Annotated in this window: 101 protein-coding genes, 6 tRNA genes, 2 pseudogenes and 1 riboswitch (1 of these 110 only partly in view); of the genes and pseudogenes, 60 read left to right on the top strand and 49 right to left on the bottom strand. The window is 71.2% G+C overall.

Going from position 1 to position 113,538, the window contains the following annotated elements; genetic code table 11:
• Positions 1-129 precede the first annotated feature (129 nt).
• From AB0J69_RS25205 to AB0J69_RS25215, 3 genes are read left to right on the top strand one after another with little or no spacing between them, the layout of a single operon-like run.
• Positions 130-1,794 (top strand): ABC transporter ATP-binding protein, encoded by a 1,665-nt coding sequence (locus AB0J69_RS25205; RefSeq protein WP_364121726.1) that lies wholly within the window; start codon positions 130-132, stop codon positions 1,792-1,794.
• On the top strand, positions 1,791-3,485 hold the full coding sequence (locus AB0J69_RS25210) for an ABC transporter ATP-binding protein (protein WP_364121729.1): 1,695 nt from the start codon (positions 1,791-1,793) through the stop codon (positions 3,483-3,485). The genes AB0J69_RS25205 and AB0J69_RS25210 overlap by 4 nt, the downstream gene beginning before the upstream one ends.
• Complete coding sequence (locus AB0J69_RS25215; protein ID WP_364121732.1) at positions 3,482-5,473, top strand: prolyl oligopeptidase family serine peptidase; 1,992 nt, start codon at positions 3,482-3,484, stop codon at positions 5,471-5,473. Before AB0J69_RS25210 ends, AB0J69_RS25215 begins: the two co-directional genes overlap by 4 nt.
• On the opposite strand, the gene AB0J69_RS25220 is transcribed toward AB0J69_RS25215, so the two are convergent.
• The gene (locus AB0J69_RS25220; RefSeq protein ID WP_364122083.1) at positions 5,459-6,064 is read right to left on the bottom strand and encodes a response regulator transcription factor; all 606 of its coding nucleotides are present in this window, start codon (positions 6,062-6,064) and stop codon (positions 5,459-5,461) included. The genes AB0J69_RS25215 and AB0J69_RS25220 overlap by 15 nt on opposite strands.
• A 169-nt stretch (positions 6,065-6,233) precedes the next feature.
• Between AB0J69_RS25220 and AB0J69_RS25225 the strand changes: the two genes are divergently transcribed.
• Positions 6,234-6,722 (top strand): carboxymuconolactone decarboxylase family protein, encoded by a 489-nt coding sequence (locus AB0J69_RS25225; RefSeq protein ID WP_364121734.1) that lies wholly within the window; start codon positions 6,234-6,236, stop codon positions 6,720-6,722.
• Here AB0J69_RS25225 and AB0J69_RS25230 read toward each other — a convergent pair.
• Both AB0J69_RS25230 and AB0J69_RS25235 read right to left on the bottom strand, forming a co-directional pair.
• Positions 6,691-7,737: a zinc-dependent alcohol dehydrogenase family protein gene (locus AB0J69_RS25230; protein WP_364121737.1), complete on the bottom strand. Its 1,047-nt coding sequence runs from the start codon at positions 7,735-7,737 to the stop codon at positions 6,691-6,693. The genes AB0J69_RS25225 and AB0J69_RS25230 overlap by 32 nt on opposite strands.
• 1 nt (position 7,738) lies before the next feature.
• Positions 7,739-8,569, bottom strand: a complete 831-nt coding sequence (locus AB0J69_RS25235; protein WP_364121740.1) for a helix-turn-helix transcriptional regulator — start codon at positions 8,567-8,569, stop codon at positions 7,739-7,741.
• 101 nt (positions 8,570-8,670) lie between these two features.
• Here AB0J69_RS25235 and AB0J69_RS25240 point away from each other — a divergent pair, with 101 nt between their 5' ends.
• The 3 genes from AB0J69_RS25240 (at position 8,671) to AB0J69_RS25250 (ending at position 11,906) form a co-directional block, all read left to right on the top strand.
• The gene (locus tag AB0J69_RS25240) at positions 8,671-9,381 is read left to right on the top strand and encodes an SDR family oxidoreductase (RefSeq protein WP_364121743.1); all 711 of its coding nucleotides are present in this window, start codon (positions 8,671-8,673) and stop codon (positions 9,379-9,381) included.
• Between the two features lie 35 nt (positions 9,382-9,416).
• The gene (locus AB0J69_RS25245; protein ID WP_364121745.1) at positions 9,417-10,814 is read left to right on the top strand and encodes a glutamate--cysteine ligase; all 1,398 of its coding nucleotides are present in this window, start codon (positions 9,417-9,419) and stop codon (positions 10,812-10,814) included.
• Between the two features lie 63 nt (positions 10,815-10,877).
• Entirely contained in the window at positions 10,878-11,906 is a 1,029-nt protein-coding gene (locus AB0J69_RS25250; RefSeq protein ID WP_364121748.1) for a hypothetical protein, read from the top strand.
• On the opposite strand, the gene AB0J69_RS25255 is transcribed toward AB0J69_RS25250, so the two are convergent.
• A complete protein-coding gene (locus AB0J69_RS25255) occupies positions 11,896-12,594 on the bottom strand; it encodes a PaaX family transcriptional regulator C-terminal domain-containing protein (protein ID WP_364121751.1) in 699 nt (232 codons plus the stop codon). The genes AB0J69_RS25250 and AB0J69_RS25255 overlap by 11 nt on opposite strands.
• Positions 12,595-12,645: 51 nt before the next feature.
• Here AB0J69_RS25255 and AB0J69_RS25260 point away from each other — a divergent pair, with 51 nt between their 5' ends.
• On the top strand, positions 12,646-14,313 hold the full coding sequence (locus AB0J69_RS25260; RefSeq protein ID WP_364121754.1) for an acyl-CoA dehydrogenase family protein: 1,668 nt from the start codon (positions 12,646-12,648) through the stop codon (positions 14,311-14,313).
• Positions 14,314-14,331: 18 nt separating this feature from the next.
• Here the strand turns inward: AB0J69_RS25260 and AB0J69_RS25265 are convergent, their stop codons facing one another.
• On the bottom strand, positions 14,332-16,671 hold the full coding sequence (locus AB0J69_RS25265) for a DUF4132 domain-containing protein (protein ID WP_364121757.1): 2,340 nt from the start codon (positions 16,669-16,671) through the stop codon (positions 14,332-14,334).
• A gap of 153 nt (positions 16,672-16,824) precedes the next feature.
• Here AB0J69_RS25265 and AB0J69_RS25270 point away from each other — a divergent pair, with 153 nt between their 5' ends.
• Together AB0J69_RS25270 and ligD are read left to right on the top strand one after the other, a co-directional pair.
• A complete protein-coding gene (locus tag AB0J69_RS25270; RefSeq protein ID WP_364121760.1) occupies positions 16,825-17,574 on the top strand; it encodes a crotonase/enoyl-CoA hydratase family protein in 750 nt (249 codons plus the stop codon).
• Between the two features lie 88 nt (positions 17,575-17,662).
• The gene (gene ligD, locus AB0J69_RS25275; protein WP_364121763.1) at positions 17,663-18,859 is read left to right on the top strand and encodes a non-homologous end-joining DNA ligase; all 1,197 of its coding nucleotides are present in this window, start codon (positions 17,663-17,665) and stop codon (positions 18,857-18,859) included.
• A 4-nt stretch (positions 18,860-18,863) separates the two neighbouring features.
• On the opposite strand, the gene AB0J69_RS25280 is transcribed toward ligD, so the two are convergent.
• Entirely contained in the window at positions 18,864-20,285 is a 1,422-nt protein-coding gene (locus AB0J69_RS25280; protein WP_364121765.1) for an FAD-binding oxidoreductase, read from the bottom strand.
• Positions 20,286-20,353: 68 nt separating this feature from the next.
• Positions 20,354-21,247 carry an NAD(P)H-binding protein gene (locus tag AB0J69_RS25285; RefSeq protein ID WP_364121768.1) on the bottom strand — a complete coding sequence of 298 codons (894 nt, stop codon included), beginning with the start codon at positions 21,245-21,247 and terminating at the stop codon, positions 20,354-20,356.
• 88 nt (positions 21,248-21,335) lie between these two features.
• Here AB0J69_RS25285 and AB0J69_RS25290 point away from each other — a divergent pair, with 88 nt between their 5' ends.
• A complete protein-coding gene (locus AB0J69_RS25290; RefSeq protein ID WP_364121770.1) occupies positions 21,336-23,102 on the top strand; it encodes a thiamine pyrophosphate-dependent enzyme in 1,767 nt (588 codons plus the stop codon).
• Here AB0J69_RS25290 and AB0J69_RS25295 read toward each other — a convergent pair whose 3' ends face one another.
• The gene (locus AB0J69_RS25295) at positions 23,103-23,852 is read right to left on the bottom strand and encodes an IclR family transcriptional regulator (protein ID WP_364121773.1); all 750 of its coding nucleotides are present in this window, start codon (positions 23,850-23,852) and stop codon (positions 23,103-23,105) included.
• Positions 23,853-23,931: 79 nt separating this feature from the next.
• Here AB0J69_RS25295 and AB0J69_RS25300 point away from each other — a divergent pair, with 79 nt between their 5' ends.
• Both AB0J69_RS25300 and AB0J69_RS25305 read left to right on the top strand, forming a co-directional pair.
• Positions 23,932-25,086, top strand: coding sequence for a 4-hydroxybenzoate 3-monooxygenase (locus AB0J69_RS25300; protein WP_364121776.1), 1,155 nt, complete (start codon positions 23,932-23,934; stop codon positions 25,084-25,086).
• Positions 25,087-25,126: 40 nt separating this feature from the next.
• Complete coding sequence (locus AB0J69_RS25305) at positions 25,127-25,438, top strand: DUF6401 family natural product biosynthesis protein (RefSeq protein ID WP_364121778.1); 312 nt, start codon at positions 25,127-25,129, stop codon at positions 25,436-25,438.
• A gap of 136 nt (positions 25,439-25,574) precedes the next feature.
• On the opposite strand, the gene AB0J69_RS25310 is transcribed toward AB0J69_RS25305, so the two are convergent.
• The 3 genes from AB0J69_RS25310 to AB0J69_RS25320 form a co-directional block, all read right to left on the bottom strand.
• Positions 25,575-26,360 carry a hypothetical protein gene (locus tag AB0J69_RS25310; RefSeq protein ID WP_364121781.1) on the bottom strand — a complete coding sequence of 262 codons (786 nt, stop codon included), beginning with the start codon at positions 26,358-26,360 and terminating at the stop codon, positions 25,575-25,577.
• Between the two features lie 120 nt (positions 26,361-26,480).
• The gene (locus AB0J69_RS25315) at positions 26,481-28,478 is read right to left on the bottom strand and encodes an AAA family ATPase (protein WP_364121784.1); all 1,998 of its coding nucleotides are present in this window, start codon (positions 28,476-28,478) and stop codon (positions 26,481-26,483) included.
• Between the two features lie 93 nt (positions 28,479-28,571).
• Positions 28,572-29,339 (bottom strand): aldolase/citrate lyase family protein, encoded by a 768-nt coding sequence (locus AB0J69_RS25320; RefSeq protein WP_364121787.1) that lies wholly within the window; start codon positions 29,337-29,339, stop codon positions 28,572-28,574.
• Positions 29,340-29,635: 296 nt separating this feature from the next.
• On the opposite strand from AB0J69_RS25320, the gene AB0J69_RS25325 reads away from it, so the two are divergent.
• The 5 genes from AB0J69_RS25325 to AB0J69_RS25345 all read left to right on the top strand — a co-directional run bounded on the left by AB0J69_RS25325 (position 29,636) and on the right by AB0J69_RS25345 (position 33,911).
• Positions 29,636-30,823 carry a four-carbon acid sugar kinase family protein gene (locus tag AB0J69_RS25325; RefSeq protein ID WP_364121790.1) on the top strand — a complete coding sequence of 396 codons (1,188 nt, stop codon included), beginning with the start codon at positions 29,636-29,638 and terminating at the stop codon, positions 30,821-30,823.
• The gene (pdxA, locus tag AB0J69_RS25330; RefSeq protein ID WP_364121793.1) at positions 30,820-31,842 is read left to right on the top strand and encodes a 4-hydroxythreonine-4-phosphate dehydrogenase PdxA; all 1,023 of its coding nucleotides are present in this window, start codon (positions 30,820-30,822) and stop codon (positions 31,840-31,842) included. Before AB0J69_RS25325 ends, pdxA begins: the two co-directional genes overlap by 4 nt.
• A gap of 20 nt (positions 31,843-31,862) precedes the next feature.
• Entirely contained in the window at positions 31,863-32,633 is a 771-nt protein-coding gene (locus tag AB0J69_RS25335) for a DeoR/GlpR family DNA-binding transcription regulator (RefSeq protein WP_364121796.1), read from the top strand.
• Positions 32,634-32,927: 294 nt separating this feature from the next.
• Complete coding sequence (locus tag AB0J69_RS25340; RefSeq protein ID WP_364121799.1) at positions 32,928-33,578, top strand: GNAT family protein; 651 nt, start codon at positions 32,928-32,930, stop codon at positions 33,576-33,578.
• 42 nt (positions 33,579-33,620) lie between these two features.
• The gene (locus tag AB0J69_RS25345) at positions 33,621-33,911 is read left to right on the top strand and encodes a hypothetical protein (RefSeq protein ID WP_364121802.1); all 291 of its coding nucleotides are present in this window, start codon (positions 33,621-33,623) and stop codon (positions 33,909-33,911) included.
• 256 nt (positions 33,912-34,167) lie between these two features.
• Here AB0J69_RS25345 and AB0J69_RS25350 read toward each other — a convergent pair whose 3' ends face one another.
• The 13 genes from AB0J69_RS25350 to AB0J69_RS25410 form a co-directional block, all read right to left on the bottom strand.
• Positions 34,168-34,320, bottom strand: coding sequence for a hypothetical protein (locus tag AB0J69_RS25350; protein ID WP_364121804.1), 153 nt, complete (start codon positions 34,318-34,320; stop codon positions 34,168-34,170).
• A 238-nt stretch (positions 34,321-34,558) separates the two neighbouring features.
• Complete coding sequence (locus tag AB0J69_RS25355; protein ID WP_364121807.1) at positions 34,559-34,846, bottom strand: hypothetical protein; 288 nt, start codon at positions 34,844-34,846, stop codon at positions 34,559-34,561.
• Positions 34,843-34,998, bottom strand: a complete 156-nt coding sequence (locus tag AB0J69_RS25360; protein WP_364121809.1) for a hypothetical protein — start codon at positions 34,996-34,998, stop codon at positions 34,843-34,845. Before AB0J69_RS25360 ends, AB0J69_RS25355 begins: the two co-directional genes overlap by 4 nt.
• Positions 34,999-35,033: 35 nt before the next feature.
• The gene (locus tag AB0J69_RS25365) at positions 35,034-35,249 is read right to left on the bottom strand and encodes a hypothetical protein (RefSeq protein WP_364121812.1); all 216 of its coding nucleotides are present in this window, start codon (positions 35,247-35,249) and stop codon (positions 35,034-35,036) included.
• 59 nt (positions 35,250-35,308) lie between these two features.
• Complete coding sequence (locus tag AB0J69_RS25370; RefSeq protein ID WP_364121815.1) at positions 35,309-36,157, bottom strand: helix-turn-helix transcriptional regulator; 849 nt, start codon at positions 36,155-36,157, stop codon at positions 35,309-35,311.
• A gap of 9 nt (positions 36,158-36,166) precedes the next feature.
• The gene (locus AB0J69_RS25375) at positions 36,167-36,613 is read right to left on the bottom strand and encodes a DUF6879 family protein (RefSeq protein ID WP_364121818.1); all 447 of its coding nucleotides are present in this window, start codon (positions 36,611-36,613) and stop codon (positions 36,167-36,169) included.
• A 40-nt stretch (positions 36,614-36,653) separates the two neighbouring features.
• Positions 36,654-36,908 (bottom strand): hypothetical protein, encoded by a 255-nt coding sequence (locus AB0J69_RS25380; RefSeq protein WP_364121820.1) that lies wholly within the window; start codon positions 36,906-36,908, stop codon positions 36,654-36,656.
• A 232-nt stretch (positions 36,909-37,140) separates the two neighbouring features.
• A tRNA-Val gene (locus AB0J69_RS25385) sits at positions 37,141-37,215 on the bottom strand.
• A 19-nt stretch (positions 37,216-37,234) separates the two neighbouring features.
• Positions 37,235-37,306, bottom strand: a tRNA-Gly gene (locus tag AB0J69_RS25390).
• Positions 37,307-37,356: 50 nt separating this feature from the next.
• Positions 37,357-37,427 (bottom strand) — tRNA-Cys (locus tag AB0J69_RS25395).
• 15 nt (positions 37,428-37,442) lie between these two features.
• Positions 37,443-37,514 (bottom strand) — tRNA-Gly (locus AB0J69_RS25400).
• Between the two features lie 90 nt (positions 37,515-37,604).
• A complete protein-coding gene (locus AB0J69_RS25405; RefSeq protein ID WP_364121823.1) occupies positions 37,605-39,881 on the bottom strand; it encodes a peptidoglycan recognition family protein in 2,277 nt (758 codons plus the stop codon).
• 64 nt (positions 39,882-39,945) lie between these two features.
• Complete coding sequence (locus AB0J69_RS25410; protein ID WP_364121826.1) at positions 39,946-40,554, bottom strand: TetR/AcrR family transcriptional regulator; 609 nt, start codon at positions 40,552-40,554, stop codon at positions 39,946-39,948.
• Positions 40,555-40,610: 56 nt separating this feature from the next.
• Here AB0J69_RS25410 and AB0J69_RS25415 point away from each other — a divergent pair, with 56 nt between their 5' ends.
• The 12 genes from AB0J69_RS25415 (at position 40,611) to AB0J69_RS25470 (ending at position 51,757) form a co-directional block, all read left to right on the top strand.
• A complete protein-coding gene (locus AB0J69_RS25415; RefSeq protein ID WP_364121829.1) occupies positions 40,611-41,417 on the top strand; it encodes an ABC transporter ATP-binding protein in 807 nt (268 codons plus the stop codon).
• The gene (locus tag AB0J69_RS25420; RefSeq protein WP_364121832.1) at positions 41,407-42,192 is read left to right on the top strand and encodes an ABC transporter permease; all 786 of its coding nucleotides are present in this window, start codon (positions 41,407-41,409) and stop codon (positions 42,190-42,192) included. The genes AB0J69_RS25415 and AB0J69_RS25420 overlap by 11 nt, the downstream gene beginning before the upstream one ends.
• A gap of 69 nt (positions 42,193-42,261) precedes the next feature.
• Positions 42,262-42,537, top strand: coding sequence for a hypothetical protein (locus AB0J69_RS25425; RefSeq protein WP_364121835.1), 276 nt, complete (start codon positions 42,262-42,264; stop codon positions 42,535-42,537).
• Between the two features lie 12 nt (positions 42,538-42,549).
• Complete coding sequence (gene glmS / locus AB0J69_RS25430; RefSeq protein ID WP_364121838.1) at positions 42,550-44,370, top strand: glutamine--fructose-6-phosphate transaminase (isomerizing); 1,821 nt, start codon at positions 42,550-42,552, stop codon at positions 44,368-44,370.
• Between the two features lie 60 nt (positions 44,371-44,430).
• Positions 44,431-45,192: an SAM-dependent methyltransferase gene (locus AB0J69_RS25435; RefSeq protein WP_364121840.1), complete on the top strand. Its 762-nt coding sequence runs from the start codon at positions 44,431-44,433 to the stop codon at positions 45,190-45,192.
• Between the two features lie 97 nt (positions 45,193-45,289).
• Positions 45,290-46,255, top strand: coding sequence for a tripartite tricarboxylate transporter substrate-binding protein (locus tag AB0J69_RS25440; protein ID WP_364121843.1), 966 nt, complete (start codon positions 45,290-45,292; stop codon positions 46,253-46,255).
• A gap of 4 nt (positions 46,256-46,259) precedes the next feature.
• A riboswitch (cobalamin riboswitch) is annotated at positions 46,260-46,457 on the top strand.
• 121 nt (positions 46,458-46,578) lie between these two features.
• Complete coding sequence (locus tag AB0J69_RS25445; protein ID WP_364121846.1) at positions 46,579-48,750, top strand: ribonucleoside-diphosphate reductase subunit alpha; 2,172 nt, start codon at positions 46,579-46,581, stop codon at positions 48,748-48,750.
• Positions 48,751-48,762: 12 nt separating this feature from the next.
• Positions 48,763-49,758: a ribonucleotide-diphosphate reductase subunit beta gene (locus tag AB0J69_RS25450; RefSeq protein WP_364121848.1), complete on the top strand. Its 996-nt coding sequence runs from the start codon at positions 48,763-48,765 to the stop codon at positions 49,756-49,758.
• 18 nt (positions 49,759-49,776) lie between these two features.
• Positions 49,777-50,850, top strand: a complete 1,074-nt coding sequence (locus AB0J69_RS25455; RefSeq protein ID WP_364121851.1) for a mechanosensitive ion channel domain-containing protein — start codon at positions 49,777-49,779, stop codon at positions 50,848-50,850.
• Between the two features lie 231 nt (positions 50,851-51,081).
• Positions 51,082-51,157: transfer RNA gene (locus AB0J69_RS25460), tRNA-Pro, on the top strand.
• Positions 51,158-51,272: 115 nt separating this feature from the next.
• A tRNA-Leu gene (locus AB0J69_RS25465) sits at positions 51,273-51,346 on the top strand.
• Between the two features lie 360 nt (positions 51,347-51,706).
• Positions 51,707-51,757: a hypothetical protein gene (locus AB0J69_RS25470; RefSeq protein ID WP_364122085.1), complete on the top strand. Its 51-nt coding sequence runs from the start codon at positions 51,707-51,709 to the stop codon at positions 51,755-51,757.
• A gap of 605 nt (positions 51,758-52,362) precedes the next feature.
• On the opposite strand, the gene AB0J69_RS25475 is transcribed toward AB0J69_RS25470, so the two are convergent.
• The 4 genes from AB0J69_RS25475 to AB0J69_RS25490 all read right to left on the bottom strand — a co-directional run bounded on the left by AB0J69_RS25475 (position 52,363) and on the right by AB0J69_RS25490 (position 56,520).
• A complete protein-coding gene (locus AB0J69_RS25475) occupies positions 52,363-53,580 on the bottom strand; it encodes a cation:proton antiporter (RefSeq protein ID WP_364121854.1) in 1,218 nt (405 codons plus the stop codon).
• Between the two features lie 189 nt (positions 53,581-53,769).
• Positions 53,770-54,237, bottom strand: coding sequence for a DUF417 family protein (locus tag AB0J69_RS25480; protein ID WP_364121857.1), 468 nt, complete (start codon positions 54,235-54,237; stop codon positions 53,770-53,772).
• A gap of 565 nt (positions 54,238-54,802) precedes the next feature.
• Positions 54,803-56,260, bottom strand: a complete 1,458-nt coding sequence (locus AB0J69_RS25485; RefSeq protein ID WP_364121859.1) for an FAD-binding oxidoreductase — start codon at positions 56,258-56,260, stop codon at positions 54,803-54,805.
• A 119-nt stretch (positions 56,261-56,379) separates the two neighbouring features.
• Complete coding sequence (locus AB0J69_RS25490; RefSeq protein WP_364121862.1) at positions 56,380-56,520, bottom strand: peptide deformylase; 141 nt, start codon at positions 56,518-56,520, stop codon at positions 56,380-56,382.
• Positions 56,521-56,836: 316 nt separating this feature from the next.
• Here AB0J69_RS25490 and AB0J69_RS25495 point away from each other — a divergent pair, with 316 nt between their 5' ends.
• The 7 genes and pseudogenes from AB0J69_RS25495 (at position 56,837) to AB0J69_RS25525 (ending at position 61,960) form a co-directional block, all read left to right on the top strand.
• Entirely contained in the window at positions 56,837-57,004 is a 168-nt protein-coding gene (locus AB0J69_RS25495; RefSeq protein WP_364121865.1) for a hypothetical protein, read from the top strand.
• Between the two features lie 278 nt (positions 57,005-57,282).
• A complete protein-coding gene (locus AB0J69_RS25500) occupies positions 57,283-58,488 on the top strand; it encodes a cytochrome P450 (protein WP_364121868.1) in 1,206 nt (401 codons plus the stop codon).
• A 104-nt stretch (positions 58,489-58,592) separates the two neighbouring features.
• Complete coding sequence (locus AB0J69_RS25505; RefSeq protein WP_364121871.1) at positions 58,593-59,027, top strand: cupin domain-containing protein; 435 nt, start codon at positions 58,593-58,595, stop codon at positions 59,025-59,027.
• 33 nt (positions 59,028-59,060) lie between these two features.
• Positions 59,061-59,471, top strand: a pseudogene (locus tag AB0J69_RS25510) (hypothetical protein); the annotation flags it as partial.
• 155 nt (positions 59,472-59,626) lie between these two features.
• Positions 59,627-60,337 (top strand): alpha/beta hydrolase, encoded by a 711-nt coding sequence (locus tag AB0J69_RS25515; RefSeq protein ID WP_364121874.1) that lies wholly within the window; start codon positions 59,627-59,629, stop codon positions 60,335-60,337.
• 55 nt (positions 60,338-60,392) lie between these two features.
• Positions 60,393-61,595, top strand: coding sequence for a cytochrome P450 (locus AB0J69_RS25520; RefSeq protein ID WP_364121877.1), 1,203 nt, complete (start codon positions 60,393-60,395; stop codon positions 61,593-61,595).
• A gap of 47 nt (positions 61,596-61,642) precedes the next feature.
• On the top strand, positions 61,643-61,960 hold the full coding sequence (locus tag AB0J69_RS25525; RefSeq protein ID WP_364121879.1) for a hypothetical protein: 318 nt from the start codon (positions 61,643-61,645) through the stop codon (positions 61,958-61,960).
• Here AB0J69_RS25525 and AB0J69_RS25530 read toward each other — a convergent pair.
• Genes AB0J69_RS25530 through AB0J69_RS25540 form a run of 3 tightly spaced genes read right to left on the bottom strand, consistent with a single transcriptional unit; the run spans position 61,947 to position 66,142 of the window.
• Positions 61,947-63,020: a saccharopine dehydrogenase NADP-binding domain-containing protein gene (locus AB0J69_RS25530; protein ID WP_364121882.1), complete on the bottom strand. Its 1,074-nt coding sequence runs from the start codon at positions 63,018-63,020 to the stop codon at positions 61,947-61,949. The genes AB0J69_RS25525 and AB0J69_RS25530 overlap by 14 nt on opposite strands.
• Positions 63,017-64,963, bottom strand: coding sequence for a phosphopantetheine-binding protein (locus AB0J69_RS25535; protein WP_364121885.1), 1,947 nt, complete (start codon positions 64,961-64,963; stop codon positions 63,017-63,019). Before AB0J69_RS25535 ends, AB0J69_RS25530 begins: the two co-directional genes overlap by 4 nt.
• Positions 64,964-65,023: 60 nt before the next feature.
• Positions 65,024-66,142 (bottom strand): class I SAM-dependent methyltransferase, encoded by a 1,119-nt coding sequence (locus AB0J69_RS25540; protein ID WP_364121888.1) that lies wholly within the window; start codon positions 66,140-66,142, stop codon positions 65,024-65,026.
• A gap of 113 nt (positions 66,143-66,255) precedes the next feature.
• Between AB0J69_RS25540 and AB0J69_RS25545 the strand changes: the two genes are divergently transcribed.
• The 7 genes from AB0J69_RS25545 (at position 66,256) to AB0J69_RS25575 (ending at position 83,968) form a co-directional block, all read left to right on the top strand.
• Positions 66,256-70,155 carry an amino acid adenylation domain-containing protein gene (locus AB0J69_RS25545; protein WP_364121891.1) on the top strand — a complete coding sequence of 1,300 codons (3,900 nt, stop codon included), beginning with the start codon at positions 66,256-66,258 and terminating at the stop codon, positions 70,153-70,155.
• Complete coding sequence (locus AB0J69_RS25550; protein ID WP_364121894.1) at positions 70,152-76,655, top strand: SDR family NAD(P)-dependent oxidoreductase; 6,504 nt, start codon at positions 70,152-70,154, stop codon at positions 76,653-76,655. Before AB0J69_RS25545 ends, AB0J69_RS25550 begins: the two co-directional genes overlap by 4 nt.
• 11 nt (positions 76,656-76,666) lie before the next feature.
• Complete coding sequence (locus AB0J69_RS25555; RefSeq protein ID WP_364121897.1) at positions 76,667-78,220, top strand: ABC transporter substrate-binding protein; 1,554 nt, start codon at positions 76,667-76,669, stop codon at positions 78,218-78,220.
• Between the two features lie 52 nt (positions 78,221-78,272).
• Positions 78,273-79,163 (top strand): ABC transporter permease, encoded by an 891-nt coding sequence (locus AB0J69_RS25560; protein ID WP_364121900.1) that lies wholly within the window; start codon positions 78,273-78,275, stop codon positions 79,161-79,163.
• A gap of 113 nt (positions 79,164-79,276) precedes the next feature.
• Positions 79,277-80,053 (top strand): ABC transporter permease subunit, encoded by a 777-nt coding sequence (locus tag AB0J69_RS25565; RefSeq protein WP_364121903.1) that lies wholly within the window; start codon positions 79,277-79,279, stop codon positions 80,051-80,053.
• Positions 80,050-81,495, top strand: coding sequence for an ATP-binding cassette domain-containing protein (locus AB0J69_RS25570; protein ID WP_364121905.1), 1,446 nt, complete (start codon positions 80,050-80,052; stop codon positions 81,493-81,495). Before AB0J69_RS25565 ends, AB0J69_RS25570 begins: the two co-directional genes overlap by 4 nt.
• The gene (locus tag AB0J69_RS25575) at positions 81,482-83,968 is read left to right on the top strand and encodes a class I SAM-dependent methyltransferase (RefSeq protein ID WP_364121908.1); all 2,487 of its coding nucleotides are present in this window, start codon (positions 81,482-81,484) and stop codon (positions 83,966-83,968) included. The genes AB0J69_RS25570 and AB0J69_RS25575 overlap by 14 nt, the downstream gene beginning before the upstream one ends.
• Positions 83,969-84,016: 48 nt before the next feature.
• On the opposite strand, the gene AB0J69_RS25580 is transcribed toward AB0J69_RS25575, so the two are convergent.
• A complete protein-coding gene (locus AB0J69_RS25580; protein ID WP_364121911.1) occupies positions 84,017-84,940 on the bottom strand; it encodes an NAD(P)/FAD-dependent oxidoreductase in 924 nt (307 codons plus the stop codon).
• Positions 84,940-85,230 (bottom strand): hypothetical protein, encoded by a 291-nt coding sequence (locus AB0J69_RS25585; protein ID WP_364121914.1) that lies wholly within the window; start codon positions 85,228-85,230, stop codon positions 84,940-84,942. Before AB0J69_RS25585 ends, AB0J69_RS25580 begins: the two co-directional genes overlap by 1 nt.
• A 274-nt stretch (positions 85,231-85,504) precedes the next feature.
• Between AB0J69_RS25585 and AB0J69_RS25590 the strand changes: the two genes are divergently transcribed.
• From AB0J69_RS25590 to chrA, 4 genes are read left to right on the top strand one after another with little or no spacing between them, the layout of a single operon-like run.
• The gene (locus tag AB0J69_RS25590; protein ID WP_364121916.1) at positions 85,505-85,990 is read left to right on the top strand and encodes a Chromate resistance protein ChrB; all 486 of its coding nucleotides are present in this window, start codon (positions 85,505-85,507) and stop codon (positions 85,988-85,990) included.
• Positions 85,987-86,418, top strand: a complete 432-nt coding sequence (locus AB0J69_RS25595) for a chromate resistance protein ChrB domain-containing protein (protein ID WP_364121919.1) — start codon at positions 85,987-85,989, stop codon at positions 86,416-86,418. The genes AB0J69_RS25590 and AB0J69_RS25595 overlap by 4 nt, the downstream gene beginning before the upstream one ends.
• The gene (locus tag AB0J69_RS25600) at positions 86,415-87,599 is read left to right on the top strand and encodes an MFS transporter (protein WP_364121922.1); all 1,185 of its coding nucleotides are present in this window, start codon (positions 86,415-86,417) and stop codon (positions 87,597-87,599) included. Before AB0J69_RS25595 ends, AB0J69_RS25600 begins: the two co-directional genes overlap by 4 nt.
• A 10-nt stretch (positions 87,600-87,609) precedes the next feature.
• Entirely contained in the window at positions 87,610-88,962 is a 1,353-nt protein-coding gene (gene chrA, locus AB0J69_RS25605; protein ID WP_364121925.1) for a chromate efflux transporter, read from the top strand.
• Between the two features lie 220 nt (positions 88,963-89,182).
• Here chrA and AB0J69_RS25610 read toward each other — a convergent pair whose 3' ends face one another.
• Genes AB0J69_RS25610 through AB0J69_RS25625 form a run of 4 tightly spaced genes read right to left on the bottom strand, consistent with a single transcriptional unit; the run spans position 89,183 to position 92,777 of the window.
• On the bottom strand, positions 89,183-90,397 hold the full coding sequence (locus tag AB0J69_RS25610) for a hypothetical protein (RefSeq protein ID WP_364121928.1): 1,215 nt from the start codon (positions 90,395-90,397) through the stop codon (positions 89,183-89,185).
• 11 nt (positions 90,398-90,408) lie between these two features.
• Entirely contained in the window at positions 90,409-90,765 is a 357-nt protein-coding gene (locus AB0J69_RS25615) for a hypothetical protein (protein ID WP_364121931.1), read from the bottom strand.
• A 60-nt stretch (positions 90,766-90,825) separates the two neighbouring features.
• Entirely contained in the window at positions 90,826-91,506 is a 681-nt protein-coding gene (locus AB0J69_RS25620; RefSeq protein WP_364121934.1) for a response regulator transcription factor, read from the bottom strand.
• Positions 91,503-92,777, bottom strand: a complete 1,275-nt coding sequence (locus AB0J69_RS25625; RefSeq protein ID WP_364121937.1) for a histidine kinase — start codon at positions 92,775-92,777, stop codon at positions 91,503-91,505. The genes AB0J69_RS25620 and AB0J69_RS25625 overlap by 4 nt, the downstream gene beginning before the upstream one ends.
• Positions 92,778-93,151: 374 nt before the next feature.
• Here AB0J69_RS25625 and AB0J69_RS25630 point away from each other — a divergent pair.
• The 4 genes and pseudogenes from AB0J69_RS25630 to AB0J69_RS25645 form a co-directional block, all read left to right on the top strand.
• Positions 93,152-93,304, top strand: a pseudogene (locus AB0J69_RS25630) (IS5/IS1182 family transposase); the annotation flags it as partial.
• Positions 93,305-93,342: 38 nt separating this feature from the next.
• Complete coding sequence (locus AB0J69_RS25635; protein WP_364122088.1) at positions 93,343-93,765, top strand: sporulation protein; 423 nt, start codon at positions 93,343-93,345, stop codon at positions 93,763-93,765.
• 41 nt (positions 93,766-93,806) lie between these two features.
• Positions 93,807-95,735, top strand: coding sequence for an amino acid transporter (locus AB0J69_RS25640; protein ID WP_364121940.1), 1,929 nt, complete (start codon positions 93,807-93,809; stop codon positions 95,733-95,735).
• A 14-nt stretch (positions 95,736-95,749) separates the two neighbouring features.
• Complete coding sequence (locus AB0J69_RS25645; RefSeq protein WP_364121943.1) at positions 95,750-96,106, top strand: hypothetical protein; 357 nt, start codon at positions 95,750-95,752, stop codon at positions 96,104-96,106.
• Positions 96,107-96,232: 126 nt separating this feature from the next.
• Here the strand turns inward: AB0J69_RS25645 and AB0J69_RS25650 are convergent, their stop codons facing one another.
• On the bottom strand, positions 96,233-96,643 hold the full coding sequence (locus AB0J69_RS25650) for an STAS domain-containing protein (protein ID WP_364121946.1): 411 nt from the start codon (positions 96,641-96,643) through the stop codon (positions 96,233-96,235).
• A gap of 470 nt (positions 96,644-97,113) precedes the next feature.
• Here AB0J69_RS25650 and AB0J69_RS25655 point away from each other — a divergent pair, with 470 nt between their 5' ends.
• Both AB0J69_RS25655 and AB0J69_RS25660 read left to right on the top strand, forming a co-directional pair.
• The gene (locus AB0J69_RS25655; RefSeq protein ID WP_364121949.1) at positions 97,114-97,566 is read left to right on the top strand and encodes an ATP-binding protein; all 453 of its coding nucleotides are present in this window, start codon (positions 97,114-97,116) and stop codon (positions 97,564-97,566) included.
• A 291-nt stretch (positions 97,567-97,857) separates the two neighbouring features.
• A complete protein-coding gene (locus AB0J69_RS25660) occupies positions 97,858-98,052 on the top strand; it encodes an STAS domain-containing protein (protein WP_364122091.1) in 195 nt (64 codons plus the stop codon).
• A 153-nt stretch (positions 98,053-98,205) separates the two neighbouring features.
• Here AB0J69_RS25660 and AB0J69_RS25665 read toward each other — a convergent pair whose 3' ends face one another.
• Both AB0J69_RS25665 and AB0J69_RS25670 read right to left on the bottom strand, forming a co-directional pair.
• Complete coding sequence (locus AB0J69_RS25665) at positions 98,206-98,430, bottom strand: hypothetical protein (RefSeq protein WP_364121953.1); 225 nt, start codon at positions 98,428-98,430, stop codon at positions 98,206-98,208.
• 191 nt (positions 98,431-98,621) lie between these two features.
• Positions 98,622-99,215: a helix-turn-helix domain-containing protein gene (locus tag AB0J69_RS25670; protein WP_364121956.1), complete on the bottom strand. Its 594-nt coding sequence runs from the start codon at positions 99,213-99,215 to the stop codon at positions 98,622-98,624.
• A gap of 111 nt (positions 99,216-99,326) precedes the next feature.
• On the opposite strand from AB0J69_RS25670, the gene AB0J69_RS25675 reads away from it, so the two are divergent.
• Positions 99,327-99,974 (top strand): hypothetical protein, encoded by a 648-nt coding sequence (locus AB0J69_RS25675; protein ID WP_364121959.1) that lies wholly within the window; start codon positions 99,327-99,329, stop codon positions 99,972-99,974.
• 137 nt (positions 99,975-100,111) lie between these two features.
• Positions 100,112-100,960 carry a CPBP family intramembrane glutamic endopeptidase gene (locus tag AB0J69_RS25680; RefSeq protein WP_364121962.1) on the top strand — a complete coding sequence of 283 codons (849 nt, stop codon included), beginning with the start codon at positions 100,112-100,114 and terminating at the stop codon, positions 100,958-100,960.
• 559 nt (positions 100,961-101,519) lie between these two features.
• On the opposite strand, the gene AB0J69_RS25685 is transcribed toward AB0J69_RS25680, so the two are convergent.
• A complete protein-coding gene (locus tag AB0J69_RS25685) occupies positions 101,520-102,674 on the bottom strand; it encodes an ROK family protein (protein WP_364121965.1) in 1,155 nt (384 codons plus the stop codon).
• Positions 102,675-102,677: 3 nt separating this feature from the next.
• Here AB0J69_RS25685 and AB0J69_RS25690 point away from each other — a divergent pair, with 3 nt between their 5' ends.
• The gene (locus tag AB0J69_RS25690; protein WP_364121968.1) at positions 102,678-103,139 is read left to right on the top strand and encodes a family 20 glycosylhydrolase; all 462 of its coding nucleotides are present in this window, start codon (positions 102,678-102,680) and stop codon (positions 103,137-103,139) included.
• A 165-nt stretch (positions 103,140-103,304) separates the two neighbouring features.
• Here the strand turns inward: AB0J69_RS25690 and AB0J69_RS25695 are convergent, their stop codons facing one another.
• A complete protein-coding gene (locus tag AB0J69_RS25695) occupies positions 103,305-104,339 on the bottom strand; it encodes a BtrH N-terminal domain-containing protein (protein WP_364121970.1) in 1,035 nt (344 codons plus the stop codon).
• Between the two features lie 411 nt (positions 104,340-104,750).
• Here AB0J69_RS25695 and AB0J69_RS25700 point away from each other — a divergent pair, with 411 nt between their 5' ends.
• From AB0J69_RS25700 to AB0J69_RS25710, 3 genes are all read left to right on the top strand, one after another.
• Entirely contained in the window at positions 104,751-105,614 is an 864-nt protein-coding gene (locus tag AB0J69_RS25700) for an LLM class F420-dependent oxidoreductase (protein WP_364121972.1), read from the top strand.
• Positions 105,615-105,727: 113 nt separating this feature from the next.
• On the top strand, positions 105,728-107,053 hold the full coding sequence (locus AB0J69_RS25705) for a hypothetical protein (protein ID WP_364121975.1): 1,326 nt from the start codon (positions 105,728-105,730) through the stop codon (positions 107,051-107,053).
• Between the two features lie 110 nt (positions 107,054-107,163).
• Entirely contained in the window at positions 107,164-107,595 is a 432-nt protein-coding gene (locus AB0J69_RS25710) for a nitroreductase family deazaflavin-dependent oxidoreductase (protein WP_364121978.1), read from the top strand.
• Between the two features lie 45 nt (positions 107,596-107,640).
• On the opposite strand, the gene AB0J69_RS25715 is transcribed toward AB0J69_RS25710, so the two are convergent.
• The 7 genes in view from AB0J69_RS25715 to AB0J69_RS25745 are tightly spaced (at most 28 nt apart) and all read right to left on the bottom strand, a layout consistent with a single transcriptional unit that may run on beyond the window.
• Positions 107,641-107,916 (bottom strand): YciI family protein, encoded by a 276-nt coding sequence (locus AB0J69_RS25715; RefSeq protein WP_364121981.1) that lies wholly within the window; start codon positions 107,914-107,916, stop codon positions 107,641-107,643.
• Positions 107,917-107,944: 28 nt separating this feature from the next.
• Positions 107,945-108,859 carry an amidohydrolase family protein gene (locus AB0J69_RS25720; RefSeq protein WP_364121984.1) on the bottom strand — a complete coding sequence of 305 codons (915 nt, stop codon included), beginning with the start codon at positions 108,857-108,859 and terminating at the stop codon, positions 107,945-107,947.
• A 5-nt stretch (positions 108,860-108,864) separates the two neighbouring features.
• The gene (locus AB0J69_RS25725) at positions 108,865-109,980 is read right to left on the bottom strand and encodes a VWA domain-containing protein (RefSeq protein WP_364121986.1); all 1,116 of its coding nucleotides are present in this window, start codon (positions 109,978-109,980) and stop codon (positions 108,865-108,867) included.
• The gene (locus AB0J69_RS25730) at positions 109,973-110,830 is read right to left on the bottom strand and encodes a MoxR family ATPase (protein WP_364121989.1); all 858 of its coding nucleotides are present in this window, start codon (positions 110,828-110,830) and stop codon (positions 109,973-109,975) included. The genes AB0J69_RS25725 and AB0J69_RS25730 overlap by 8 nt, the downstream gene beginning before the upstream one ends.
• Positions 110,820-111,836 carry a molybdopterin cofactor-binding domain-containing protein gene (locus AB0J69_RS25735; protein WP_364121991.1) on the bottom strand — a complete coding sequence of 339 codons (1,017 nt, stop codon included), beginning with the start codon at positions 111,834-111,836 and terminating at the stop codon, positions 110,820-110,822. The genes AB0J69_RS25730 and AB0J69_RS25735 overlap by 11 nt, the downstream gene beginning before the upstream one ends.
• 3 nt (positions 111,837-111,839) lie before the next feature.
• Positions 111,840-113,219, bottom strand: a complete 1,380-nt coding sequence (locus AB0J69_RS25740) for a molybdopterin cofactor-binding domain-containing protein (RefSeq protein ID WP_364121994.1) — start codon at positions 113,217-113,219, stop codon at positions 111,840-111,842.
• Positions 113,219-113,538, bottom strand: the 3' portion of a protein-coding gene (locus AB0J69_RS25745) for a (2Fe-2S)-binding protein (protein ID WP_364121997.1). Its footprint extends 202 nt past the window's final position; only the last 320 of its 522 coding nucleotides appear in the window; its start codon lies off the right edge, out of view — the gene reads right to left on this strand; its stop codon occupies positions 113,219-113,221. The genes AB0J69_RS25740 and AB0J69_RS25745 overlap by 1 nt, the downstream gene beginning before the upstream one ends.

Consider the following 113,538-nt stretch of genomic DNA (forward strand, 5'->3'; position numbering starts at 1 on the left):
TCTTCCTCTCCCCCCTCCCTAGCTCCACCTACAACTTTGTGTAGATCGAGACCTTGTTCTTTTTATTCCTGGTCCCCGCGACCACGGGGCGGCCGGGGCACCACCCCCAGCTATGGAGGAGGGCGCGGCGTGCGGGCAGGTGACCGGCTCGTGATCGGCGCGGTACGGCGCGGGGGCCCCTGGCCCGCCGTGCTGGCCGTCACGGCGATCATGGGGGCGGCCGGCGAGCTGGCCATCCCCTACCTCATCGGCCGCACCGTCGACGCCCTCGTCGCCCGCCAGCCGGGCGGCACCCCCTGGCTCGCCCTCTGCGCCTGCGCGGTGGCCGCCGTCATGCTCTGCGAGAGCCTCGGCGTCTGGGCGCGCGGCGCCAGCGGCGCCCATGCCGCCGCCACGCTCCGCTCCGGCCTGCTGCGGCACGTGCTCGGCACCGGGCCCGCGGCCACCCACCGCTTCCCCGAAGGCGAGCTCGTCACCCGAGCCGGCCTGAACGCCGAGGAGGTCGGCCGCGCGCCGGAGACGGTGACCAGCGCGCTCGCGCTGCTCGTGCCCACGGCGGGCGCGCTGGTCGCCCTCACCCTCATCGCCCCCGTCCTGACGCTGACGCTCGGGGCGGGCATCGTCGTCATCGTCCTGGTCCTGCGCGCCTTCCTGCGCACGACGACCGCCATCGCGGGCGGCTACCAGGAGGTGCAGGGCGAGATCGCCGCCCGCCTCGTGGACGCCATGGACGGCGCGCGCACGATCGCCGCCGCCGGCACCGCCGCGCAGGAGGCGGGACGCGTGCTGGCGCCGCTGCCGGGGCTGCGCGCGCACGGGATGGAGCTGTGGCGGGCCAACGCCTCGGCCGCCGTGCGCTCGGGGCTGGTCGTGCCGCTGCTGGAGGTCGCCGTGCTGGCCGTGGGCGGTTTCATGCTCGCCGCCGGGGACCTCACGATCGGCGAGCTGTACGCGGCCGCCCGCTACGCCGTGCTCGGGGCGGCGCTCAGCACGGCGCTCGGCCACGTCAGCGGCCTGGCCAGGGCGCGTGCCGCCGCCGAGCGCGTGTCCGCGGTCCTCGACCTGACGCCGGTCGCGCACGGCACGCGCGCGCTCCCGCCCGGACCCGGGACGGTCGAGTTCCGGGACGTCGCCGCGAACGGCCTGACCGTCGGCGACCTCACGCTCCCCGGCGGCTCGGTGACCGCCGTGGTGGGGCGGTCGGGGGCGGGCAAGTCGCTCCTTGCCGCCCTGGCGGGCCGGCTGACCGACCCCGAGCGCGGGACCGTCCTGCTCGACGGGGTCCCGCTGGAGGAACTCACGGGCGTGGAGCTGAGACGGGCCATCGGGTACGCCTTCGAACGCCCGGTACTGGTCGGCGAGACGATCGGCGACGCCATCACCCCGGACCCCGCGCCCGGCCGGGTGGCCGAGGCGGCCGGGGCCGCGTGCGCGGACGCGTTCGTGCGCCGGCTGCCCCTCGGCTACGCCACCCCGCTCAGGGACGCGCCCATGTCCGGCGGCGAGCGGCAGCGGATCGGCCTGGCCAGGGCCTTCGCCCAGGGGGAGCGGCTGCTGGTGCTCGACGACGCCACCTCCAGCCTCGACACCGTGACCGAGCGCCAGGTCGGCCGGGCACTCACCACCGACCACCACGGCCGCACCCGCCTGATCGCGGCCCACCGGCTCGCCACCGCCGCCCGTGCCGACCAGGTCGTCTGGCTGGAGGGCGGGACCGTACGCGCGTGCGGGCCGCACCACGTGCTGTGGCAGGACCCGGCCTACCGGGCGGTCTTCCAGGGGGACGCGACATGAACGCGCCGGAGGGCGGACGGGCGATGTTCTGGCGGGCGTTGCGGCGGGAGCCGGGGCAGCTCGTCAGGCTGGGGCTCTGGTCGGTGGTGGAGGCGGCGCCCGCGTTCCTCATCGGGCACGCCGTCGCCCGCGCCATCGAGGACGGGTTCGCCCCGGCCGAGCCGCTGGTCGGGCTCGGCTGGCTGGCGGCGCTCGGCCTCACGTGGCTGGCCGGGGCGGTGGCCGCGCGGCAGGTCGTGCTGGCCGTCGCGGCGGTCGCGGAGCCGTTCAGGGACGACCTCCTCGCGCACGTCGTCGAAGGGGCCCTGCGCCAGGAGCCGGGCGCAGGCCGGGACAGCGCCGCCGTGGCCAGGGCCGGGTTGCAGGTCGAGCTGGCCAGGGACGCGTTCGCGGCCGTGGTGACCACCGTGCGCGGGTTCGTGTTCACGCTGGTCAGCGTCGTGCTGGGGCTGCTGACGCTGGCCCCGGAGACGATCGTGCTGGTGCTGCCGCCGTTCCTGGCCGGGCTCGGGCTGTTCCTGGCGTCGCTGCCCGCGCTGGGCCGGCGGCAGCGCGCTTTCCTCGTGGCCGACGAGCACCTCGCCGAGGCGATGACCGACATGGCGGGCGGGCTGCGCGACATCCAGGCGTGCGGCCTGCGGGAGCGGGTGGCCGGGCGGCTGGACCGGAGGGTCGCGGCGCAGGCCGCCGCCGCCCGCGCGCTCGCCGGGGTGACCGCCGTCCGCACCGCCGCGCTCGCCGTCGGCGGCTGGCTGCCCGTCGTCCTCGTGCTGGCCGGCACGCCCTGGCTGCTCGACAGCGGGCTCGGCCCCGGCGTGATCGTCGGCACCCTCGCGTACGTCACCCAGTCCCTGGCCCCGGCGCTCGGCGGCCTCGTGCAGGGGCTCGGCGTCAGCGGCGTCAGGCTCGCCGCCTCGCTCGGCCGCATCCTGGCCATGGCCCCGCCCGCCCCACCGGCCGGTCCGCGCATCCGGCCCCTCAGGTCGGACGTGCGGTTCGACGCCGTCACCTTCGCCTACGGCCCCCGCTCGGCCCCCATCGTCGAGGGCCTGGACCTCACCGTCCCCGAGGGCGACCACCTGGCGGTCGTGGGGCCCAGCGGCGCGGGCAAGTCCACGCTCGCCGCCCTGGTCAGCGGCCTGCTGCCGCCCGGCGAGGGGGAGGTGCTGGTCGGGGGCGTGCCCGCCGGCCGGCTCGACCCGGCCGCCCGCGTGCTGATCCCCCAGGAGGCGTACGTGTTCCGCGGCACGCTGCTGGAGAACCTCGCCTATTACGCCCGCGACGCCGGGCAGGCCCGGGTCGAGGCGGCCGTCGAAGCGGTCGGGGCCACCGGGCTGGTGGCCGGGCTGGGCGGGTACGCGGCGGTGGTCGAGCCCCGCGTCCTGTCGGCCGGGCAGCGGCAGCTCGTCGCCCTCGTCCGCGCCTACCTCGCCCCCGCCCCCCTCGCCATCCTGGACGAGGCCACCTGCCACCTCGACCCCGCCGCCGAGGCCAGGGCCGAGGACGCGTTCGCCAGGCGGGGCGGCACGCTCATCGTGGTCGCCCACCGCCTCACCTCCGCCCTGCGCGCCCGCCGCGTCCTGCTCATGGACGGCCCCCAGATCACCCTCGGCACCCACGACGAGCTGGTCAGGCGATCTCCCCTGTACGCCGACCTGGCCGGCCACTGGCACCCGGAGCCCGTGTCATGAAATTTCCAGACAGCTATCCGCCCGCCGAACGCCTCCCCATCACCGACCACCGCCACGGCCACCCGATCGACGACCCGTACCGCTGGCTGGAGGACCCCGCCGACCCCCGCACGCGCGCCTGGCTGGCGGCGCAGGACCGGCTGTGGCACGACAGCGCCGCCAGGCTGGCCCATCGGGAGCGGTTCCTGGCCCGGCTGACCGAGCTGGGGGAGACGGGCCTGGTGACCACGCCGGTGTGGCGCGGCCGCAGGCGCTTCCACCTGCGCCAGTCCACCTCCCAGGAGCACCCGGTGCTCTGCTGCGACGACCGCGTCGTGCTGGACCCCATGGAGCTGGACCCCACGGGGCTGACGACGCTGGACGACTGGCAGCCCGACCTGGAGGGCCGGCGCCTGGCGTACCAGATCTCGCGGAGCGGGGACGAGCGGGCGGACCTGTACGTGCGGGAGGTCGGCTCGGGGGCCGTCGTCGACGGGCCCATCGGCGGCTGCCGCTACGCGGCGGTCGCGTGGCTGCCGGGCGGCGATGCGTTCTACTACGTGCGCTTCCGCCAGGGCGTGCTGCTGCACCGGGTGGGCGTGCCGGGGGACGACATCCCGGTCTTCACCAGGGGTCCGGTCTCGTACGGCGTGCAGATCAGCCCCGACGGCCGGTGGCTGACGATCTCCGCGGGCACCGCGTCGGGCGGCTCGCTCTGGCTGGCCGACCTGTCCAAGGGGGACCCGGCGGTCCCGAGGCTCCGCCCCGTACAGGACGGGTCGCATGCCCGGACGGCCGGGGCGGTGGCCTGCGACGGCCGCCTGTACCTCCTCACGGATCGCGACGCGCCCCGGCGCCGGCTCTGCGTCGCCGATCCCGGGGAACCCGGCGTGTGGCACGAGCTCGTCCCGGAGGACCGGGAGGCGGTGCTGGGCGCGTTCACGGTGCTCGACGGGGACCGGCTGCTCGTGTCGAGGACACGGCACGCGGTGGGCGAGATCGCCGTGCACCACTCCCGTACCGGTGAGCGGCTGGGCACCGTCCCGCTGCCCGGCAGCGGCACGGTCGCCTCGCTCACCTCGCGTCCCGATGGCGGTCACGAGGCGTGGTTCGCCTACACAGACGCGGTCACCCCCGCCGAGATCTGGCGCTACGACGCCCGCACCGAGGCCGCCACGCTCTGGGCCGCCGCGCCCGGCCGCGTCACGCTGCCCGCCGTGAGCAGCCACCACATCGAGTACGCCTCCGCCGACGGCACCCCCGTCCGCATGGTCGTCGTGGCCCGCCCCTCGGACGGCGGCCCGCGCCCGACGATCCTCAGCGGGTACGGCGGCTTCGGCATCCCCCTCATGCCCGGCTACGCGGCCGACTCCCTCGCCTGGGTCGAGGCGGGCGGCGTGCTGGCCATCGCGAACCTGCGCGGCGGCGGCGAGGAGGGGGAGGCGTGGCACCGGGACGGCATGCTGGAGCGCAAGCAGAACGTGTTCGACGACTTCGTGGCCGCCGCCGAGAAGCTGATCGCCGACGGCTGGACGACGCCGGACCGGCTCGGCATCTGGGGCGAGTCGAACGGCGGCCTGCTCGTCGGCGCCGCCGTCACCCAGCGGCCCGACCTGTTCGCCGCCGCGGTGTGCTCGGCGGGGCTGCTCGACATGGCCCGCTTCCACCTCAGCGGCCTGGGCCCGTCCTGGACCGGCGAGTACGGCGACCCCGAGGATCCCGAGCACCTCGGCTGGCTGCTCGGCTACTCGCCCTATCACCACGTCGGCAAGGGCACGGACTACCCGGCGACGCTGTTCACCGTGTCGGCGGCCGACACGCGCGTGGACCCGATGCACGCCCGCAAGATGTGCGCCGCCCTGCAGTGGGCGACGGGCGGGGACCGGCCGGTCCTGCTCAGGTACGAGCCGGACGTGGGCCACGGCGCGCGGGCGGTCAGCAGGTCCGTCGGGCGGGCCGCCGACGTGCTGGCCTTCCTGGCGGCCCACACGGGCTCAGATCCAGCCTGACTCCCTGGCGATGCGGACGGCGTCGATCCGGCTGCGCGCCCCCAGCTTGGCCGCGGTCCTGGACAGGTAGTTCCGCACCGTGCCCTCAGCCAGGTAGAGCGAGGCCGCGATCTCCCCGATCGACGCCCCGTCCGCCGCGGCGCCGATCACGTCCAGCTCGCGCGGCGTCAGCGGCGCATCGGCCGGTCGCATGGCCGCGATCGCCAGCTCCGAGTCGATGACCCGCTCGCCGTCGGCGACCCTGCGGATGCCGTCCGCCAGCCGGCCGGGCGGCGCGTCCTTGGCCATGAACCCGCGTACGTGCACGTCGAGCGCCCGTTTGAGCAGCCCGGGCGTGCCGACGCCGGTCAGGATGAGCACCCCGCACCCGGGTAACTCCTTGTGCAGCTCGCCGGCGGCGGCGAGCCCGTCCTTGCCGGGGAGGGCGATGTCGATCACCGCCACGTCGGGACGGCAGGCGCTGGCCGCGGCGAGGATGCGGTCTCCCCGCTCCACCTCGGCCACGACCTCGATGTCGTCCTCATAGGCCAGCAGCGCCACGAGCGCCCCTCGTACCAGGTGCATGTCCTCTGCGAGCAACGTTCGAATCACCATGCGTCCTTGCGGTCGACCAGGCTTGCAACGTCTGCGGGCCCCCTTATCCTGCCGTATTGACCTAATTGTGAAAAGCTCTTCCAGGCGTGCGTAAATGATGTGCAGAATTCGGCCGATGTCGATGTGCCCTATCAAGCGCCCGGTTTTCTGAGGGATGCTGACGACCATGAACCCCCGCGTGCGGCCACTTCCTCCCGAAGAGTGGGACGACTTCACGAAGGCCAATCCGTACAACGTGTTCGCCACCCTCGCCCGCCATCCCGATCTGTACCGGGCATGGCTGCGCTTCGGTGGCGCGCTGCTGAACGGCACGCTGCCCGCCCGGGACCGGGAGCTGGCCATCCTGCGCACCGCATATCACAGCGACAGCGCCTACGAGTGGGCCCAGCACGCCCGCATCGCCCGCGAGGCGGGGCTCACCGGCCAGGAGATCGAGTCGGTGCGCCACCCGGACGCCCTCTGGTCGGTCGAGGACCAGCTCGTGCTCCAGGTGGCCGACGACCTCCACTACGCCGGCGACCTCACCGACGCGACGTGGGCGGCACTGTGCGACCGCTACGACGAGGTGGGCAGGATCGAGCTGGTCATGCTGGTGGCCCACTACGGCATGCTGGCGCTGGTGCTCAGAACGCTCCGGGTGCAGATCGAGGAGTGATCATCGTGACGCCCGGCACCGAGCCGATCGAGGCCAGCGCCTTGCCCGTGTCCGCGAGCCCGATCGTGCGGGTGACGAGCTGGTCGGGGTGCAGGATCCCGGCCCTGATCATCTCCAGCATCGGCGGGTAGGCGTGCGCGGCCATGCCGTGGCTGCCCAGCAGCCGCAGCTCGTGGCCGATCACCCGGTCCATCGGCACCGGCGTCGGACCGCCGGGCAGCAGCCCCACCTGGACGTGCCGGCCCCGGCGGCGCAGGCTCTCGATGGCGGCGGCGCACGTCTGCGGGCTGCCCAGCGCGTCGATCGACACGTGCGCGCCGCCCCTGGTCAGCTCCCTGACCTGGGCCGCCGCGTCGCCCGCGGACCCGTTGACGAAGTGTGTGGCCCCGGCCCGCTCGGCCAGGTGCAGGGCGTCGGTGCTGATGTCCACTGCCACGACCCGCGCCCCGGCCGCCGTCGCGATCATCACGGCGGACAGGCCCACGCCGCCGCACCCGTGCACGGCCACCCATTCCCCCGGGCGCACCTGGGCCACCTGGGCCACGGCGCGGAAGGCGGTGGCGAAGCGGCAGCCGAGACCGGCCGCGGTGGCGTAGGCCATGTCCTCGGGGACGGCGACCAGGTTGACGTCGGCGTGGTCGATGGCGACGTACTCGGCGAACGAGCCCCAGTGGGTGAAGCCCGGTTGCGTCTGCCGCTCGCAGACCTGCTGCTCGCCGGTGGCGCAGGACGGGCAGGTGCCGCAGGCGCAGATGAACGGGACGGTCACGCGCGCCCCGGGCGCCCAGCCCCGCACGTCGGGGCCGACCGCCTCCACCACGCCCGCCAGCTCGTGGCCCGGAACGTGGGGCAGGACCTTGATGTCGGGATCGTGCCCTTGCCAGCCGTGCCAGTCGGACCGGCACAATCCCGTCGCCTCGACTCTGATCACCGCTCCGTGCGGGGCGGGAGATGGGTCTGGCAGCTCGCGGACGTCGAGCTCGCCACCGAAGATGTCAAAGGCAACCGCTTTCATCTCATGAGCTTAGGGTCAACTGCCGCAGCTCGCGCAAGGCCTGGTGCGAGGGTGAGCCCGGTTCGGTGGTGTAGAGCACAAGGCGCAGGTCATCGCGGTCGGGCACCGGCATGACCTGGCAGATCGTGTCGATCGGGCCGACCACCGGGTGATTGATCCGCTTGCGCTGCTCCCTGCGCACCTCGACCTCGTGCCTGGCCCACAGCTCGGCGAACTGGGGGCTGAGCGCGAGCATCTCCGTCACCAGCGCCTGGAGGGCGCGGTCCTCGGGATAGCGGCCGGCGGCGATCCGCAGGTCGGCCACGGAGGCGCGGGCGAAGCGGCCCTTCTCGTCGTCGTCGAAGAAGTCGGCGATGTCGGGCGACATGAAGACCCAGCGGATGACGTTGCGCCGCTCGGGCGGCAGGGTGTCCAGGTCGCCCATGATGGCGGTGGCCATGGGGTTCCAGGCGCGCAGGTCGTAGCGGGCGTCCAGGACGTACGCCGGCACCTCCTCCAGGTACGCGATCAGGTGCAGCAGGCTGCCGGGCACGTCCTCCCTGATCCGCGGCGGGTCCAGCGGCTGGCCCGCGAGCTGGAACAGGTGCGTGCGCTCGTCCTGGCTCAGCATGAGGGCCCTGGCCAGCGCGTTCAGCACCTGCCGCGACGGGTGCGGGCCGCGCCCCTGCTCCAGCCGGATGTAGTAGTCGATCGACATGCCCGCGAGCTGTGCGACCTCCTGCCTGCGCAGGCCGGGCGTGCGGCGGCTCCCGCCGCCCGGCAGGCCCATGTCCGCCGGGGTGACCCGGGCGCGCCTGGCACGGAGGAATGTGGCGAGTTCGTCGCGGTTCATGCCTCCATCCTCGGCGACGGAGGCATCGCGTGGGTGGTACTACCGATCCCAGCCTCTCCAGGTCTCTCCCGAACCGCGCTGACCTCGGCGAACGTGGAGGCATGACGAAGATCGCGCTCATCACGGGCGCCAACAAGGGAATCGGCTACGAGATCGCGCGGCTGCTGGCCGAGCAGGGTGTCACCGCGATCGTCGGGGCGCGCGACGAGGAGCGCGGACGGGCCGCCGCCGAGCGGCTCGGGCAGCCGTACGTGCGGATCGACGTGACCGACGAGGCCAGCGTGGCCGCCGCCGCGAAGTGGATCGACGGCGCGTACGGCCGGCTCGACATCCTGGTCAACAACGCCGGGATCACCGGCGGCTTCGCGCCCCTGCAGCCCAGCGACACCACGGCCGCGCTGGTCAGGCAGGTCTACGAGACCAACGTGTTCGGCGTCGTCACCGTGACCAACGCCATGCTGCCGCTGCTGCGCGAGTCGGAGGCCGGCCGGATCGTGAACATGTCCAGCGAGCTCGGCTCGCTGGCCATGGCGAGCGACCCCGAGAGCCCGTTCGGGGCGTTCAACCACCTGCCGTACAACTCCTCCAAGACCGCGCTCAACATGATCACCGTCTGCTACGCCAACGAGCTGGCGGGCACCCCGATCAAGGTGAACGCGGCCAACCCCGGCTACTGCGCCACCGACCTCAACGAGCGCACCGGGTTCCGCACGGCCGAGCAGGGTGCGGCCATCGCCGTACGGCTGGCGACCCTCGGCGCCGACGGCCCCACCGGGGCCTATCTGGAGGATGCCGGCAGTATCCGCTGGTGAGGTGTCAATGCTGGCAAATCGGACAGAGGGTGGTGATGGGAAGAGATCTGGATAAAGAGCGATTTACCGAGGCGGAGTACGTCCGCTTCGGGGAACGCATCCAGGAGCAGCTCGCCGTGCTGCGCGGGCTGCTCGATACCCCCGGCTTCGGCCAGGGCCCGGCCACGATCGGGGCCGAGCTGGAGTTGTTCCTGATCGACGAGGAGGGGCGGCCGCTGCCGCACAACAGCCAGGTGCAGGAGGCGCTGGACGACCCCCGCGTGGTGCTGGAGCTGGGGCGCTACAACATCGAGGTGAACCTGACCCCCATACCCCTGGAGGGCACGCCCTTCGAGGTGATGAGCGGCGAGGTGCAGGAGACGATCACCAAGGTGGACGGGGCGGTCGAGGGCGGGGGCGCGCTGCCCATCGGCATCCTGCCCACGCTCGACACCGAGGACTTCACGCTGGGCGCGATGAGCGACCAGAACCGTTACCGGGCCATGAGCAGGGGGATCAGGCGGCTGCGGCTGGAGCCGTTCCTGGTCAAGATCGACGATCTGGAGCTCTCGGTGGAGGACGTGATCCTCGAGAGCGCCAACACCTCCTGGCAGGTGCACATCCGCACGCCGCCGGAGCGCTTCGCCCGGCTGTTCAACGCCGCCCAGCTCGCCATCGGGCCGGTGCTGGCGGCGTGCGGCAACTCGCCGTTCTTCCTGGGGCGGGAGCTGTGGGAGGAGACGCGCATCGCGCTGATGGAGGAGGCCGCCGACGACCGGGACGTGCAGCGGCGCGAGCGGCGGGACGGCCGGGTGACGTTCGGCTCGGACTGGGTGCGGGAGGGGGCGTACGAGCTGTTCGAGCGGTACGTACGCGACTACGACCCCGTGGTGCCCGATCTGACGGAGGGGGCGGAGCCGCACGAGGTGCCGGAGCTGCGCCTGCACCAGGGCACGATCTGGCAGTGGAACCGCCCCGTCTACGACCCGGTGGACGGCGGCCACCTGCGGATCGAGATGCGCGCGCTGCCCGCGGGGCCCTCGTGCGCGGACATGGCGGCGAACACCGCCTTCCTGCTCGGGCTCACGTTGTCGCAGGCCGAGCGGGACCTGACCGGCTACCGGTTCGCCACGGCGTTCCAGAACTTCTACCACGCGGCCATGCACGGGCTGGACGCCAAGCTCTCCTGGCCCGGCAGCGAGGGCGAGTTCGAGGCCGCCGAGCTGGTGCTCACCCTGCTGCCCGAGGCGCGTAAAGGGCTGCTCGGCGCGGGGGTGGCGCCCCACGACGCCGACCGCGCGCTGGGCGTGATCGCGCAGCGGACGCGGACGCGGCGCACCGGCTCGGTGTGGCAGCGGGAGGCGCTGGCGCGCTTCGGCGGGGACCGGCGCCGGCTCGTGCGGCGCTACCGCGAACTGGCGTTGTCGGGGTTGCCCGTGCATTTGTGGAAGTGATCGCCAACCTTGGCCGTCCCCGATCCGTCAAACTGGTCAAGAGACGGAAAAGGTGAGGGAGATATGGCGGCTTCGGGAATGGTTCCCACCGATAAAGCCCCTTATGCCCTGGTTCGGGCGACGGGTGGCCTGGCGGAGGGGGCGGCCAAGCTGGCGGGCGAGGTCGGCAGCACCGCCGTCGAAGCGGTGCTGGCGGGGGCCAACAGAGTCGCCAGGAGCAAGGGCGCCGCCGGGGCGATGGGCTCGATGCGCCCCAGACCGGCCGAGTGGTACGCCTTCGACGACAAAGACCAGGACACCGCCGACTGGTACCCCCAGGGCCTCACCGGCAGCGACGACTCGGGCAACATCGGCGTGCCGGCGTTCATCGTGAGCTGGTACTTCAAGCCGGAGGCCGGCGAGCGGGGGATCAGGGTGTCGTTCCTGAGCCCCACGTCGCTGAAATACCAGCACGCGCTGCTCGTGGTGGCCGCGCCGGACGGGTCGTACGCGCCGATCGACATCCACGCCGGCGGCATCGCCTGCTACGGCGACCTGCTCTACGTCGCCGACACCAAGCGCGGCCTGCGCGTCTTCGACCTGAACAACCTGCTCGACCTGCGCACCGCCCAGAACGACCTGGGCGAGGCCAAGCGGATCGGGCGCCACGGCGGCAAGCTGCACGCCTTCGGCTACCGCTACGTCATCCCGCAGACCGACTTCTGGAAGGTGGCCAAGGCCGGGCCGCACTTCTCGTTCGTGTCGATCGACCGCAGCGGCGACACGCCGCGGCTGATCACGGGCGAATACCAGGACAAGAAGACCGACGGCTGGGTCGGGCGCTGGGACCTGGACCTGGCCGGGGGCGAGCCCGTCGACGCGTTCGTCATGGGCCACGCCAAGATCCAGGGGGCGACCTCGCACGGTGGCACGTGGTATCTGAGCCAGTCCGCCGGCGCCGCCGCCAACGGCAGGCTGTTGGTCTACCAGGGCGGCGAGCCGGTGACCCGGCCGTTCCCGATCGGGCCGGAGGACCTGACCGTGCAGGGCGGCAAGCTGTGGAGCGTCACCGAGTTCAGGGGCAAGCGGGCGGTCTTCGGCGTCAGCCTCTGAGGTGCCGCTGCAGGACCTCGCGGTAGCGGCGGTCGAAGTCGTCGTAGCGGGCGCGCAACCGCGCGCCCGGCCACCCGGCCGGTAGCAGCTCCTCGGGCAGCAGCGGGTCGGCCAGCAGGTGGCGCAGCACCGCGGCCGAGACGAGGAAGCCCTCGGCCAGCCCCTCGGCCCGGTCGAGGGCCCGCTCCAGCGCGCCGGCCTCCGCGGCCCAGCCGTCCAGGTCCCACAGCAGGGGAGTGGGGTCGCGTCGCGGGCGGCCGTCGATCAGCGTGCACTGCGCGGTGACGATCTCGGGCAACGTGCGCACCAGGTTGGCCGGGCGCAGCCAGGTGCCCTCGCGCAGCTCGGCCAGGCGCAGCGCGCTCATCGTGTGCCGGAACGCGGCCCGGTCGGCGGGCGCGCGCCGCTCGGCGGTGACCACGGCCACCTCCCACGTGCCGTCCCACGGCCTCGTGTGCGGGTCGCGGCTCTCGTCCTGCCTGGCCTGGCGCTCGACGAGCCGCTCCGACAGCGTGTACTGGCCGTCCGCCGGCAGCAGGTCGCCGGCCGCCACCATGCGCGACAGCGCCACCCTGACCGTGCCCTCCGCGATCCCGAACAGCGCCCCGATGCGCACCAGGTGGCGGGCCGACAGGCGGGGCGGGTGGCTGCCGAGCAGCGCGCTCAGGACCGCCGATCGGGCGCTCAAGGTACTGTTACGCTCTTCCATCGCGTGTCGAGTATATGTAACACTCGCGGTATGGGCCGGTATCTCATCGAAGCTTTCGACCGCGGCGACCGCAGCGACCGCTACGCCACCGAGCGCTACCAGGGCGCGGCCGGGCGGAACTGGTGGCGCTGCGACCCCACGCTGCGCCTGCTCATGCGGCGGCACCTGGGGGAGGAGGGCTTCGCCTGGGCGGAGCCGTACCTGGACAGGCTGGGCGAGCTGACGGGCGGCCTCGTCGCCGAGTGCGCCGAGGAGACCGACCGCAACCCGCCGCGGCTGGAGAAGTACGACAAGTGGGGCAGGGACGTCAGCCAGGTCGTCATGCCGCCGTCGTTCCACACCGCCCGGCGGGCGCTGCTGGACAACAACTTCACCTCCCCGTCGTTCGCCGAGCAGGCCCGCGCGCACGGGGCGGACCCGTCCGCGCTGGCCGCGGCGTGGACGTACCTGCTCGATCAGGCCGACATCGGGATGGGCTGCGCGCTCGGCACGGGCGGGGACATGGTGGTCTCGCTCGCCGAGAAGCACGCGCCGCCGGACGTGCTCGAACGGGTGCGGGAGATCTTCGCCGACGGCTACTACTCGGGCGAGGCCGCTCAGATGTTCACCGAGCGGACCGGCGGCTCCGACCTGGCGGCGCTGGAGACCCAGGCCGAGCCCGACGGGGAGTCGTGGCGGGTGTCCGGGTTCAAGTGGTTCGCCTCCAACGCCAACGGGTCCGCCTTCGTGGTGCTGGCCAGGCTGCCGGACGGCGCCGTGGCCCCGTTCCTGGTGCTGTGGGAGCGGCGCGACGGCAGCCGCAACGGGGTGCGCATCCGGCGGCTCAAGGACAAGCTCGGCACCAGGTCGGTCGCGTCGGCGGAGGTCGAGTTCACCGAGGCGGAGGCGTTCCTGCTGGCGGGCGCGGGCTCCGGCTCGGGGCTCGGGACGATGATGAAGCTCACCAACGCCTCCCGGCTCGGCGTGGCGATGATGGGCGTCGGCGTGGCCAGGCGCGCGCTGGTGGAGTCGATCTGCTATGCCAGGGCGCGCGAGGCGTTCGGCCGGCCGCTCATCGAGCAGCCGCTGATGCGCCGCAAGCTGAGCGAGCTGATCGTGGAGGTCGAGGCCGCGCAGGCGATGGTGTTCGACGGGCTCGCCGGGCCCCGGCTGCGCCTCGCGCCCGCCCTGATCAAGCTGCGCGCCGCCCGGCTCGGCGTGACCGCGGCGAGCGACGCGATCGAGGTGCACGGCGGCAACGGCTACATCGAGCAGTGGCCGGTGGCCCGGCTGCTGCGCGACGCCCAGGTCAACCCGATCTGGGAGGGCGGCGACAACATCCTCTGCCTCGACGTGCGGCGGGCCATGCTCAAGGAGCAGGCCCACCTGCCCTTCCTCGACCGCCTGCGTGCCCTGGCCACCTCCGACCTGGTGCGGGCGCGGGTCGACGACCTGGCCAAGGCGATCGAGGCATGGTCCGCGCTGGAGCGCTCGGTGGCCGAGGAGCGGCTCTACCCGCTGGCGCAGTTCATGGCCGACGTGTACGCCGCCGCGCTGCTGGAGGACCAGGCCGCCTGGGGGCTCGACGACGGGCGCAAGGCCCTCGTGGCCCGCCTGTACGCCGAGGCGCACCTCGTGGACCACGGCCCGCTGCGCGGCATCGACCGTACGGCGGAGGTGCCGTTCGACGAGCTGCTGGAGGGCGCCGTCAGCTTCTAGAGAGTGTCCATCCGAGCATCACCGCGCAGCTCCGCCGATCTGCCGGGTGATCGACGGCTCGCTGATCTCCGTGTCGGCGGCCAGCAGGAACGCCTTCGACAGGACGATCGACAACATGCCGCCGTTCTCCTCGAACGGCAGGAAGACCTGGTCGCCGGCGCCGCCGGGGACGATGCACAGATAGGCGTCGTTGGGCTCCATGAGAATGTTGCCCGAGCCCAGGTGGATCTTGTACGTGCGCAGGTCGCCCCGGACCACGAGGAAACGGTCGGTGAGCGCGCACCGGCCGGCGATGGACAGGCGGGGCAGCAGCCTGGTCAGGGCGTCGCGGCGGACCCGGGCGTTCTCGGTCAGGTCGCCGAAGCCGTACGACGCCCAGTATTCGCCCTGGCCCTCCGGGTCCAGGCCGGTGGAGGTGACGCCGACGGCCAGGTCGGCGTCACGCAGCGCCTCCGACAGCACCAGCGGCGGCACCTCGGCCAGCGGCACGCGGCGCCCCTCGGCGGTGACGTGCAGGTCGCCGCTGACGCAGATGGACACGGTGCCGAAGTCGTCGCGCTCGCCGGACTCCTCGTCGAGGTGGAAGTCCCAGTGCGCGGCCAGGCCGCCGGGCAGCTCCTTCGTGGCCGCGGCCGCGTCGGAGCCGTATTCCCACCCCCAGTGGCCCAGTGACATGCCGGTCCAGCCGCGGCCGGTCAGCAGGGCCTTGGCCTGGCCGTAGCGGAGCAGGTGGCCGGTGAAGCGGCGGGAGTGGTCGCGCGTCTCCTCCTCGGCCGGGGTGAGCAGGTAGACCTCCCTGAACGCCTGCTTGAACGGCTGGCGCAGGCCGATCTCCACCAGGTGGTCCCGCCACGCGCGGACCTCCTCCATGGCGTGCGAGATGGGATGCCAGAGGCGGACGGCGGCGCCGGGATCGGGCCGGTGGCGGCGACAGTCCGGGCCGGCCAGCTCCCACACGTCGCCGGCCGGGACCGGAAGCCCGGCCGGGCCCTCGACGACCTCCCAGATCAGGTTGCGGGCGAAGGAGCCGGTGACCGGGTGGCCGAGGTAGTGCTCGCACACCTCCTCCCAGCGCCAGACCCGCTCGGTGGCCAGCGCGCGCTCGATGCGGAAACGCTCGGCGGGCAGCGCCTTCTTCAGCTCCTTGGCGGTGGCCCTGAGCTCGGCCAGCAGCTCCTTGTGCGACTCGCGGACGGCCTTCGGGATGGTCTTGCGGGAGCCGTAGGTGACGGTGCCGTCCAGGGACAGGCGCAGCCCCTGCTCGGTGCGGGTGCCGTCGGGACCGAGGCCGAACGTGGGCACCGTACGCTCCAGCACCTGCTCGGTCGAGAGGCCCGCCTGCGCCGCGACCGCCTCCAGCGTGCGGTTCACCCCGACGAGGACGGTCTTCTTGCGCGCCTTCGCCTGCACCCGGGCCAGCTGCGCGACCACCTCCAGGCCGCCGCGCCGAGCCAGCACCCCGATCGCCGCGTTGGCCAGCATCTCGCTGCGCGCGTTGGCGCCCGAGCCCCCGATCCCCGTGCCCGCCGTCACGGCCACGTCGCCGAGCAGCGCGGTCACCCACGGCTCGTCGATGAGCTCGCAGGTCCACACCATGCCGCGCAGCGGCACGGCCGTGCGCTCGCGCAGGAAGACGGTCTCGGGCCACTCCTCGTCCCGGTATCGGTGACGGTAGGTCGTCTCACGGTGCTCGGCCAGCCGGCGGAGCACGTCCGCGACCACCCCGGCCGCCTGCTCGTCCAGCAGGGCCGCGCACCGCTTGAGCCACTTGCCGCTGGGCTTGGACGCCGTGGCGGTGGCCCAGTGCCGCAGCAGCGGCAGCCGTGCCGGCCCGGCGAGCCGGTCGGCGAGCTCGCCGGAGGCCAGCAGGGCGGCGAACTCGTCGTCCTCCCACATGACGTTGCGCACGTTCATGGCCGGATCGTCGGAGTCGGGCTCGGTCAGCAACTCCGTGAGCGGCTCGCGCAGCACCCTCCACGCCTGCGGGCGGTATTGGCGGAAGCCGTCGGGCACCCAGTAGAGCGCGGCCCGCCGGTCGTGGTAGGGCAGCGCGGCGGTGGCGGCCAGCGGCACCAGGTAGACGTCGGGGTCGTCATAGTGGCCCTGGAGGGTCACGTCGTAGGTCATGCGCCACAGCCCGCCGACCCCGTTCCTGGACCAGGCGGGCGCGTTGTCCAGCACCTGCCGGAGCATCCGGCGGCGCCGCTCGTCCGCCGGGGCCATGCAGAACCTCTCGTGCGCCCATAAACCGAACACCTCGTCGTGCTCGTCGCTCATGGGCTTGCCGGCCTCGTAGGCCGCGTCGAGCCGGGCGAACTCCCGCCGGTCCGCGTTGCTGAAGTAACCCCAAGCGTCCACCGGAACACCATCCTGGTCCGTGAGATCTGAGACGACGGCGCAATCTATAGCAGGAGTGAACGACAAGACCGGCTGCTGGCCGCGGCCCGACCGGGAGCGTACGCTCGGCACGTCCCCGAGGAGAAACCCGCACTTCCCCCCGAGGAGGGTCGCATGACCGTACGCGTGGAGCGCCAGGGTCCCGTCACCACCGTGGTGATCAGCAGGCCGGAGGCGCGCAACGCCGTAGATCGCAAGACAGCCGACGCGCTGGCGGACGCGTTCCGCGACTTCGACGACTCCGACGCCGACGTGGCGGTGCTGTGGGGCGAGGGTGGCACGTTCTGCGCCGGCGCCGACCTCAAGGCGCTCGACAACCACGTCGGCGAGGAGGGCGACGGCCCGATGGGGCCCACCCGGCTGCGCCTGGGCAAGCCGGTCATCGCCGCCGTGGCCGGGCACGCCGTCGCGGGCGGGCTGGAGCTGGCCCTCTGGTGCGATCTGCGGGTGGCCGAGGAGGACGCGGTGTTCGGGGTGTTCTGCCGGCGGTGGGGGGTGCCGCTGATCGACGGCGGCACCGTACGGCTGCCGCGGCTCATCGGCTCGTCCCGGGCGATGGACCTGATCCTCACGGGGCGGCCCGTCGCGGGGCCGGAGGCGCACGAGATGGGGCTGGCCAACCGGCTCGTCCCCACCGGGACCGCCCGGCAGCGCGCCGAGGAGCTGGCCCGGGAGATCGCGCGGTTCCCGCAGGCGTGCCTGCGCGGCGACCGGCTGTCGGTGCTGGAGCAGGACGGGCTGGGGGAGGAGGAGGCGATGCGGAACGAGCTGCGGCACGGCCTGGTCTCCCTGCCGGACGCCTCCGAGGGCGCCGCCCGCTTCGCCGCGGGCGCCGGCCGCCACGGCACCTTCGGCGACCGCTAACCGCACCCGGCCGCGGCCCGCGGGGTCCGGTCGCGCGGGGCCGTTCCGCCTCCCGGAGGTTGTCGGTCGGCGCGCGTATCGTGACCTTATGCCTGACATCGAGGTCGCCGGGCGCGAGGTCCGCATCACCAGCCCCGACAAGGTGATCTTCCCGCAGTCCGGTCACACCAAGCTCGACCTGATCCGGTTCTACCAGAGCGTGGGGGAGGCGGCGCTGCGCGGCGTGCACGGGCGGCCGATGGTGCTCAAGCGGTTCGTGCACGGCATCGAGCAGGAGGCGTTCTTCCAGAAGCGCGCCCCGGCCAAGCGGCCCGACTGGATCGAGGTGGCCGAGCTGAAATACCGCTCGGGGCTCAGCGCCGAAGAGGTGGTGTGCACCGACCTGGCGCAGCTGCTGTGGGTGGTCAACCTGGGCTGCGTCGACCTCAACCCCCACCCGGTGCGCTCCGACGACCTGGCCAGGCCCGACGAGTTGCGCATCGACCTCGACCCGGTGCCGGGCGTGGAGTGGGCCGACGTGCTGCGCACCGCGCAGGTGGCGCGGGAGGTGCTGGCCGACCACGGGCTCGTCGCGTGGCCCAAGACGTCCGGGTCGCGCGGTTTCCATGTCTACGCCCGGATCGAGCGGCGCTGGCCGTTCGCGAAGGTGCGCAAGGCGGCCGAGACGGTGGCGCGCGAGGTCGAGCGGCGCGCGCCCGACCTGGCCACCAGCCGCTGGTGGAAGGAGGAGCGGCACGGCGTGTTCGTGGACTTCAACCAGAATGCCTATGACCGCACGGTGGCCTCGGCCTACTCCGTGCGCGCGGTGCAGGACGCCCGCGTGTCCACCCCGCTCACCTGGGACGAGGTGCCCGGCTGCCGGCCCGAGACGTTCACCGTCGACACCGTGCCGAAGCGGCTGGCCGAGCTCGGCGACCCGTGGGAGGACATGGACCTGCACCCGGGCTCGCTCGACGGGCTGCTGGAGCTGGCCGAGGAGCTCGGGCCCGCGCCCAAGCCGCCCAAGGGCAGCGGGCGCAGGCAGCAGACGATGCCGGTGATCGAGATCGCCAGGGCCGAGCACAAGGACGAGGCGATGGCGGGGTTCGAGCGCTGGAAGGCCCGCCACCCCGATGCCGCGGCCCGCCTGGAGCCCGCCGACGTGCTGGTCGACGGCATGCGGGGGCGCAGCAGCGTGTGGTATCGCATCCGGGTCAACCTGCAGCACGTCCCGGAGGCGGAGCGGCCCCCGCAGGAGCCGCTCGAGGTCGACTACGACCCGTGGCGCGGCGCGGGCCCCGGCTAGGGGGTCAGCGGCCCGAGATCAGGTTCCCCAGGCGGGCATAGGCCGAGGTGGCGGTGCCGCGCTCGTTCTCGTGCCGGTCGGCGGCCCTGAACAGCGCGTAGATGAGCTGCACCCCGGCCCACCGCAGCGGCTCCGGCTCCCACTGCCGCACCTGTCGGCCCACCCACGGCAGCCTCGTCAGCGGGGTCTCCCGGCGCAGCACCAGGTCGCGCAGCGTGCGGCCGGCCAGGTTCGTGGTGGTGACGCCGCTGCCGACATAGCCGCCCGCCCAGCCCAGGCCGCCGGCGTGGTCCAGGTGCACGGTCGAGCACCAGTCGCGCGGCACCCCCAGCACCCCGCACCAGGCGTGCTCGACGCGGACGTCGGCCGCGGCGGGGAACAGCTTGACCAGCATCCGCCACAGCAGCTCGACCGTCTGCGGCTGGGTGACCCCCCGGCGGTCGGTACGCGACCCGAACCGGTAGGGCACCCCCCGCCCGCCGATCGCGATCCGGTCGTCGGCCGTCCGCTGCGCGTAGACATAGGCGTGCGCCTCGTCCTCCAGCAGCTCGTTGCCCTGCCAGCCGATGTGCTGCCACACCTCGGAGGGCAGCGGCTCAGTGATGATCATGGAGCTGTTCATCGGCAGCCACTGCCGGTGCTGCCCGGCCAGGCTCGCGGTGAAGCCCTCGGTGGCGCGGATGACGTAGTCGGCCGAGACGACGCCCCGCGTGGTCACCGCCGACGCCTTCCCGCCGTCCTGCCGGGGCCGGATCTCGGTCACGGTGGTGTCCTCGAAGATGTCCACGCCCATCCGGGCCACCACCCCGGCCAGCCCGACGGCCAGCTTGGCGGGCTGGATGCGGGCGCAGTGCGGCGAGTACGACGCCTCCAGCGCCCCCGCCACCTGCACCCGCTCGCGCTGCTCGTCGCGCTCCAGCAGCCGCACGTCGTCCGCGCCGTATCCCCAGGCCCGCAGGTCGGCCACGCCGGCGCGCAGCCGCCGCCGCTGGGCCGGGTTGGTGGCGACGTGGATCAGCCCGCCCTTGTGCAGGTCGGCGTCGATGCCCTCGGCGCGGGCCACCTCGATGACCTCGTCGACCGACCGGAACATCGCGTGCTGCAGATCGATCATGGCCTGCCGCCCGCGCGCCTTCGCGTGCCGCTTGCGCGAGCCGGCGAACTCGGCCGACAGCCACCCGCCGTTGCGCCCCGACGCGCCGAACCCGGCGAACTCCCGCTCCAGGATCGCGACCCGCAGGCCGGGGTCGGCCTGCTTCAGGTAGTAAGCGGTCCACAGGCCGGTGTAGCCGCCGCCGACGATGGCGACGTCGTAGTCACGCGGCCCGGGCAGCGCCGGCCGCCGCGCGGGCAGGCCGATCTGCCGGTACCAGAAGGAGACGCCGCCGTTGGCGAAGTCCTTGGTCAGCGGGATGCCTCTGTTCACCGAACACATTGTCTAGTAACAGGTCAGGACCAACAAGTCGGCGAAGTGTAATGAAACGGGATGCCGGGCTAGCTTCGTGTCGGGCGTTCGTAGCCCTCGTCGCCCCCGTATACGCGCAGGTCAGGATCCTGTTCGGGCTGCGTGGCCGGGCTCGTGGGCGAGGCGGTGTGCTCGGAGGCGAAGTCGTCCGACAGGATCGGCGGCGGCGGGAGGAGATAGTCGTGCCAGCTGATCTCTCCCTTGGGCACGGCGTCCGTGGTCAGGTCGCCCGCGCGCTGGGCCGCGTACAGGCGGCCGGGATAGCGTACGGACAGGCAGGGGCGGCGCAGCCCGGAGGCGCGCAGCCAGGTCCTGACCAGCTCGCCGGTGTCGATCACCTCGGGCCCGCCGAACTCGATCTCCCGCCCGGCCGGGCCCGCGCTCAGCAGCGCGGCGGCCCGCGTGGCGACCTCGCCCGTGTGCACCGGCTGCCAGGGCAGCGAGCGGTCCACGGGCAGCACGGGCAGCGCCGCGAAGTCGCGCAAGCGGCGGTGCAGCCACTGGTGGAACGGGGTGGCGCGGAGGATCGTCCAGTCCAGGCCACTCTCGGTGACCAGGCGCTCGGCCTCCAGCTTGTCCTTGAGGTAGCCGTGGACGGCGCGGTCGGCGCCGACCATCGAGGTCAACAGCACGTGCCGAACCCCGGCCGCGCGGGCGAGGATGAGCAGCGTACGGGTGCCGGGCACGTCCACGGCGCCGCGCCCCCGCCGGCCGCTGGTGGCCAGGTGGGCGATCGCGTCCACGCCGTCCACGGCCTCCTTGACGCCGGCGCCCGAGATGAGGTCGCCCCACATCCACTCGACGTTCCCGCGGTCCTCCCGCTTGGTACGGCTCAATGCCCGCACCTCGTGGCCCGCCTTGAGCAGGGCGGGCACCAGTGCCCCGCCCAGCGTGCCGGTGGCTCCCGTGACCAGAATGCGCATGTGGGGTCCCCTACCCCTCAATTTCGAGAAATGTCAATGAATCTCATCCCGGCGTCTGCGGGCGGCCGAGCGGGGTAGGGCCGCTCACATGGCTCGAATCGCATCCGAATCCCTGATCGAACGGCTCGCGGCATGGGGCGTCGACACCGTCTTCGGCCTGCCGGGCGACGGCATCAACGGCATCATGGAGGGCCTGCGGCGGCACCGTGACCGGGTTCGCTTCGTCCTCGTCCACCACGAGGAGGCCGCGGCCTTCATGGCCACCGGCTACGCCAAGGCCACCGGACGGATCGGCGTGTGCCTGGCCACCTCGGGTCCCGGCGGCATCCACCTGCTCAACGGCCTGTACGACGCCAAGCTCGACCACGTGCCCGTGCTGGCCATCACCGGCATGCAGGAGACGTCCGTGCTGGGCACCGGCTACCAGCAGGAGGTGCACCTGGACAAGCTGTTCGCCGACGTGGCCGAGTACAACATGATGATCACCAACCCGGCCCAGCTCCCCTCGCTGGTGGACCTGGCGATCAGGACGGCCTACGCGCGGCGCGGGGTCTCCCACCTCACGCTGCCCAACGACGTCCAGGTGGCCGAGGCGGGGGCGGACCCGTACAAGCACGTGGCCCCAGCGCGCGCGCCCCAGACCGCGCCCGTCTACCTCCAGCCGCCCGGCATCCCGCGGCAGGAGGACGTCGAATGGGCGGCCGAGGTGCTCAACCGGGCCGAACGTCCCGCCATGCTGGTCGGGCAGGGGGCGCTGCACGCCAGGCAGGAGGTGCTGGCCGTGGCCGAGGCGCTCGGGGCGCCCGTGGTCAAGACGCTGCCGGGCAAGGCCGTGGTCCCCGACGACTCCCCGTACACGACGGGCGGGCTCGGGCTGCTCGGCACCCGGCCGAGCGAGGAGCTGATGGACGAGGCCGACGTGCTGTTCATGGTCGGCACGAACTTCCCGTACTCCAAGTTCCTGCCGGAGGTGCGCGACACGCGGGTGGTGCAGTTCGAGGCGGATCCGACCAGGGCGGGGGCGCGGATCGCGACCGACGTACCGGTGGTGTGCGACGCGAAGGAGGGGCTGCAGGCGCTGCTGCCGCTGCTGTCTCCCCGGGACGGGAACGCCCATCTGGCGAAATATCAGAAGATGATGGCGAAGTGGCGCGCCGACATGGAGGCGCTGGAGAACCCCGACAGGCACCCCATCGCCCCGCAGTACGTCATGTCCATCATCGACGAGCTCGCGACCGACGACGCCATCATGACCTGCGACAGCGGCACCATCGCCACCTGGGCCGCCCGGCACTGGACGATCCGCGGCGGGCGCGAGTTCTACCTGTCGGGCACGCTGGCCACGATGGCGCCGGGCCTGCCGTACGCGATCGCCATGCAGCACGCCTTCCCCGGCCGCCAGGTCATCGCGTACGTCGGCGACGGCGGCTTCTCGATGCTGATGGCCGAGTTCCTCACCGCGGTGCAGCACCGGCTGCCGATCAAGGTGGTCATCAACAACAACAACTCCCTCGGCCAGATCCTGTGGGAGCAGATGGTGCTCGGTTACCCGGAGCACGGCGTGCGCTACGCCTCGCCCGAGGCCGACTTCTCGGCCTGGGCCAGGTCGTGCGGCGGGTTCGGGGCCAAGGTCACCAAGTCGGAGGACGTGGCCCACGCGATCGGGCAGGCGCTGTCGCACGACGGGCCCGCGCTGGTGGACGTGGACGTCAACCCGAACGAGCCGCCCATGCCCGGCAAGGTCTCCTACGACCAGGCCAAGAGCTTCGCGCAGGCGTTCCTCAAGGGGCAGCCGCACAAGGCGGCCATCGCCACCACGCTGTTCAAGGACCGCATCCAGAAGATGGGCGACTGATCACGCGGCGCAGGCCCGGGCGATGCCGGCGGCCGCCGCGCGCAGCGGCTCCACCAGCCGGGGCAGCTCGCGGGCGCGCCGGGAGGACAGCACGATGCCCAGCGCCGCCACGGGCCGCCCGTCCACCAGGATCGGCGCCGCCGCCGAGCATGAGCCCGGCGTCATCTCCTCATACGTCAGCGCGTGCCCCTGCGCCCGCACCAAGGCCAGCTCCCTGGCCAGCCGGCCCGGCTCGATGATCGTGTGCGGGGTCGGGCGTTCGAGCTTGCGCGCCAGGTAGGACTTGACGAACCAGTCCGGCTCGTACGCCAGCAGCGCCTTGCCCACGCCCGTCGGATGCATCGGCAGCCGGGCCCCGATCCTGGACACGATGGGCACCGCCCGCCGGCCGTACACCTTGTCCACGTACAGCACCTCGAGCCCGTCCCGGACCGCCAGGTGCACGTTCTCGCCCGTGGAGCCGAACAGCTCCTGCAGCCACGGGTGCGCCAGCTCCTGCAGCCGGTTGGGCGCCAGCTGGCCCAGCTCCCACAGCCGCAGCCCCACCCGCAGCCGACCGTCGGGGGCGCGGCTCAGCGCCTGCCACTCCTCCAGCTCGCCGACCAGCCGGTGCGCCGTGCTCAGCGGCACCCCGCTGCGCCGGGCCAGCTCGGTCAGCGTGAGCTGCGGGTGCGCCGCGTCGAACGCGCTCAGGAGGGCCAGCACCTTGGACGTCACCGAGCGCCCGGGCTCGCGGGATCCACCTGACATGGGCCAATCCTGCATCAATCTTCCGTCCAGTGGAAGCCGCCCCTCGGCGGAATCCCGGTCGAGGCTGGATGCTTCGCTCATGCGAACTCAAGTCGGGATCATCGGGGCGGGCCCCGCTGGTCTGCTCCTGTCCCACCTGCTCCACCTGCGCGGCATCTCCTCCGTGGTGCTGGAGAAGCGCAGCAGGGAGTACGTCGAGCGCCGGGTGCGGGCCGGGGTGCTGGAGCAGGGCACGGTGGACACGCTGGTCGAGGCCGGCGTCGGCGAGCGGATGTCGCGCGAGGGGCTGCCGCACCACGGCATCGAGCTCAGGTACGGGGGAGCGGGCCACCGCATCCCGTTCGAGAAGCTGGTGCCGGGCCGGGCCATCACCGTGTACGGGCAGCAGGAGGTGGTCAAGGACCTGATCGCGGCCCGGCTCGCGGCGGGCGGGGACGTGCGCTTCGAGGTCGAGGACGTGGCGGTGCACTCGCTGGAGTCCGAGCCGTACGTGACGTTCGGCGGCGAGCGGCTCGACTGCGACGTGATCGCCGGCTGCGACGGCTTCCACGGCGTGTCCCGGCCGTCCGTCCCCGAGGGGGTCCTGAGCGTCTTCGAGCGGGAATATCCCTTCGCCTGGCTCGGCATCCTGGCTCGGGTGGCGCCGTCCTCGGAGGAGCTGATCTACGCCAGGACCGAGCGCGGCTTCGCCCTGCACAGCATGCGCTCGCCCACCGTCAGCCGCTTCTACCTGCAAGTTCCCGCCGACGCCCGGCTGGAGGACTGGCCGGACGAGCGCATCTGGGCGGAGCTGAAGGAGCGGCTGGAGACCGTGCCCGGCTTCGAGCTGGCCACCGGCGAGATCACGGAGCGGGGCATCACGCCGATGCGGGCGTTCGTGACCGAGCCGATGCAGTACGGCCATCTCTACCTGGCCGGGGACGCCGCCCACATCGTGCCGCCCACCGGCGCCAAGGGCCTCAACCTGGCCGTGGCCGACGTGCGCGTGCTCACCGAGGCGCTGGCCGCGTACTTCCGGGACGGCTCGGCCGAGCTGCTCGACGGCTACTCGGAGGCGTGCCTGAAGCGGGTGTGGCGGGCGCAGCACTTCTCGTGGTGGATGACGACGCTGCTGCACACGTTCGAGGAGGACGACCCGTACGCGCGGCGGCTGCAGCTGTCGTACCTGGACTACGTGACCTCGTCCGAGGCGGCGGCCACGACGCTGGCGGAGAACTACGTGGGCCTGCCGTGAAAAGGGCCGCTGACCTTGGGAGATGCTTTAGAGTTAGTTGGTGGTTTTCGAGGAGGGTTGGGCGGTTTCGCCCCTGCGCTGGTTGATGAACGCCCTGGGCGACGCCCAGCTCGCCCGGATGGGCGCCGACCCGGGACTGGTCGCGGCGGTCGACCAGCACGCGGCTGTGCTGCGTGACGCGATCCCGATGGACCGGGAGACGCTGGGCGACTACCTGCTGGGCTTCCTGGACGAGCTCCGGCACCGGGGCTGGGTCTTCAGCGGCGAGCCGGACGCGCCGTCGCTGCGGCTGACGGCGGTGTGCTGGCTGACCCGCGAGCTGGGCCTCCTGGAAGACGGCCACCCGGCCTGACCCGTCCGAGACCCGGCGTCCCGCTCATCCGGCCTGCCCGCCCGGCCTTGACCCCCGCCCGCCGTCCGGCCTGATGCGGAACGCCGGGTGCCCCGGGCCGGGCCCGGGGCACCCGGAGGCGCGGTTTTCGGCGGGGTCAGCCGGGAGGCAGGTCGGAGCGGTGCGCTCCACCCTGGGTCGTCCGGATCGGCGCCGTCTCCTCCGTCATCGAGCGGGCGTCCTCACGCCCCCTCTGGTACGCCTCCGCATGCGCCCTGGCCTGCGGGGCCTCCTGCTCGATCCGGCCCAGCCAGCGCTCCCAGCGCTGCTGCATCGGCCGGATGAGCCCGCCACCGAAGCCGATCGCGGCGATCGCCCCGATGGTGGCGAGCACCGTGATCAGCACCGGCGTGGTGACGGTCGTGGCCACGCCGATCTGGTTGAGCGCGGCGATGATGCCCAGCGCCCAGATGAACACCGCCGCCGCGGTCGCCAGCCAGCGGCCGTACGACAGCCCGCCGAGCATCCCGGCCACGATGTCCTTGACACCCTTGGCCACGGCACCGGCCACCACGATGATCACGATGGCCACGAGGGCCTTGGGCAGCCAGGCCACCACGCCGGCCAGCAACGCCGAGACCGGGTTGGGCCCGAAGACGTTGAAGGCTATCTGCAGGGTGATCAGCAGAATCGCGTAGAAGACGATCTTGGCGATCAGGCTGCTGGCGTCGTACTTGCTGCGTTCCAGCCAGTGCCGCACGCCGCTGCGCTCCACCGCCCGGTCGAAGCCGACGCGTTCGAGCACCTTGTCGACGATCTTCTCCAGCACCTTGGCCACGATCCACCCGATGACGAGAATCACCAGGAAGCCGACCAGCTTCGGAACGAACGTCGCGATATTCCGCCAGGCGTCAGAAATGCCTTGGCCTATGTCGATGTCCACGGTTTCCTCCTCCGAGGAGCCAATGCATCGGCGCTACCCGGAGTGAAACGGGATATACACGCAGCGCCACCAAAAGTTCGCAGATGGCTACATATCCCCTGCATGATGTGGGTGATCGACTCACCCCGCCGTGCGCCGGGCGGGGACATCGGGCGGTGGCTGGGGCGGGCTCAGCGGGCGGTGCGACCGGTGCTGGTAGGCCAGGCGGGTGGGGGCCGGGGTGGTGGCGTAGAGGACCTCGCGGACGAGGGCGTTCGCGAACTCGTACGCGCTGCCGCGCACCACCAGCAGCCCCCGTCCGAGCGCCCGCTCGCAGTGGCCCGCCACCTCGTGCGGCGGCAGCCCGAGCAGCTCGCCGAGCAGCACGGGATCGAACGCCCCGCCCAGCACGCTGGCCGCCCGCAACACCCGCCGCACCGGCTCGCGCAGCCCGCGCAGGCGGCCCAGCACGATCGCCCGCACCGCCGACGGCACCTCCTCACCCGGCGGCGATCCGTCCAGCAGGGCGGTCACGAGCTGCGGCTCCCCCCGGGTCCGCCGGAACACCTCCTCCGCCAGCCGCGCGTCCCCCGCCAGCTCCCGCACCGCCTCGAGCGGCAGCGGCCCCGGCCGCACCACCTCCGCCACCCCGGCCAGGGCGTCGACGGCCCCGTCCTCGCCGGTGAGCGCCGTGGCGACGACCAGCAGCCGGACCCCCGACAAGCGCCTGGCCAGGTAGTGCACGAGCTCCACTGTGGCCGACCCGGCGGCGTGCAGGTCCTCCAGCACCAGGAGCACCGGCTCGCGGGCGGCCAGCGCGCGCAGGAACGCCGACACCGCCTCGTACGCGTACCTGCGCTCCAGGGCCCGCCCCCGCACCAGCGACTCCAGGGCCGTGGCCCAGCCGCCCACCAGATCCTTCAGCACGTTCCCCGCCAGGTGGACGATGCGCGGGCGCAGCGCGTCAACGACGGGCTGCAGGAACAACGCCCGCTCGATCTCGTGGCAGCGGGCCCGCAGCACGATCCCGCCCGCCGCCCCCGCCATCCGCTCCGCCTCGACGGCCAGCCGCGACTTCCCGACGCCCGCCTCCCCGGCGATCAGCAGCACCCCGGTGCACCCCGACACCGCCCGCGACCACGCCCCCGAGATCCGCGCCAGCTCCTCGTCCCGCCCGGCGAGCACCGGCCCCGGCCCGGCCACCCGTAGGGGCGCTTCCCACGGGCCGGCCCGGCCACGCGCCACCTCCGGATGGGGAATGATCTCGGCCGTCGCCTCCGTCCGGGGGACGGGCCCCGTGGCCGACTGCCGGCGCAGGGGAACCGCCCCCGTGACCGGGGCCAGGCTCGGGGCGGTCCCGGCCGGCGGCTCCTCGCGCAGGATGGCCAGGTGCACGGCCCGGGTCTCGGCCGCCGGGTCCGTGCCCAGCTCCGTCGCCAGCCGGTGCCGCAGCCGCTCGTACGCCAGCAGCGCCTTCGCCGGCTCGCCCGCCGCCACATGCGCCCGCATCAGCAGCCGGTACGCCACCTCGTCGAACGGATCCGCCCGCACCGCCGCCTCGGCCACCCGCCGAACCTTCGCGAACATGGCACCGTTCACCCCGGCCCCATGCAGTCCGGCGCCGGCGGCCGCGTGCCGGGCCCGCCGTACGAGCCCCGCCGCCTCCTCCCTGATCGCCGCCACCCACCGCGCGTCCGGCTCGCAGGCCAGCACCACGCCGTCGTGCAGCAGCTCCAGCGCCCGCCCGGCCGCGGAGCCCGCCAGCACCGGCTCCCCGGCGGCCAGGCACCCCTCGGCCTCGCCGACGAGCCCGGCCGCCAGGTCCAGATCGACCCGCACGCCGGGCGGCCGGCCCAGCCGGTACCCGGTGCGACCGCCGGTCACGATGTCGCTCCCCAGCGCCCCGCGCAACCGGCTGACCAGCGTCGCGACGTTCTGTACCGGCCGCTTCGGCCCGCCCCCGGGCCACAGCTCCTCCGCGACGCGATCCGCGGCCAGCGTCCCGTTCCGCTCGGCCGCGAGCAGTTTCAACAGCCTCCTCGCCTTGCCGCCCACCGCTCCCCGCGGGTACGGCACCCCGTTGCGCTCGACCGAGAAGCACCCGGCCAGCCTGATCAACACCCCGTTCTCGTCGGTCATCTCTCCCCCGGCGTCACGCCCCCTCGACTGGTTGGCGTGACACCGCGTTCCACCGCCGTTCCATGGCCGTGGAACGGCGGTGGCAGGGGAAGATCAGGACTCGCCTCGCGCCGCCTTCAGATGTGCCGCGGCGGCCTGCTCCAGATGGACGAGGTCGGAGGCCACGGTGGCGAACGTGAACCCTTCGGCCAGCCGCCGGGCGGCCTGCTCACCGGTGGCGTTGTGGATGCCGGCCGCGATGCTCGCGTTCGCGGCGGCCGTACGGATCCTCTCCAGCGCCGCCTCGAAGACGCCGGCCACCTCGGGGTCGTTCGGGAACCGGCCGCCCACGGCCAGGCACAGGTCGGAGGGGCCGACGTACACGCCGTCCAGCCCGGGGACGGCGCAGATCTCCTCGATGGCGGCCAGGCCGCCGGGCGTCTCGATCATGGCCAGGACCAGCACGCTCTCGTCCGCCTCCGCCGGGGTGGGGCCGATGCGCAGCATGGAGCGCATGGGCCCGTACGAGCGGCGGCCCCCGGCGGGGTAGCGGGCCGCGGAGACGGCACGGGCGGCGTCCTCGGGCGAGTCGACCAGCGGCACGATCACGCCGCCCGCGCCGAAGTCCAGTGCCCGGCCGATGACCGCCGGGTCGCCGGACGCCACGCGTACGATGCCGACCGAGCGGCCGCCGGCGTCGACGGCGATGAGGTTGCTCAGCAGCCCCGCGTCGCCGATCAGCCCGTGCTGGCCGTCGATGGCGACGTAGTCGTACCCCAGCCGGGCCAGCCGCTCGGTGGCGACGGGGGCGTCCAGCATCACCCAGTAGCCGAGGCACCGTTCCCGGGCGCGGATCTTCCTGGCGAGCTCTGCTGCGGTCATGGGCTGTCGATCTCCTCTGCGGTGGTGTACGTGCGTGGCTCAACGGTTGTCCGCCGGCATCGGGCCGCGCAACGTCGCGCCCACGACGTCACAGGCGGCGCCCCGGCCTCCAGCGCGATTCCGGCCGGATGGCCTGGGACACGCCGCGCCTTGCGCGCGGCTCCTCGTCGGTCGGCTGCGCGGGCGCCTCCGGCGGCCAGGACCGCACCTGCCGCCACTGTGGCATGATCTGCGCGTTTCGTGCAATGCTTGTCGCGTGATTCACGCATCGCGATAGCCGGGACGGAGGTGCGGACGTGGCCGAGGGATCCGTGTTCGCCCTGGCCGACGACCTGTCCGGGGCGGCCGAGACGGCGGCGCTGCTCATGCCCTCCGGCGGTGCCGCGCGAATCGCGCTGTCCGGTCCGCCGTACCCGGTGGGACCGCCCGTGCTGGTGGCCGACCTCGACAGCCGGCACCATCCAAGGGCCGGTGACCTGGTACGGGAGGCGCTCCGGCACGCCGCCGGCCGCCGCGTCTTCGTCAAGATCGACTCGCTGCTGCGCGGGAACGTCGCCGCCACCGCCGCCGCCTGCCTGGACGCCCCCGCCGTGCTCGTGCCCGCCCTGCCCGCCGCCGGCCGCACGGTCGTGGGCGGCGTCCCGTACGTACACGGCGTTCCCCTGCGCGAAACGCGCGCCTGGCACGCCGAACGCCGCCCCGCCCCAGCCTCCGTCGCCGAGGCCCTCGGCGCGACCCCGTCGACCCTCGTGCCCCTCGCCACCGTCCGCGCCGGCCACGCCGCCTTGACCAGAGCACTCGGCAAGGCGGCCGGCCGGGTGGCGGTATGCGACGCGCAAACCGACGACGACCTGGACGCGATCGTGGCCGCCGCGCTGGAGGCCGGCCCGGGGACCCGCCTGATCGGCGCCGGCGGCCTCGCGGCAGCCCTCGGCCGCACCTCGCCCATCGGCACGCCCGCACCCCTCGACCCGCCGCCGTCCTCCCGCCGCCCGCCCGGCGGCATGCCCCTGCTCGTCGTCGTGGGCACCGCCGACCCCGGTGCCGCCACCCAGGCGAGACTCCTCACCGAGCACGGCGCCGCCACCCCCGTGCCCCTCTCCACCAGCGACCTGAGCACCCCGCGAGCCGCGGCCCGACGCGTACGAGCCGCACTCGCCACCGCCCCCACCGTCCTCACCGTGACGGTGACGGGACCGCCCCCGCCCGCCCTCACGTCCTCCCTCGGCCGCATCGTCGCGGACGCCCTCGCCGGCCGGCCCGCGAACCTCGTCCTGACCGGCGGCGAGACCGCGAGGAGGGTCCTGGACGCGCTCACCGTCCAGGAGTTGCGCCCGATGGCCCAGATCCACCACGGCGCTGTCCTCAGCCACACCGCCCAAGGCCACACGGTGGTCACCAGGCCCGGCAGCTTCGGCGATCGCGACAGCCTTCTCCGCATAGTCACCCACCTGTCCGACCCAGAACCCGAAAGGCTGACATGAGCACACCTCTCATCGCCCTCACCATGGGGGACGCCGTCGGCGTGGGACCCGAGGTCGTCGTGGGTGCCCTGCTGGCCCCCGCGACAACAGAGCTCTGCCGCCCGGTCGTCATCGGCGACGCCGGCCGCCTGCGGAAGGCCGCCGCCGTCCTGGGCGTCCGGGCCGAGGTGGCGACCGTGGAGGGCGTCGCCGAGGCCGGGTTCGAGCCCGGCCGGATCAACGTCATCGACCCCGGCGTGCTCCCCGACGACCTGCCGTGGGGCCGGGTGTCGGCGGTCGCGGGGAACGCGGCGTACGAGTACGTACGCCTGGCGAGCGAGCTGGCGATGTCCGGTCAGGTCGAGGCGATCTGCACCGCGCCGCTGAACAAGGAGGCCCTGCACGCCGCCGGCCACCTCTACCCCGGCCACACCGAGCTCCTGGCCCACCTCACCGGCACGGAGGAGGTGTCGATGATGCTCTCGACCCCCAAGGTCAAGGTCATCCACGTCACCACCCACGTCGGCCTCATCGACGCCGTCGCCCGCATCGAACCCGGCCTGGTCGAACGTACGATCCGCAGGGGAGAGGCGGCCATGCGCGGCTCCGGCCTCGACCGCCCCAAGATCGGCGTCTGCGGCATCAACCCGCACGCGGGCGAGAACGGCCTCTTCGGGTACGGCGAGGAGGAGGAGAAGATCGTCCCTGCGGTCGAGCGCCTGCGCGCCGAGGGCATGGACGTCCACGGCCCGCTCCCGGCCGACACGGCGTTCTTCCTGGCCGGCCGCGGCGACTACGACCTCATCGTCGCCATGTACCACGACCAGGGCCACGGCCCCGTCAAGATCCTGGGCCTGGAGGCGGGCGTGAACATCACCGTCGGACTGCCCGTGATCAGGACCTCGGTGGACCACGGGACCGCGTTCGACATCGCCGGGAAGGGCGTCGCGGACGCGGGTAGCATGATCGAGGCCCTCCGCCAGGCGGCCGAGCTGTCATCCGCGCAGGGCCTGCGACGGGAGGGCGTGCAGGAGCTGTGACGGGAGAGGACCGGACACCCATGGGCCGCGCAGCGCAGATTCGCCGTGACGAGATCGTCCGCCTGGCCACCAGCACCGGCCTGGCCAGCGTCGAGGAGCTGTCGGACCAGCTCGGCGTGACGCCCTCCACCATCCGCCGCGACCTCGCGCACCTGAAGGCGGCCGGCCTGCTGGCCCGCACGTACGGCGGCGCGATGGCCGTGGTCACCCACCCGGAGGCGTCGCTGCGGCAGCGCATCGGGGAGGCGTTCGAGGCCAAGCGCGCCATCGCCGCGTGGGCCGCCGCCCAGATCCGCCCCGGCGAGACGGTCCTGCTGGACTCCGGCTCCACCACGGGCGCGCTGGCCCACGAGCTGCGCCACGCGTCGGATCTGACGGTGGCGACCACGGGCCTGAACGCGCTGCAGGAGCTGGTGGGCGCGACGGGCGTGCACGTCGAGTGCCTGGGGGGCACCCTGCGCCACGTGAGCCACGGCTTCGTGGGCCCGCTGGCCGAGGCGGCGCTGAGCCGGATGACGTTCGACCGCGTGTTCCTGGGCGCCGACGGGGTCACGGCGGAGGACGGCATCTGCGAGGCGAGCCTGCAGCAGACCAGGTTCAAGGAGCTGATGATGGACCGCTCCCGCCACGTCTACCTGCTCGTCCACGCCGCCAAGCTGGGCCGCCGCCCGTTCCACGCCTGGGCCCGCATGCCCGGCACCTGGACCCTGGTCACGGACGCGTCCGCCACCGACGACGACCTCGAACCCTTCACCGCTAAAGGCGTCACGACCATAGTCGCGGCCTCCTAGCCGGCGGCCCCGTCACGCCCCGCTCCGGCGGGACGCTGGGCGATCATGACGGCTCGACGGCTCGACGGTCCGACGGCCGGCCGCCACAGACCAGACCACCCCTCATCCGGGTCATCACCACGCGCCCAGATCGCGGGCACCGACCAAAGACCGCCGCCCCAGCACGGCGAGCTCCAGGTCCGGCGACCCCGGCCATGGCACCAACGGGTTTCATGATCTCGCGACGCACCCCGACCGGCACCTGCCAGCCGAATCGCGTTGACCCCCGCCTCCGGAATCGGCAAGGATGCGCCGGTGACCTTCGAACTCGACGGGCCCGTGCTGGAGGGCACGCTCGTGCGCCTGGAGCCGCTGGACCACCGCCACGCGGCCGACCTGGCCCGGGCGGCCGAGGAGGATCGCGGCTCGTACACGTTCACCTGGGTGCCGACGGCGGCCGAGGTCGGAGCGTACGTCGACGCCCAGCTGGCCCGCGCCGCCACGGGCAGGCTCGCTCCGTACGCGCAGGTGGCGACGTCGACGGGCCGGGCGGTCGGGGCGACGGCCTACTGGGATCCGCGCCTGTGGCCGGACGGGGAACGACTGTGCGCGGTCGAGGTCGGGTTCACCTGGCTGGCGGGCCCGGCGCAGGGCACCGGCCTGAACACGGAGGCGAAATACCTGCTCTTCCGGCACGCCTTCGAGCAGTGGGACGTCGCGCGGGTCGACCTGAAGACGGACGCGCGCAACACCCGCTCCCGCGCCGCGATCGAGGCGGTGGGCGCCCGCTTCGAGGGCGTCCTGCGGAGCTGGTCACAGTCGTGGGCGCCGGGTGAGAACGGCCGCCTCCGCGATTCGGCGGTGTTCTCGGTGATCGCGGAGGAGTGGCCGGAATGCCGGTCACACCTGGAGAAGCGGCTCGCCCGGATCCTCGAACGCCGGGGCATCGGCCCGGCGCAGCGGTGACCGTGGCCTGCCCGTGACCGGCCTCCGGCATGATCACCTCCCATGAAGAAGACGATCACCGCAACCTTGCTGACCTGCGGCGCCCTCCTGGCAACCGCCCCAGCTCATGCCGCCCCCGCGCAGGCCGCCCCGAAGGACCCGGTCCGCGCCCTGAAGAGCAAGCTGACCACCGGCCACGGCGTGCGCTTCACCGAGACCACCACCATCTCCGGCAGCGGCAAGGCCAAGATCCAGGACCGCAAGGGCACCTTCCAGTTCAACGCCAAGGGCATCGCCGCCTCCGACATCGTGGCCGGCTCGCCCGGCACCGGACGCGGCGGGGCGTGTGAGTAAGGGTAGGCGTCTTGCCGTTCTAGTGGTCGTTCTCCTCCTCGGTCGCCTCGGTGGCGTCGGCCTCGGTCTCCTCCGGAGACGTCAGGATTTCGGGCATGGGCACTCTCCTTCCTTCTGCTGGGGAAGTTGGTGGAGCCCTGGCCGCACCGCCGCTTCTCGACGTGACGGCCAGGAACCCCGGCCCCGGTGGGGAAGCCTCCGGAGCCTCTACACCCCGGCTGAGGGAGAACCAGCGGGACATCTCAGCGGGGGCTGTCTAGGGGCGTTCCGCGCCCTTCCACGGGCGCCAGCCGTCGCGCCAGTCGTCGATGAACGACTGCACGATGAGTGCGGCCAGGAACACCAGAGGGCACATGGCCAGCAAGACGCCGGTCCGTTGAAGAATCTGTACGGTCATCTCGGCTCCCACGGCTCTGCACCTTCCGTTACGGCCGGCTGCACTCCACGTAGTTGCATCGGCAGCTCTCGCGCCAGCGACACTGAACTAACTAAGAGACAGAAACCCCCGGCCAGAGGGCGGGCCATCGCGCGGGATACGCGATCCATCAGGCAGGAAACACGGCAGGGTTCGTTTGCCTGTCTGGCCGGGGGCTCTGGCACCCCGGCTGCGGGGGTGGCGATCAGACCGTCTCCGCAGCCGGGGGCGTCTATGACGCCCGGCTGAACTGCCCTGTGTAGGGCGTTTGCAGCGCGTCTATCCATTCCTTGCGCAGCACTTCCGCCCACGCCTTCGCATCCGCTGGTTCCCGGAACTCTCGGGAAGACTGGGGCATGCCCTTCTGATCGGGCAGGCGGGGGTCAAGACGCCAGTAGCCGCCCTGGTTGTGCATGGAGAATGCCTTGATGCTGCCCAGCATCCCGTACTCGGTCTTGTCAACGGATCGGACCACCCACACGATCGGGGGAAGTGCCGCAACCACCTTCTGGGCGCTCACGCGGCCACCCCCGCGTTGTCCGCGACCAGGATGGCCACTCGGTTGGGCATCGTCGCCGGAACGACCTCGATCCGCTTCGGCCCCGGCCGGTTGTTGGGGCCAACCGTGGGCAGCTCGACGAGATAGCTACCCGAGCGTTCCCCGATGGTCACGACAGCGAGCGTCCATCCCGCGTCCGCGAAGATGGTCAGTTCCGGGGATGCCATAGGCGCTCGCCGGTCGCGTAGAGCGTGACTGTGCACCGAGTAGAAGCTTGCCGCTTGATCAGTTGCGCGTGGACGCCTGTGGCCGTCAGATGCGACAGAACGAGGTCAAGACGTTCGTTCTGCTCCATCGCCTTCAATTCGGTGATGGGTCGACAGAGCAGAACGCCACCTGATCCTGTTGGTTGGGTGATCGCCATGGGTTGACCGTAGAAGTCGGCCTCTTGGAGGCTCAACGAACTTGTACGAACTTGCGCCATCAACCAAGGGACGCGAGTGCGGCCGTGATCAAGGCGCGGGCCTTGTTGCCGTACACCGCGTGGGACGCCAGTTCCGTGAAGCCCTTGATGTACAACGCGATCTCTCTTGGCTGAGTGACTGTCACCCCCGCTGAGAGGAGTTCCACGAAGACGCGCTTGTCGTCATAGATGGAGAAGGTCTCCATGGTCCAAAGGGTGCGACGCACATCGGACGGAATGATCCCGAGGGAAATGGAGGGAAGAGACATGCCCTCTAGGAGCTGGCCGAGTTGCCCGGCCATGACGTCATCGTCCGCGATCCGATCATGTAGGACGGACTCTTCCATGACGATCGCGAAGCGGTGGTCACCCTCGTAGAGCAGTTTGCTACGAGCAGCGCGGGCCGCGATGGCCTCGTCGATGTCGCGTGGAGCTTCATGGAAGTCGGCGAAGGCCGACAGAACGGCGCGCATGTAGCCGGGCGTTTGCAGAGGCCAAGGCATGAACTGGGAGCAGTAGAAGCGGAACAGCCGAGTTTGTTCGTACAGGGAGACTCGCGTTTCTTGCAGCCGCTTCATGCCACTGCGCTGCAGGCGTCGCCACTCCATGTACATGCCGTCGGCGTCGCGACTTGCCGCGATCAGGTCGGGGATCTCTTCCTCGGCGCCGCAGATCTGGCACCAGGTCCGTATGTCGTCGTCAGACGGCAGAGTACGACCGTTGATGAGGCGGGAGCATTTGGACTCGTCCCAACCGGCTGCTTGAGCCAGCGCTCTGGCCTTGATGCCGGAGTCCCGGAGTATCTCTCGTAGACGCTTCCCGATGGCCAGGCGGGCTTCGTGGGCGCTGGATGAAGGTGATGTGGACACGCGCAGAAATCAGGCCGGCTTGTAGTCCACATGGTCGATGCCGCGTCCCCAGACGGCCTCGAAGGCAGAGGAGCACAGATTGACCACGGCTGGATCGTCCCAGTCCTCATGCCCAGTAGCCTCACCCTCTCCTGAGTGCAGGCCGAAGCGCACAAGTCGTTCGTCGAAGAGCCAGAAGTCATTGCCCGGCAAGGCCAAGTCGGATGTCCTGGCTCGGGGAAGCCAGCGGACGAACTCGCCGCCTGCCAAGTTGGCGTACGGCGTAGCGGCGTGTTCGTAGCGGATGTAGTCGCTGACGGGCTCAGAGATGATGCGGGCGCGACGTACAACAACGCCTCGGCCGACCGTTTCTTTGATCAGGTTGACCCATGGTGCGTCGAAGTCGGTCCGGTCGAAGGGAACCTTCTCCCTCCAAGCGCGATAGCCGGGGCTTGAGTAGCCGTAGCTGTCGCGCATCTCTAGATGCACCGCTGAGCGCGTACAGCGCCTAAGCAGCTCATTCAACGTCGGGGTCGCGTTCACCACACGCCTCCAGGAGGTAGCCACGCATGTGCGCTGGAAGCCTAACGATCATTTCGCCCGGGGCGAGAGGGCTGCGTGCTACAACCTGCGCCACCTCGGCCGGGTCTGTGACCGTGATCCCCTGGATCACGAAGCTTCCGTCTTCGTCGTCGACCCAGACCGAGGGGCAGCCGCCGTGCTCGCTGGTGCCGTCGATGCCGATGAACCGTAGCGCCATGATGGCCTCCACTGCTCCGAATGTGCGCAGACTTGCACACAGGCGAGCTTGAAGGGTGGCTGAGGGGTCGTCAAGAGGGACTGCGGGATTGCCGTCATCACGGGGTCAGCACAAGGTCAGCACGGGTACTCACAACAAGCGTGATCAACCCGGAACAACAAGAAGCCCCAGACTCCCGACATAGGCCGTGAGCTGGGGCTATGACTCCTGTTTGACCAGGTCAGACCTGGTCTGCTATGGAGACTGGTGGACGATACTGGGATTGAACCAGTGACCTCTTCCGTGTCAGGGAAGCGCTCTCCCGCTGAGCTAATCGTCCGTATTGAGTTGGGACTCAGAGCGGAAGACGGGATTCGAACCCGCGACCCTCACCTTGGCAAGGTGATGCTCTACCACTGAGCCACTTCCGCATGGTGTTGCACTTACTTTAGCGGATCCCGGGGGCTCCGCAGATCTGCCGAGGTGGAGACGGGATTTGAACCCGTGTAGACGGCTTTGCAGGCCGCTGCCTCGCCTCTCGGCCACTCCACCAGGAGTCTTGCTCCGAGCGGAAGACGGGATTCGAACCCGCGACCCTCACCTTGGCAAGGTGATGCTCTACCACTGAGCCACTTCCGCGTGAAGCCCTGGGCGTGCGCCCGGGCCACGGGAAAACCATATCGTCTTCGCGGAGTGCCCGTGCGCACCGAGCGGGCGGGCGGGCCAAATTCAGTCGATCAGCCGTACGTCCTTCGCCATCACGAACATCACCCGGTGGCCGAGCTGGATCTGGTGGTAGCGGGTCCGGCCGGTGGTGGTGACGTGCTTGGACGGGCTGAAGGCGTTGGCGGCGTAGTAGGAGCCGGTGATCGTGTCACCCACCGTGTACGTCTGCCCGGGCGCGATCTTGTACTTGAGCGGGGTCAGCGGCTGGAACCCCCCGTTCCGGTAGGCGGACTTCTCCGGGTACGCGCGCCCGTATACCTTCACCTGACCCGACAGCGGCGTCACCATCGGGCCCTTGGCCGGAACGGCGGTCGGGTTCGAGGCGGGGTTGTGGAACCAGGCCTTCTGCCCGAGGTACCAGATCGCCGTCCAGTCCCCCTGCCTGCCCGCGACGGCATAGCGCTGGCCGGTCGAGGCGCGGGCGCTGTGGTCGTACACGCTGTACGTGCTCGGCTTGCCCGGGTGCTTGCCCAGGTCGGTGACCAGGGGAGCGCTCTCGCTGGGCGACTTGTGCAGCCAGACGGTCGCGGCCCCGTGCGCGGGGCAGGGCTGGGCGGGCTTGGTGGACACGCAACCGGTGAAGCGCGGGCGGTTGGTGGCGTACGCCGGGCGGATGATGATGGAATCTCCCTCCTTGGCGGCCTTGAACGGCTTGTTCATGAGCTCGAAGTAGTGGGCCCAGTCCCAGTACGGCCCCGGGTCCTCGTGCATGCCGGCCACCGTCTGCGGGGTCGTGCCCGGCACGTTGTCGTGGCCCAGGATGTGGGCCCGGTTGAGCGGGATGTCGTGCTTGGTGGCCAGGTACTTCACCAGCCTGGCCGACGACCGGTACATCGCCTCCGTGTACCAGGCGCCCCCCTTGGCCAGGTAGCCCTCGTGCTCGATGCCGATCGAACGGGTGTTGACATCCCAGTTGCCCGCGTGCCAGGCGATGTCGTTCGTCGGCACGTGCTGGGCGACATGTCCGTCGCGCGAGCGGATCGTGTAGTGCCAGCTCACGTACTTCGGGTTCCGGATCATGGAGGGGATGCCCTCGTAGGTGCCCTCGGTGTCGTGGATGACGATGTAGTCGATCGAGCGGGTGCGGGACAGGTGGTCGTGGTTGCCGTAGTCGCGGTCCTTCTTCTTGCCGAAGCGTTTGTAGGCGGCGGGCATCCATTCGCAGGTGAGGGAGGAGGGGCACTCCGCCCGGCCCTGCGCCTTGGGGCCCGTGCTCCACGCCAGTTCCGGTTCTTGTGCGGTGCTGATGTCGGCGGAGTCCCAGGTGGGCTCACCGATGGTCTCGCCGGGGGTCTCGCCGGTGGTCTCGTCCGGGGTCTCGATCTGCGGCGGCTGTTGCTGTTGCGGCCTCTGGCCGGCGGTTTCGGGGGCCGGGTCGGTGTCGGTCTGCTCGTTCGGGGCGGCCTGGGCGGTGGACCCGGTCTGCTCGGCGGCGCCGGGCGCCAGGTCCGGTACGGGGTCCAGCCGCACCAGGTGACCGTCGTCGGTACGCCGCTGCGCACCTTGCCGCATCACCGAGAACACCTCGTCCGCGAACGCCTTGGCGGCCACTGGGTCCTCCGTTCCCGCGTACCGCGCGACGGCCCCGTGCCAGTCGGCCGGGTCGGAGCTCGGCCGGTCCTGGTAGGAGGCGAGCAGGGCGGCGCCGGCGCGGATGTTCGCAGACGCGTCGTCCCGCAGCCGGGCGGGCTCCACGCCGATCAGGCGGCCCGCCTCCGGGAGCGTCGTACGGGGCTGGGCGGCCGACGTGCGCAGGGCCGAGCGGGAAAGGGCCTCGGCGAGCGTGCGGCCCATCGGGCGGCGATCGTCCCCGCGCGGGTCCCCGATGAGGCCGCTGTGGGGGTCGCCGTGGGAGTCACGGGAGCCGCCGCCCGCGGCGCCGCCGTGCAGGGTGTCCAGCGAACCGGCGTGCGCGGGGCCGGCGGCGTGGCCGTGGCCGCGGGCGTCGGCGGGGAACGCGTCCACCAGGTGCATCGGGCCGTAGCCGCCCGCCGTGCTCGGCCGCCCGCCGTTCGCGTCCCACCGGGACTCCAGGTACGCCACACCGAGCAGCACGCTCTCCGGCACCCCGTACTCGCGCGCGGCCGCGGCGAAGTCGGCCTGCCGCCCCGAAGCCTGCCGCCCCGAAGCCTGCTGCCCCGAAGCCTCCCGCCCCGACGCCTGCCCGGTGCCGAGACCCTGCGATGCGGTGAGCGGCGGTCCGGTGGAAGCGGCGGACAGGACGTCGGCGGGTGCGGTGAGGACGCCGGCGGCCAGGACGGCGGCGAGCCAGAGCTGCATGAACATCTCCCCAGGAACGTCACGATACGACTACTCACCGTAACCATTCCCAGAAAGGGATGTGTCAGACGGGTCGGATGATACGCATGAGATCAGCCAGATCCGCGGCGAACTCGGCATCCCAGTCATCGGGAGTCAGGTGCCCGGCCAGCCGCCGATGCGCCGGAGCGTCGCCCCCGCGCCGCGCCCGCGTCTCGTTCGAGGCCCCGGAGAACCGCCCGTTCACCTCCGAGACCGCGAAGCCCAGCACGAACGTGCTCACCAGCCGCTCGATCCGCGGAACGTCGGCATCCGGCACCCCCGCGTCGAGGAGCGCCTGGTAGATCAGGTCCACCACGCGCACCCCGTCCGGCGTCACCGAGGCGCGGAACAGCAGCAGCGGGAAGACCGAAGGGTGCTCCCGGGCCACCCGCCGGGTCGCCCACGCGATCGCGCCCAGCCGCTCCTCCCACGTCCGCCCGGGGTCCGAGGGGGCCAGCTCGGTGAGCAGGCGCCCCACCAGGCCGTCGAGCAGCTCATCCTTGTTCCGGAAATATCCGTACAGGGCCATCGGCGTCACCCCGACCCGCTCCGCCACGGCCCGCATGGACAGGGCGTCGAGCCCGCGCTCGTCGGCGATCGCGAGCGCCGCGTCGAGGATTTCCGGCTGCCGGGAGGTCTTGAGCTTTCGCACGACCGCAGTCTACAGTGTAGAGCAGTCTACATCGTAGACTAGGGAGGTCGATCATCATGCTGATCGCGAGCGGGCTGGTCAAGCGGTACGGTGCCGTCACCGCGCTGGACGGCTTCGACCTGCGGGTGGAGCCAGGGGAGATCGCGGGGCTGGTCGGGCACAACGGGGCGGGCAAGACCACGTTCTTCGAGATCGCCGGGGGGCTGACGGCGCCGGATGCCGGTCACGTGCACGTCAAGGGCGATGTGGGGGTGGCGCCGCAGCAGCTCGCGCTCTACCCCACGATCACCGTACGGGAGACGTTACGGCTCTTCGGCGGCCTCGCCGGGCTGCGCGGACCGCCCCTGGCGGCGGCCGTCGGGGGCACGGCCGAGGAGCTTGCGCTCACCGATGTCCTCGACCGGAGGGTGAGCGTGTTGTCCGGCGGTCAGCAGCGCCGCGTCCAGGCCGCCACCGCCCTCCTGCCCGGCCCCGACGTGCTGCTCCTCGACGAGCCCACCGCGGGCGCCGACCCCGGGACGCGCGCCGCGCTGCTCGCGGCGGTGCGGCGCCGGGCCGACGGCGGCGCGACTGTCGTCTACTGCACCCACTACCTGCCGGAGCTGACCGAGCTGGCGGCCACGATCGCGGTGGCCAGGAACGGCCGGGTGATCGCCAGGGGCACCGGCGCCGAGCTGCTCAAGGACCTGCCGGGCGAGGTCAGGGTCACCGTGGAGGGCGGCGAGGAGATCACCGTGGCCACCACCGACCCGACCGCCACCCTGGCCGCCCTCCTGCGCGACCTCGACCGCCCGGTACGCGGCATCGACATCCGCCAGCCGTCCCTCGACGACCTCTACCGGGAGCTGTCCCATGCGTCGTGAACCGAGCCGGGAAATCGAGGGCGCGCGCGGCGTCGCCGTGCGGGCGTCGCTGCGGCGCGTCGCCGTGCTGGCCCGGCACAACGCGCTGCTGCGCAGGCGGGACCCCGCCCACTTCGTCAGCTACCTGGTCATGCCGATGGTGCTCATGCTGATCTTCAAGGGCATGCTCGGCGAGGCCACCCAGGCGGTCACGGGCCTGCTGGTGATGTTCTCGGTGCTGTCCATGGCCGACGTCGCCAACGCCTCGCTCACCGAACGCTCCTGGCACACCTGGGAGCGCCTGCGGTCGACCAGGGCCGCGGTTCCCGAGATCCTGATCGGCAAGGCCCTGCCCGTCTTCGCCGTGCTCGTCGTCCAGCAGGCCGCGCTGCTGGTCTACGGCGTGCTCGCGGTCGGCATGCGCCCGGCCGGGCCGCTGTGGCCGCTCGCCCTGGCCGTGGTGGTCTGGTGCTTCGTCCTGCTCTGCGCGGGCACGGCGGTCGCCGGCGTCGTACGCAGCCAGGGCGAGCTGAGCACCCTGTGCAACATCGCGGCCCTGTCGGTCAGCGCGCTGGGCGGGGCGCTGGTGCCGTTCGCGCTGATGCCGTCCTGGGCGCAGGCCGTCGCGCCGATCTCGCCCGGCTACTGGGCCACGATCATGTTGCAGGCCGCCGTGCGGGGCGACGTCGCCGGTACGGCCGGGCCCGCGGCGGTGCTCGCCGGGCTCGGAACGGCCGCCGGAGCCTTCGCCTGCTGGCGGTTCGCCAGGGGTTGGGGCCGTTCGAGCGCGCTATAGAGTTAATTCCTGCCCGATATCGGGCAGGATGTTGGCGTGTCTCGTTCCAGAGTCGTAGTGTCCTCGTCTGTGTCCACGGCACGGCATCCGTACGAAGATCTCATCACCCACCTCACGAGGACGAGCCCGCTCGACCCCGGCGAGGCCGCCCGCGTGGTCGCCGACGTGCTGTCGTACTTCTCCGAGTCCGTCGAGGAGTTCGTCCGGCGCCGTCACGGCGAGCTGAAGACGCGCGGATATACCAACGACGAGATCTTCCCCCGGATCGCCGGCGAATTACGGGGCCGCCGGGTGGCGGCGCCGGAGCTGTCCCTGCGGCAGCTACGCAGGATTGTCTACGGATAAGAGGAGACCTCGATGTGCGGAATCGTGGCCTACGTCGGCCCCAAGGACGCGGCGCCCATCTTGCTGGAGGGCCTGCAGCGGCTTGAATACCGGGGCTACGACTCGGCCGGGGTCGTGGTGTCCAACAAGGGGCTGAAGGTTCGCAAGGTCAAGGGGCGGGTGGCCGACCTGGCCAAGGTCGTGCCCGTGCGGTTCAAGGGCAACCTCGGCATCGGGCACACCAGGTGGGCCACGCACGGCGTGCCGAGCGACGTCAACGCCCACCCCCACCTGTCCGCCGACGAGCGCATCGCGGTCGTGCACAACGGCATCATCGAGAACGCCGGCGAGCTGCGCGCCAAGCTCGAGGCCGACGGCGTGGTGTTCGCCTCCGAGACCGACACCGAGGTGCTCGCGCACCTGATCGCCCACGCGGCCGACGAGAACGACTCGCTGGAGGAGGCCGTCAGGAAGACGCTCAAGAGCGTCGTCGGCACGTACGGCATCGCCGTGATCGACGCCGAGCGGCCCGGCGAGGTGGTCGTGGCGCGCAACGGCAGCCCGATCGTGCTGGGCATCGGCGAGAAGGAGATGTTCGCCGCCTCCGACGTCTCCGCGCTGGTCCGCTACACGCGCCAGGTCGTGCACCTGGAGGACGGCGAGCTGGCCGTGCTCAAGGCCGACGGCTTCCACACCTTCGCCAGCGACGCCCGCGAGACGGCCAAGGAGCCGCTGACCGTCGACTGGGACGCCGGCCACTACGACACCGGCGGCTACGAGCACTACCTGCTCAAGGAGATCTCCGAGCAGCCCGAGACGATGACCCGCACCATGAGCGGCCGCCTGGACGAGCGCTTCCACGTGGCCCACCTCGGCGGGCTCAACATGGACGCCCGCGAGACGCGGGGCTTCCGGCGGGTGAAGATCATCGGCTGCGGGTCGGCGTACTACTCGGGCCAGATCGGGGCGCAGCTCATCGAGGAGCTGGCGCGCATCCCGTCCGACGCCGAGCCGGCCAGCGAGTTCCGCTACCGCAACCCCGTCGTCGATCCCGACACGCTCTACGTCGCGATCAGCCAGTCGGGGGAGACCTACGACACCCTCGCTGCCGTGCAGGAGCTCAAGCGCAAGGGCGGCCGGGTCATCGGCATCGTCAACGCCGTGGGCAGCGCCATCGCCCGCGAGGTCGACGGCGGCATCTACCTGCACGCCGGCCCCGAGGTCTCGGTCGCCTCGACCAAGGCGTTCACCTCGACCTCGGTGGCGTTCGCGCTGCTGGCGCTGCACCTGGGGCGGGTGCGCGACCTGTCGCCGGCCGACGGGCGGCGCATCGTGGAGGGCCTGCGCCGGCTGCCCGGGCAGATCGAGCAGATCCTCGCGCAGGGCGACAAGATCGCCGAGCTGGCCGACAAGTACGCCAAGCACGCGAGCATGATGTTCGTCGGCCGGGTGCGCGGCTACCCGGTGGCCCGCGAGGGCGCGCAGAAGCTCAAGGAGATCTCGTACGTCCACGCCGAGGCCTACCCTGCCAGCGAGCTCAAGCACGGCCCGCTCGCGCTGATCGGCCCCGACATGCCGACGGTCGCCATCGTCCCCGACGACGAGCTGCTCGACAAGAACCTCACCACGCTCGGCGAGATCCGCGCCCGCGGCGGTCAGGTGCTCATGGTGGGCCACCGCCAGCCGGACGCCAAGCTGGCCGACGACGTGATCGTGATCCCCAAGAACGAGATCGAGCTCGACCCCATCCTGCTCACGATTCCCCTCCAGCTCCTGGCGTACTACGCGGCGGTCGCGCTGGGCCGCGACGTGGACAAGCCACGCAACCTCGCCAAGAGCGTAACGGTTGAGTAACTGAGTCCAATTCAGCGCAAACTATCGTTATCTGGCTTGCGACGACATAAATTCGATACTGTGCGGAAGTTCGACCAACAGAGGCCCAATCCCGCACGCATGTACGACTACATGCTCGGTGGGAAGGACAACTTCGCGGTCGACCGTCTGGCCCTTGACCAGCTCGCCGAGCTGATCCCGGAGGCGGTCGCGCTGGCCCGCGCGAACCGGGCCTTCCTCCAGCGCGCCGTGCGCTACGTGGCGCGTGCCGGGATCCGCCAGTTCCTCGACCTCGGCAGCGGGCTGCCCACCCAGGGCAGCGCGCACGAGGTGGCCCCGGAGGCCCGGGTCGTCTACGTCGACCACGACCCCGTCGTCGCCGCCCACGCCACGGCCCTGCTCCGGCACGCACCGGGCAGGGCCCGTTTCGTCCAGGCCGACCTGCTGGATCCCGCGGAAGTGCTGGCCGGGGCCGGTGAGTTCCTGGACCTCGACCAGCCGATCGCCGTGCTGCTGGTGTCGATCCTGCACTTCCTGCCGGACTCCGCCCACCCCCAGCAGGCGGTGGGCGTGCTCCGCGAGCGGATGGCGCCGGGCGGCTATCTGGTGATCTCGCACGCCACGACCATGGCGCACCTGGAGGACGAGGAGCGCGGCGGCTCCTCCGCCCGGGACGGGACCGACCGGACCCCGGCCCGGATCCGCGCGTTCTTCGGCGGGTTCCCGCTGGAGCCGCCGGGGCTCGTGCAGGCCACCGACTGGCGTCCGGACCGGCCCAAGCTGGTGGGCGACTGGTCGTTGCCGTCGTCACTCATGGCCGGGGTCGGCAAGAAAACCCAATAAGTTTAAAAATCACGAAAAAGCGCGAAGAAAAGCGATTTGTTGTGTTCGTCGCGACCCGGGTGTATAGCGGCGTGTAATGGGTTATTAACCTAGAGTAATGGGGGATTCCGGGGAGAAGCAGATGCGCCGGCGGCGGTTCCTGGTCTGGGGGCTGGGAGTCACGGCCTGCGCCGCCGGGTGCGGTACGGAGCGCACCGGCGGGGGCGTGCCGCGTACCGGCTTCTCGATCAATCCGAGCGGACCGCGCTGGGCCCCCGTGGGGCGGGCGTTCGCCGGGGCGGCCCGGACCGCCGGGTTCGAGTCGGGCGCCGGCACGCCGATCACGGTGACCGGCCTGCCCGCGCTGGCCGCGGCCGAGCTGAACAACGGCCAGAGCCTGCTCGACACCGGCACCCCACTGGCCAGGCTCAGCGGTGAGGTCGAGGTCGTGGTCGTGCCCGACGCCTCGCCGGTCAAGGACTTCGACGACTTCGGTGCCCGGCTGGTCGCCTCGCCCGGCCGGACGCCGCTGGTGGGCGGGCCGCAGGGCGAGCCCGACCACCTGCTGTTCGGCCTGATCGCCAAGGCCCTCGGCGCGGACACCAGGCAGGTCGAGTACACCGGCTACCCCAGCGGCGGCGAGGCGGCCACCGCGCTGCTGGCCGGCAAGGGGGCCGCCGCCGCGGGCCCGCTGACCGGCTGGCGCGCCGGCATCGGCCGCGGCCGGGTCAGGGCGCTGGCGGTGTCCTCGGCCACCCGCGTGCCCGACCTCGACGTGCCGACACTGCTGGAGTGCGGCGTGCGGGTGGACTTCACGGACTGGGTGGCCGCCTTCGGATCCGAGGACATGGCCGACGAGAGCCGCGAGGCCGCCCTGCGCATGTGCGAAGCGGTGATCGGCTCGACCGGCTGGGAGGCGGCCTGCCGGGCCGCCGGCTGGTTGTCGATCCCCCTCGTCGGCGACGACTTCGCCCGCTGGGTCGGCACCGAGATCGCCCGCACCCGCGCGGTCCTGCGGGACCTCGGACTGCTCGACACCACCAAAGCCACAACATGCTGGGGTAGTTGCGGGAACGGCCACTAGATGTAGGATCCTGGTCGTCGCTGGTTCGCCTCTCCGGAGGCGGAGCAAAAGGGAACCCGGTGAGATTCCGGGGCTGCCCCGCAGCGGTGAGCGGGAACGACCGCCGTCATTGTGCACTGGAGAGATCCGGGAAGCGACGGTCAGTAGGAGCCATGGAGCGCGCCCGCGAGCCCGAAGACCTGCCAGCGTCGTGCCGGGCCGTGTGTCCCGGCATGAAGTGTTCAGGGCCTCGAGGGCGGGCCGGAGCGCGACGCGGCCGGTGATCCGGTTCGCCGTGCTCTCGCGTGCCCTCACGGGGATGAGCTCGCGAGGAGAGAGAGCACGTGACTCAGATCGTTGAGGTTGACCGCCGCCTGGCCATCGAGGAGGCCGCCGCCCGGGTGATCACCGACCCGGCCAACTCGCGGGTCGCCGCCCGGCTGCTGGCCGAGGAGATCGCCGACGAGGCGGCCGCGCACGGGGTACGGACGTTCTCGGAGTCCATCGCCGCCACCCACGCGGCCGGGCTCGTGCAGGACGGCCTGGCGGAGTTCGTCGCCGCGCACGCCGCCGAGCTGGACGCGCTGGTCTCCGCCGAGGCGGACGACCGGTTCGAGTATTTCGGGCTGCGCACGGTGTACGACCGCTACCTGCTGCGCCACCCCGAGACGCGGGGGGTGCTGGAGCGGCCGCAGCACTTCTTCCTGCGCGTGGCCTGCGGGTTGTCGGAGTCGGTGGCCGAGGCGGCGGAGCTGTACGCGCTCATGTCCACGCTGTCGTACCTGCCCAGCTCGCCCACCCTGTTCAACTCCGGCTCGCGCCGTCCGCAGCTGTCGTCCTGCTTCCTGCTCGACTCGCCGCGCGACGAGCTGGAGGGCATCTACGACAGGTACGGGCAGGTGGCCCGGCTGTCCAAGTACGCCGGGGGCATCGGCATCTCCTGGACCCGGGTGCGCTCGCGCGGCTCCCTGATCAGGGGCACGAACGGCCACTCCAACGGCATCGTGCCCTGGCTGCGCACGCTGGACTCCTCGGTGGCGGCGGTCAACCAGGGCGGCCGGCGCAAGGGGGCGGCCTGCGTCTACCTGGAGACCTGGCACGCCGACATCGAGGAGTTCCTGGAGCTGCGCGACAACACCGGCGAGGACGCCCGCCGCACCCACAACCTGAACCTGGCCAACTGGGTCCCCGACGAGTTCATGCGCCGGGTCGAGGCGGACGGGACGTGGTCGCTGTTCGACCCGAAGGAGGTGTCCGACCTCACGGACCTGTACGGGGAGGCGTTCACGGCCGCGTACCGCGCGTACGAGGAGGCCGGGCGGTACGTCCGGCAGATCCCCGCCAGGACCCTGTACGGCCGGATGATGCGCACCCTCGCCCAGACCGGCAACGGCTGGATGACGTTCAAGGACGCCGCCAACCGCACCTCCAACCAGACCGCCCGCCCCGAGAACGTCATCCACCTGTCGAACCTCTGCACCGAGATCCTCGAGGTCACCAGCGACGCCGAGACGGCCGTCTGCAATCTCGGCTCGGTCAACCTGGCCGCCCACCTGACCGGGGACGGCGCCGGGAAGGACATGGACTGGGAGCGGCTGCGCCGCACCGTGCGCACCGCCGTACGCTTCCTCGACCGCACCATCGACCTGGGCTTCTACCCGACATCCGAGGCCGAGGCGGCCAACAAGCGGTGGCGGCCCATCGGGCTGGGCGTGATGGGGCTGGCCGACGTGTTCTTCACGCTGCGGCTGCCGTTCGACTCGCCGCGGGCGCTGGAGCTGTCCACCAGGATCGCCGAGGAGATCGCGCTGGCCGCGTACGACACCTCGGCCGACCTGGCGGCCGAGCGCGGGAGGCACCCGTCGTACGCCGACACGCGGGCCGCCGGGGGAGTGCTGCACCCCGACCACTACGGCGTGGCCGGCTCGCCGCGCTGGAACGCGCTCCGCGAGAAGATCGCGGAGACCGGCCTGCGGAACTCGCTCATGGTCGCCATCGCCCCGACCGCGACGATCGCCTCCATCGCCGGCTGCTACGAGTGCATCGAGCCGCAGGTGTCCAACGTGTTCAAGCGGGAGACCCTGTCGGGCGAGTTCCTTCAGGTCAACCGGTATCTGGTAGCCGATCTGCAGGCGCGCGGGCTGTGGACCCAGCAGGTGCGCGACGACCTCAAGCGCGCCGACGGCTCGGTGCAGACCGTGCCCGGCGTGCCCGACGACCTCAAGGTTCTCTACCGCACGGCGTGGGAGCTGCCGCAGAAGGCGCTGATCGACCTGGCCGCCGCGCGCCAGCCGTACATCGACCAGTCGCAGTCGCTCAACCTCTTCATGGCCAGCCCGACCATCGGCAAGCTCTCGTCGATGTACGCCTACGCCTGGAAGCAGGGCCTGAAGACGACGTACTACCTGCGCTCGCGCCCCGCCACCCGCATCGCCCAGACGACGGTCGCGGCCCCTTCCGCCGAGGCGATCGCCTGCTCCCTCGAGAACCCCGAAACCTGCGAAGCCTGCCAGTAAGGAGACCTTTTCGTGCTGCTCGACCCCGGTATGGACCTCACCCTGCGGCCCATGCGCTACCCCGACTTCTACGAGCGCTACCGCGCGGCCATCCGCAACACGTGGACCGTCGAGGAGGTGGACCTGCACAACGACCTCGCCGACCTGGCCAGGATGACCCCGCAGGAGCGGCACCTGATCAACCGGCTGGTCGCGTTCTTCGCCACCGGCGACTCGATCGTGGCCAACAACCTCGTGCTCAACCTCTACCAGCACGTCAACGCCCCCGAGGCGCGCCTGTACCTGAGCAGGCAGCTCTTCGAGGAGGCCGTGCACGTGCAGTTCTACCTGACGCTCCTCGACACCTACCTGCCCGACCCGGACGAGCGGGTGAAGGCGTTCGCCGCGATCGAGCACATCCCGTCGATCCGCGACAAGGCGGAGTTCTGCTTCAGGTGGATCGACTCGATCGAAGGGCTACGGCGGCTGGAGACGGCCGCGGAGCGCCGCCAGTTCCTGCTGAACCTCATCTGCTTCGCCGCCTGCATCGAGGGTCTGTTCTTCTACGGCGCGTTCGCGTACGTCTACTGGTTCCGCTCCCGCGGTCTCCTCGGCGGCCTGGCCACCGGGACGAACTGGGTGTTCCGCGACGAGTCCATGCACATGGAGTTCGCGTTCAGCGTGGTGGACACGGTGCGGGCCGAGGAGCCGTCGCTGTTCGACGACGAGCTGGGCAAGCAGGTCACCCTCATGATCGAGGAGGCCGTCGCGGCGGAGCTGGCGTTCGCCGCGGACCTGTGCGGGGAGGGCATGCCCGGCATGGGGGTGGACCAGATGCGCCAGTACCTGGAGTACGTCGCCGACCAGCGGCTGGCCCGGCTCGGCCTGCCCGGCCGGTACGGCTCGGTGAACCCCTTCGCGTTCATGGAGTTGCAGGACGTGCAGGAGTTGGCCAACTTCTTCGAACGGCGTGTTTCTGCTTACCAAGTGGCGGTTGAGGGCAATGTGAGCTTTGACGAGACGTTCTAACACATAGGGGGCATGAGCGTGCAGTCTCCAGCGGACTGGCCGATCCTCGTAATCGCCGTGGTCGGCTCGATCCTCCTGGTGGAAGTGGCCCGGCGAGTGCTGAGCAGGATGGGGCGCAAATTCGCGCTCGCCCGGCACCTGGTGGAGCACTGCACGTGGCCGGCGTTCTCGGTGGCCGCCGTGGTGGCGTTCAACGTGGTGTTCGGGCCGGGGATGTTCGGCGACACGCCGTCCGAGCGGGCCGTGGCGGGGTCGGTGGAGCGGGTGCTCGGCCTCGTCACGATCGCCGCGGTCACCTGGCTGATCGTGCAGGCCACGTACGCGTTCACGGACATCGTCCTCGACCGGCTGGTGCTGGTCGAGGGGGAGCGCAACCGTCGGGCGCGGCGGATCATGACGCAGATCGCGCTCGTCCGCCGCATCGCCGCCGCGGTCATCGTCGTCATCGCGGTCGGCGCGATGCTCTTCTCCTTCCCGCAGGTGCGGGCGCTCGGGGCCGGGCTGCTCGCCTCGGCCGGCATCGCGGGCGCGGTCGTCGGCATCGCCGCCCAGCCGACCATCGGCAACGTGCTGGCCGGGCTGCAACTCGCCTTCAGCGACGCGCTGCGGCTGGACGACGTGGTCGTGGTCGAGGAGGAGTGGGGGCGGATCGAGGAGCTGACGCTCACGTACGTGGTGGTGCGGCTGTGGGACGAGCGCCGGCTCGTGCTGCCGGTGTCGTACTTCACCCAGACCCCGTTCGAGAACTGGACCCGCCACGGCAGCCGCGTGCTCGCCGTCGTGTACCTGCGGGTGGACTGGGCGGTGCCGGTCCCGAAACTGCGCGACGCCCTGTACGAGTTCCTCCAGGGCAACCCGCTGTGGGACCAGAAGGACTGGACGCTGCAGGTCACCGACGTGCTGCCGAACGGCCTGGTGGAGCTGCGGGGCCTGATGAGCGCCGCGGACTCGCCGTCCTCGTGGGACCTCAAGTGCGACGTACGCGAGTTCCTGGTCAACTACGTCCGCGACAACTACCCGGACGCCCTGCCCCGCTTCCGCGTCGAGACCCCGGAGACCCGGGTGGGCGTGAGCTGGACCAAGGACCGCTGAGCCGGCCGGAATTAAATATGTGGCACGCGCCCGATCATCGGTTTACCGTGGACATTGTTCAGCAACACCCCGCAACCGACAGGAAGGGCGGCGAAGTGCGCTACCTGAGCCTCCCCCGGCCGCTCCCGGCCCTGCCCGAGCTGCGGCGACGGTTTACCGGATAATCCAACCGCGGATTACCGGAAAAGCCGTCTCGAAGAAATTCGAGGCGGCTTGTTTCATTCGAGGAAACCGAGTGTGGGGCAGTTTGGTCAGCCCGCCTGCCTTGGGAGCAGGAGCACCGCAGGTTCGAATCCTGCCACTCGGACACGGCCCTGAAAGGAAAGGGCCGCGGGCCACGGCCTGGCCGGTGGGAATGGCGCCCCCCGGCCGGACCCCGCCCTCGCCCCGGGCCGGCCCACGCCAGCCAAGCCCGGGGCCCAGCCGCTCTGGCCCAACTGGCAGAGGCGCCGTCTTCAGGAGGCGGAGGTTCAGGGTTCGAATCCCTGGAGCGGCACACAGAAGACCCTGAACTCTCGCGAGCGCCCTCTGCGAAGGGCCCGGAAGAAGGAACACGCCGAGACGGCTCCTGATCAGGATGTCCTGCCGATGTAGACAAGTACCGGAGCCGACAGGCGAAGGTCGAGGCTGTGAGGCCACCCCCGCGGCGTCAGGCGAGGTCAGCAGCTCCGGCAGGCGGGCGATGACCTTGATAGACGGTCCAGCCGAGGAAGTGGGCGTTGCAGAAGCGCGGCAGCGATCTGCCGAGCCCCCGGCGGCGGGAACCGGGGAGCAGATCGCGGAAGTGACGTCGTCCCATCGGTGGATTCGGTAGACGACCACGGCGGCTGTGCTGGTGTTGGCCGAGATCGCTGCTGTGGTGTCGTTCCGGCATATGCGTGAGCTGGCCAGCGCATGGGGAGGATGAGCCGGCTGCGGCTCTCATTTCCGTTGGCGGTGGATGGCACGATCGTGTCGGCGTCGATGGCGTTGCTGCGGGCCACCAGCTGCCGCCCGCAGGCGAACAGTGCGCCCAGGCCTAAAGCCCAGCGGGTGCGGTCTGTAGGCCGGACCCTGTAATAGCCGATCTCCGCCCACGCGGGCAGCACCGCGAGAACGGTCAGTGCCCCTCGCCCTTCTTGAGTGCGTCGCGGGTGGGCATTCGCACACAGAACGCACGGCGTTGATCCGGGACCTGCGGATCTTCATCAGCTCGACCGGGAGCGGGGCGAGAGCTGCCACCGCGACGCTCTCCCCCCACCGACGACAACGCGATGAGGGCCCTGTGAGTGGTCGGTGCTGCTCGTCGATGTTGACGCGTCGCCGCTCAGCCAAACCGTCGGGCCAGGTCCGCGAGACGGTCGCGGACCTGGTTCGACGGCGAAGATCGCCCGGCCGTTTCGGGGCCGGTTCGGTGGTGACGAGTGTGCCGCCGGGCGTACCAGCGCGGCCGAGCGGTCCAGGATGTCGCCGCCGCGCACGTCGGTCTGGCCGGCGTTTTTCCGGGGATCGGCCTGCAGGTCGAGGAAAGCGTCAACGCCCTCCGCCGGGCGAGCTCATCGGGCGCCGCCCGGTCTGGACGGTGGAACGGCCCAGCAGGCGCAACGCCAGCAAGGGGAACACGACCACCGACAGGAGGCCCGCCGCCACCAGCGCGGCGGCGTTCTCCGGACGGATGGCGTCCAGCTTCAGGCCGATCGTCGCCGCGGCCACGATCACCGGCAGCGATGTGGCCTGCAGGAGCCCGCTGGCCATGACCTCCGCGCGCGACAGACCGGCAGAGCGGTAGGCCAGCGCGGGAAGTCCGCGAACCAGGAGCAGCGCGGCCAGGAACATCGGCACCCGCAACACCGTCTCGGCGTCGGAGAACAGGGCGCCGAGATCGAACTGGATACCGCTTGTCACGAAGAACACCGGGACGAGAAATCCGTAGCCCAGACCTTCGAGTTTGAGATGAAACTGCGGGTGGGTCTGTTCCGCGTCGGGGTCGATCAACCGGAGCACGGCTCCCGCGATGAAGGCACCGAGGATTGCCTCGAACCCGAGATGCAAGGCCATCGCGGACAGTCCGACCACGAGGAGCATCGTCAAGCGGACCCGGACCTGCGCACTTGTGTCCGCCAGCATCTCCACGGCCCGGGACAGCCACATCGAGCGCCCCGCCCGCATCGACGCCAGCACGATGAGCATCGCCAGTCCGGCAAGGCTGAGGAGCAGCAGCAGCTTGGCGCCCGGGCCCGACGAATGCTCGGAGAAGAACAGCGACAGCAGCACCACAGCGCTGATCTCACCGGCCGAGGCGCCGCCGATGGTCAGCTGGCCGACCGGCCGGTCGATCGCGCCGACGTCCTTCAAGATGGGCACCAGCAAGCCGAGTGACGTGGCCACCAAAGCAGTGCCGACCAGCAGTGGACTCTCGGCCAGCCCCGCTACGCGCAGCAACAGGCCGACGATGGCGGCCAGCGCGAGCGTCCCGACGAGGCCGAGGCCGACCAGTCGCGCCCGCGGCCCGCGCAGTTGCCGGATGTCGATCTCAAGTCCGGCCAGGAACAGGAGGAAGCCCAAGCCGATGATCGACAATGATTGGACGGCGGCGTCCACCGTCACCACGTTCAACACCGCCGGGCCGAGGACGACACCTGCCACGATCTCGAGGACGGCACCGGGTACGGGCAAGCGCGGCACCATGGCGAGGAGGAACGGGACGCCGGCGGCCACCGCCAGGACGATCAGCAGGTTGTCGTACGACATCAGATACTCCGGTGGTCACTCGGCGGGCCGCACACGCCGACCGGTGCCGCACCCTTCATGGCATCGTGGCCTGCCTCAGTGTTCGGCAGACCTCATCCGGCGCCCACTCCTGTGGGGCATGGGAACGTCACGTGGACGGCGCGTGCCCAGCGTGCCGCCCGGCGGGGCTGAGCCCGGAGGCCTCGGGCACTATCGGCGCTGGGCGGCTTGCAAGGACTCGGCGAGTGTTACCAGGGAGGCCCCCAGAAGCACGCTGTCTTTGACCAGGAACTGTCCCACCATGGAGAGCTTCGGAGCCCCATGATTTTCCTGCCAGACCCCCGGCGTCGTGGCCAGGAAGCTGAGGGTGCCGGCGAACATGCCGACCGCTCCGAGGCTGCCGAGCACCGAGGCCCTGGGGTTGAGCGGCTGCACCGCGATCAACGAGCCCATCGCAATCTCGGTCACGCCGATGAGTCTCGCCAGCTGCTTTTCGCCCAGCTTGTCGACGAGCAGCGAGAACAGCGGACTGGATGCGACCAGCGGGCGGATGTTTTCGACCTCGTAGTCTTCGAACTTGAGCCGCCCGATCCAGACAAGGTTGAGTGCCAATGCTGAGCGGATCACTGAACGTCCCACGGTGTGAATGTTCTTGGCGGAGATGAATTGCATCCTCATGCTGTTATCCCTTCAGCCGGCGTCCCGTGGGCCACTTGGGAGCCCGGTACTTGTCTGGCTGGTCTCCTGCGTGAGCACACGCTCTTGCCCCTTGGACCCTTGAGACGGACGGGGCGATCGCGAGGCCTCTCAGCTTCCGCCCTAAGGGCTCGCTGCTCGGATTCGCCGCGACCCAACCGAAGCGCTTACCTCGGCGTGGGCTCCCGGTTGGGCAAAGTGGAGTTGCTTGAGTATGGTGCCCAGGCACCTCGTCGCCTACCGAGGGCGAAGTCAAGCCTTGGTGATGGTCTGTTCAGGCACCGGCCGAGCCGCCCGAGGACCGAACCCGGACGAAGTGTGCGCGGGTCGGTCGCCGGACGGCAGGGACGGCAGTTGGCCGGCGGGGTCGTACATGCTGGGAACGGGTCCAGCGAGCATCTTCAGTACGCGGGACACGAATACCCGCGCGCCACTGTGTCGCGGTGTGGCCTCCGATCTTCACCCCGGCCTTCGCCCAGGCGTATTCGGCCAGCCCCGAACAGTCGAACGCCGGCAGAGGTGGAAGCACTCCGCGCAAGAGGCTCGGTCAGACTTCGGGACGGATGTTGTGGTTGAGCCGGAACAGATTGAACGGATCAACGCGCTGCTTCAGCGAGGCCAATCGGCGGTAGACCTCTGGCGTGTAGCCCCGCTCCGTCGTGTCGGCGTCGGACATGAAACTGAGAAGCGTGTAGCCGGTGCACCATGGCCGTAGCCGTTCGATTGCCATTGTCTGGGCGGCGTCGATCGCGTCGGCGTCGATCGCCCCTCCGATGTTGGCGATGAAGAGCGTGAACGCGGCGTCCCTGTACGAGATCGCGTTCGGCACGCCAGGCTGACGGGCGAATGCTCCGCCCAGATGCCGGATCTCCAGCAGGTCCGGAGGAGCCGTCGTTTCTTCGGCGACCGCAACCAGCGCGTCGACGGTCTCCGGGGTGAGTTCGCGCAGGAGCCCGGCGCGCTCGAGGACGGCGGTCGGATCTACCGGGTCGGAGTGGATGGAGGCGCAGTCGGCGTACGGCATCTCCCGCACCGTGTCCATGAGCGGTGCCGTGACGGTGCGCAGCGGCTCGACCAATGCGGCGGCGTTCTCCGAGGGTTCTGTGCAAGAGATACGGATGCTGACCACCTGCCTGCCGCGTAGCGGCTCCGGCAGGATCGGAGCGTCCGGCATCCGCACCAGCGCGGCGGAGGACGACATGCTGTCCGGGACGGTCTGCACCCATTCACGGTAGGCGTCGAGCACGGCAGTGGCGCTCCTGGCCGGGAAGAAGATGGAGCCTCCGTACAGGGTGGTGACCGGGAAGAGTTCGATCTCGACAGCGGTGACGATACCGAAGTTGCCCTTCCCGCCACGCAGGCCGAAGAACAACTCAGCGTCGCTGACCGCGGTGACGGTGCGTAGCCTGCCGTCGGCAGTGACCACCTCGATGCTGTTGACGTGGTCGGCGGCGTATCCGTAGGCCCTGCCGAGCATGGGGCTGTGCCCGCCGGCCAGCACGAAGCCGACGACTCCCACGCTGGGGCTGGCCCCGTTCAACGGCGCGAGCCCGAACTTGGTCATCTCGGCCACGGCCTCGCCCCAGCGCACTCCAGCCTCGATCCGGGCCGTCCGTGCCTCGGCGTCGACCGTGATGTCGCGCATGGCCCGGGTGCTGACCAGCACCGCGTCCGGCCCGATCGGCACCGGCTGCATCGCGTGCCCGGTGGCCATGGCGGCGATCGGCGCGCCCTTGGCCGCTGCCAAGCGCACCGCGGCCTGCACATCCCGTGCCGACGCCGCGGCGATGACCACACCCGGCCGGACGTCGTTCCTCAGATTGTAGGTACGGGTCTCGTCCGAATAGCCGTCATCCTCCGGCAGCAGAGCCCGGCCCTGAAGATTGACGGGCAGTTCTCCCCGCTCGAAATGCGGGGGCCCGGCCGGCGGCTGCCCCCATCCTGATTCGCCGCGTTTCTGGCTGGATTCCTCTCGTACCTCATGACGGGAGCTTTCGATATACATAGAACTGGCTCCAAATTTGTTGCGCCAAGGCGCTGAGCGTGCAATTCATGGCTTTCGCGACTGTTCCCGCCGCCGCGGCGGCCCGCCCTCGTTCCCTGGCCGAGAGCAGGTGGGGCCGATCAGTGCAGGCTGACCTTGATCTGCGGCGGGGTGGCCTCGTCGTGCCATCCCGCCGAGCGGATCGCCTCCACCCCGCGCCTCTGGGCATCCACCCGGTCGAGGAAGAGCACCCCATCCAGGTGGTCGGTCTCGTGCTGCACGTAGCGGGTGGAGGGGCTGAATGGTCACAGGGAATCTCCATGCCGGGAAGCCTCAACGGGAAAAAACGCTAGCCAGCGAACACACGGGAGTTGCATACAAGTTGATGTCGCAGCGCGATCCTCATATGCGGGCCAGAGCCGCGATCTCCGTACGACCGGTGGTGCTGCTCGTCCTGCCGTCACCGGCGTTGGCAAGGGCATCGCCATCGCACCCGGCGCGGCGGCCGCGACCGTGGACGTCATATGACGGTCGCGGTCGCCCGCCTGCAGGTTCATCGTTCTCGGCCCGCCCGGCCTCGATTGCGCCGGCGCGCGGATGGATCACGGCACGCCGCAACAGCAGGGCGTCCTGATGGTGTTGCTCGCCAGTACCAGCAGCTTCGTGCGGATCAGCGAGCCGGTCTACGGTCTCTGGACGGGTACGGCGCTGGCGGGGTCTCGGGCGAGGCCGCCGAACGTGAGCGGTTCCGGCTGGAACGGCTGAAGCTGATCGCCAACGCCGGGATCTCCTCTTCATCGGTGGATCCGCAGGTGTCGGCGAGTCGACGCTGTCACACAAGCTCACGGGAGACGCCCCTGCCGCGCAATGGCGGGTATGGCACCTCCACGGGCCGGCGATCACCAGAGCGCGCGGACTCCGTCCATGAGGCGTATGCGCAGCGTATAACGCCTCCCGGCAAGCTACTGGGGTCTACGAAAAGGACACGCTTGATCGGCTCCCCTCTTGATGCCTGCGGGAGCCGGAGCAGTTATGGGGGGTCAATGTCCACGGTTCAGCCTGTAAGCGTCAGCCCGTTCACCGCCATCCTCGACGGCGAGCGTGACGCGATCTACGCAGAGCTGATGAGCAGGGGGCCCGCGCACCGGGTGGCCACGCTTTCAGGGGTGCGCGGGTGGCTGATCACCGGACACGAGAAGGCCCGCACGCTGATGTCCGACCCGCGGTTGGTCAAGGGCGGCTGGCGGAGCGGCGCGTACGCGGACAGGCTGCCCGAGGAGCTGGCCCGCGGGCTCTACTCGCACATGCTGAACCTCAACGGGGCCGACCACGCCCGGCTGCGCAAGCTGGTGACCACGGTGTTCACCCGGCGCAGGGTCGAGTGGCTCAGCCCGCGGATCCAGGAGATGACCGACGAGCTGCTGTCGGCGTTCGACGGCGCTGAGTCGGTCGACCTCATGTCCGCGCTGGCCTATCCTCTGCCGATCGGCGTCATCAGCGAGCTCCTCGGCGTTCCCGAGGCGTCCCGGGAGAACTTCCGGCGGTGGACGGCTCGGATCATCGCGCCCGGGACCTGCACCTTCGCGGAGTACGAGGACGCCCTCCGCACCATGCTCGCCTTCGCCCGCGACCTGGTCGCGAGCAAGCGGAGCGCGCCGCAGGACGACCTGCTCTCCGACCTGATCGCGGCCCGGGACGGGGAGGAGCGCCTCAGCGAGGACGAACTCACTTCGATGATCTTCCTGCTGGTCATCGCCGGGCATGAGACGACGGTCAACCTCATCGGCAACGCCGTGTACGCACTGCTGCGCAACCCCGACCAACTGGCCCTGCTCCGCGACGACCCGGCCCTGCTCGAACCCGCGATCGAGGAGCTGCTGCGCTACGACGCCCCGGCGCAAACCACGCTGTCGTACGTGGCAGCCGAGCCGATCGAGGTGGGCGACGTGACCATCAAAGCGGGAGAGAGCGTCGTCGTCGCCGTGCAGGCCGCCAACCGCGACCCGGTCCACTTCCCCGAGCCCGACCAGCTCGACCTCACCCGTCTGGGCGCCGTCCACACGGCCTTCGGCCACGGTGTGCACTACTGCGTGGGCGCGCCGCTCGCCCGCGTCGAGGCCCGCATCGCCATCGGCACGCTCCTCGACCGGTTCCCCGGCCTGCGGCTCGACGCCGATCCCGCCACTCTGACCCGGAACGCCTCCATGATCATGAACGGGCTCTCCGCGCTGCCCGTACGCCTGCGCTGAATCCTCACAGACCACTCCGGACGGTCCCGGCGGGACCGACTACCAGCCACACAAGAACCTCACGGCAGAACAGTGACGCCAAAGATCAAGGAAAGGTAAGAGACGTGCGTACGTTGCTTCTTCGGGGGTTGACCGCAGGCGTGATCGCCGGTGGTTCTCTCATCGCAAGCCCCGCCTCCGCGACCCCGGGCGGCTCGGGAGTCACCGGCGTGGTGATCTCGCAAAGCACTCTGAACGGCATGGACTACATCGTCCGGCGGATCACTCTGCCCCCGGGGCAGAGTACTGGCTGGCACTACCACCAGCACACCATCTTCGGAGTCGTTCAGAACGGCACGCTGAGCCACTTCGACTCCTCGTGCAAGTCGGATGGTGTCTACAAGAAGGGCAGCACCATCACCGAGCCGGGCGGCTCGAAATACGTGCACATCGGTCGCAACCTCGGCAAGAAGCCCGTCGTTCTCGATGTCGTCTACATCATGCCCCACGGCACGTCCCTTTCCACCGATGCCCCCAACCCTGGATGTGACTTCCAGTAGGGCCGGCTCGGCTGTCGTCAGCCGCGTCCATTGATGACCGGCCCTCAGGAGTGCTGGACCGTACCGCCTGAAAGGTTTGAGCAAGTGACCGAGATCTACTACGACGACCAGGCCGACCTGTCGATCATCCAGGGACGCCACGTGGCCGTGCTGGGGTACGGCAGCCAGGGCCACGCCCATGCGCTCTCCCTTCGTGACTCCGGTGTGGACGTGCGCGTCGGCCTGCCCGAGGGCTCCTAGAGCCGCGGGAAGGCGGAGAACGACGGCCTGCGCGTGGTCACCCCGGCCGAGGCGGTCGAGGAGGCCAACCTCACGATGATCCTGGCGCCGGACCACATCCAGCGTCACCTGTACGCCGAGGCCGTCGCCTCCAACCTGGTCGAGGGCGACGCGCTGTTCCCCCAGTTCGAGGCCGGCCGCGGCGTGCCGTGTCTCGCGGCCGTGTAGGACGCCTCGGGCAAGGCGCTCGACAGGTCGACTGCCCGCTTGCACCCCCGCCGAACTCATCAGGCCGGGGGCTGGTGCGTCATCGCGCTGACATCGCGTCAATGCCGTGTAGGCGGCGCGTATACGCGGCCCTGCCATCCTGGCCGGGTGTCATGCGAAAACGGGGGGAGAACGTGGTGAACAAGGAGACGCTGGTGCTCGTGCACGGCGCCTGGCACGGACCGTCGTGCTGGGATCGGCTCGTACCCGAGCTGGAAGAACGCGGCTGGCGCACGTCCACGGTGGACCTGCCGAGCACGTCGGGGGATCCACACGCGGGGATGTACGACGACGCGCGGGCCGTACGGGAACATCTGCGCGCCATCGAGGGACCGGTCACCGTGCTCGCGCACTCCTACGGCGGCGTCCCCGTCACCGAGGTGGCCGAAACCGTGCCGAACGTGCGGCGGCTCGTCTACCTCGCGGCCCACATGCTGGAGGCGGGGGAGGCGGTGGTCACGCCGCTCGGCGGGCCGTGGTTCCCCCAGGACACCGAGCTGCTGCCGGCTCCTGAGCCGCCGGTCGAGGCGCTCTACCACGACGTACCCGCGCAGTGGGCGGAGGCGGCCGTCGCCCGGCTCAGGCCACAGAGCGCGCGTGCCTTCACCGAGCGGCAGACGCGGGCCTCGTGGCGAGCGGTGCCTTCCGCGCTCATCGTCTGCGACGATGACCGGAGCATGCCCGAGCTGTTCATCAAGCGGCAGCTCACGATGGCCGGGGTGGTCAGGCACCTGCCGGGGAGCCATTCTCCGTTCCTGTCGCGGCCGGGCGAGCTGGCCGGCCTCATCGACGAGGTGACGGACGCCCTGCCCGCCCGAGGCTAGCGGAGATCGTACGGCGGTCTCGGCGGGCGCCCGCCGAGCTGGAGAGAGGCGAACATTGCGGTACAGCGAATCGGTCACGGACCCGGCACTCAACCTCGACCGGGCCTTCTTCCAGGATCCGCATCCGGTCTACCGGCGCGCCCGCGAGGCGGGGCCGGTACGGCCCGCGACCGCGCACCGGCGGCTCAGGGTCTGGCTGGTCATCAGGTACGCCGAAGCCAGGGAGCTGCTCAACGACCCCAGGCTGGCCAAGGACAGCGCCAGGGCGGTGAAGCTGTTCCCACCGGGGACGGCGGGGCCGTACGCCTCGTCGTTGTCGGCCCACATGCTCAACTCCGACCCGCCCGACCACACGCGCCTGCGCAAACTGGTGAACAAGGCGTTCACCGCCAGGACGGTGTCGCGGCTGCGCCCGCGCATCGAGCAGATCACCGACGGCCTGCTCGACGGCATGGCGGAGGCGGGCGAGTTCGACCTCATGGAGTCGTTCGCCTTCCCCCTGCCGATCGCCGTCATCTGCGAGCTGCTCGGCATCCCGGCCGCGGACCACGACGAGTTCAGGACCTGGACCGCCCCCTTCGTGGCGGCCTCGTCGGCCGAGGAGATGCGCGCGGCCCACGCGTGGATGCTGGCCTACCTGACGGGCCTCGTCGCCGCCAAGCGGGCCGCGCCCGGCGAGGACCTGCTGTCGGAGCTCGTGCACATCTCCGACGAAGGCGATCGGCTGACCGCGGACGAAGTGGTGTCCATGGCGTTCCTGCTGCTCGTGGCGGGCCACGAGACCACGGTCAACCTGATCGCCAACAGCGTGCTCGCCCTGATCGGCAACCCGGACCAGCTGGCCGCGCTGCGGGCCGACCCCTCACTGCTGCCGGGCGCGGTGGAGGAGTTCCTGCGCTTCGACGGCCCGATCAACATCGCGACCCTGCGCTTCACCACTGAGCCGATCCGCGTCGGCGACGTCGAGATCCCCGAGGGCGAGTTCGTCTTCATCTCCCTGCTGGCCGCCAACCGCGACCCGGACCGCTACCCTGATCCTGACCGGCTCGACCTCACCAGGCCAGGCGGCGGCCATCTGGCCTTCGGTCATGGCATCCACTACTGCGTGGGCGCGCCGCTGGCCCGGCTGGAGGCGCAGATCGCCATCGGAAGGCTGCTCGGCCGCTTCTCCAGCATCGAACTGGGCTCGCCCGTCCTGCAATGGCGCGACAGCACCCTCATCCGTGGGCTGCACACCCTGCCCGTCCGGGTCCGCTGACGCGCCGAAGCGTCCTGGGCTTCTCGATCGTGTCCGATGTTGGAGCCGTGATCAGGATTCCGCCGCGTACGGCTACCGACGCCTATTTCGCCACGATGGGCGGGTCGAGGCGTCTCGACCTTGTTGTCGACATCGATCTGGTGGAGCTGGTGGAAGGCCACCGTGTCGTCGCTCGCGGAATGGAGACGGTGGATGACCACGGCGCCATTTGTGCGACGTGCGCAGGGACCGCTGCCGGCTGGCTGGCCGGCAGCGGCGACGGCAACGTGACCGTGCCACCGGACCGATCAACGGTCAAGATCTGTGACGGGAAGACGCGCGCGACAACCTGGCGAGACCTCAGCGCTGGCCTCATTCGATGGTGAGACCTCCCACAAGCGCGTCATTTCGCAACGCGGCGGCGGTGGCGCCGGGGTCCAGCACTTCGGCCGCCAGGTGGACGCCGGCCGGCATAGAGCCGGACAACACCGCGCGGGTGGCCAGCGCCATCACCACCCCGCTCAGCGCGTAGGAGTCCACGGCCGTGAGCAGCACTCTCGTGGGTCCGGGGGAGCTGCCCGGACGAGGTCGCGCGGTGAACAGCATGACGTAGAAGGCGCCGAAGTCGGCGTTGTCCTGCAGCGAGGCCCGCACCACGGCCTCCGCGTGTGGTGCGAGTGTCTCGGGGCGGGCGTCCGGCACCTCGGCCCAGGTCGCGGCGAGGGCTTCGGGGAGGCGGTTGGAGACGAAGACGTTATAGGAGCGCACTTCGTCGGCCTCGGTGTCGGTGGCCAGAGTCTGTGCCTCGGTGGTGAGGTACGGCCAGGCGTGCACGGGTACCGGGAAGCCCGGCAGCCGCACCTGGTGCAGCGGGGCCAGCGTGCCGGGGGCCACCCGGCCGTCCCGCCAGGCCGCCATGGGTTCGCCGAACCTCGGCCCCCTGGTCAGCAGCGCGTCCACGGCGGACAACGGGGTGAAGACGGCAGCTCCACCCACGTACACGTCGAGGCGGCGCAACGGGCGTCCCTTGGCCAGCAGCCGGGGCAGCAGGCCGGAAAGGCCAGGCATGACCCCCGCGGAGAACACCGCGATCCGGTCATCGGCGACGCCTTCGCCGGTGAGCGCATCCTTGGCGGCCAGCTCGCCGCCGATGTCGACGTGGTGGGCGCCGGCGGCGAAGGCGGCGCGGGCAACCGTGTCCAGCACCTGGTACGTGGGCCCTGCGCAGTTGACCACGATCCGGCAGCCGTCGCAGAAGGCGGCCAGCTCGGCGGGGTCGTTCAGGTCCACCCGGACCGCATGCGCGGGAGCGGCAAGTGTGGCCGCGAGGTCCGCGGCCCCCGTCAGGTTTCTGCCGCCGACGCGGAGCGGTCCCAGGCCGTAGGCGGCGATGCGCTGCGCGGCCGTGCGGCCGACCGCGCCGGTGGCGCCCAGGATCCCGATCACCGCTGGTCACCGAGGCGGGAGCGGACGGCGGTGGCCACCCCTGCCACTGTGGAGTCGGCCAGGAACTCCCGCACGGGCACGGACACGCCGGCCTCCTTGGCGAGCCGCACGACCGCCCGTACCGCGAGCAGGGAGTCCCCGCCGAGGCCGAAGAAGTCGGCGGCCCGGTCGAGCACCGGCACCTCCAAGAGCTCTTCGAACACGTCGGCGACGGCCTGCTCCAGATCGTCGGCCGGTGGCCCTTCCCGGTGTCGGACGGCCATCTCGGGCAACAGGCCGAGCCGCAAACCAGATGCTGAGCCGGGCTCCGTTTCCTCGGGCAACCCGGGCACCCGATCCCAGCCGCTCCCCTCGGCGAGGGCGTCGACCAACGCCACGAACTCCGCGAACGCAACCGTCACCTGATCGGTGTCGAACAGCTCCTCGACCAGGGAGAAGACCGCCACCATCTCCGGGCCCAGCTCGAAGCAGCGGACCTCGATCGCCACCTGCGGCGTGCGCAGCTGGTGGAAGTAGTCGGAGGCGACTACTCGGCCCAGCGGCCCCGCCTCCTCCGGCGGTCCGCCGCCCATGGCCGCGTCCACCCCGAGCACGCTCTGGAACACGACCGGCCCCACCGGCCGCCAGCTCCCCCGGCGGCGGGCCACCTCGCGCCCGACCTCAACACCGGTGATCAGGTTGTGGGCGGCGTGCTCGCCGGACGTCGCCTGCACGCTGGTGGCGAGCTCGGCGAACGTGGCCTTGGAGTCCAGGTCGAGGGGAAGCAGCATGGTCGCGGCGAAGGCACCCACCACGCGCTGCACCTCGGGGTGGATGGGCAGGCGGTTGAGCTGGAGCGAGTTCAGCAACATCCGGTGGTGCCCGGCCCAGCGCGCCAGCACCACGCCGAACGCCGTCAGCATGGCCGTGGACGGGGTCACGGCCCGATCGGTGCACCGCCGCCGCAGCGCCGCCCAGTCTTCGGCGCTCCAACGGTGTTCGCGGTTGCCCATGGTGACCGGCCGCACCTCCTGCGGGTCGGCGGCCAGAGGCAGTGCCGGAGGTCCCGGCAGCGTGCCGAGCCGGGACCACCACCAGTCCCGGTCGGCCTGCCAGGCCTTGGTGGCCGGCAAGTCGGCGAGCGAGGTGACGTAGTCGCCGAAGTGGATGTCCAGGGCCGGCAGGGCGGCGTTCCAGTCGGCGACGAAGGTGAGCAGGTCGCGGCTGAGCACGCTGGACGACCAGCCGTCGAAGATCAGCAGGCTCAGCCCGAGGTGGAGCCGGCCTTCGTCCCCGGGCAGCAGCGTGAGCCGGACGTCGATGCCGGGGCCGCTGGTGGGGTCCGGCCCGCTGGTGCTCATCTCCTGCCGTACGTCGCGCAGCGCGGTGGCGATCTCGTCCGGGCCAGCCTCGCGCAGGTCGTATACGCGGACCCGGGGTACCGCGCCGGGTGCGTCGGCGGGTAGGACGTGCTGGCGGCCGTCGGAGGTGACCCGGGCCCGCAGCGTGGGCTGGTGCGCGGCGAGCCGTTCGACCGCGTCCGCCAGCGCGTCGGCGGCCTCGTCGCCGTCCATGCCGGTCAGCGCGTAGTCCAGGTAGTAGTGGGCCGAGTCGTAGGACAGCTCCCAGCCGTCCTGCTGGCCGACGAAGTAGCCCTGTTGGAGGGGGAGCAGGGGGAATTCGGCATGCGGGTCCGGCCGCGGCGTGACGGTGAGCGGCAGGGCCCGGGTCGTGGAGCCGCCGCCGGAGGTGTGCCGCCGTACGAGCTCGGCCAGGTCGCCGAGCGTGGTCTCGACCCGTACGTCCGACAGGGCGAGCGCGACGCCGAGCCGCTTGCGGACCAGCGCCGACATGCGGACCGCCAGCACCGAGTCCCCGCCCAGGCGCAGGAACCCGACATCGTGCGGGATCTCCTCGGGCGGCAGGCCGAGCAGCTCCGACCAGATCTCGGCCAGCTCCTTCATACGTGCACTCCCATCGTCGGGTGAACAGTCGGGTGAACAGTCGGGTGAACAGTCGGGTGATCAGCGGATGGCGACGAGCAGGCGCTGCGACAGCGCGGTCAGCGGATCCCCGGGACGGGGCAGGTCCACCTCGATCCGCAGCCCGCTGCCTGCCAGCGCGCTCAGCCACTCCTCGCGACGCAGGTAGGTGCGGGTGGTGCCGGCCCGGCAGTCGAGCCGCCGCGGCGGGCCGTCGTCGGTGGACAGCGCGAACGGCATCGAGGTGAGTGACTGGGGATGCTCGCGGACAGTCTCGACGAGCAGCACCCGCCCGCCGGGGGCGAGCAACGCGGCGACCTGGCCGAGCAGGCGGTCGACATGCGGGGCGTTGTGCGCCATGGTCGCCGCGACGACCAGGTCCAGCCCGCCCGGCTGCTGCGGCAGGTCATGGGCGATGTCGAGCAGGGCGTACCGCAGGAAGCCGGCGTCGAAGCGGCGGCGCGCGGTGTCGAGGAAGAACGGTGACAGATCGGTGAACAGGTAGAACTCGACCGGCCGGCCGGTCAGCGCCGGCAGCAGGTCGGCGGTGGTGGCGCCGATGCCGGCGCCCAGTTCCAGGATCCGCAGCGGGCGGGTGACACGCTCGGCCAGGTCCCGGACCACCTCGGCCGCGGCGGCGTTGAGGTAGCGGCTGATGACGTTGCCGCGGTAGACGGCTTCGGCGGTGGCCGGCTCCCCGTCGGGGTAGAGCAGCGCCTGCACGCCGATCTCGTCGCGCAGCAGGGACGGCAGCAGCCGCAGCGAGCGCAGCATCAGCTCGGCCAGCTCGGTGGGGTAGCCGAGCGCCAGCCGCGCGGCCTCCATGCGGGTGCGGGCGGCGGCCAGCTCCGCCCGCCGCGGGCCGTGCAGGTCGTGGTATCGGCCGGTGGCGTCCCGGCCGACCAGGCCGGCGTCGTGGAGGGCGCTCAGCCAGTGCCCGGCGATCCAGCGGTGCCGGGGCGCGGCGCCCAGGTCGTCCGCGACCGCGCCGGGCCCGTGTGCCAGCCCCGAGCGCAGCCGGGTGCGCCGGTGCAGGTCGGCCGCGATGCCGAGCAGGATCAGCCGGTCCAGGTCATGGACGGCTCCGGCCGCGTCACCGATGCCGGTTCCGGCGATGGCGGCGTGCGCGGCACTGTCAGCGCGGTCGTTCAGCAGCGACATAGGGCGAGATCGTACGAAATAACGGTAATCATTTTCAAGATCTGGACAAATGTGAGAAGTTGTGTAGCAATGAAAACCGTTTCCATTGCTATCTCTGTGGAAGGGGTCACCCCTTGGGTTCCGCCACCGTCGAAGAAGTGCTCGCCTGCCTGGCCGACGTACTGGAACTCCGGCCCTCGGATCTGGACCCCGACGCCCCGCTCACCGCCTTGGGGCTGGAGTCCTTCACTGCCGTACGCCTGCGCCGGCGCCTGCTGGAGGAGTCCGGACTCGAACTCCCGCTGACGGCCTTCCTCGGGGCGGCGACCGCGCGCACGGTCGCCGCCGGGATCGTCCCGGACGACCCCGCCGAGGCAGGGGAGTCTTTTCCGCTGACTCCCATCCAAACCGCCTACCTGGTCGGCCGGGACCCGGCCTTCCCCTTGGGCGGAGTGGCGACCTTCTACTACTTCGAGTACGACCGCGTGCCGCAGGACGCCCAGGACGCGGACCTCGACCGGTTGGAGAGCGCGTGGAATCGGCTGGTCCGGCGGCATCCGATGCTGCGCATGGTCGTGGACGCCGACGCCAGGCAGAGAGTGCTCGCGGAGGTGCCCGACTACGTCATCGCCCGTACGGACCTGCGTGGTGAGGGTCCGGAACGGGCGGAGCAGGCGTTGGAGGCGTTGCGTGCGAGATGCTCGCACCAGGTGCTGCCCGCCGACCGGTGGCCGCTGTTCGACCTGCGTGCGGCGCTGCTGCCGGACGGCCGGACCCGGCTGTTCATCGGTGTGGACGTGCTGGCCCTGGACCTCATGAGCTGGATGCGGCTGATGAGGGAGTGGGGCCAGTACGCCGCCGACCCTGACCTGGAGCTGCCTGCACCGCCGCTCGGCTTCGCCGACCTCGTACGGCGTCGGCTGGAGGCCCCGGCCGACCTGCGGCGGCGCGAGATCGACGCGGCCTACTGGGCGCGCCGGGCGGCCGGCCTGCCGGACGGCCCAGGATTGCCCTGGACCCGTGGCCCGGCCGACTTCAGCGGCCACCGCATCATCCGGCATGCCGCCGAGCTGTCCGCGGAGGACTGGACGCAGCTGCGCAAGCAGGGTGCGGCGCACGGGCTGAGCCCCACCGGCCTGCTGCTGGCCGCCTTCGGCCTGGTGCTGCAGCGCTGGGGCGCCCGCGATCCCTTCTGCCTCAACACCACCCTCTTCGACCGCGACGACCTGGCTCTCGCAGATGACACCCCGGGCCTGGACAGTGTCGTCGGCGACTTCACCAGCACCGTCCTGGTGGAGATCCCCGTCGCCGACCCCGGCCGCTGGTACGGCTTCACCGGCTACGCCGCGGCCGTCAACCGGCAGTTCTGGACCGACCTCGACCACCGGGCGGTTTCGGGGATGGAGGCACTGCGTACGGCGATCGAGTCGGGGGAGCGTCCCCGGGTGACCGACCCCGCCACCGGGCTGCCCGTACCCACCCACACCGTGGTCTTCACCAGCGGCGTCGGCCTGGCGGGACCCGGCGAGGCGCCCACCGCCTGGCTCGGCGCCGAGGTCTTCGGCGTCTCGCAGACGCCGCAGGTGATGCTGGACCACATCGTCTGGGACGAGGACGGCAGGCTCCGCATCGCGTGGGACGTCGTGGACGGCGCGTTGCCGGCCGGGTTCGTCGACGGCATGCTGGCCGCGCACGTCCGCCTCCTGCGGCGGCTGGCCACGGAGCCGGAGCTGTGGACCGACTCCGCGCTCGGCTGGGACCCCTCGTTCCTCCCCGACGAGGACGTGGCGGGCGGGGCGTTCGGTGGGACCGGTCCGCTCCTGGACGACCCGCTGCGCGCCGCCGCCGAACGCGACCCGTCCGCGCCCGCCCTGCTCGACCTGACCGGCGAGGTGACAGCGCAGGAGCTGAGCGAGCAGGCCATGCGCACGGGCCGGGCGCTGGCCGCGCTCGGGATCGGGCCCGGCGATCTCGTGGCGGTCGTGGCGGACAAGGGCGTCGCGCAGGTCACCGCCCTGCTGGGAGTGCTGGCCGGCGGAGCCGGGTACGTGCCCGTCGAACCGTCCTGGCCCGCAGGCCGGGTGGCTTCGCTGTGCGAGCAGGCTTCGATCCGGACGGCGCTGCTCACGGCGGAGGCCGACGACACCGCGTGGCCGGGCCACGTCAGCGTGCATCGGCTCGACGCCGACGGCGTTCTCCGGCTTCCGGACGAGTCCGAGCCGCGCCGGCCCGCCCCGGACGACCTCGCCTACGCGATCTTCACGTCGGGTTCGACCGGGCGGCCCAAGGGGGTGGCCATCGAGCACCGTGCGGCGCGTACCACCCTGGACGATCTCGCCGACCGGTTCCCCCTCGCCCCGGACGACCGGGTGCTGGCCCTGTCGGCGTTCAGCTTCGACCTGTCGGTCTACGACATCTTCTCGGTGCTCGGGTCCGGGGGCGCCGTGGTCCTGCCCGACGCCCACCGCCAGCGCGACCCCGGCCACTGGCTGGAGCTGATGGCCCGCCACCGCGTCACCGTGTGGAACACCGCTCCTGCCCTGCTGGAGATGCTGGTGGAGTACGCGGAGCTGGAGCCGCAGGCGGTGCGCGAGGCGTTGGCCACGCTGCGTCTGGTGTTCCTGTCGGCCGACTGGATCCCGGTGACGCTGCCCGACAGGCTGCGGGCGCTGGCCCCGGACGCCAGAGTGGTCAGCCTGGGCGGGGCGACCGAGGCGTCGATCTGGTCGATCTGCCATCCCATCGGGGAGGTGGACCCGTCGTGGCCGAGCATCCCGTACGGCCGGGCGCTACGCGGCCAGTCCTTCCACATCCTCGACGAACACGGCCGGCCCTGCCCGGTGGGCGAGCCGGGCGAGCTGCACATCGGCGGCGACGGGCTGGCCCGCGGCTACGTCGGGGACCCCGGGCAGACGGCCGAGCGGTTCATCACGCACCCCATCCTGCGCCGCCGTCTCTACCGGACCGGCGACCTCGGACGCTGGCGGTACGACGGGACGATCGAGTTCCTCGGCCGGCTGGACCGGCAGGTCAAGATCCGCGGCCACCGGATCGAGCTCGGCGAGATCGAGGCCACTCTCGACCGGCTCCCCGCCGTGCGGCAGGCGGTGGCCCGCGCGGTGCCCGGGCCCGACGACCGGCCGAGACTGGTCTGCTACGTGGTGCCCGCCGATCCCGCGACGCCTCCGGCGGACGACGAGCTGATCGAGGCATTGCGGGCGAGCCTGCCCGGGTTCATGGTGCCCAACCGCTTCCTGATCATGGACACCCTGCCGATCACGGACAACGGCAAGATCGACTACAAGGCGCTCGCCAACCCGTACCAGCCAACCGGGGCTCCGGCCCGGGACGAGGCTCCCAGCCCAGCGGTCCTGAACACGCCTCCGGCCGTCACCGGAGCGACCGCCCCCAGCGCGCGGGCGTTCCTTCCTGCGGTGACCGCACGGCCTGCGCAGGCGATCAGCGCCACGGTCACGCGCGGGCTACGTCTCACTCTCACTGTGTCGCCCGACGGGGTGATGGAGCTCGTCGTCGAGGGTGGCGCCGACGGCCTTCCCACGCCTGACGTCGCCACATCGCCGCGTCTCGCCACGCCCACCGTCGAGCCACAACCCGACACGTTCGCGGGTCAGCAGGAGCCGCCCCACCCTGTCCCCGCCAGGCCGGACGCGGTGCCGGATCCGCAGGTGGAGCGGGCCGTGGCCAGGGTTTTCAGCGAGCTGCTCAAGACGCCGGTCGATGTGACCACGCCCTTCTTCCGGCTGGGAGCGTCATCCCTGACCGTCGTGCTGGCCCATCGCGCCCTAAGAGCCGAGCTGGACGAAGGACTGACAGTGGTGGACATGTTCGCCCGGCCCACGGTCCGGGACCTGGCCGCCTTCATCACCGCCCGCAGAGAGGCGTCCGGCAGCACCGGCCTGGCCACCCCGTCACCTCGAGAAGATCCGCCCTCGGCAGCCGAGCCCGATCTCGTTTCTGATCAAGCCGCCGCTCGCAGGGCTGCCCGAGCGCGTGCGGCGGAGCTCGCCGGATGAGCGCCGCACAGAATCCGATCGCCGTCGTCGGCCTGGCCTGCCGCTTTCCCGGGGCGCCTGACGCCGAAGCGTACTGGGCGCTGTTGCGGGACGGTCGCGAAGGGCTGACCAGGTTCACCGACGACGAGTTGACCGCCCGAGGCGTGCCGGGCAGATTGCGGGCGCACCCAGGGTTTGTCCCCGTCGGCGGGCTCATTGAGGGCCAGGCCGACTTCGACCCCGAGCCGTTCGGGCTCAGCGACGCCGAGGCGGCCCTGCTGGACCCTCAGCAGCGGTTGTTCCTCGAATGTGCCTGGCACGCGCTGGAACACGCCGGTCATGGCGGCGGACGCGGGGCCGGCGCGGTCGGGGTCTTCGCGGGCGCCATGCAGAGCGCCTACCTGGCGAGCAACCTCGCCGAGCGGTGGAACCCGACCGGCGCGGGACGGGACCCGCTCGGCAGCCTGCAGACGGCGATCTCGACCCAGGCCGACTACCTGCCGCTGCAGACGGCCTACCGGCTGAACCTGACGGGCCCGGCGGTGGCGGTGGCGTCCAGCTGCTCGACCTCGCTGGTCGCCGTGCATCTGGCCGCGCAGTCGCTGCTGTCCGGCGAGTGCGACACCGCGCTCGCAGGTGGGGTGTCGCTGATCGTGCCGCAGGGGCAGGGGTACGTGCACGTCGCCGGCGGCGTGTACGCGTCGGACGGGACGATCAGGCCGTTCAGCGCGGACGGCACCGGCATCGTCTACACCCAGGGCGTGGGCGTGGTGGTGCTGCGCCGCCTGGACGACGCGCTGGCCGACGGCGACCCGGTGCTCGCCGTGCTGCACGGCTCGGCGGTGAACAACGACGGAGCCGACAAGGCTGGGTTCACCGCGCCGTCCATGCGGGGCCAGGCCCGGGCGGTGGCCGAGGCGCTCGCGGTGGCCGGCGCGGTGCCGCGCGAGATCGGTCTCGTCGAGGCGCACGGCACCGCCACCACGCTCGGTGATCCCATCGAGGTGGCCGCGTTGCGGCGGGTGTTCGGTGACACCGGACCGGCGTGGTGCGGGCTGGGCTCGGTGAAGGGCAACATCGGCCACGCCAACTCCGCCGCCGGCATCGCCTCGTTCATCAAGGCCGTCCTGGCCGTACAGCACCGGATGCTGCCCGCGTCGCTGCACGCCCACCCGCTCAACCCGCTGCTCGGCCTGGATGGGTCGCCGTTCGAGGTGATCGCCGAGACCCGGGACTGGGACGCCCCTTCGCTGGCAGGAGTGAGCTCGTTCGGCATCGGCGGCACCAACTGCCACGCCGTGCTCGGGCCGGCCCCGCACCGCCCGCCCGTCCCCGCCGATCGGCGGCCCCAGGTGCTGGCGGTCTCGGCCGCCACCGCTGAGGCGGCGGTCGCCACCGCCCGCGCTCTGGCGTCCCGGCCCGAACCCGACGAGGCCGACCTCGCCTACACGCTGGCCACGGGACGTGCCGAGCTGGCCTACCGGATGGTGGGCGTGGGCCGCGCCGGATTGGCCGCGGCGACGCCGGTCAAGGCGGCCGGCCCGCGCCTGGTGTTCGCCTTCCCCGGCGCGGGGAGCGCCTATCCCGGGATGGGCAACGCGCTCTACTGTGACGAGCCGGTCTTCGCCCAGGCCGTGGACGAGTGCGCGGAGCGGTTGCGCCCGCTGCTTGGCGCCGACGTCCGCGAAGCCCTGGACCCGGGAATCAGCGAGGCACGCGTCCGCGACGCCGGCTTCGGATTGCCGGCCGTCTTCGCCGTGTCGTACGGACTGGCGCGGCTGCTCGCATCATGGGGCGTCGTGCCCGACGCCCTCGTCGGACACAGCCTGGGTGAGTGCACAGCCGCGGTGGTGAGCGGCGCGCTGCCGCTCGCCGAGGCCGCCAAGCTGGTCGCCGCCCGGTGCGCCGCCGCGGCCAGAGCCGCCGGTGGCGGCTCGATGCTCGCCGTCCCGCTCGGCGAGGAAGAGGCACGCGAACTGCTGTCGCGCCATCCCGGCCTCGATCTCGCCGCCGTCAACGCCCCGGCCGCCTGCGTGGTGTCCGGGCCCGCGGCGGCCGTCGACCGGCTGGCGCACGAGCTGCGCGGACGTCGCATCACGGGCACGAGGTTGCGGGTGGACGCCGCGATGCACTCCCGCCTGATGGAGCCGGAGCTGCCCGGCCTGGGCGCGGCACTGGCCGGACTGACGGGCGGCACCCCCGCCGTGCCCGTGTTCAGCACGGTCACCGGCGCCTCGATCGGCGCCGAACTGGCGCACGCCGGTCACTGGACGCGGCAACTGCGCGACCCCGTACGGTTCGCGCAGGCATTGGAGGCAGCACTCGGCACCGGGGAAGACACCGTGCTCGTGGAGGTCGGTCCGGGAACCACGCTGTCCGCCCTCGCGCGCAGGAACACCCTGCCAGGCCTGCGGTCGGTCCTGGCGACGCTGGTGCCGGACGAGCCGGAGCCGGCGAGCGTGCGGCAGGCAGTCGCCACACTGTGGGCCCACGGCCGGCCCGTGGACCTCGCCGCGCTGTCCGCAGCCGGTCGGCGGCGGGTGCACGCGCCGGGGTACGCCTTCCAGCGCCGCCGCTTGTGGATCGACCCTCCTGCTTCGGACACGTCGTTGGAGGTCGATGCGGAGGAGCCGCTGCAGGTTCCGGTGTGGAGTCAGGTCCTCCCCGCCGAGTCGGAGCCGGTCCCGGCCGGCCGCTGGGCCGTGATCGGGACCGGCACATTGGCGGATGAGCTGCGCGCCCGGCTGGAGGCGGCCGATCTCACGGCTTCCGACGAGCCCTTGACCGGACTGGTCGTGGTGGCGACGGGGGACGGCGCTGAGCGGGCCGCCACGCCGGGCGCCGACGACGTCGTCGCTGCCGTGCTCGCGTTCGGCGAGGTCGCATCCGTGGCGGCCGAGCAGGCCGGGCGGGCGGAGCAGCCGTGTCTGCTCCTGGTCACCCGGCACGGCGAGCAGGTCGGTGGCGATCCACCACCCGACCCGGCGCAGGCGGCCGTCCGCGTGCTCCCGCGAGTGCTCGGTCAGGAACAGCCCGGGTTGCGATGGGCCACATTCGACCTGGGCACGCAGGCCGAGCCCGCCACCGAGGCGAGTGCCGTGCTCCGTGAACTCAGCGCCCTCGCGAGCGGAGAAGGGACCGGAACGGAAACCGCAATGCGTGGCGTGACCAGGTGGCGGCGCCGCTTGGCGCCTTGGAGCCCGGCCCGCACCGGAGGGAGCGCCACGGCGACCGGCAGCGTGCTGATCACCGGTGGGTTGGGGGCGGTCGGGCAACTGTTCGCCCGGCATCTGGCCGCGCGCGGGCATCGGGTGGTCGTCACATCGCGTACGGCTGGTCACCGGGGAACCGCGCTCGCCGAGGCCGGTGTGGACGTGCGGGCTTGTGACGCCGCCGACCCTGCCGCGACCTCGGCCCTGATCGAGGAGCTGTCCGCCGGCGAGCCCATCGAGCTCGTCGTCCATGCGGCAGGCGTGGTGGCGGGGGCGCGGCTGGACCCGCTGCGGTCGCTCGACCCCGGCCAGGCGGCCGCGCATGTGCGGGCCAAGGCCGGGGGAGCGCTCGCGCTCAGGGACGCGATCGCCGCGCTGCCGCCGGAGCGCCGTCCCCGGACAGTGCTGCTCATGTCCTCGGTGACCACGCTGGTCGGCGGTGTCGGAATGGGCCCCTACGCGGCGGCCAACGCCGCGATGGACGCGCTCGGTCTCGCGGCGCCCGGCGCCACCCAGTGGGTCAGCGCGGTCTGGGACGGCTGGCGGGTGGCCGAGGACGGTGCCGAGGCCACCGTCGTCCTCGCCGACGCGCTCGACGCGGTCACCGGTACCAGGGCGTTGGACCGCCTGCTGGCCGCGCGCGAGTCGGGCACGGTGCCCGCGATCGTGTCGGTCGCCGGGACCGATCTCAACCCGCGCGTCATCGCGGCGGGGAAACCGAGGCCGATCGTGGCCACCGGCGGCGACGTGGCGCGCCTGTCTCCGGCCGAGCGAGCGGTGAGCGAGTTGTGGTCGGAGCTGTTCGGCATCCCGGTGAACGATCCCGCCGCCGACTTCTTCGCGCTCGGCGGCCACTCCCTGCTGGGCGTGCGAATGCTGGCCGCGCTGGGCGAACGCTTCGGCGTCCGGCCGGGCATGCGGGACCTGCTGGCCTCGCCCACCGTGGCGGGCATCGCCAAGCTGGTCGAATCGGCGGGCTCGCAGCCGTACCCGGCCCAGGAGAGCACGCCGGAGGAGGACGCCGTCGACGGCGACGGCACCTTCGCCATGACACGGGTCCAGCACGCCTACTGGATCGGGCGGGACGGCGGCTACCAGTGGGGGGAGCTGCCCTGCCACTTCTTCCTCGAGTACGACTGCCACAACCTGGACCTCAACCGCTTCGAGGAGGCCTGGAACCAGGTCGTGGCCCGCCATCCCATGCTCCGCGCCGTGGCCACGCCCGAGGGACGGCTTCGCGTGCTGGACAACCTGCCGCGCTACCGGATCCGGGCGCACGACCTGACCGCGACGACAGAGGGCCGCCGGGCCGAACGGCTGGCCGTGCTGCGGGAGAAGCTGTCCACCAAGCCCGGCCCGCCCGACCGCTGGCCACTGGCGCAGATCCAGGCGGCCCGGCTGCCCGGAAACATGATCAGGCTGTTCATCGGAGTCGACGTGCTCATCTGCGACGCCGCCAGCTGGTGGATCATCGAGTCCGAACTGCACGCCCTTTACGAGAACCCTGGTGCCCCGCTGCCGCCGTTGGATCTGCACCCGGCGGCCTGCGCGGCCGCGCTGGAGCGACGGCGTGACGACCGCGCCGCGCGTTACTGGCGCCGGCGCCTCGACACGCTCCCCGGCCCGCCCCGCCTGCCGGTCCACGACCCGGGAGGGTCACCCCCGAAATTCGTACGGCGCTCCGCACGGCTGGACCGCGAGGAATGGGCAGCGCTTCGGGAAGCCGCCGCCCGGCACCGGGTCACCCCGGCGGCGGCGCTGCTGACCGTCTACGCTGACGTACTGGCCCGTTGGTCCGGGGCAGCCGGGTTCTGCGTGACACTGACCCTCTTCGACCGTCCGGCCATCCATCCGCACGTCAACCGGGTTGTCGGCGACTTCACCTCCCTGCTGCTGCACGAGGTCCCCGCCGAGCCCGCCGCCGTCTTCGCCGACCGGGCCGCCGCCACCCAGGCGAGGATGTTCGACGACCTCGACCACCGCGGCTTCTCCGCACTGGACGTGCTCACCGAGCAAGCTGCCAGGACGGGAGAGGTACGGCCGGTGCCCGTGGTGTTCACCAGCGCGCTCGGCATCACGGACATGGTGGACGACGGCGGCCACCTGGAATGGGCCGGCGAGCAGGTATACGCGGTCTCACAGACGCCGCAGACCTGGCTCGACCACCAGGTGCTCGAACACGACGGCGAACTGCGGCTGCAATGGGACGTCCTGGAGGGCGTCCTGCCCGGCGACGAGCTGGAGGCGGCGATCGCCGAGCACGTGACACGGGTGCGCGAGCTGGCCCGATCGTCCGACGCCTGGATCCGGCCCGAGCTCTGGCACACCGTTCCGGCGCCCTCGGGAGAAGCCGCTCTTTCCTCGGGCAGTGCCGCACCACCCTCGCCTCAAGAGCCGATCTCGCGAGCGGTGGTGAACCAGGCCGGCTCCGTGCGGGACATCGTGCTGCCGCTGCGGGCCGAGCCGGGCGGAACGGCCCGCCCCACGCTGTACCTCGCCCACCCCTCGGGCGGTGACGTGCTGTGCTACGCCGAGCTGTCCCGGCTGCTGGACACCCGCGTGGACGTCGTGGCACTCGCCGATCCCGAACTGTCGGGCGCGTACGGGCCGGGACCGGAGACCGTCGAAGGCATCGCCGAGCAGTACGTGCGGGCGATCGACGCCTCCGGCGGCCCGGGAACGGCACCCTGGCTGCTGGGCGGCTGGTCGATGGGCGGCACCGTGGCCCAGGAGATGGCCCGGCTGCTGCACGCCGGTGGCCGGCACACCGCGCTGCTGGCGATGCTCGACTCCAACGATCCCGCGCTCATCCGCGACGTTCCCGGCCGTGATGCCGCCGAGATCGAATGGGAGGTGACGGTACGGCACCTGCACGCTCTGGAGGCCTACCTCGGTATCGACCTGAGTGTCGGTGATGTACCCGAGGAAGGGCGCATGAGCGCGGTCGCCGACCGGCTACGCGAGCACCGGCTGCTGGGCCGCGGCGAGGACCTGGCGGGGCGCGTGGCCGTGTTCGCCAGACACCTGCGGGCGCTGGCCGCCCACACCCCACGGCGGCTGGCCGACCCGGACACAGCCACGTTGCTGATCCGGGCAGAGCGGCCCTCACCTCGCAACTCTGCCATCGGGATGGGCGTCGACGACACCCCGCCGGGCCGGCCCGACCTCGGCTGGGGACGCTACCTGGCCGGGCCGGTCGAGGCCACCGGGGTCGACGCCCACCACTACGGCCTGCTGCACCCTCCCGTGCTGCCCGCCGTGGCCCGGTTGATCAACGCCGCGCTCGACAGAGCGCTGGCGCGACTTTGAGAAAGGTTCCCATGCATTCCCAACTCCGCCGCCGATCGGCGGCGGTCGTCACCGCGGTGGCCCTGCTGGCGGGCTGTTCCGGCACCGCGCCCGGCACCGCGCCGGCCAGCACCGCTGCCCAGCCGACCGGCACCGGCTCCGGCATGGGCACTGTGCGCTACGCCGCGCCCGGCTCGCCGTCCAACGCCGTCACCGACCCGCACGGTCTGCTGCCCGGCGAGAGCGATGTGGTCAGGATGGCCCTGACCTACGACGTTCTCACCCTTCCCGGCGCCGACGGCTCGACCCAACCGCGCCTGGCCACCGCATGGCGGCCCGACGCCACCCTGACCAAGTGGCGGGTCACCATCCGCGGCGACGCCACCTTCTCCGACGGTCGCCAGGTCAAGGCGGCCGACGCGCTGTTCTCGCTGCGCCGGATGGGCAAGAAGGCGGCGGAGAACTTCGGCCGCATGGCCATGTTCGACCTCGACGCCTCCGAGGTGATCGACGACACCACCTTCGAGCTGGTGACCAGGAAGCCCTACGCCGAGGTCGGCAAGGCGCTGGAGGGCGCGACGTTCGTCGTGCCGGAGGGGAGCGACGACTTCGGCAAGCCGGTGCCGGGCTCCGGCCCCTTCCGCCCGACGAACAAGGGCGGGGCACAAGCGGTGGTGTACGAGCGGAACGACGACTGGTGGGGCCCCAAACCGCCGGCCAGGACCATCGAGGTACGCGCCGTGCCCGACCCGCAGGCCCGCGCCCAGGCGCTGCTGTCCGGCCAGGTCGACCTGGCCGGGGGAGTGCCCGCCACGCTGGCCAAGCAGCAGGAGGACAACAGCGCCGTACGGCTGCTCCGCCGGCCGGGCGCCACCCTGTACCCGCTGGTCATGCGCATGGACACCAAACCCTTCGACGACCTGCGGGTACGCGAGGCCGTACGGCTCGCCCTCGACCGGCAACAGCTCTTGGACACCGCCTTCCTCGGCTACGGCGAAATCGGCAACGACCTCATCACCCCCAAAGACCCGACCAGCCCGGCGAACCTGGCGCAGACCACCCGCGACCTCGCCCGCGCCAAGAAGCTGATGGCGGATGCCGGTCTCGCCGACGGTGTCGAGCTCACGCTGCACACCACCACGGCCTACCCGGGGATGGACAGCGCCGCCACGCTGATCTCCCAGCAACTGGCCGAGATCGGGATGCGGGTGAAGGTGGCCGTGGAGCCGGCCGACACCTACTTCTCCGCCGTCTACGCCCGCAAGCCCTTCTACCTCAGCTATCTGGGCGGCATCCCCTTCCTCGACGTGGTGCGGGTGGCACTCACGCCTGACTCCCCCACCAACGAGACGGCGTGGCAGGACCGTACCTGGTCAGCAGACCTCGACAAAGCCCTGGCCGAGCCGGACGACGCCAAGCGGCGCGGGCTCCTGGGCGAGCTGCAGGCCAGGCTCCGGGACCAGGGCGGTTACGCGATCTGGGCGCTGAGCGATCGGCTCGACCTGGCCAAGGCAGGGCTGAGCGGCGTTCCCGAGGGGATCGGATTCGCCTCGGCGTTCATCGACCAGGTGAGCTCGGACGGCTGAGATGCGCCGGGTGCCGTGGCCGGGCCGTGCACTGGCCAGGAGCGTACTGCTGATGGCGGCCGCCTCAGCGGTGATCTTCCTGTGCACGGCGGCGCTGCCGGGGGACGCGGCGGACCTCGTCAGTGGCGGTCGTGCCACTCCTGACGAGCTCGCTCGGCTGAGGGCGGAGCAGGGGCTGGACCGTCCCCTGCACGTCCGCTACCTGGGCTGGCTGTCAGGGGTGCTGACCGGCGATCCGGGAGCCTCTCTCATCACCGGGCGGCCGATCGGCGAGCTGGTGGCGGAGCGGGCCGGCGTGACGCTCACCCTGACCGTGGCGGCGCTGGCGGTCAGCGTCCCCCTTACGGCGGCCCTGGCCTGGACCGCCGTGCGCGGCCCCAGGTGGTTGCGGCCCGCGGCGAACGCGTTGATCGTGGCGGGCGCCGCGCTCCCGCAGGCCGTGGTGGCCGCCGCGCTGGTGGCCTGGCTGTCCGCGGCCTGGGGGTTGTTCCCTCCGGTGTCGATGTTGCCCGCCGGAGAGCCTCCCTGGAGCCGGCCCGATCTGCTGGTGCTTCCCGTGCTCACGCTCGCGCTGCCGATCGCCGCGTACGGCGCCGCCCTGCTCCGCGGGGCGATCGCGGACGTGGTGGCCCGGCCCTATGTGCGTGATGCCGAACTGCGCGGCCTGTCACCGGCCACCATCGCACTCCGGTACGTGCTGCCGATGATCGCGGCGCCCGCCACCCGCCTTCTCGCCGTGACTCTCGGTGGGCTGGTAGCGGGCGCGGCCGTCGCGGAGACCCTGTTCGGGCTGGCGGGGCTGGGGGAGCTGCTGGTCACCGCCGTCTCCACACGGGACGTGCCGGTCGTCCAGAGCGTTGCCCTGCTGGCTGCGGCTGTTGTGGTGGCCGGTCTCCTCGCCGCCGATGCTGTCGCCCCACGCGCCAGGGCAGCCCGCCGATGAAGCGTGCGAACGGCTCTCTCCTGAAGCGCTCAGGGGATGCGGCGGACAGGTCGGTTCCGGCGCGCAGCGCCGAACCGGACGGATCCCCGTCGGCCAGGCGCCGCTCTCCCGCCATGCTCGTTTTCGGGGGCTTGTCCGGCGTCGTGCTCCTGGTGGCGCTCGGTGGTGAAGTGGTGGCCGGGCACGACCCGGCCGCGATAGTGGCGGCCCCATGGGCGGAGGTCGCATCGGGGCTGCCCTTCGGCGCCGACGCGCTGGGCAGGGACGTGCTCGCCAGGGTCCTGGCCGGCGGCCGGGACCTGACCCTGACCTCGCTGGCCGCCGCGTTGACGGCATCGGCTCTGGGAGTGGCGGGCGGGCTCTGGGTGGGCTGGAGCCGCGGACGGCTCGGGCGCGCCGTCGCCGGGGCCTCCGACCTGCTGCTGGCCCTGCCCTTGCTGCTGCTCGCGCTGCTCGCGGTGGTGGCGTTGCCGGGTCCCGCGGCGGTGATCGCCGGCACCGTTCTGGGCGGCACGCCGCTGACCCTGCGGGTGGTCGCCGACGCCACGGCCGCGGCGAGGCAGGCGGGCTATGTCGAGGCGGCGCTGTCCCGAGGGGAGACGGGTGGCGCCGTACTGCTGCGCGAAGTCCTTCCCGCACACGCTGGGCTCGTCTGCGCGGACCTCGGCCAGCGCATGGTGCTGGCCGTGCAACTCGCCGCCGCGCTCAACGTCCTCGGCTTCGGACCCGCGCCGCCCGCGCCGGATTGGGCCGCCATGCTCCGCGAGAACCTCCAGGGCCTGGGGCTCAACCCCGCGGCGACGATCGCCCCGGCGGTGGCCCTGGCGGTCCTGGCCGGCAGCGTGGCGGCACTCTCCCACTGCCTCGTCGCCCGGGACGGCCTCTCGTGAGCCGGCGCGGCCTGACCGTACGCGGGCTCACCGTCACTGACCGGACCGGGACGGTGATCGTCGACCGGCTGGACCTGCGGATCGCACCCGGCGAGGTGCTCGCCCTGGTAGGGCCGTCCGGAGCGGGCAAGACCACCGTGCTGCGGGCCGTGCTCGGTGCGCTGCCCTTCGGCCTGACGCACGGGGGCGGGCGGATCGAGTGGCACGGCGCCTCCGTACGAGCTCCGCGTCGCTGGCGCCGGCGCACTGTCGGCTTCCTCGGCCAGGACCCGGCATCCGCGCTGCATCCCCTGCTGGACGCGCGGGCGGCCGTGCGCGAGGCTCTGCCCAGATCCGCGCGCGCCGGTGGCGCCGAAGAACAGGCGCTCGCCGAGGTAGGCCTCGATCCCGCCGATATCGGTCAACGCCGCCCCCACCAGCTCTCGGGTGGGCAGGCGCAGCGAGTGGCACTCGCCCGCGCCCTGGCGGCCGACCCCGAACTGCTCGTGCTGGACGAACCGACCAGCGCACTGGACCCGGCCGCGCTCGCACTGGCCCTGGAGCGGGTGCGGCGGCGTCGCGGCGACGGCCGCTCGGTGACGCTCATCGTCTCGCACGACATGGGAGTGGTGAGCGAACTGGCGGACCACGTCGTACGGCTCGACCCGGATGTGCGGAACGACGTCGCACCACGGACGCCGGTCCGTCTTGAGAAGACCCGGAAACCGGGAGCGGGCGGCGAGCCGGTGCTGGAGGTGCGTGGGGTGACCATCGCGCAACCGCCCGGTGGGCTACCGCTGTTGTCGGATGTCGATCTTGCGATCTCGTCAGGCGAGACCGTGGCCGTGCTCGGGCCGTCCGGCTCGGGGAAGAGCACGTTGTTGCGGGTGCTCGCCGGGCTGCACCCCGCCGAACACGGACGCGCCACCGTGGCCGGGGAACGGCTGCCTTGGGTCGTGACCGAGCGGAGCCCGGCCGCGGTACGGGCTCTTGCCCTGGTGGGCCAGAACCCCCTCGACGTGCTCAACCCGGCCCGCACCGTCGGGGCGGCACTTGCCCGGCCCTTGCGCACACTGCGCGGGCTCTCCCGCAGGGTCGCCCGCGCGGAGGCTCTCCAACTGCTGGCCACCGTCGGGTTGCCGGTGGAGCTGGCGTACCGCTATCCGGCCGCGTTGTCGGGCGGTCAGCGCCAGCGGGTCGCCCTCGCCAGAGCGCTCGCCGGGGGTCCGGCCGTGCTGCTGGCCGACGAGATCACCGCCGCCCTGGACGCTCGCACCGCCGGTCTGGTCCTCGACCTGATCGACACGCTGCGCCATGACACCGGCCTCGCCGTCCTCGCGGTCACCCATGATCCGGCCGTGGCCGCCCGCGCCGACCGCGTGCTCCAGGTCGAAGGAGGCCGGTTGCACCCCGATCCCTGTTCCCATCACGACGACCGGAGGCCTTCTCTTGACGCCCTATGAACCCCTGCTCGCCCATCCATGGATCGCCCGTGTGGACCGTACCGGCACAGATGGGCTCGTCGTCACGGCCGACCCCGCGGCGCTGGCGGTGCGACATGAGCCGGGACGGCCACCCGTGCTCGGCGACCTGGTGGCGGAGCACCTCGAACACTGGGGAGAGGTCTACGACTGGACCTACCGCTCCGGCCAGGGCGCACACCGCCCTGACCTCGATCTGTCCGGCTGGCGCGCCAGCGACACGGGCCGGCCCTTCCCCGCCGGGCACATGGCCGAGTGGGCCGACCGCACCGCCGAACTGGTCCTGCGACACCGGCCTGCCCATCTGCTCGAGCTCGGCTGCGGAACCGGCATGCTGCTGCACCGCCTCCACCCCCACCTCAAGGGCTACGTGGGGACCGACATCGCCGAGCACGTCGTGACCCGGCTGAACGGGCTCGGCCTGGACGGCGTCACGGTCGTACGCGCCGCCGCCCACGAGATCAACGGCAGCACGGTGCGCTCCGCCGTGGCCCGGTTCGGCGAACGGCCCGACTGCGTTCTGCTCAACTCCGTCACCCAGTGTTTCCCCAGCGTGGAGTACCTGGCGGCGGTACTTCACGACGCCATCGACCTCGTGGCGCCGGGAGGAACCGTGGTCGTCGGGGACGTACGCCACTCGGGACTGCTCGACGAGCACTGCCGCCTGCTCGAACCCGGATCAGCTGACCGGGCCGCGCAGCGTGCCGCCGCCGACACCGAGCTGCTGCTCGACCCCGCGACGCTCGCCGCCGTGGCCGCGAGCGCGGGCCGGCGGGTCACCATCAGCCTGTTCGCCAAGACCCTCACGGCCGACACCGAGCTGACCCGATACCGGTTCGACGCCGTGCTGCACGTCGAGCCGCCGCAGAGCCCGCCCGCCACCACGCACCTGTGGGACGCTCTCGGGCCCGACCCGGTGGCCGCACTGGCAGGGCTGGCGCGCCGAGGCGAACCCGTTCGGCTGGCCGGCATCCCCAACGGCCTGTTCAACCCCGGCACATCGGCTCCGACAGGGGCGAGCCTGCGGGCCACACTGGAGGGAACGGAAGGGGTGGTGCTGCTCGACCCGGACGAACCCATGGGGCTGCAGGTCGCGATTCCGGCCGCGGTGGCCGCCATGCCACCCGACGTGCCGGCGGGAGTGGCCCGGCCGCACGAGCCGCTGGGCGCGTTCGCCCGGGCACGGCTGGCTGAAGTGGCCCGCCGAGAGCTCAGGCGTGCGGAGCTGCCGATCCCAGAGGAACTGACAACCCAGATCTCCAGCGGCCCCGGGCGCGACGCCGTCAGCCTCACGCACGAGGCGGCCGATGCCGATCTGGCCGGGCGCCTCGCCCTCGCACGCATGATTCCGGTCATGCAGGAGCGGAGGACATCGGAGCCGGTGCCGGACACCGAACTCGCGCATCTCCCGCACGCCGTCCGGCGGTTCGACGAGATCGCGCTACGGGCGCTGACGAGGCTGATCGCCGATGCCGTGCCTCCCGGCAGACCGCAGACGGCCGATCAGATCATGGCGACGCTCGGCGTGGCCTCCCGGCACGTATGGATCGTCAGGCGCTGGCTGGAGGTGCTGACGACCGAAGGGCTCGTTCGCCGGGATCCCGGCGGCCGGTTCGAGGTCGTGGACGCCGGCATCCCGGCGCAGGACGACGGAGCGAGCCTGGATCGCGCCTGCGCCGAGCTGGGCTATCCCGAACAGATGGCGACCTTCTTCCGCACCGCTCTCGCCCGCCTTCCCGACCTGCTCCGGGACGAGATCATGGCCCAGGCGCTGCTGTTCCCCGACGGGGACCTGCTCACCTCGCTCAGCAAGGACCAGAACAACGTCAGCAACACCTACCTGAACGCCGCCATGGGGCACCTCGTGGCGCGGGCGGCGGTCAGCCGAGCCGAACCCCTGCGCGTGGTGGAGCTCGGAGGAGGCGCGGGCGGCAGCACCGCCGCAGCGCTGGACGGGCTCGGCGCCGCGAAGGCCGACTACCTCTTCACCGACGTGTCCAGATTCTTCACGATGGCGGCCGAGGACCGGTTCGGCGACCGGCTCCGCTACGCCCTGCTGGACATCAACGCCGACCTCGTCGCTCAGGGAGCGGCACGCGGCGGCGCCGACCTGGTGATCGCCGCGAACGTGCTGCACTGCGCGCGGCACGCCGGACGATCCTTGCGCTGGATCAGGGAACTGCTGGCGCCCGGCGGGTTGGTAGTGGTCACCGAGGCTATCCGCGAGCACTACCTGGTGCTCGCCACCATGCAGTTCCTGCTGTCCCCCAGGGAAGGAGAGCCGGATCTCGGTGCCGGCGACCGTCGCGGCGGCACGGGCAAGGTCTTCTTCACCGGCAGGGAGCTTCCGGCCGAGCTGGCGGAGGCCGGGCTGCGCCCGATCCTCGAACTTCCGAAGGCCGATTCCCCGCTGGCCTCGCCCGCCCAGCACCTGTTCGTCGCGGCGAGGCTCTGACACTCCGGTACGGCGGGCGCGCGGGCCCGCCGTACCGGTCAGCAGGGGTCAGCCCAACGCCACCGGCAACGCGGCACGGAACAATTCCTGCTCCAGCCAGACTGCCGCCCGCACCCCATCGGCCGCGCTCGGCCCCACCAACGTCACCGGATCCGGGACCGCCTTCAAATGGGCCGCATCCCCGGCCGCGTAGACACCGGGCACGCTGGTCTTGCCGTACTCGTCTACCTCGACGCAACCATCGGGCAGCAGCATGCAGCCGAGCTGAACGGCCAGGTCGGTGTTCGGCCGGGTGGGCGCCCGATGGTAGACGGCCTCGCGCGCCAGCGTCGTCCCGTCCGTGAAGCTCAGGGCCAGCGCGTCCAGCTCGCCCTCGATGCCCGCCAGCCGCGTCTCGATCACCTGGACACCGCGGGCCTTGACGGCCGCGGCCACCGGTTCGGGCAGGGCGCTCGGGCCGTTCGTGCACAGCACCACGTCGTCGCTGTATCGATCGGCGACGTAGGCCGCCAGCATCGCCTCGAAGCCGTTCCCGATGACGGCGAGCACCTTCCCGTTCGTCTCGTAGCCGTGGCAGAAGGGGCAATGGAACACGCTCCTGCCCCACCGCTCCTCCAGCCCGGGAATCGCGACAGGCTCGTCGGTCAGCCCGCTGGCCAGCACCAACCGGGACGCCTCAACGCGCTCGCCGTCCTCCAGGGTCAGCAGGAAACGGCCGGACTCGCCCTCCGCCGAGCTCACCCGCCCCTGCCTGAGCTCGACCGTCGGATAGGTGCTCACCTCGGTGCGGCCGTCGGCCAGCAACTTGGCGGGGGAACCGCCGTCCCTGCCGAGGAACATGTGCATCTCCGCGGCCGGCGCGTTACGCGGCCGGCCGGCGTCCACCACCAGGACACGTCGCCGCTGCCGGCCCAGCACCAGTGCCGCGCTGAGCCCGGCGGGCCCGCCACCGACCACGACCACCTCGTACATCACGCGTCTCCTCCGTTGATGACGTACATGCCTAGTTCGACGTGACCGATGGGCGAGGGCACCGGCTCGGCGCGGCCCCACCCCTCGTACCTGCGCCGCCCGATCCGCACGTCGGCGAACCTGGACTCCGGCACCGTCACAGGCGCCCCAGGGGGCTGCAGGTTCAGTACAGCCCGGCCGCCGGGCGCGAACCGCAACGTCATCGACGGCTCTACGGCCACGATCTCCGCTTCGGCCACCGAGTTCGCGATCACCCGCGTGCCGTGCCCGCCGCCGGCGCCCACGTCCACGATCGGGCCGGTCGTCCCGCGCAGTGCCGCTGACAGCGGCGGATCCAGGCCTGCCCAGTGCGGCGCGAGCAGTCACATCGACGAACTCTGCGGATCGCTCGTATTCGTCGGTCACGCTCACCTTCTAGTCAATTTGATAATCATTACCATTTTTTGAGACTAGAGATGAAATGGAGTGACCGTCAAGGCTCCAGCTGCGCGTGATTCCTTCGAACGGGGTTGATGAAAAATGTATCCGTGGTTACTGTAACGATGGTTGCAATGAGGAGGCATTGTGAACGGCGCGATCGATCAGTGGGTGTTGCTGGCGTACCGGATTCCCCGCCAGCCGTCCACGCTGCGGATCACGATCTGGCGCAAGCTGGACCGGCTCGGGGTGGCGCGACTGGGGGACGGACTGGTCGCGTTGCCCGCCGACGCCCGTACCCGTGAGCAGTTGGAGTGGATCGCCGAGGAGATCGGCGAGATGGGTGGCACGACCACGCTGTGGCTGGCCGCTCCGGGAAGCCAGGCTCAGCAGCAGGCGATCGCGGCGGAGATGCGGCAGGCCAGGGCGGAGGAGTACCGGGCGGTGACCGCGCAGGTGGGAGCTGTGGCGCAAGCCAGGCCAGGGGAGCGGACCCGGGCCGTCAAGCGACTGCAGGCGGAGTTGCGCCGCATCGGCCGTCGCGACTACTTCCCGCCGCCCGAGCGTGACGAGGCTCGGCTCGCGGTGCGGGCACTGGCTCAGGAGGTCATCGTCACGGAGGAGAGCCGGTGAAGTGGGCCACGCGCAGCGGCGTGCACATCGATCGGGCGGCGTGCGCCTGGCTGATCCGCCGCCACGTCGATGCCGACGCGGAGTTCGTCTTCGTCGACGATCCGGCGAAGGTGCCCGAGGACGCGACGCCCTTCGACATGCGGGGCGTGGATCTGTCGCATCATGGCGGTGACTGCACGTTCGAGACGATCCTGCGACGCTATGACCTGGTCGATCCGGTGCTGTGGAAGATCGCCGAGCTCGTGCACGAGGCCGACATCGACGACGAACGGTTCGACGCTCCGGAGGCACCCGGCCTCGATGTGATTCTGCGCGGCCTGTCGATGATCTGCGACGACCCGCTGGTGCTGGAGATCACCGGGCCGGTCTTCGACGGCCTGTACGAGTTCTACCGCCGGGCGATGCTGCTGGGGCGAGAACCGGCATGAGCGACCTCGCCGTCGTTCGCGTCCTGCTGGTCGCTCAGGCGGTGCGCGGGCTCGGTTACGGCGTGGCGGCGGTCCAGTTCGGGGCGCTCCTGCGTGCCGAAGGGCTGTCGCCTGCCGAGGTGGGGCTGATGCTGACGGCGATCCTGGCGGGCAGCCTCCTCTGCAGTCTTGCCCTGGCGCGATGGGGCGATGTCATGGGGCGCCGGCGGGCGTACCTGGCGCTGTGGGCGGCACTGGCCTGCGGCGGGGTCGTCATCGCGGTCGGCGCCCCATGGTGGCTGCTGGCGGCGGTGGCGTTGACGGGCGCCCTGTCGGTGGAGGTGATCGAGTCCGGGCCGTTCACCACGCTGGAGCAGGTCATGCTGGCTGGCACTGGCCGCCCGCAGCGCGAGGTCGTGCGGGGGTTCGGCCTGTACAACGCGGTCGCGGCGGTCGCCGGGACGGCCGGCGCGCTGCTCGGGGCGCTGCCGGCGGACCGGCGGCTGCTCGGGGGCGTCCTGGCTGTGGCTGGAGTCAGCGGTGCTCTGCTGGCCGCCCGCCTGCCCGGCGATGTGGAGGCGCCGGCGACGCTGCCCGGCGTGCCCCGTCCGCGGCTGCTGGCCCGCTCCCGCGGCCCGGTGGCCCGGCTGGCCGCGTTGTTCGCCGTCGACAGCCTTGCCGGAGGGTTCGTGGTGCAGGCGTACATCGGCTACTGGTTGAGCGTCCATCACGGTGCCACGACCCAGACGATCGGCCGCACCTTCGCCGCGCTCGGTGCGTTGCAAACGGCATCCCTGCTTGCCGCGCCGCTGGTGGCGGCGCGCGTCGGGCTGTTGCGCACGATGGTGTTCACCCACATCCCGTCCAACCTGCTGCTGGCCGCCGTGCCCCTGGCACCCGGCCTGTCCGCGGCGATCGCGCTGCTGCTGGCGCGCGCCTGCCTGTCGGCCATGGACGTGCCCACCCGGCAGGCCTACGTGATGGCCCTCGTGCCGCCCGAGGAGCGGACGGCGGCGGCCGCCGTCACCAATACCGCCCGCTACCTGACCCGTCCTGCCGGCCCCGCCCTGGCCGGCGTGCTCGTCCCGCTCGGCGCGGCGCTGCCGTTCCTGATCGCGGCGGTCGCCAAGACCGGCTACGACCTGACCCTGTGGCGGATCTTCCGATCCGTGCGCCTGCCCGCCGACCAGCACACCCCTTGAAGAGGCCGACATGACTACCGAGACAACCCGCGATGTGATCCCGTTCCGGCAGGCCGTACGGGCCTGGTTCCTGATCTCGCTGCAGACGTTCGGCGGCCCGGCCGGGCAGATCGCCGTCATGCAGCGGACGCTGGTGGAGGAGAAACGCTGGATCGGCCAGCAGCGTTTCAATCACGCGTTGAACTACTGCATGCTGCTGCCGGGGCCGGAGGCGCAGCAACTGGCGATATATGTGGGCTGGCTGCTGAACGGCACCCGTGGTGGTCTGGTCGCGGGCACGTTGTTCGTGCTGCCCGGCATGTTCGCGCTGCTGGCGCTGTCCGCCGTCTATGTCGTGTGGCAGGACACCGGCGTGGTGACCGCCCTGTTCGCCGGGATAGCCCCGGCGGTGCTGGCCATCGTCGCTCAGGCCGTCATCCGGGTCGCCAAGCGCTCGCTGACCCACCCGGTGTTCGTCGCCGTGGCGGTGGCAGCCTTTCTCGCGCTGGCATTGTTCGGGGTGCCGTTCCCGATCGTGATCGCCGTTGCCGCCCTCATCGGGTGGGCGGTGCACAAGATGGCGCCGCAGGTTCTCGCGAAGGGGAACGGGCACGGCGGCGATGGTGGTCCGGCACCGCTGATCCCCGACGACGCGCTGCACCACGCTCAGCCCAGCTGGCGCTCGGCCGGCAAAGTCCTGGCCGTGGGGCTGGTCGCCTGGTGGCTGCCGGTGGCCGCGGTGGCCCTGTTCCTCGGCACTGACAGCGTGTTCACCACTCAGGGGTTGTTCTTCTCCGGTACCGCGCTGGTCACCTTCGGCGGCGCGTACGCGGTGCTGGCCTTCGTCGCCCAGCGGGCCGTGGAGACCTATGGCTGGCTGAGCCCGGGGGAGATGGTGCGCGGGCTCGCACTGGCGGAGACCACGCCCGGGCCGCTGATCATGGTGGTGCAGTTCGTCGCCTTCCTCGGCGCCTATCGTGACCCCGGCGCGCTGACGCCATGGGCGGGCGCGCTGCTCGGCGCCCTGCTGACCACCTGGGTCACCTTCGTACCCTGCTTCCTGTTCATCTTCCTCGGCGCCCCCTACGTCGAACGGCTGCGCCACAACACCGCCATCAGCGCCGCACTGACCGGCATCACTGCCGCCGTCGTCGGCGTCATCGCCAACCTGGCCCTCTACTTCGCTGGGCACACCCTCTTCGCCTGCACCTTCACCTGGGATCGAGGCCCGTTCGACATCCAGTTGCCGGATGCGAGCACGCTCAGCCCCATCGCTCTCGCGATCACCGCAGCAGCGTTTGTGATGACCTTTGTCATGAAATGGCCGATGCTCCGGAGTCTTGGCATCTGCGCCTTGCTCGGCCTGGCCACCGTGCTGCTGTGACGCTCGCCTCGGCTGTGTCGCTGTGCTGGGAAGCTGCTACGTCGGGAGTGCGTTCGGCTCGGCCGCCTTGGTCGAACGAGGGCGGGGCGGAGCCGACCGTCTGCGGGCGCGCCGCGGGAAGGCGCTGAACCGAGCTGCGAGTTCCGGCTCTCCGTGGTGAACGAAGGGTGTTCTCGTGGTGAGAAATTGCCCTTCGGGTACCTGGTTGTGTCGGACCGAATCATCTGAAGCTGAACCGCTCGAAGTGGATGGACGAGGACGGTAGGCCGGCGGCTCGGAAGTCGCGCGAGAAGGAGTCCAGCATGGGCAGCGGGCCGCACATGTAGACGTCGGTGATGCAGTCTTGTCCGGCGGCCTCCAGGACATGGCCTGCGGTCAGGGTGCCTGATTTCGAGGACACGTTGAGGTGAACGCGTACCCCTGGATGAGTGCCGGCATGGGCGCGGACTTCTTCCCAATAGAGCGCCTCGTCGACGTGCCTGACGGTGTAGAACAGGGTGATTTGCCGGTCGTTGTCGTCTGGCATGTCCCGCAGCCAGCTGAGGAACGGGGTGATGCCGATTCCGCCGGCGATCCAGAGCTGGCGTGGCCCGCCGGTGCGGTAGTCCAGCATGCCGTACCCGCCCTCCACAGTGGCCCTGCAGCCGGCTCGCAGGGTCAGGCGCAGCCGGGAGGTGTAGTCGCCGCTGGCCTTGATGGTCAGGCGGATGGCCTGCTCGGCAGGGGCGCTGGAGATCGTGAACGGATGCGGCTCGCGCAGGCCGTGCTGGCGGAAGGTCACGAACACGAACTGTCCCGCTGTGAACGTCAGCCGCCGGTGCTTGCGCGGCCGAAGGATGACCTCGGCTGTGGTGGGTGTCAGGCGGTGCACGGTTTGGACCTCGTAGGCGAATCTGGGTCGGCCGAACGGGGCGACCAGGACGGTGTAGAGGAACGCGGCGATGCCCACGACGTATGCGCCGATCAGGATGGCGAACGGCACCGCCGCTGTGCGCGACGCCTGGTCCACCAGCAGCGTGTGAGCGAAACTGATGGCGAAGAACACACCGATGAGGCGGTGGGAGCGGCGCCAGGTGCCGTAGCTCAGGGGGCCGATGGCCAGCGCTACCAACAAGGTGATCCCGGCGAAGGCGATCAGCCCGGAGGGCGTTCCCCCGGGTGAGCCCAAGGTCCACGGGATCGTTGCGACATGGGCGGCGAGCAGGACGAACCCCGCTTGGCCCACCCGTCGGTGCGCGACATACATCCGGTCCATGCCGCCGAAGTGCGGCTCCAGGAATCTGGCCCGGGTGGCCAGGACCAACGCGGCCGCGAACAGAATGACCGCCGTGGTGGCGAACAGCTCCGCAATGATCTGCCGGAGATGCCCTACCGTATTCGGCGGCCGGAGCGTCAGTGAGCATGCGGCATTGGCGATCGCCGCTCCGGCGATCACGCGAGGGCCGATCACGGACGGGAACGCTTCAGGACCGGTGCCCAGCCCACGACGACCGCACCCAGGCCGACCACGAGGTGCACGATGGCGTCATCGAATGCCAGCGCTTCCACCCCGTCCAGCCAGCCCACCTCACCGGCGACGCCGACGGCCAGCCAGAACGCTCCCAGCCATCTGGTGGCCAGTCCCGCATGGCACCCGTGGCGGAGCAGCGCGGCTGCCAGCCACAGTGCTCCGGTGACCAGGTGCAGGATCCCATGGACCGGCTCCGGGGTCTCCCACCCTGGCACGCCGGGGAGCGCCACGAAGCGCAGCACCCCGACGACCACGAACCCGGTCCCGACTGTCAACGCCCATATGCGTGTCATGGCTGACAGGCTGTCGGCTGGCCTCTGTCATCCGCGTCCGCCCCGTGCGGCGTCTCGAGGCTACCGCCAGCGCGGTACGCCGGCGCTGATGCTGACCAACCCGCTCTGGTACGCGAACACCACCAGCTGCGCTCGGTCGCGCGCGGACAGCTTCATCATGGCCCGGTTGACATGCGTCTTCACCGTCGCAGGCGACAGGTGCAACCGCTCGGCGATGTCGGCGTTGGTCAGGCCCGAGGCGACCAAGGCCACGATCTCGAGCTCACGCTCGGTCAAGGGCGACAGCCCGCGCGCGGGCCTGGCATGGCCGGGCTGCTGGAGGAAGTGGGCGATCAGCCTCTTGGTCGCCTGAGGTGACAGCAGCGCCTCTCCGCCGGCGACCACCCGGATGGCATCGAGGAGCTCGTACGGTTGCACTCCCTTGCCGATGAAGCCGCTGGCCCCTGCGCGCAACGCCTCGAACACGTACTCGTCGATTTCGAAGGTGGTCAGCACCAGCACGCGGACGTCGGCAAGCGCGGCGTCGGAGGTGATCGCTCGCGTCGCATCCAGGCCGTTCATCCCCGGCATGCGGATGTCCATCACCACGACGTCAGGCAGGCACGCACGGGCCAGTTCCACGGCCTGGGCGCCGTCGGCGGCTTCGCCGACCACGCACAAGTCATCGGCGGAGTCGATCAGATACCGTGCGCCCTGCCGGATCAGCGGTTGGTCATCGGCCAGCACGACCCGCACTGTCATCCGGTTGCCCCAGTCACGTCGGCGACCTGCGAGGCGTCAGCGCGGATCGGCAGGCTCGCACCGAGTACGAACCCGTCGCGCCGGTCGGATCCGGCCGTGAGCGAGCCTCCGAGAGCTTGGACGCGCTCGGTCAGACCTTTCAGCCCGAACCCCGACCATGGACGGTCAGGCTCTCGCCCCGCGCCGATGCCGTTGCGAACCTCGATGTTCAGGTTGCCGTGTTCCGCCCATATCCGAAGGCCGGCGTGGCCGTCCCCATGCTTGTGGGCGTTCGTCAGGGCCTCCTGGATCACCCGGTAGGCCGACAGATCCACGGTGGTGGGCAGGTCCGGCGGCATGTCCGCGTAGTCCACTCGCAGGCCGACCTCCGCGAACCGATCAAGCAGGCGTGGCAGGTCGGCGAGGCCTGCCATCGGCTCCACCGGCGGCGGCTCACCGTCACGTAGCACGCTCAGCAACGTCCCTAGCTGGTCGAGTGCGGTACGGCTGGCGGCCTGCACGTGATCGATCGCCTTGGCGGCGGCCGCCGGCTCTCGATGCAGGGCGTGTCCGGCGACGCCCGCCTGCATGCTGATCACGGCGATGTGATGGGCGACCAGATCGTGAACCTCCCGGGCGATGCGCAAACGCTCCTGGACGACCCCGTGACGGGCGCGGTCCTGCCACGCCGCCACCATCTGCCGCCGGCTCCGCGCCGCATCTCCAGCCGCCGCCCCCACCAGGACGGCGGCGATCAAGGGTACTGGTGTGTCCAGCCCCGTCCATACCGTCGGCGCCACGGTCATCGAACCACCCGCGATCACCACCGCCGCGCCGATCCCCCACACCAGGGTGGCCACTCGATTACTCGAGGCCGCGACCGCGTACCCGGCCAGCGCCACTGCCGCGCCAGCCGACTCCTTGAGATCAGCGGGTACGGCCACCACCACGATCACCGTCGGCACAATCGCGGCGAGCGCGCGCCGCCACGAACCCAGCAGGAACACACGGCCATGTCCCACTCGCCGCCGGCGCACCCCGCAGGCGACCAGCAACACCGCACCGAGCAGCACATCGGCCGCGGACGTATCGAGGTCCACCCGCATGGCCACCACAGCGGCGAGGGTTGCGACGGCCAGCGAGACCCTCGGCCATGCCGTCCTCCCGAGCAGTGCTACGGCCGCCAGAAGGACGATCACCACAAGTGGCCACGTCACGTGCCAGGCATGTCCGGTGACCAGGCCTCCCGCCGCCATCGCACACAGCGCCAGACCGAGCCAGACGTCGCTCACCCACCCCGCCCGCTCCACCCGGCAAGCCTATACACCGCAGGTCAGGGGCACATCATCCTGGGGTAGGGCCCTGCGTACCGCGATCGCGGTAGCCGGTCGTTCGTCTGCTCCAGGACTGGCACAGGACGCATGCCGAATAGTGGCCGCCGTTCAGCCCCAGGCCAGTACGGTGAGGCCCGCCGCGCCCGGCACTTGTCGCCGCGGCTGCCGAATATCGTCGCCTCATGCGACTTGGGCGTATTCGTGTAGGAGCCCGCCGAACCGGTCTCGTCGGAGACCTTGATGTAGGCGTTGGCCGGATCGGGTGGGTGGCGTTCGTTCATGATGAGGGTTCGGTCGGGTAGCTCGCGGCGTACGCTGCCCACTCACCGCTGCATGATCGCGTTCGCGAACCCGGAGAACACGCGATCGCCCAGCTGAAGAGCTGGAGAACCCTCCGCAAGTCACGCTGCAGCCCGAGCAAGGCCGGCCATCTGTGCAAGGCCATCGCCGTCCTTCAGAACCACCGTGTCGCGCAGGCCGCATGAGGATGAAAAGGGTTCACTATCGGGTGCTCATCTCGCGTATGGGACATGGGTCACGACTCGTCCGGATCCCAGGGCATGGTGTCCGGTTTTCCTGCCGGTCTGGCGTTGGCGATATCCAGGTCGACGTCCCCTGGGAAACTCCGATCAGCGAGATCGGTGGCCGGCATCTGAATGGCATGGCCTTGGGCGTGCGTACCGAAGCGGCGACCGCCACGGCCGTCGGCAAGAGCGGTCTGGTCCTCGTCGCGGTCAGGCCGTCGCCCTCGCAGCAACACGTCCAGCAGGCGTTCGCGCGACTCGGCTTCCCTTTCAAGTCAGCCGCCCTGCAGGCGGGCCGGCTGAATCACGGGCTCGCCACTGCTCAAGTTCACGGAGCAGAACGCGATCCGCTGGAGCGATGCCGAAATATTGACGTTTTCTTGACGCCCGGATCATGCGGGTATGGTCCTGGGCCTCACTAGGGTGCCCTGTGTCTTTGACGATTTCTTGACGGAGGGGCTCTGTGAGCGAGGTGGACCAGCGTGCGGCTGCGCCGGCGACGGCGCTGCGGCGATGGCTGCTGAAGGGCCTCCAGCGTCCCGAGGGCCTCGTGAGCCGGCCGCCGCAAGAAGACCTCCCGGGCCATCAGCACAAATGGTGGCAGGTGATGTGCCTGACGGGCGTGGACTACTTCTCCACCCTCGGCTACCAGCCCGGTATCGCCGCTCTGGCCGCCGGTGCGCTCAGCCCCGTCGCGACCCTCATGCTGGTCGTGCTGACCTTGTTCGGCGCGTTGCCGACGTACCGAGCGGTGGCCGAGCAGAGCTCGAACGGGCTGGGCTCGCTGTCCATGCTCGAGCGTCTGCTGCCCGGCTGGCGCGGCAAGCTCCTGGTGCTGTTCCTGCTCGGGTTCGTGGCCACCGCGTTCATCGTCACCATCACCCTGTCGGCGGCGGATGCCACCGCGCACATCCTGCACAACCCCTTCGTCCCGCCGTCCTGGGCGGACTGGCAGGTGCCGGTCACCTTGATGCTGATCGCGGCGCTCGGAGGGGTGTTCCTGGTCGGCTTCAGCGAGGCCATCTCCATCGCGGTCGTGCTGGTCGCCGTCTACCTCCTGCTCAACGTGGTCGTCGTGGGCACCGCCGTCCAGCAGGTGTTCGCCCACCCCGAACGGGTGACCAACTGGCAGAACGTCCTCAGCTCCGATTACTCCAGCCCGATCGCGATGGTGGCCGTCGCCCTGTACGTGATGCCGAAGCTGGCCCTGGGGCTGTCCGGCTTCGAAACCGGCGTGGCCGTCATGCCCCTGGTCAAGGGCGAGATGGCGGAGCGGATCAAGGGCGCGCGCAAGCTGCTGACCACCGCCGCGCTCATCATGAGCGTCTTCCTCATCACCTCCAGCTTCGCCACCACCGTGCTCATCCCCGCCGAGGAGTTCGCCGAGGGCGGCTCTGCCAACGGCCGCGCCCTGGCCTATCTCGCCCACCTGTACCTGGGCGACTGGTTCGGCACCGCCTACGACCTGTCCACCATCGCCATCCTGTGGTTCGCCGGTGCCTCCGCCCTGGCGGGACTGCTCAACATCGTGCCGCGATACCTGCCCCGCTACGGCATGGCCCCGGACTGGACCCGCGCCATCCGACCCATGGTGCTGGTCTTCACCGGCATCGCGTTCCTCATCACCCTGATCTTCGACGCCGAAGTGGACGCCCAGGGCGGCGCCTACGCCACCGGTGTCCTGGCCCTGATCCTGTCGGCCGCCATCGCGGTCGCCCTGTCCGCCTGGACCAGACGCCACACCGGAGCCGCCATTTTCTTCGGGCTCATCACCCTGATCTTCGCCTATGCCACCGTCGCCAACATCATCGAACGGCCGGACGGCCTCGTGATCGCTCTGCTGTTCGTCCTGGCCATCGTGGTCATCTCGCTCATCTCTCGCGCCACCCGCTCCACTGAGCTCCGGGTCACCCACATCAGCCTGGACGACTGCGCCCGCCGCTTCATCAACGAGGCCGGCGAGATCTATCTCATCGCCAATGAGCCCCATGCCCGCAACGCCAAGGAGTACGTCGACAAGGCCCGCGAAGCGTGGGAACTACACCGCCTGCGTACTGGTGAAGGCCTGCTTTTCCTGGAGGTCACCATCCCTGACGCGTCCGAATTCGCCGGCGAACTACGCATCACCGGCGAAGAACGCCACGGCTTTCGCATCCTGCGTATGCAGAGCACCACCGTAGCCAACGCCATCGCCGCCCTGCTCCTGCACCTTCGGGACCAGACCGGCAAAACCCCGCACGTGTACTTCCACTGGGCCGCCGAAGGCAATCCCATCGGTGCCCTGCTGCGTTACCTCGTCTTCGGTGGCGGCGACGTACCGCCCCTGACCCGCGAAGTCCTCCGCCAAGCCGAACCCGACCCCGACCGCCGTCCCATCGTCCACGTCGGCTGACAGTGATGATGTAGGTGAGCGCTTCCTGCCGCGGCACCGTGGCGCAGGAGCCGGCCAGGGTGGCGACCAACCGCGGCGCTGTCGACCGTCCCGCCGTGCCCGTGAACGTCAACGCGAGTGTTCAGCGGGTGGATCCGGCCGATCCGGTGGCGCGCCGGACGTGGCGGCTGACCGAGGTGCCCGGCGTCTCGGGCAAGATCGGCGTGCCGGTGTTGTCGCTGCACAACCTGGGTGACAACTTCGTGCCGTTCTCGATGGAGCAGTACTGCCGGGCCGACGTGGCCTCTCACGGCCGGTCCCAGCTGCTGGTGCAGCGGGCGATCCGCGCGGCGGGACACTGCGAGTTCGGCGCCTCTCCCTGCCCCGCCTGATCAACCAGAGGCGGCGTTCGACGGCAACGGGTGCAGAGCCCACACCGCGCGGAATGCCTCAACCGCCGGCCAGGCCGGCCGTGGGTCCAGCCCGAACACCTGGCGGGCCGCCGCCCGCGGGACACTTTACGGCTCAGGGGCCGGGTCGCTGGGGACGATCGGCTGCCCGCCGTACAGATCAGGGCTGGGTGGGTCATGGCCGTTGACGGGGACGTACAGGTTCTGGTCGGGGCCGAGCCGCCAGCCCAGCAAGTGCAGCAGCTTACGCATCATGGGCGGGATGGGATCGGCGATCAGCCTGCGTGGCGCGGGCAGTTCGGTGGCGGTGCGGGCGATCAGCCGGACGGCGCCGATGTCGATGAAGGTCACCTCGCCGAGGTCGAGATGGATGTCAGCGGTGTCGGCCTGGACCGCCCAGGCCAGCGCGCGGCCCAGCAGGGGCGCGGTGTCGCGGTCGAGCTCACCGCTGATGCGCAGGCCGTGCGGTTCCACGACGGGGTTGATGGAGGCATGGCTGGCGCCTGTTTCGGACGTCATCGGTTCTCCCACGTGTCGGGGAATGATCGGTCAGCACTGCGATGGGCAGCCGGGGTTGTCTGAACCTCCGGAACAGATCGCTGTGACGCCGCGTGGCACTACGGTGCGGGGAGATACCAGTCGAGGGCGTCGAGCCGACGAAATCTGTACGGCCGCCGTGCCGCCTTCCTGCCCGGCGCCGACGCTCCATGTCGGTCCGATGCGCCTGGCGCAGCTGCTGACGAGGGTCAGCTACCTTTGCTGCCCGCAATGGCCTGCGTTATGCCGCCTGCTTGACCCGCCCACAGGGCGCAGCCCCCTGCTTTCCCGCCTCCCGCCTGCGCCTTCTCGGAGGCGGCGACGACCACGCCGGCTGCCGTAGGCCAGGCTGGCGCGGGCACCTTGTTTAACGATCGGCCAGTCGGAAAGTCGGTCAAGGGAAGCCCGCGCCCCTCCCCTCCCATCCCCCGACCCGCGCGGCCCCGATCATCATGAGTGCGGAGTTCGAACTGCGCTGCCCCGTCGGCCCCGACCTGGGCTACATCCGCGACCTGGTACGCATCCACGGCCAGCACCACGGACTGTCCGGTGAACGGCTCGAGGACCTGGTCGTGACGGTCAACGAGGCGGTCACCAACGTGCTCGACCACGGTGGCCGGGCAGGCCTGGTCACCGCTCGTGCCCACGAGCACGGCATCACCGTGGAGATCCTCGACGTCGGCGGCCGGCTGACGCCCGAGCACCTACAGGCGGCCCACGTCGATCCCACCGGAACCAGCGGATTCGGCCTGTGGGTCATCCAGCATCTATGCGATCAGGTCACCCTGGAGCAAACCGGCCTGGGATCGGTGCTCGGTCTGCACTTCCACGGTCGCCCCGCCCCGGTCATCCCGCTGGATCGTCGTACCACCCGCAGGCCTGAGCCGTGGCACGCGACGCCCTGACCACCGCTCGCGCGAGCCTGGCCATCCCACTTCATTGCTAAGGGTGTCGACCTGGCAACAGAAGGTCTAGGGTGCGGGCATGGGCGCTTCCTGGCAGCCTGAGCCCTTACCCCGCCCAGCGAGGGCAGCGGGCGCGCACGTGATGTTGAGCCACCAGCATCTCCCCGGCATCACGCTGATCGCCCTCGGCGGCGAGCTGGATCGCACCACGAGCGGCAAGCTGGCCGCCTACCTCGACCGGGTCCACCGCAGCGATGACCACCTCGTTGTCGATCTGACCGAGCTCACCTTCTGGACAGCTCCGGCCTGCATGTCCTGTTATCCCGCGCCCGGCTCTGCGCCGCCAACGGCGCCGGCATCCACCTGGCAGGTGCCCGAGGCGCGCCTGCCCGCCTCTTGGCAATCACCGCTGTCGATGGCCACCTGCCCGTCCACACCTCCGTGGAGCAAGCCATCGCTGCCGTCCTGTCTACCCGGACCGGTTAGGGCACTGCCGGGTCAGCGCCAGCTCAGGCGACCGGTGCAAGCCGGTCCAGTGTGCGCTTCAGGGCCGACTCGCCACGCTCGAACAGCGGCTGTGGATCCGCCTCCGGCCCTGCTCTCGCAGATAGACGGCGATCGCGCCGAGAAGATGGCCCGTCATTCAGCTTGGGGACGCCGCGAAAGTGGGATGGCGGTAGTCGGCCGGAACGGCCGTACCTGGGCCGGGGTCGAGCCCTGCCCGCGCATCAGGCACGGACCAGATCGGCCGAGCAGTGCTCGCAGCTGCCAGTCCGAGCGGGACACGCCCAGCCAGGCGAACATCCGGGCGATTGGGTGGTAGGCCTTCTCGGCGTCGATCAGCTCATACTTGGCCAGCGTCATCGACTGTCCGCTGCGAAGAAGGCGGCAGCTGACCAGAGAATCCACTCACCTCAGCCAGGCAGGCGGCAGCGAATCCCGGCCAATGATCGTCGAGCCGGGTTGATCGGGGCGGATGTGGTTCGCACGTACGGCAGTTCCACGTTCTGCGCGAGGGCGTCACAGATCTGGTGGGGGAGACCTGCGGCCGGATGTCATGTGGTGCTCGGCTCGAGGACGCAGTCGACGGCGGTGTAGAGGGTCTCGGTTTCGGTTTTCAGGATGGACTCGTTGGCGGGGAGTGCGCGCTCGATGGAGAGTCCGTTGAGGATGGTGAGCAAGAATCTCACCTTTCGGGTGTGGTCCTGCTGGGGGAGTACGCCTTCGTCGGCGAGCACGCTCAGCCAGTACTCGACGCGGCGTGCAGACTCCCGTTCGTAGGCGAGATAGGCCGTGCGTATCTGCTCGGTCGGGTCGGGTGCGATGAAGGCCTGATACGCCGCGCCCCAGGCTTTTCGTGCATCCTCGCCGACGCCGGCGGGCGCGAGCACCTGCCGCAGGCAGTTCACCAGCCGGTCTCGGGCGGGGAGAGACCCATCGCGGATCGGGTCGTCCGGGATCATGTGCTCGTACATTCTCGCCAGCACGGTGTCCTGGAGCGCACGCTGGGTGGGGAAGTGGAACCGGAGCGAGCCCGTGCTTACGCCGGCGCGCGCCGCGACCGCACGGACGCTCAGCTGCGCCGTCATGTCCTCGGCGATCATCTCGGCTGCCGCTTTGAGAATCTTCTCCCGCGAGTCCATGGTCATCCTTCTCCCTGATACGCACGATTCCCCATGTCAGTGTACTAGCACACTGTGATAGCGTGCGGCACTAGCACAGTGTGTTAGTGGTGCGGGGAATGAAGGGGACGGGAGCCAATGGCAGGGAAGCAGCGGTGGGCGTCGAAGCGCCTCGAACCGGGAGACGGGCGGGAACTGCAGCGATTCCGCTGGTGGCAGCTGCCACTCCGGTCACTGTTCTGGCTTCAACCGACCCGTAACGATGACCACGTCAGAACCTACGCGGTCGACGTGCGGCATTGGGCGCGGGTTGATGACAGCAAGGTCCGGGCGCACCTGTTCGTGAATGGCAGGCATGAAGCGGAGTCGAAGCTGCCCGCGTCGTTTCCTGTCGAGGGCGGCACCATCGAGGTGGCGATGAGCGCCTACGGGATCAAGCGTTGCCACTACGTCGCCACTGCCGAGGCATCCCGTCAGCTCACACCGGACCCCGCATCGGCCGAGGGACGCCGCGCCCGCCTGGATGCGGAGCACCCGGCGCTGAGCAGGGGGATAGGGGTCGTCTCGGTCCTGACGCTCGTGATCGGTGTAGGCCTGAACCTGCTTCAACTCGCGGAGCCGATCTCTCAGATCCCTCCGATCGCGGAGAGCATCGGGACATTCGTATCCCCCATCCGGCTGCCGCTGTGGCTGAACATCACCCTCGGCGCGGGGGCCGTGTTGGCGAGCATGGAGCGTGCACTCCGCTTGCGCTACACGCCCCTGCTCGACATGGCCGGGAACTGACCAAGCAAGGAGAAAAGCCCATGACAACTACGATGGCCACACCGGGTTGGCTGCTCAGTCCCGGGGAACCGCGCAACGCGAAAACTGTGCCCGACGGGGTCGAGTACCACCGAGTCCTTGCCGGGGACAAGCGCCGCATGGGACGCGGCATCCTCGCGATCGCGCTGCTGATGGCCGGGTTCGTCCTCTTTCCCACCGGCATCGGCATGGCGCTCGGGCTCATCGACGTACAGATGGGCAACACGCCGCCCATCCTCGGCGGCACCGACTACACACCCCTCTACCACGCCGGTTCCATGATCGCCCTCGGGCTGCTCATCCCATGGAGCATGCTCATCCAACGCTGGCTCTACGGCGTCCCCGGCGCCTCACTGCATTCGGTGACCGCCCGGTTCCGGTTCGATCTGTTCGGCAAAGCGCTCATCGTGTTCGGCCCCGCCTGGCTGATCGTCAATGTGATCGGATTCTTCACCCCGAGCACCGAGGCGCCCTGGTCGCGCTTCGACCTCATCGGCATCTTCGTTGGCACCCTCCTGCTCACACCCCTGCAGACAACGGGGGAGGAGTACGGTGTCCGCGGGCTGCTCTTCCGCGTCGTCGGCAGCTGGACCCGCAGCCCTCGGGCAGGGCTGATCGCCGGAGTGCTCCTCTCGAGCGCGCTGTTCACTGCCGCGCACGGGTCCACCGACCCTTACATCAACATCTGGTACTTCGTGCTGTGGACGTGTCTGGCTATCATCACCTGGCGCACCGGTGGCCTGGAGATCGCGGTCGTCCTCCATGCCGTCCTCAACACGGTCTCTTTCCTCGGCGCCCCGCTGATGCGTATCGACTTCGGCGCCGAGCTCGCCGACCGCTCCGCCGGCGCCGGGTCCGCCACCCAGCTCGTCCCTACCCTCGCCGTCGTCATCATCACCGCGATTATCTGGCGCACCCGTGGAACCGGACCGGCACTCACCCCGCCCGCATCCACCACAACACGCTGACATCCTGCCTTACGCCGAAGGCTGTTCTCGGGGTGGGGGCTGCGCAGATATGCGTACGTCAGCCAGATCGACCAGCTTTGCTGCAGGGCGGCTGACGGGGCGCGGTCAGTGGTGATGTTGGGCATCTGCCAGCTGTGGGCGCCGACGAGGCCCGTCGGTCAGCTGGCAGAGCCAGCGGTCGTCGGGGTTGCGGGCATCGATCGCCGGACCGGTCGCCTCGCAGTAGCCGGTCTCTTCGTCCCACCGCGGTCAGGGGACGATCGACGGCCGACCAGCGCATCCACCAGGCCGTGTCCGCACCACCGATCTGTGACACGGCCATGCGCGGCCCAGCATGGCCGGGCCTGCGGTTCCACGGTAGGCATCTACCGGGTCGGGCACCTGGGCGAGGCGTTCGGCTCGTCTTCGGTGAACACGACGTGATGGCGCATTCGTGAGGGGACTTCGTGGTCGGCACGCTGAGCGGGACCCCGGACTCCTGCTCCCCTGGCCTCGGGCGGCGAGCAGCCGATCACCTACGAGAACGAGATCGCGTTTCGAGCGGCACACCGGCTGTGCGTCAGCGGCTGATGGGCAGTGGCCCCGCGTCGGGTGTGAAGAACCGGCGTCCCACCTGCTCCACCGCGTGATCGATCGCGCCCACGACCACGCATTCGTCGCCCAGCGTGGAGGCCCGCACCTCCGGCGGCCGGACGCAGCGCCGTTCGAGCCGGTCGCGCAGCGGCGGCAGCAGCACGTCGGCGGAGCGGGAGAACCCGCCGCCGAGGACGACCAGTTGCGGGTCGAGCAGCAGGACCATCGCGGCGGTGCCCACGGCCAGGTCGTCGACGTATCGGTCGACCGCCTCCAGCGCGACCGGATCACCGGCCCGGGCGGCGGCCAGCGTGTGGCTGGCAGCATCCTCGGGTGAGGTGCCGGGCGGGACGACGGCGCACCTGTTGAGGTGCTCGGGCGCGTCGAACCACCGGGATTCCGGCAGCATGGCGACCTCGCCGGCGGCCGCCCCGAACCCCCGGTGGATCTTGCCGTCGATGATGAGACCGGCCCCCATGCGCCTGCCGACGTGCAGGAACACCACGTCCCGGGCATCGCGGGCGACGCCCCGCCGGAACTCGGCCAGCGCCGCCAGCCGGCTGTCGTTCTCCACGAGGATTTCGCACGGGAACATCTCCCGCAGGCGGCCGGCCAGGTCGAGGCCGGTCCAGGCCGGGACGGCGACCGAGAACGCGATGCGGCCGTCCGGAGTGATCACGCCCGTGCTCCCGGCGGCGAGGGCCCACAGGTCAGCGGGGGTCTTGCGGCTGGCCGCGAGGCAGCCGGACACGGCGCGTTCGATGGCGGCCAGGCGTTCGTCCAGCGGGGCACCCGGCTCGACGGGCTGGCGGGTCTCGGTCAGGACGTGGCCGTCGAGGTCGGACAGCGCGGCCCGGACATTGTGCCCGCCGATGTCGACGCCGACGAGGTGGCCGCTGTCGGCGCGGAAGCGGTAGCGGCGGGCGGGCCGTCCCATGGTGCCGGGGCTCGGTGGCACCTCCTCGACCCAGCCGAGCGAGGCGAGTTCGTCGACGACCTTCTTCGTCGAGGGACGTGACAGCCCGGCCTGTTCGGCGAGCGCCGACAGGGTGAGCGACCCGGCCTCTCGCAATGCCCTGATCGCGGTCAGCGAGTTGAGCTGCCTGAGCCGGGACAGGTCGCCGCCGCCCGGAACGGGCACGACGTGATCAGTACCCCCAACACCTCGGTCTATCTCGACTACCGGCAGGGGCCGGGGGAGGACGAGCCCGTCCCGTTCGGCACCGTGCTCTCACTCGAGGACGTCTACGACTTCGAACCGATCCCCGCCGAACTGCGCGACGACCCCGCCGCCGCGCGGGTGCTCGGCTCGCAGTGCGCTGTGTGGACCGAGCTGATCGATTCTCCCCGCCAGGTCGACTACATGGCCTTCCCGCGCCTGGCCGCCTTCGCCGAAACCGTGTGGAGCCCCGCCGGCCGCGACCTGGCCGACTTCCGCCGGCGGCTCGACGCCCACCTGGGCAGGCTGGATGCCATCGGTGTCGAGTATCGGCGCGAGAGTGGCCCGCTGCCCTGGCAGGAACGCCCCGGCGTACCGGGCCGGCCCGAGACCGACGCCAGCTGGAAGTCCAAGATCGACTCCTGGACCAGCAACCTGCGGCAGTAGCCGGTCTGATCACGATGAGCGACGATACGGGCCGCACACGGCCCGTATCCGCTCGTTCCCCATCACCCTCGCCCGCCTGTCGCAGCCGTCTCCGGAGTGTCACGGCGGCGGCCGGCCACCACAGGGGTCATCGGCACCGACCGCTGCCGGGCCGCTGCCCGGCGCCTACACCCGCCGCAGCGCCTGCACGCCCTGCTCTTCGAGCCGTACGGCCTGTTCCACCAGCTCCGCCAGCTCGGCGAACGACGCCCGCCCGGCGGCCGCGGCGGCCACCCGCGTCCAAAGGGCACCGGCCTGCTGATAGACGGCGGCGGCCTGATCCTGGCCGGTCTCGGCCAGGAAGTCGGCATACAGCGGACGGGTGGCGCCGGGAGTGGTGTACTCGGTCTCCAGGCAGTCGCGCAGCCGGTCCAGTACGGCGTCGCGGTCGGGGAAGCGGCGGGTCCAGCCCTGCCTGCCGGTGGTGTCGGCGAGCTGGGCGGCCAGTTTGCGCATGCCTGACAGCCCGAAGTTGACGTCGAAGGAGTTGCCCAGCACCGGCCCGGTCAGCTTGGCGGCCGTATCCCGGATCGCCTCCGCCACCTCCGGGGGCCTCGACGCGGTTCCGGTGATCTCGATGAGCTGGTGTTTCGACTTCTTCAGCGCCGACCAGGCGGCCATGAACTCCGAGAAGGGCAGCTCGCCGGGCTGGTCGTCCTGCACGTGCACGACCTCGCCGTCGATGCCGAGCACCGCGACGTCCACGGGGTCGGGGAAGGGCAGCGACGGCCGCCAGGGCAGAACGTGGCGGGCGACTGTGCAGATGGGCCGGCGTCCGGCGTCCAGGGCGGCACGCAGGGTGCGTTCGGCGACCTTGGCCGAGCCGGTCCGGCGGATCTCGTGCGGGACGCCGGCCCGGCCCAGCGCGAGCGGGATGATCGGCTCCGGGTGCGCCTGGGCGACGATGGTCAGCATCGGTGCGTGCCCGGCGTACTCGAACACGAAGTACATGAACCCGATGCCGCCGCCGAGCCCGAGCAGCATGGCCTCGGAGTGGCCGCCGCCCAGGACGCTGCGCAGCAACGCGGCCTCATGGTGGTGCGCGGGGTGCGCGGGGTGCGCCGGTTGGGCGGTGACGTGGCGATGGGCGGTGGTGTAGGACTCGCCGGTCTTGGCCATGCGCTCGCGGACGCGGCGCTTGAGGTGTTTGTGCTCGGTCATGCTGGTGACTCCCGCGGCGGCTTCGTGCGAGGACCCACACTCCGGTGCACGACCCGCCGTACAGAGAGACCCGGCACGAGCGTGACATCGGCCCCGAGGACATCGATCCCCTCAGCCTCCGCATGTGCCACGCGGCGTGGGCGCGCGGTCAGGAGGTCAGGTGCAGGACGGCACCCGTCTGGACTTTACCAGCAGATCGTCGCATTCATGTCGGCCGCGCGGAAGCCTGAGACACGCCCGGATGCGGCCGGCGCACTTCATGCGACGGCGTCACCGCCGTGCTCAGAGCCGACGGTGGTAAGCGGCTCGACGCTTCGAGCTCGACTTCTGGTTCCGCGTTTCGGATCTTCATCGATAGGCTTGAGTCGTCGACCGGCAGCGCTGGTGTGCCAGGCGAAGGCGGAGGTTGTCATGGACCTTTCCGGTGTGGGCGTGTGGAGCCACCATCTGCGTTACGGCGACCCGGGTGAAGCCGCCGACGCGGCCGCGGAGCTCGAGGAGCTGGGATTTCGCGCCCTGTGGTTCCCGGACGCCGGAGGGCCGGTCTTCGACGCCGTCACCAACCTGCTGACCGCCACCCGCGAGATCGTCGTGGCCACGGGCATTCTCAACCTCTGGATGCACGAACCCGCCGGCGTCGCCGCTTCCTTCGCGTCCGTGTCCGCCACGCACACCGGCCGGTTCCTGATGGGCATCGGCGTGAGCCACGCGGTGGCGATCAACACCGACCAGGAGCCGGCTCGCTACCGCAAACCGCTGGAGGCGATGAGGGCCTTCCTCGACGAGCTCGACCAGGCGGATCAGCCCGTGCCCGCCGCGAACCGGGTGCTGGCCGCGCTCGGTCCGAAGATGCTGGACCTGGCCGCGAAGCGGGCGCGCGGGGCGCACCCCTATCTCGTCACCCCTGAGCACACCCGGCGCGCGCGAGCGGCACTGGGCGACGGCCCGCTCCTGCTGCCGGAGCAGACGGTGATTCTGTGCAGGGACAGGCAGGAGGCGCGGGCGATCGGCGACGGCTGGCTGCGGGCCTACCTGGCCCTGCCCAACTACGCCAACAACCTGCTCCGTCTCGGCTACTCGCCCGAAGAGCTGGCCTCGGCGAGCGATCGCCTGTTCGACGACGTGATCGCATGGGGGGACGAGGAGGCGATCCTGCGACGGCTGGACGAGCACCGCGCGGCCGGGGCGGATCATGTGTGCGTGCAGGTGGTGACCGCCGACCCGAACGCGCTTCCCCGGCGGGAGTGGCGCCTGCTCGCCGCCGCCCTGCGATGAGCGTCGGCACCTGGCCGGTGCACAGGGTCCCCTCAGGCGGTGAGCGTCATATTGTCATGGTCATGCACCTGGCATGCGCTCCCTGGAGCGCCTGAGGAGAAAGGTGACGGCCGATGCGTTCCCCCCTCTCGGTCGTTCTGGTCGCCGTGTTGTGCGTGATCCTGCCCGTACCCGCCGCGGGAGCGACCGGCGACGTCCCCGACGACCAGCCCTTACCGGGCTACACCATCGACAACCCGCCCCTGGCCCCGGCCATCGTGAACGGTAAGCCGACCCGGGTCCACCAGGGCGTGCACGAGCATGCGGCCTTCGACATCGAGGTGCCGCCGCGCTGGAACGGCGACCTGGTGATGTGGGCGCACGGATACCGCGGTGCCACGCGGGTGCTCACCGTGGACCCGCCCGGCTACGGCCTGCGGCAGCGCCTGCTGGAGCAGGGATACGCCTGGGCCGCCTCCTCCTACTACGCCAACGACTACGACGTGCGGGCGGGCGTGCTCAGCACCCGCGACCTCGTCGAGCGCTTCACGAGGACGGTGGGTCGGCCGCACCGGACGTACATCGCGGGCGTGTCCATGGGTGGTCACGTCACGGCCCGCTCCATCGAGCAGTACCCCAGCCTGTACGACGCCGCGCTGCCCATGTGCGGGGTGCTCGGCGACCACGAGCTGTTCGACTTCTTCCTCGACTTCCAGCTCGTCGCGCAGGACCTGGCCGACGTGCCCGCCTATCCGATCCCGGAGGATTACGCGACCTCGGTCGTGCCGCAGATCAAGGAGCGGCTGGGGCTGACCGGCGGGGCCGAGCCGGCCGGCGAGCTCGGCAGGCAGTTCCGCTCCATCGTCGTCAACCTCAGCGGCGGGGAGCGTCCCGGAGCCGCGGCGGCGTTCGCGTACTGGCAGGACTTCCTGTTCGGGCTGGCCGACGCCGACACGGGCGGCACCCTGGCGCAGGAGCCGGCCAGGGTGGCGACCAACCGCGGCACCGTCTACCGCCCCGCCGTGCCCGTGAACGTCAACGCGAGCGTTCAGCGGGTGGATCCGGCCGATCCGGTGGCGCGCCGGACGTGGCGGCTGACCGAGGTGCCCGGCGTCTCGGGCAAGATCGGCGTGCCGGTGTTGTCGCTGCACAACCTGGGTGACAACTTCGTGCCGTTCTCGATGGAGCAGTACTACCGGGCCGACGTGGCCTCTCACGGCCGGTCCCAGCTGCTGGTGCAGCGGGCGATCCGCGCGGCGGGGCACTGCGAGTTCAGCGACGCCGAGGCCGGTGCGGCCTGGGACGACCTCGTACGGTGGCAGCGCACCGGAAGACGGCCCCCGGGCGACAACGTGACCAGCCCCGCCACGCTGGCCGACCCCGCCTACGGCTGCCGCTTCACCGACGCGTCGGCCCACGCCACCGGCACCCGGCCGCTGTACTCACCCTGCCCCGCCTGATCGATCCGGGGGTATTCACCTCCGGTACGGGGCGACCCGGCTTGTCGGCGCTTGGCAGGCCGCGCGTCCCGACGGGAATGGGAGGGACGCACGGATTGTTGATCACGGACATGTCGGACGAGACCGCAGAGTTCAGCCCCACCGACTGGGTGCGGGACCAAACGAGGAAGATCCTGGAGACCGGGACCACCGAGGGCATCGAGATCCTCGGATCGCCGGTGGTGCTGTTGACCTTGCGCGGCGCGAAGACCGGCAAGCTGCGCTACACCCCCGTGATGCGCGTGGAGCACGAGGGCAGGTACGCGGTCGTGGCCTCCAAGGGCGGCGCGCCGGAGCACCCCACCTGGTACTACAACATCAAGGCGCACCCCGAGTTCGCGTTGCAGGACGGGACCGTCACAGGGGACTACGTCGCGCGCGAGGCCGAGGGCGCCGAGCGGGCGGAGTGGTGGGAGCGGGCGGTCGCGGCCTACCCGCCCTACGCCGAATACCAGGAGAAGACCGACAGGCAGATCCCGGTGTTCGTGCTCGACCCGAAATGATCGCCGGGCCGGCGGCACCCGTGCCGCCGGCCGCCCCTTTGCGCCTCAGCCGAGCGAGCCGACCGTCATGCGCCACTCGCGCAACCGGCGGTCCTTGGTGACCTGCAGCTGCGTGTAGGGGTCCTGGTCGACGAGCGCCTGAGCCGCGGTCTCGTCCTCCGCCTGGAGGATGATCATGCCGGCCGTCAGGTCCGTGTAGGGGCCGGCCGCGACGAGGCTGCCCTGCTCGTGGAGCTTGTTCAGATGTGCGAGGTGGTCCTCGCGGCGTTCCGCTCTCAGCGGTGTGTCGTTGTAACCGTAGGTCAGAACGAACAGTGCCATACCGGGATACTCCCTTTCATTTCTAGCGTCAGGTGACCGGGCCCAGCCCGTACACCCGTCGTGCGTTGCCGGCGAAGACGGCGCGCTGGTCGGCGGCCGGGAGGTGGGCGAGCGCGTCCTTCCACGCGCCGACCAGCCGCGGCATGGTGGTCCAGAGCTTCTCGACCGGGAAGTTGGTGCCGAACATGGCCCGGCCGGCGCCGAACCAGCCGATCACCTCGTCGGCGACCAAGGAGATGACCTCGGGATCCACCCGGTGGACAAAGGTGCCCTGCCCGGTGAGCTTGACCACGATGTTCGGCCGCTCGGCCAGCGCGGCCATCCCCGCCCGCCACGGCTCGAGGTACTCCTGGCCGATGAGCATGCCCGCGTGCACGAGGACGAAGGTGACGTCCGGGAAGGCCGCCGCGAGGTCGACCGCATCCGGCATCTGCTCGGGAAAGACCTGCAGCTCGAACAGCCAGCCGCGGTCGGCGAGCGCGCCGATGTTCTTACGGAAGACCGGATCCCTCATGCGGTCGGGGGCGGCGGCGAACCGGAACTCCGGGCGCTCGTGCCAGTGCAGTTGCTGCCGGATCCCCCGGATCAGCGGTGTGAGCGCAGCCTGCCGTCGCATGGTCTCCGGAGCGTCCTCGTCGAACATGTCGGCCGCTGCGATGACGGCCATCGGCCACCCCGCCTCCTGATGGACCTCGCGGAGCCAGCGCACCTCGTCCACCACCCGGTCGAGCGGCCAGTTCGTCTGCACGTAGACCGACTCGCCGATGTCCGAGGCCGTGGCTTCGGCGATGTACTCGCCGATCAGGTAGTCCCGCCTGATCGGCTCGTAGGGCCCGAAGATCCGCGGCACCATCGGGCCGGACAGCCACGGCAGGTCCCCCGTCCGCCAGACGTGATGGTGCGAGTCGACGATGTCGCCGGTGTATCGGGTCGCCTCCGACATGACGATCACTCCCTGCCCAAGGTCTGTACCTGCTCGTACGCCGTCCGCAGGTCACGTACGCCCGCGAGCGCGTCCACGCTGCCGAGCACGGCCGCCATGCCGCGGGTGACCGGCCGGTACGCCGGGTCGCAGGCGAGCGGCGTCCACCACAGCAACCGGTGGCCCAGCAGCGACAACCGCCGTACGGCCGCCTGCATGGGCCGGCAGTCACCGCGTTCCAGGCCGTCTGAGAGCACGATCACCAGGGCGCCGCGCGCCACGGTGACATAGCGCGCGTTGCCGAGGAACTCCTGGAGCGCGGCGCCGATCCGCGTCCCGCCCTCCGCGTCCAGGACGACATCGCTCAGCGAGCCGACGGCCGTGTCGACATCGCGGGCCCGCAGCGGCCCGGTGACGCGGGTCAGCCGGGTGCCGAAGGTGAACACCTCCACGCGGTCGAGGCGGCCGACCACGGCGTGGGCGAAACGCAGGTAGTGGGCGCTGTGCCGCTTCATCGACCCCGACACGTCGATGAGCAGCAGCACCCGGCGCTGCCGCCGCGGACGGTTCCGCCGCCGCAACGTCACGATCTCGCCGTGGCTGCGCCAGGACTCACGGCAGATCCTGGCGACGTCGATCCACGGACCCCGCCGGGCGGGCCGGCGGCGGCGCGACCGGACCGTCGGCACCGCGCCGCGCAGTTCCCGCCGCAGCAGTGAGAGCACTGCCCGGTCGTCCTCGCTCGCCGGGCCGAACACCGGGCGCCTGTCGCGCTCCGATGAGCCGGCCTCAAGGCCCGCCTCCCCGCCGAACGCCGCCGTGAAGGGAGCCTCGTCCCCCTTCCCGCGCGGCACGGGGGTCTCCTCGTCGGGGGATTCCCGATCGCGGGCGGGCCGTGTCGAGACCTCCCCGAACCAGCGCTCGAACGTGGGGGAGTACACCTCCAGGTCCTCGCGGGAGACGGTGAGCGTGCTCGCCCCGATCCAGTAGAGGTGCGTGGCGTCGCGCGGGCCGACGGCCTCGATCGCCTGGAGGAAGACCCGCTGCTTGGCCACCGGCACGCGCAGGCCCTGATCGTTCAGGTCCCGCAGGAACCCGTGCACGTGATCGCCGATGCGCGCGACGAGGGACCGCTCAGTCACGGAACACCTCCGCGGCATGGCGGCTGAGGAGGGCCAGGTCCTCCTCGTGCTTGACGAGCAGCCCCGCGGACCGGCGCATCGCCTCCGGCCAGCTCGAACCCTCGCGGGTCAGCGCCTGCACGCCGCGGGCCCAGGAGGTCGACTCCGCGATGCCCGGCCGCTTCAGCAGGGCCAGTCCGCGGATCCGGTGCACGGCGGCCACGAGGCGGGCCGCGCTCCTCTCGTCCAGGCCGGGCGCCTGCGCCTGGATGATCGCCCGCTCGCGTTCGGCGTCGGGGAAGGGGATCCAGTGGTACAGGCACCGGCGCTTGAGCGCGTCGTGCAGTTCGCGGGTCCGGTTCGAGGTGAGGATGACGAACGGGACGCTCGCCGCCCTGACGGTGCCGATCTCCGGGATGGTGATCTGGAACTCGCCGAGGAACTCCAGCAGGAACGCCTCGAACTCGCTGTCCGCACGGTCGATCTCGTCGATCAGCAGCACCGCGCCGGATGCCGCCCGCAGCGCCCGCAGCAGCGGGCGCTGCAGCAGGAACTCCTCGCGGTACAGGTCGCCGACGCCGCGCCCCTCCACCTCGGCGGCCCGCAGGGACAGCAGCTGCTTCGGGTAGTCCCACTCGTACAGGGCCTGGGAGGCGTCCAGCCCTTCGTAGCACTGCAGCCGGATCAGCTCGCGGTCGAGGACCCGGGCCAGGACATTCGCGATCTCCGTCTTGCCGACCCCCGGCTCACCCTCCAGCAGCAGCGGAAGCCCGAGCACGTCCGCCAGGCCGACGGCGGTGAGCAGGCCCTCGTCGGCCAGGTAGCCCTCCGCGCCCAGCCGGCGGCCCAGCGTGCCCCGATCAACCGGCACGGCCGGCCCGCAGCTCGTCGAGTCCGCGCAGCACCTTCTCCGGGGTGAACGGCATGCTCGTCAGCCGTACGCCGACCGCGTCGTACACCGCGTTGGCGATCGCGGGGATCGGCGCGTTCGCCGTCATCTCGCCGATCCCCTTGGCCCCGAACGGCCCGTTGGCGGCGGGCCGTTCGAGGAACACGCTGGTCTGCTCCGGGATGTCGGCCGGCCCGGGCATCAGGTACTCGACGAAATCGACAGGGCCGTGCTCGCGCGACCGCGGATAGTACGGCTCGGTCGACTCGAACAGCGCATGCGACAGGCCCATCCAGGCGCCGCCCTCGACCTGCTGCGTCGCGAGGGCCGGGTTGAGCGCCCGGCCGATCTCGTACGTGTTGTAGAGCCGTAGTACCTCGATGACGCCGGTCTCGTCGTCGACCTCGACCTCGGCCACCGTGCACGCGTGCGCCTGGCAGGAGTCCGGGTCCATCTCGCCGGTCTCCGGCACCGGTGTGCTCGGCTCCTTGAGGAAGATGCCCCGGCCGGAGATGGTCCGGCCCTGCCGGAAGTGCGCGGCGAGCGCGACGTCGCTGACGTGGATCTTCATCTCCGACGACCCCTTGAGGCGGACGAAGCCCGTGCCGTCGGTCTCCAGATCGTCCGCGTCGACCTCCAGCTCGTCGGCGGCGACCTGGAGCATGACATCCCTCGCCTCGCGCGCCGCCATGATCACGGCGTTGCCGATGCGGTGGGTGCCTCGGCTGGCGAACGTTCCCATGCAGTGCGGGCCGGTGTCCGTGTCGGCGGTGTCGACGATGATGTTCTCGATCGGGATGCCGAGCGTCTCCGCCGCGCACTGGGCGATGACCGTCCGCAGCCCCTGGCCGAGATCCACCGAGGAGAGCGTGACGACGAACCCGCCCATGGTGGTGGCGTGGACGAGTGCCTGCGAGGGGTCGCCGCCGAGGTTCATCCCGGTCGGGTAGTTGACCGCCGCGTACCCGCGCCCGTGCCGTAACGCCATCGCTCAGCCCTCCGTTCGCTCGGTCGACGACATCGCCCGGTACTCCGGCGGGAGGTCGTGCCCCACCAGGTCAGCCGCGCTCTGGATCACCTCGACCAGCGCCGTGCCGGTCGCGATCTTGCGATGCGCCTTCATGTCGCCGTCCCGGTAGGCGTTCTTGAGCCGCAGCCGCAGCGGATCCATGGCCAGCTCCCGGGCGACGTGGTCCATGTGCGACTCCAGCGCGAAGTCGCCGATCGTGACGCCGAACCCGCGCATGGCGCTGGACGGGGTCCGGTTCGTGTAGACGCAGTAGGCGTCGACGTGGACGTTCGGGATCGTGTACGGGCCGGGCATGTGCGCCGCCGCCTTGGTGGTGCCGTACGGGCTGTGCCGGGAGTACGCGCCCGCGTCCACGTAGAGCGTGATCTTGCGGGCGACGATCCGTCCGTCGTCCATGACGCCGTCCTTGATGGAGATGCGTTCGGCCGCGCGCGTGGACGACACCTGCATCTCCTCGGCGCGGCCGTAGACGTATTTGGCGGGCCGGCCGGTGAGCATGGCGGCGAGGCAGGCCAGGGGCTCGACGATGACGTCCACCTTGCCGCCGAAGCCGCCCCCGACGGTGCCCCCGACGACGCGCAGACCGGTGGGCGGGACGCCGAGGATGAGCGCCGTGTTGTCGAGGGTGAAGTAGGCGGCCTGGGTGTTGGTGTGGATCCGCAGCCGGCCGTCGCCCTGGGGGACGACGATGCAGCCGGTCGGCTCGATCGGCGCGTGTTCGATCGGCGAGGAGCTGTAACTACCCTCGATGATGCGGTCCGCCTCGGCGAAGCCCCGCTCGACGTCGCCGAAACGGATCCGGCGGCAATGGTGGCCCTCGTACACGAAATGGTTGGTGCCCGCCTGCTTGATGATCGGCGCGCCGTCGGCCAGTGCCTCCTCGACGTCGAGAACGGCGGGCAGGTCGGTGTAATCGACCACGACCCTGGCGGCGCCCTCGCGGGCGGCGTCCTCGGTCTCGGCGACCACGGCGACGATCGGCTCGCCGCGATAGAGGACCCGGTCCTCGGCCAGTACCGGCTCGTCGTCGGGCCCCACGCCGATCAGGCGCAGCACGACGTACCAGTTGCCCGGCACGTCCTCGTGGGTGATGACACGGAGCACGCCGGGCACCTCGAGGGCACCGGAGACGTCGACCCGGTTGATGAGGGCGTGGTGCCGCGTGGACCGGTGGATCTTGACGTGTGTCATTTCCGGCGGCGCCATGTCCTCGAAGAAGACCGTGCGGCCGGTGACGTGACCGCGGGCGTCCGAGCGCTGGACCGCCGAGCCGATGACGGAGAAGTCGCCCGCCCGCTCGCCCTTGAAGTACGCGCTGTCGATCGGTGTGATGCGCGCCATCAGACGTCGGCCTTCGCGGGAGCCGGCGCGGGCGCGGGTGCCGGCGCGGCGCCGCGGCGGCGTTCCGCGGCGGTGAGGACGGCGGTGATGATCGGCTCGTATCCGGTGCAGCGGCAGACGTTGCCGCAGATCGCCTCGGTGACCTCCTGGCGGCTCGGATCCGGGTTCCGGTCGAGTAATGCCGTGGCGGACATGATCATTCCGGGGGTACAGAACCCGCACTGCGTCGCGAAGAGGTCGACGAACGCCTGTTGCACGTCACTGAGCCGGTCGCCGTCGGCCAGGCCCTCGATCGTCTCCACGGTGGAGCCGTCGACCG

The organism is Nonomuraea sp. NPDC049709, from assembly GCF_040674815.1.
GTDB lineage: Bacteria > Actinomycetota > Actinomycetes > Streptosporangiales > Streptosporangiaceae > Nonomuraea.

Excerpts from the sequence above, each read along its gene's own strand:
- AB0J69_RS25735 (WP_364121991.1), bottom strand. The coding sequence starts at position 111,836 with ATGGCGTTACGGCACGGGCGCGGGTACGCGGCGGTCAACTACCCGACC.
- AB0J69_RS25290 (WP_364121770.1), top strand. The coding sequence starts at position 21,336 with ATGGCTCGAATCGCATCCGAATCCCTGATCGAACGGCTCGCGGCATGG.
- glmS (WP_364121838.1), top strand. The coding sequence starts at position 42,550 with ATGTGCGGAATCGTGGCCTACGTCGGCCCCAAGGACGCGGCGCCCATC.
- AB0J69_RS25705 (WP_364121975.1), top strand. The coding sequence starts at position 105,728 with ATGCGTTCCCCCCTCTCGGTCGTTCTGGTCGCCGTGTTGTGCGTGATC.
- AB0J69_RS25665 (WP_364121953.1), bottom strand. The coding sequence starts at position 98,430 with ATGACGCTGGCCAAGTATGAGCTGATCGACGCCGAGAAGGCCTACCAC.
- AB0J69_RS25700 (WP_364121972.1), top strand. The coding sequence starts at position 104,751 with ATGGACCTTTCCGGTGTGGGCGTGTGGAGCCACCATCTGCGTTACGGC.
- AB0J69_RS25555 (WP_364121897.1), top strand. The coding sequence starts at position 76,667 with ATGCATTCCCAACTCCGCCGCCGATCGGCGGCGGTCGTCACCGCGGTG.
- AB0J69_RS25210 (WP_364121729.1), top strand. The coding sequence starts at position 1,791 with ATGAACGCGCCGGAGGGCGGACGGGCGATGTTCTGGCGGGCGTTGCGG.
- AB0J69_RS25250 (WP_364121748.1), top strand. The coding sequence starts at position 10,878 with ATGGCGGCTTCGGGAATGGTTCCCACCGATAAAGCCCCTTATGCCCTG.
- AB0J69_RS25420 (WP_364121832.1), top strand. The coding sequence starts at position 41,407 with ATGCGTCGTGAACCGAGCCGGGAAATCGAGGGCGCGCGCGGCGTCGCC.
- AB0J69_RS25720 (WP_364121984.1), bottom strand. The coding sequence starts at position 108,859 with ATGTCGGAGGCGACCCGATACACCGGCGACATCGTCGACTCGCACCAT.
- AB0J69_RS25580 (WP_364121911.1), bottom strand. The coding sequence starts at position 84,940 with ATGTACGAGGTGGTCGTGGTCGGTGGCGGGCCCGCCGGGCTCAGCGCG.
- AB0J69_RS25260 (WP_364121754.1), top strand. The coding sequence starts at position 12,646 with ATGGGCCGGTATCTCATCGAAGCTTTCGACCGCGGCGACCGCAGCGAC.
- AB0J69_RS25615 (WP_364121931.1), bottom strand. The coding sequence starts at position 90,765 with ATGACACGCATATGGGCGTTGACAGTCGGGACCGGGTTCGTGGTCGTC.
- AB0J69_RS25680 (WP_364121962.1), top strand. The coding sequence starts at position 100,112 with ATGGGACGCGGCATCCTCGCGATCGCGCTGCTGATGGCCGGGTTCGTC.
- AB0J69_RS25670 (WP_364121956.1), bottom strand. The coding sequence starts at position 99,215 with ATGACCATGGACTCGCGGGAGAAGATTCTCAAAGCGGCAGCCGAGATG.
- AB0J69_RS25475 (WP_364121854.1), bottom strand. The coding sequence starts at position 53,580 with ATGTCGTACGACAACCTGCTGATCGTCCTGGCGGTGGCCGCCGGCGTC.
- pdxA (WP_364121793.1), top strand. The coding sequence starts at position 30,820 with ATGAGCACACCTCTCATCGCCCTCACCATGGGGGACGCCGTCGGCGTG.
- AB0J69_RS25345 (WP_364121802.1), top strand. The coding sequence starts at position 33,621 with ATGAAGAAGACGATCACCGCAACCTTGCTGACCTGCGGCGCCCTCCTG.
- AB0J69_RS25270 (WP_364121760.1), top strand. The coding sequence starts at position 16,825 with ATGACCGTACGCGTGGAGCGCCAGGGTCCCGTCACCACCGTGGTGATC.
- AB0J69_RS25405 (WP_364121823.1), bottom strand. The coding sequence starts at position 39,881 with ATGCAGCTCTGGCTCGCCGCCGTCCTGGCCGCCGGCGTCCTCACCGCA.
- AB0J69_RS25550 (WP_364121894.1), top strand. The coding sequence starts at position 70,152 with ATGAGCGCCGCACAGAATCCGATCGCCGTCGTCGGCCTGGCCTGCCGC.
- AB0J69_RS25535 (WP_364121885.1), bottom strand. The coding sequence starts at position 64,963 with ATGAAGGAGCTGGCCGAGATCTGGTCGGAGCTGCTCGGCCTGCCGCCC.
- AB0J69_RS25295 (WP_364121773.1), bottom strand. The coding sequence starts at position 23,852 with ATGTCAGGTGGATCCCGCGAGCCCGGGCGCTCGGTGACGTCCAAGGTG.
- AB0J69_RS25225 (WP_364121734.1), top strand. The coding sequence starts at position 6,234 with ATGAACCCCCGCGTGCGGCCACTTCCTCCCGAAGAGTGGGACGACTTC.
- AB0J69_RS25320 (WP_364121787.1), bottom strand. The coding sequence starts at position 29,339 with ATGACCGCAGCAGAGCTCGCCAGGAAGATCCGCGCCCGGGAACGGTGC.
- AB0J69_RS25285 (WP_364121768.1), bottom strand. The coding sequence starts at position 21,247 with ATGCGCATTCTGGTCACGGGAGCCACCGGCACGCTGGGCGGGGCACTG.
- AB0J69_RS25540 (WP_364121888.1), bottom strand. The coding sequence starts at position 66,142 with ATGTCGCTGCTGAACGACCGCGCTGACAGTGCCGCGCACGCCGCCATC.
- AB0J69_RS25365 (WP_364121812.1), bottom strand. The coding sequence starts at position 35,249 with ATGGCGATCACCCAACCAACAGGATCAGGTGGCGTTCTGCTCTGTCGA.
- AB0J69_RS25335 (WP_364121796.1), top strand. The coding sequence starts at position 31,863 with ATGGGCCGCGCAGCGCAGATTCGCCGTGACGAGATCGTCCGCCTGGCC.
- chrA (WP_364121925.1), top strand. The coding sequence starts at position 87,610 with ATGACTACCGAGACAACCCGCGATGTGATCCCGTTCCGGCAGGCCGTA.
- AB0J69_RS25415 (WP_364121829.1), top strand. The coding sequence starts at position 40,611 with ATGCTGATCGCGAGCGGGCTGGTCAAGCGGTACGGTGCCGTCACCGCG.
- AB0J69_RS25485 (WP_364121859.1), bottom strand. The coding sequence starts at position 56,260 with ATGTATATCGAAAGCTCCCGTCATGAGGTACGAGAGGAATCCAGCCAG.
- AB0J69_RS25300 (WP_364121776.1), top strand. The coding sequence starts at position 23,932 with ATGCGAACTCAAGTCGGGATCATCGGGGCGGGCCCCGCTGGTCTGCTC.
- AB0J69_RS25650 (WP_364121946.1), bottom strand. The coding sequence starts at position 96,643 with ATGACGTCCGAAACAGGCGCCAGCCATGCCTCCATCAACCCCGTCGTG.
- AB0J69_RS25230 (WP_364121737.1), bottom strand. The coding sequence starts at position 7,737 with ATGAAAGCGGTTGCCTTTGACATCTTCGGTGGCGAGCTCGACGTCCGC.
- AB0J69_RS25715 (WP_364121981.1), bottom strand. The coding sequence starts at position 107,916 with ATGGCACTGTTCGTTCTGACCTACGGTTACAACGACACACCGCTGAGA.
- AB0J69_RS25675 (WP_364121959.1), top strand. The coding sequence starts at position 99,327 with ATGGCAGGGAAGCAGCGGTGGGCGTCGAAGCGCCTCGAACCGGGAGAC.
- AB0J69_RS25600 (WP_364121922.1), top strand. The coding sequence starts at position 86,415 with ATGAGCGACCTCGCCGTCGTTCGCGTCCTGCTGGTCGCTCAGGCGGTG.
- AB0J69_RS25480 (WP_364121857.1), bottom strand. The coding sequence starts at position 54,237 with ATGAGGATGCAATTCATCTCCGCCAAGAACATTCACACCGTGGGACGT.
- AB0J69_RS25710 (WP_364121978.1), top strand. The coding sequence starts at position 107,164 with ATGTCGGACGAGACCGCAGAGTTCAGCCCCACCGACTGGGTGCGGGAC.
- AB0J69_RS25245 (WP_364121745.1), top strand. The coding sequence starts at position 9,417 with ATGGGAAGAGATCTGGATAAAGAGCGATTTACCGAGGCGGAGTACGTC.
- AB0J69_RS25740 (WP_364121994.1), bottom strand. The coding sequence starts at position 113,219 with ATGGCGCGCATCACACCGATCGACAGCGCGTACTTCAAGGGCGAGCGG.
- AB0J69_RS25515 (WP_364121874.1), top strand. The coding sequence starts at position 59,627 with ATGCGAAAACGGGGGGAGAACGTGGTGAACAAGGAGACGCTGGTGCTC.
- AB0J69_RS25560 (WP_364121900.1), top strand. The coding sequence starts at position 78,273 with ATGGCGGCCGCCTCAGCGGTGATCTTCCTGTGCACGGCGGCGCTGCCG.
- ligD (WP_364121763.1), top strand. The coding sequence starts at position 17,663 with ATGCCTGACATCGAGGTCGCCGGGCGCGAGGTCCGCATCACCAGCCCC.
- AB0J69_RS25635 (WP_364122088.1), top strand. The coding sequence starts at position 93,343 with ATGGGACATGGGTCACGACTCGTCCGGATCCCAGGGCATGGTGTCCGG.
- AB0J69_RS25655 (WP_364121949.1), top strand. The coding sequence starts at position 97,114 with ATGAGTGCGGAGTTCGAACTGCGCTGCCCCGTCGGCCCCGACCTGGGC.
- AB0J69_RS25440 (WP_364121843.1), top strand. The coding sequence starts at position 45,290 with ATGGGGGATTCCGGGGAGAAGCAGATGCGCCGGCGGCGGTTCCTGGTC.
- AB0J69_RS25500 (WP_364121868.1), top strand. The coding sequence starts at position 57,283 with ATGTCCACGGTTCAGCCTGTAAGCGTCAGCCCGTTCACCGCCATCCTC.
- AB0J69_RS25495 (WP_364121865.1), top strand. The coding sequence starts at position 56,837 with ATGGATCACGGCACGCCGCAACAGCAGGGCGTCCTGATGGTGTTGCTC.
- AB0J69_RS25375 (WP_364121818.1), bottom strand. The coding sequence starts at position 36,613 with ATGCGCGACAGCTACGGCTACTCAAGCCCCGGCTATCGCGCTTGGAGG.
- AB0J69_RS25215 (WP_364121732.1), top strand. The coding sequence starts at position 3,482 with ATGAAATTTCCAGACAGCTATCCGCCCGCCGAACGCCTCCCCATCACC.
- AB0J69_RS25695 (WP_364121970.1), bottom strand. The coding sequence starts at position 104,339 with ATGACCGAGCACAAACACCTCAAGCGCCGCGTCCGCGAGCGCATGGCC.
- AB0J69_RS25565 (WP_364121903.1), top strand. The coding sequence starts at position 79,277 with ATGCTCGTTTTCGGGGGCTTGTCCGGCGTCGTGCTCCTGGTGGCGCTC.
- AB0J69_RS25315 (WP_364121784.1), bottom strand. The coding sequence starts at position 28,478 with ATGACCGACGAGAACGGGGTGTTGATCAGGCTGGCCGGGTGCTTCTCG.
- AB0J69_RS25235 (WP_364121740.1), bottom strand. The coding sequence starts at position 8,569 with ATGAACCGCGACGAACTCGCCACATTCCTCCGTGCCAGGCGCGCCCGG.
- AB0J69_RS25620 (WP_364121934.1), bottom strand. The coding sequence starts at position 91,506 with ATGACAGTGCGGGTCGTGCTGGCCGATGACCAACCGCTGATCCGGCAG.
- AB0J69_RS25240 (WP_364121743.1), top strand. The coding sequence starts at position 8,671 with ATGACGAAGATCGCGCTCATCACGGGCGCCAACAAGGGAATCGGCTAC.